The sequence below is a fragment of the Nocardia sp. NPDC055002 genome, assembly GCF_053608825.1.
In genome coordinates, this window is record NZ_JBSGWE010000004.1 from 228173 (window position 1) to 343515 (window position 115343).

At 67.7% G+C, this 115343-nt stretch carries 99 protein-coding genes, 2 tRNA genes and 1 pseudogene (2 of these 102 running past the window's edge); 48 read left to right on the top strand and 54 right to left on the bottom strand.

All coding sequences use genetic code 11. The features are described 5' to 3' along the window. The 5 genes and pseudogenes from ACWF99_RS17870 to ACWF99_RS17890 all read left to right on the top strand — a co-directional run. A protein-coding gene (locus tag ACWF99_RS17870) for a peptide MFS transporter (protein WP_452536846.1) crosses the window boundary here: on the top strand, positions 1-615 show its final stretch. 873 nt of this gene lie to the left of the window's left edge; 615 of the gene's 1488 nt are visible here — the last part of the coding sequence; the start codon falls outside the window, past its left edge; its stop codon occupies positions 613-615. Positions 616-666: 51 nt separating this feature from the next. Further along, positions 667-2178, top strand: a complete 1512-nt coding sequence (locus tag ACWF99_RS17875) for an APC family permease (RefSeq protein ID WP_378636168.1) — start codon at positions 667-669, stop codon at positions 2176-2178. A gap of 116 nt (positions 2179-2294) precedes the next feature. Then, positions 2295-2368: transfer RNA gene (locus ACWF99_RS17880), tRNA-Leu, on the top strand. A 729-nt stretch (positions 2369-3097) separates the two neighbouring features. Next, the gene (locus ACWF99_RS17885) at positions 3098-3472 is read left to right on the top strand and encodes a hypothetical protein (protein WP_452536848.1); all 375 of its coding nucleotides are present in this window, start codon (positions 3098-3100) and stop codon (positions 3470-3472) included. A gap of 396 nt (positions 3473-3868) precedes the next feature. After that, a pseudogene (locus tag ACWF99_RS17890) lies at positions 3869-3967 on the top strand (hypothetical protein); the annotation flags it as partial. A 203-nt stretch (positions 3968-4170) separates the two neighbouring features. Here the strand turns inward: ACWF99_RS17890 and ACWF99_RS17895 are convergent. From ACWF99_RS17895 to ACWF99_RS17910, 4 genes are read right to left on the bottom strand one after another with little or no spacing between them, the layout of a single operon-like run. Beyond that, on the bottom strand, positions 4171-4671 hold the full coding sequence (locus tag ACWF99_RS17895; protein WP_452536850.1) for an SMI1/KNR4 family protein: 501 nt from the start codon (positions 4669-4671) through the stop codon (positions 4171-4173). Next, positions 4661-6121: a deaminase domain-containing protein gene (locus ACWF99_RS17900; RefSeq protein WP_452536852.1), complete on the bottom strand. Its 1461-nt coding sequence runs from the start codon at positions 6119-6121 to the stop codon at positions 4661-4663. The genes ACWF99_RS17895 and ACWF99_RS17900 overlap by 11 nt, the downstream gene beginning before the upstream one ends. 5 nt (positions 6122-6126) lie before the next feature. Beyond that, complete coding sequence (locus ACWF99_RS17905; protein ID WP_378660654.1) at positions 6127-6429, bottom strand: WXG100 family type VII secretion target; 303 nt, start codon at positions 6427-6429, stop codon at positions 6127-6129. Then, on the bottom strand, positions 6429-6728 hold the full coding sequence (locus tag ACWF99_RS17910; RefSeq protein WP_378636139.1) for a WXG100 family type VII secretion target: 300 nt from the start codon (positions 6726-6728) through the stop codon (positions 6429-6431). The genes ACWF99_RS17905 and ACWF99_RS17910 overlap by 1 nt, the downstream gene beginning before the upstream one ends. Before the next feature lie 569 nt (positions 6729-7297). Between ACWF99_RS17910 and ACWF99_RS17915 the strand changes: the two genes are divergently transcribed. Together ACWF99_RS17915 and ACWF99_RS17920 are read left to right on the top strand one after the other, a co-directional pair. Next, complete coding sequence (locus ACWF99_RS17915) at positions 7298-7846, top strand: carboxymuconolactone decarboxylase family protein (RefSeq protein ID WP_452536855.1); 549 nt, start codon at positions 7298-7300, stop codon at positions 7844-7846. A gap of 177 nt (positions 7847-8023) precedes the next feature. After that, positions 8024-9268, top strand: a complete 1245-nt coding sequence (locus ACWF99_RS17920; RefSeq protein ID WP_452536857.1) for a hypothetical protein — start codon at positions 8024-8026, stop codon at positions 9266-9268. A gap of 27 nt (positions 9269-9295) precedes the next feature. Here ACWF99_RS17920 and ACWF99_RS17925 read toward each other — a convergent pair whose 3' ends face one another. Both ACWF99_RS17925 and ACWF99_RS17930 read right to left on the bottom strand, forming a co-directional pair. Beyond that, positions 9296-9745 (bottom strand): cupin domain-containing protein, encoded by a 450-nt coding sequence (locus tag ACWF99_RS17925; protein ID WP_452536859.1) that lies wholly within the window; start codon positions 9743-9745, stop codon positions 9296-9298. A gap of 189 nt (positions 9746-9934) precedes the next feature. Beyond that, positions 9935-10066: a hypothetical protein gene (locus ACWF99_RS17930; RefSeq protein ID WP_378636129.1), complete on the bottom strand. Its 132-nt coding sequence runs from the start codon at positions 10064-10066 to the stop codon at positions 9935-9937. 60 nt (positions 10067-10126) lie between these two features. Here ACWF99_RS17930 and ACWF99_RS17935 point away from each other — a divergent pair, with 60 nt between their 5' ends. Then, positions 10127-10684, top strand: a complete 558-nt coding sequence (locus ACWF99_RS17935; RefSeq protein WP_452536861.1) for a hypothetical protein — start codon at positions 10127-10129, stop codon at positions 10682-10684. After that, entirely contained in the window at positions 10681-11301 is a 621-nt protein-coding gene (locus tag ACWF99_RS17940) for a hypothetical protein (RefSeq protein WP_452536863.1), read from the top strand. Before ACWF99_RS17935 ends, ACWF99_RS17940 begins: the two co-directional genes overlap by 4 nt. 112 nt (positions 11302-11413) lie before the next feature. Here the strand turns inward: ACWF99_RS17940 and ACWF99_RS17945 are convergent, their stop codons facing one another. Genes ACWF99_RS17945 through ACWF99_RS17955 form a run of 3 tightly spaced genes read right to left on the bottom strand, consistent with a single transcriptional unit; the run spans position 11414 to position 14544 of the window. After that, positions 11414-12640 (bottom strand): acyl-CoA dehydrogenase family protein, encoded by a 1227-nt coding sequence (locus ACWF99_RS17945; protein ID WP_452536865.1) that lies wholly within the window; start codon positions 12638-12640, stop codon positions 11414-11416. A 52-nt stretch (positions 12641-12692) separates the two neighbouring features. Then, positions 12693-13271: a TetR/AcrR family transcriptional regulator gene (locus ACWF99_RS17950; protein WP_452536867.1), complete on the bottom strand. Its 579-nt coding sequence runs from the start codon at positions 13269-13271 to the stop codon at positions 12693-12695. Between the two features lie 31 nt (positions 13272-13302). Then, the gene (locus ACWF99_RS17955; protein ID WP_378636119.1) at positions 13303-14544 is read right to left on the bottom strand and encodes a cytochrome P450; all 1242 of its coding nucleotides are present in this window, start codon (positions 14542-14544) and stop codon (positions 13303-13305) included. A 95-nt stretch (positions 14545-14639) separates the two neighbouring features. Between ACWF99_RS17955 and ACWF99_RS17960 the strand changes: the two genes are divergently transcribed. Continuing rightward, positions 14640-14906, top strand: coding sequence for a YdeI/OmpD-associated family protein (locus tag ACWF99_RS17960; protein WP_452536870.1), 267 nt, complete (start codon positions 14640-14642; stop codon positions 14904-14906). Positions 14907-14966: 60 nt separating this feature from the next. Beyond that, positions 14967-15977 carry a hypothetical protein gene (locus ACWF99_RS17965; protein WP_452536872.1) on the top strand — a complete coding sequence of 337 codons (1011 nt, stop codon included), beginning with the start codon at positions 14967-14969 and terminating at the stop codon, positions 15975-15977. Positions 15978-16034: 57 nt separating this feature from the next. On the opposite strand, the gene ACWF99_RS17970 is transcribed toward ACWF99_RS17965, so the two are convergent. The 8 genes from ACWF99_RS17970 to ACWF99_RS18005 form a co-directional block, all read right to left on the bottom strand. After that, positions 16035-16994: a Ppx/GppA phosphatase family protein gene (locus ACWF99_RS17970; protein ID WP_452536874.1), complete on the bottom strand. Its 960-nt coding sequence runs from the start codon at positions 16992-16994 to the stop codon at positions 16035-16037. Between the two features lie 45 nt (positions 16995-17039). Continuing rightward, on the bottom strand, positions 17040-17555 hold the full coding sequence (locus ACWF99_RS17975) for a DUF501 domain-containing protein (protein WP_378636110.1): 516 nt from the start codon (positions 17553-17555) through the stop codon (positions 17040-17042). Next, entirely contained in the window at positions 17552-18127 is a 576-nt protein-coding gene (locus ACWF99_RS17980) for an FtsB family cell division protein (RefSeq protein ID WP_378636108.1), read from the bottom strand. The genes ACWF99_RS17975 and ACWF99_RS17980 overlap by 4 nt, the downstream gene beginning before the upstream one ends. 23 nt (positions 18128-18150) lie before the next feature. Further along, positions 18151-19437, bottom strand: a complete 1287-nt coding sequence (gene eno, locus ACWF99_RS17985) for a phosphopyruvate hydratase (protein WP_067451558.1) — start codon at positions 19435-19437, stop codon at positions 18151-18153. Positions 19438-19551: 114 nt separating this feature from the next. After that, positions 19552-20268 carry a lytic transglycosylase domain-containing protein gene (locus ACWF99_RS17990; RefSeq protein WP_378636105.1) on the bottom strand — a complete coding sequence of 239 codons (717 nt, stop codon included), beginning with the start codon at positions 20266-20268 and terminating at the stop codon, positions 19552-19554. Between the two features lie 100 nt (positions 20269-20368). Continuing rightward, entirely contained in the window at positions 20369-22822 is a 2454-nt protein-coding gene (locus ACWF99_RS17995) for an ABC transporter ATP-binding protein/permease (protein WP_452536877.1), read from the bottom strand. Continuing rightward, positions 22819-23748 (bottom strand): ABC transporter permease, encoded by a 930-nt coding sequence (locus ACWF99_RS18000; RefSeq protein WP_452536879.1) that lies wholly within the window; start codon positions 23746-23748, stop codon positions 22819-22821. The genes ACWF99_RS17995 and ACWF99_RS18000 overlap by 4 nt, the downstream gene beginning before the upstream one ends. A 5-nt stretch (positions 23749-23753) precedes the next feature. Continuing rightward, a complete protein-coding gene (locus ACWF99_RS18005; protein ID WP_452536881.1) occupies positions 23754-25259 on the bottom strand; it encodes an ABC transporter substrate-binding protein in 1506 nt (501 codons plus the stop codon). A 327-nt stretch (positions 25260-25586) separates the two neighbouring features. On the opposite strand from ACWF99_RS18005, the gene ACWF99_RS18010 reads away from it, so the two are divergent. From ACWF99_RS18010 to ACWF99_RS18030, 5 genes are read left to right on the top strand one after another with little or no spacing between them, the layout of a single operon-like run. Further along, positions 25587-26663: a TauD/TfdA family dioxygenase gene (locus ACWF99_RS18010; RefSeq protein ID WP_452536883.1), complete on the top strand. Its 1077-nt coding sequence runs from the start codon at positions 25587-25589 to the stop codon at positions 26661-26663. Then, the gene (locus ACWF99_RS18015; RefSeq protein ID WP_378636093.1) at positions 26635-27645 is read left to right on the top strand and encodes an ornithine cyclodeaminase family protein; all 1011 of its coding nucleotides are present in this window, start codon (positions 26635-26637) and stop codon (positions 27643-27645) included. Before ACWF99_RS18010 ends, ACWF99_RS18015 begins: the two co-directional genes overlap by 29 nt. Then, positions 27636-29090 carry a Y4yA family PLP-dependent enzyme gene (locus ACWF99_RS18020; protein ID WP_452536885.1) on the top strand — a complete coding sequence of 485 codons (1455 nt, stop codon included), beginning with the start codon at positions 27636-27638 and terminating at the stop codon, positions 29088-29090. Before ACWF99_RS18015 ends, ACWF99_RS18020 begins: the two co-directional genes overlap by 10 nt. A 36-nt stretch (positions 29091-29126) precedes the next feature. Further along, positions 29127-30161, top strand: a complete 1035-nt coding sequence (locus tag ACWF99_RS18025; protein ID WP_452536887.1) for a PLP-dependent cysteine synthase family protein — start codon at positions 29127-29129, stop codon at positions 30159-30161. Positions 30162-30198: 37 nt separating this feature from the next. After that, a complete protein-coding gene (locus tag ACWF99_RS18030) occupies positions 30199-31590 on the top strand; it encodes an MATE family efflux transporter (RefSeq protein WP_378660616.1) in 1392 nt (463 codons plus the stop codon). Between the two features lie 58 nt (positions 31591-31648). On the opposite strand, the gene ACWF99_RS18035 is transcribed toward ACWF99_RS18030, so the two are convergent. The 4 genes from ACWF99_RS18035 to mfd all read right to left on the bottom strand — a co-directional run bounded on the left by ACWF99_RS18035 (position 31649) and on the right by mfd (position 37270). Then, a complete protein-coding gene (locus ACWF99_RS18035) occupies positions 31649-32224 on the bottom strand; it encodes a TerD family protein (RefSeq protein WP_378636082.1) in 576 nt (191 codons plus the stop codon). A 38-nt stretch (positions 32225-32262) separates the two neighbouring features. After that, entirely contained in the window at positions 32263-32748 is a 486-nt protein-coding gene (locus ACWF99_RS18040; RefSeq protein WP_378636080.1) for a hypothetical protein, read from the bottom strand. Between the two features lie 203 nt (positions 32749-32951). Then, the gene (locus ACWF99_RS18045; protein WP_452536890.1) at positions 32952-33647 is read right to left on the bottom strand and encodes a MazG family protein; all 696 of its coding nucleotides are present in this window, start codon (positions 33645-33647) and stop codon (positions 32952-32954) included. A gap of 8 nt (positions 33648-33655) precedes the next feature. After that, positions 33656-37270: a transcription-repair coupling factor gene (gene mfd / locus ACWF99_RS18050; RefSeq protein ID WP_452536892.1), complete on the bottom strand. Its 3615-nt coding sequence runs from the start codon at positions 37268-37270 to the stop codon at positions 33656-33658. Between the two features lie 217 nt (positions 37271-37487). Here mfd and ACWF99_RS18055 point away from each other — a divergent pair, with 217 nt between their 5' ends. Next, on the top strand, positions 37488-38111 hold the full coding sequence (locus ACWF99_RS18055; RefSeq protein ID WP_452536894.1) for a TIGR03085 family metal-binding protein: 624 nt from the start codon (positions 37488-37490) through the stop codon (positions 38109-38111). 1 nt (position 38112) lies between these two features. Here ACWF99_RS18055 and ACWF99_RS18060 read toward each other — a convergent pair whose 3' ends face one another. Both ACWF99_RS18060 and ACWF99_RS18065 read right to left on the bottom strand, forming a co-directional pair. Further along, positions 38113-38760 (bottom strand): TetR/AcrR family transcriptional regulator, encoded by a 648-nt coding sequence (locus tag ACWF99_RS18060; protein ID WP_358071707.1) that lies wholly within the window; start codon positions 38758-38760, stop codon positions 38113-38115. Positions 38761-38920: 160 nt separating this feature from the next. Continuing rightward, the gene (locus ACWF99_RS18065; RefSeq protein WP_379223884.1) at positions 38921-39559 is read right to left on the bottom strand and encodes a TetR/AcrR family transcriptional regulator; all 639 of its coding nucleotides are present in this window, start codon (positions 39557-39559) and stop codon (positions 38921-38923) included. A gap of 227 nt (positions 39560-39786) precedes the next feature. Between ACWF99_RS18065 and ACWF99_RS18070 the strand changes: the two genes are divergently transcribed. From ACWF99_RS18070 to ACWF99_RS18095, 6 genes are all read left to right on the top strand, one after another. After that, positions 39787-39857: transfer RNA gene (locus ACWF99_RS18070), tRNA-Gln, on the top strand. 91 nt (positions 39858-39948) lie between these two features. Further along, the gene (glmU, locus tag ACWF99_RS18075) at positions 39949-41439 is read left to right on the top strand and encodes a bifunctional UDP-N-acetylglucosamine diphosphorylase/glucosamine-1-phosphate N-acetyltransferase GlmU (protein ID WP_378636066.1); all 1491 of its coding nucleotides are present in this window, start codon (positions 39949-39951) and stop codon (positions 41437-41439) included. Then, positions 41436-42416 carry a ribose-phosphate diphosphokinase gene (locus ACWF99_RS18080; protein ID WP_056813833.1) on the top strand — a complete coding sequence of 327 codons (981 nt, stop codon included), beginning with the start codon at positions 41436-41438 and terminating at the stop codon, positions 42414-42416. The genes glmU and ACWF99_RS18080 overlap by 4 nt, the downstream gene beginning before the upstream one ends. Positions 42417-42631: 215 nt before the next feature. Then, positions 42632-43258 (top strand): hypothetical protein, encoded by a 627-nt coding sequence (locus ACWF99_RS18085; RefSeq protein WP_452536897.1) that lies wholly within the window; start codon positions 42632-42634, stop codon positions 43256-43258. A gap of 87 nt (positions 43259-43345) precedes the next feature. Next, positions 43346-44011 carry a DUF2461 domain-containing protein gene (locus tag ACWF99_RS18090; protein WP_378636060.1) on the top strand — a complete coding sequence of 222 codons (666 nt, stop codon included), beginning with the start codon at positions 43346-43348 and terminating at the stop codon, positions 44009-44011. Between the two features lie 65 nt (positions 44012-44076). Further along, on the top strand, positions 44077-44451 hold the full coding sequence (locus ACWF99_RS18095) for a hypothetical protein (protein ID WP_378636058.1): 375 nt from the start codon (positions 44077-44079) through the stop codon (positions 44449-44451). Between the two features lie 113 nt (positions 44452-44564). Here the strand turns inward: ACWF99_RS18095 and egtD are convergent, their stop codons facing one another. From egtD to egtA, 4 genes are all read right to left on the bottom strand, one after another. After that, a complete protein-coding gene (egtD, locus tag ACWF99_RS18100; RefSeq protein WP_378636056.1) occupies positions 44565-45536 on the bottom strand; it encodes an L-histidine N(alpha)-methyltransferase in 972 nt (323 codons plus the stop codon). After that, complete coding sequence (gene egtC, locus ACWF99_RS18105; protein ID WP_452536900.1) at positions 45533-46375, bottom strand: ergothioneine biosynthesis protein EgtC; 843 nt, start codon at positions 46373-46375, stop codon at positions 45533-45535. Before egtC ends, egtD begins: the two co-directional genes overlap by 4 nt. Further along, the gene (gene egtB / locus ACWF99_RS18110; protein WP_452536902.1) at positions 46375-47709 is read right to left on the bottom strand and encodes an ergothioneine biosynthesis protein EgtB; all 1335 of its coding nucleotides are present in this window, start codon (positions 47707-47709) and stop codon (positions 46375-46377) included. Before egtB ends, egtC begins: the two co-directional genes overlap by 1 nt. An 85-nt stretch (positions 47710-47794) precedes the next feature. After that, positions 47795-49081: an ergothioneine biosynthesis glutamate--cysteine ligase EgtA gene (gene egtA, locus ACWF99_RS18115; protein ID WP_378636049.1), complete on the bottom strand. Its 1287-nt coding sequence runs from the start codon at positions 49079-49081 to the stop codon at positions 47795-47797. 122 nt (positions 49082-49203) lie between these two features. Here egtA and ACWF99_RS18120 point away from each other — a divergent pair, with 122 nt between their 5' ends. Further along, the gene (locus tag ACWF99_RS18120; RefSeq protein ID WP_452536904.1) at positions 49204-50382 is read left to right on the top strand and encodes an aminotransferase class V-fold PLP-dependent enzyme; all 1179 of its coding nucleotides are present in this window, start codon (positions 49204-49206) and stop codon (positions 50380-50382) included. Here the strand turns inward: ACWF99_RS18120 and ACWF99_RS18125 are convergent. Further along, positions 50372-50932, bottom strand: coding sequence for a TetR/AcrR family transcriptional regulator (locus ACWF99_RS18125; protein ID WP_378636044.1), 561 nt, complete (start codon positions 50930-50932; stop codon positions 50372-50374). The genes ACWF99_RS18120 and ACWF99_RS18125 overlap by 11 nt on opposite strands. Positions 50933-51029: 97 nt before the next feature. Between ACWF99_RS18125 and ACWF99_RS18130 the strand changes: the two genes are divergently transcribed. Then, positions 51030-51686 (top strand): lysophospholipid acyltransferase family protein, encoded by a 657-nt coding sequence (locus ACWF99_RS18130; protein ID WP_452536907.1) that lies wholly within the window; start codon positions 51030-51032, stop codon positions 51684-51686. Positions 51687-51808: 122 nt separating this feature from the next. Next, entirely contained in the window at positions 51809-53452 is a 1644-nt protein-coding gene (locus ACWF99_RS18135; RefSeq protein WP_378636039.1) for a fatty acyl-AMP ligase, read from the top strand. Positions 53453-53710: 258 nt separating this feature from the next. On the opposite strand, the gene pth is transcribed toward ACWF99_RS18135, so the two are convergent. The 5 genes from pth to ACWF99_RS18160 form a co-directional block, all read right to left on the bottom strand. Then, complete coding sequence (gene pth / locus ACWF99_RS18140; RefSeq protein ID WP_266293272.1) at positions 53711-54289, bottom strand: aminoacyl-tRNA hydrolase; 579 nt, start codon at positions 54287-54289, stop codon at positions 53711-53713. Between the two features lie 23 nt (positions 54290-54312). After that, positions 54313-54936, bottom strand: coding sequence for a 50S ribosomal protein L25/general stress protein Ctc (locus tag ACWF99_RS18145; protein WP_378664381.1), 624 nt, complete (start codon positions 54934-54936; stop codon positions 54313-54315). A 525-nt stretch (positions 54937-55461) separates the two neighbouring features. Continuing rightward, entirely contained in the window at positions 55462-56496 is a 1035-nt protein-coding gene (locus ACWF99_RS18150; RefSeq protein WP_378638678.1) for an aspartate-semialdehyde dehydrogenase, read from the bottom strand. Between the two features lie 3 nt (positions 56497-56499). Next, a complete protein-coding gene (locus ACWF99_RS18155) occupies positions 56500-57765 on the bottom strand; it encodes an aspartate kinase (protein WP_378638675.1) in 1266 nt (421 codons plus the stop codon). A gap of 135 nt (positions 57766-57900) precedes the next feature. Beyond that, on the bottom strand, positions 57901-58473 hold the full coding sequence (locus ACWF99_RS18160; protein WP_452536910.1) for a dihydrofolate reductase family protein: 573 nt from the start codon (positions 58471-58473) through the stop codon (positions 57901-57903). 71 nt (positions 58474-58544) lie between these two features. On the opposite strand from ACWF99_RS18160, the gene ACWF99_RS18165 reads away from it, so the two are divergent. From ACWF99_RS18165 to ACWF99_RS18175, 3 genes are all read left to right on the top strand, one after another. Continuing rightward, positions 58545-59117 carry a TetR/AcrR family transcriptional regulator gene (locus tag ACWF99_RS18165; RefSeq protein ID WP_378660975.1) on the top strand — a complete coding sequence of 191 codons (573 nt, stop codon included), beginning with the start codon at positions 58545-58547 and terminating at the stop codon, positions 59115-59117. Positions 59118-59215: 98 nt separating this feature from the next. After that, complete coding sequence (locus tag ACWF99_RS18170) at positions 59216-59674, top strand: SRPBCC family protein (RefSeq protein ID WP_378638666.1); 459 nt, start codon at positions 59216-59218, stop codon at positions 59672-59674. 66 nt (positions 59675-59740) lie between these two features. Continuing rightward, entirely contained in the window at positions 59741-60943 is a 1203-nt protein-coding gene (locus ACWF99_RS18175; protein ID WP_452536913.1) for a low temperature requirement protein A, read from the top strand. Here ACWF99_RS18175 and ACWF99_RS18180 read toward each other — a convergent pair. The 3 genes from ACWF99_RS18180 to ACWF99_RS18190 form a co-directional block, all read right to left on the bottom strand. Then, positions 60930-61763 carry an ion transporter gene (locus ACWF99_RS18180; protein WP_378638661.1) on the bottom strand — a complete coding sequence of 278 codons (834 nt, stop codon included), beginning with the start codon at positions 61761-61763 and terminating at the stop codon, positions 60930-60932. The two genes, ACWF99_RS18175 and ACWF99_RS18180, sit on opposite strands and share 14 nt — an antisense overlap. Positions 61764-61880: 117 nt before the next feature. After that, on the bottom strand, positions 61881-63491 hold the full coding sequence (locus tag ACWF99_RS18185; RefSeq protein ID WP_378638658.1) for a GMC oxidoreductase: 1611 nt from the start codon (positions 63489-63491) through the stop codon (positions 61881-61883). 118 nt (positions 63492-63609) lie between these two features. Next, the gene (locus tag ACWF99_RS18190) at positions 63610-64377 is read right to left on the bottom strand and encodes a sulfite exporter TauE/SafE family protein (RefSeq protein WP_378638656.1); all 768 of its coding nucleotides are present in this window, start codon (positions 64375-64377) and stop codon (positions 63610-63612) included. A gap of 288 nt (positions 64378-64665) precedes the next feature. Here ACWF99_RS18190 and leuA point away from each other — a divergent pair, with 288 nt between their 5' ends. Both leuA and ACWF99_RS18200 read left to right on the top strand, forming a co-directional pair. Beyond that, positions 64666-66462, top strand: coding sequence for a 2-isopropylmalate synthase (gene leuA, locus ACWF99_RS18195; RefSeq protein WP_378660967.1), 1797 nt, complete (start codon positions 64666-64668; stop codon positions 66460-66462). A gap of 254 nt (positions 66463-66716) precedes the next feature. Then, on the top strand, positions 66717-68516 hold the full coding sequence (locus ACWF99_RS18200; RefSeq protein ID WP_452536917.1) for a nucleotide-binding protein: 1800 nt from the start codon (positions 66717-66719) through the stop codon (positions 68514-68516). 10 nt (positions 68517-68526) lie between these two features. Here the strand turns inward: ACWF99_RS18200 and ACWF99_RS18205 are convergent, their stop codons facing one another. Then, positions 68527-69426 (bottom strand): LysR family transcriptional regulator, encoded by a 900-nt coding sequence (locus ACWF99_RS18205; protein ID WP_452536919.1) that lies wholly within the window; start codon positions 69424-69426, stop codon positions 68527-68529. A gap of 71 nt (positions 69427-69497) precedes the next feature. On the opposite strand from ACWF99_RS18205, the gene ACWF99_RS18210 reads away from it, so the two are divergent. The 7 genes from ACWF99_RS18210 to ACWF99_RS18240 all read left to right on the top strand — a co-directional run bounded on the left by ACWF99_RS18210 (position 69498) and on the right by ACWF99_RS18240 (position 77235). Further along, positions 69498-70424, top strand: a complete 927-nt coding sequence (locus tag ACWF99_RS18210; RefSeq protein ID WP_452536921.1) for an EamA family transporter — start codon at positions 69498-69500, stop codon at positions 70422-70424. 186 nt (positions 70425-70610) lie between these two features. Then, on the top strand, positions 70611-72365 hold the full coding sequence (locus ACWF99_RS18215; protein WP_452537159.1) for a hydroxysqualene dehydroxylase: 1755 nt from the start codon (positions 70611-70613) through the stop codon (positions 72363-72365). Positions 72366-72427: 62 nt separating this feature from the next. Continuing rightward, positions 72428-73663, top strand: coding sequence for a MurT ligase domain-containing protein (locus tag ACWF99_RS18220; protein ID WP_378638645.1), 1236 nt, complete (start codon positions 72428-72430; stop codon positions 73661-73663). Continuing rightward, a complete protein-coding gene (locus tag ACWF99_RS18225) occupies positions 73660-74376 on the top strand; it encodes a type 1 glutamine amidotransferase (RefSeq protein ID WP_452536924.1) in 717 nt (238 codons plus the stop codon). The genes ACWF99_RS18220 and ACWF99_RS18225 overlap by 4 nt, the downstream gene beginning before the upstream one ends. Before the next feature lie 149 nt (positions 74377-74525). Further along, positions 74526-75392 carry an ABC transporter permease gene (locus ACWF99_RS18230; protein WP_378638693.1) on the top strand — a complete coding sequence of 289 codons (867 nt, stop codon included), beginning with the start codon at positions 74526-74528 and terminating at the stop codon, positions 75390-75392. Beyond that, complete coding sequence (locus ACWF99_RS18235) at positions 75389-76447, top strand: taurine ABC transporter substrate-binding protein (protein ID WP_452536926.1); 1059 nt, start codon at positions 75389-75391, stop codon at positions 76445-76447. The genes ACWF99_RS18230 and ACWF99_RS18235 overlap by 4 nt, the downstream gene beginning before the upstream one ends. Then, a complete protein-coding gene (locus tag ACWF99_RS18240) occupies positions 76444-77235 on the top strand; it encodes an ABC transporter ATP-binding protein (RefSeq protein WP_452536928.1) in 792 nt (263 codons plus the stop codon). Before ACWF99_RS18235 ends, ACWF99_RS18240 begins: the two co-directional genes overlap by 4 nt. Position 77236: 1 nt before the next feature. On the opposite strand, the gene ACWF99_RS18245 is transcribed toward ACWF99_RS18240, so the two are convergent. The 5 genes from ACWF99_RS18245 to ACWF99_RS18265 all read right to left on the bottom strand — a co-directional run bounded on the left by ACWF99_RS18245 (position 77237) and on the right by ACWF99_RS18265 (position 87617). Continuing rightward, complete coding sequence (locus tag ACWF99_RS18245; RefSeq protein WP_452536930.1) at positions 77237-78109, bottom strand: bile acid:sodium symporter family protein; 873 nt, start codon at positions 78107-78109, stop codon at positions 77237-77239. A 118-nt stretch (positions 78110-78227) separates the two neighbouring features. Beyond that, the gene (locus ACWF99_RS18250; RefSeq protein ID WP_378638632.1) at positions 78228-79295 is read right to left on the bottom strand and encodes a zinc-binding metallopeptidase family protein; all 1068 of its coding nucleotides are present in this window, start codon (positions 79293-79295) and stop codon (positions 78228-78230) included. A gap of 3 nt (positions 79296-79298) precedes the next feature. Continuing rightward, entirely contained in the window at positions 79299-80195 is an 897-nt protein-coding gene (locus tag ACWF99_RS18255) for a transglutaminase family protein (protein ID WP_378660951.1), read from the bottom strand. Further along, the gene (locus ACWF99_RS18260) at positions 80192-83314 is read right to left on the bottom strand and encodes a circularly permuted type 2 ATP-grasp protein (protein WP_452536931.1); all 3123 of its coding nucleotides are present in this window, start codon (positions 83312-83314) and stop codon (positions 80192-80194) included. Before ACWF99_RS18260 ends, ACWF99_RS18255 begins: the two co-directional genes overlap by 4 nt. Before the next feature lie 190 nt (positions 83315-83504). Further along, positions 83505-87617 carry a transglutaminase family protein gene (locus ACWF99_RS18265; RefSeq protein WP_452536932.1) on the bottom strand — a complete coding sequence of 1371 codons (4113 nt, stop codon included), beginning with the start codon at positions 87615-87617 and terminating at the stop codon, positions 83505-83507. Between the two features lie 148 nt (positions 87618-87765). Between ACWF99_RS18265 and ACWF99_RS18270 the strand changes: the two genes are divergently transcribed. After that, on the top strand, positions 87766-88407 hold the full coding sequence (locus ACWF99_RS18270; RefSeq protein WP_378638622.1) for a hypothetical protein: 642 nt from the start codon (positions 87766-87768) through the stop codon (positions 88405-88407). Positions 88408-88457: 50 nt separating this feature from the next. Here the strand turns inward: ACWF99_RS18270 and recR are convergent, their stop codons facing one another. Together recR and ACWF99_RS18280 are read right to left on the bottom strand one after the other, a co-directional pair. Beyond that, complete coding sequence (recR, locus tag ACWF99_RS18275; RefSeq protein ID WP_056822003.1) at positions 88458-89066, bottom strand: recombination mediator RecR; 609 nt, start codon at positions 89064-89066, stop codon at positions 88458-88460. Next, the gene (locus ACWF99_RS18280; protein WP_228536936.1) at positions 89066-89383 is read right to left on the bottom strand and encodes a YbaB/EbfC family nucleoid-associated protein; all 318 of its coding nucleotides are present in this window, start codon (positions 89381-89383) and stop codon (positions 89066-89068) included. The genes recR and ACWF99_RS18280 overlap by 1 nt, the downstream gene beginning before the upstream one ends. A gap of 298 nt (positions 89384-89681) precedes the next feature. On the opposite strand from ACWF99_RS18280, the gene ACWF99_RS18285 reads away from it, so the two are divergent. Genes ACWF99_RS18285 through ACWF99_RS18295 form a run of 3 tightly spaced genes read left to right on the top strand, consistent with a single transcriptional unit; the run spans position 89682 to position 91480 of the window. Continuing rightward, entirely contained in the window at positions 89682-90257 is a 576-nt protein-coding gene (locus tag ACWF99_RS18285; RefSeq protein ID WP_378660940.1) for a hypothetical protein, read from the top strand. Positions 90258-90302: 45 nt separating this feature from the next. Then, the gene (locus ACWF99_RS18290) at positions 90303-91130 is read left to right on the top strand and encodes a MerR family transcriptional regulator (protein ID WP_452536933.1); all 828 of its coding nucleotides are present in this window, start codon (positions 90303-90305) and stop codon (positions 91128-91130) included. Further along, the gene (locus ACWF99_RS18295; RefSeq protein WP_378638614.1) at positions 91130-91480 is read left to right on the top strand and encodes a VOC family protein; all 351 of its coding nucleotides are present in this window, start codon (positions 91130-91132) and stop codon (positions 91478-91480) included. Before ACWF99_RS18290 ends, ACWF99_RS18295 begins: the two co-directional genes overlap by 1 nt. Before the next feature lie 20 nt (positions 91481-91500). Here ACWF99_RS18295 and ACWF99_RS18300 read toward each other — a convergent pair whose 3' ends face one another. Beyond that, on the bottom strand, positions 91501-91935 hold the full coding sequence (locus ACWF99_RS18300; RefSeq protein ID WP_378638612.1) for an SRPBCC family protein: 435 nt from the start codon (positions 91933-91935) through the stop codon (positions 91501-91503). Between the two features lie 179 nt (positions 91936-92114). Here ACWF99_RS18300 and ACWF99_RS18305 point away from each other — a divergent pair, with 179 nt between their 5' ends. Both ACWF99_RS18305 and ACWF99_RS18310 read left to right on the top strand, forming a co-directional pair. Beyond that, on the top strand, positions 92115-93557 hold the full coding sequence (locus tag ACWF99_RS18305; RefSeq protein WP_378660935.1) for an FAD-binding oxidoreductase: 1443 nt from the start codon (positions 92115-92117) through the stop codon (positions 93555-93557). Further along, on the top strand, positions 93554-94870 hold the full coding sequence (locus tag ACWF99_RS18310) for a class I SAM-dependent methyltransferase (RefSeq protein WP_452536934.1): 1317 nt from the start codon (positions 93554-93556) through the stop codon (positions 94868-94870). The genes ACWF99_RS18305 and ACWF99_RS18310 overlap by 4 nt, the downstream gene beginning before the upstream one ends. Positions 94871-94904: 34 nt before the next feature. On the opposite strand, the gene ACWF99_RS18315 is transcribed toward ACWF99_RS18310, so the two are convergent. Together ACWF99_RS18315 and ACWF99_RS18320 are read right to left on the bottom strand one after the other, a co-directional pair. Continuing rightward, on the bottom strand, positions 94905-98444 hold the full coding sequence (locus tag ACWF99_RS18315) for a protein kinase domain-containing protein (RefSeq protein ID WP_378638606.1): 3540 nt from the start codon (positions 98442-98444) through the stop codon (positions 94905-94907). A 152-nt stretch (positions 98445-98596) separates the two neighbouring features. After that, on the bottom strand, positions 98597-99682 hold the full coding sequence (locus ACWF99_RS18320) for an esterase-like activity of phytase family protein (protein WP_452536935.1): 1086 nt from the start codon (positions 99680-99682) through the stop codon (positions 98597-98599). A gap of 224 nt (positions 99683-99906) precedes the next feature. On the opposite strand from ACWF99_RS18320, the gene ACWF99_RS18325 reads away from it, so the two are divergent. Continuing rightward, entirely contained in the window at positions 99907-100272 is a 366-nt protein-coding gene (locus ACWF99_RS18325; protein ID WP_378638601.1) for a cupin domain-containing protein, read from the top strand. Between the two features lie 67 nt (positions 100273-100339). On the opposite strand, the gene ACWF99_RS18330 is transcribed toward ACWF99_RS18325, so the two are convergent. The 3 genes from ACWF99_RS18330 to ACWF99_RS18340 all read right to left on the bottom strand — a co-directional run bounded on the left by ACWF99_RS18330 (position 100340) and on the right by ACWF99_RS18340 (position 106556). After that, the gene (locus ACWF99_RS18330; protein ID WP_358189672.1) at positions 100340-102496 is read right to left on the bottom strand and encodes a 3-hydroxyacyl-CoA dehydrogenase NAD-binding domain-containing protein; all 2157 of its coding nucleotides are present in this window, start codon (positions 102494-102496) and stop codon (positions 100340-100342) included. Positions 102497-102539: 43 nt separating this feature from the next. Then, positions 102540-103754, bottom strand: coding sequence for an acetyl-CoA C-acetyltransferase (locus ACWF99_RS18335; RefSeq protein WP_378638597.1), 1215 nt, complete (start codon positions 103752-103754; stop codon positions 102540-102542). A 189-nt stretch (positions 103755-103943) separates the two neighbouring features. Next, on the bottom strand, positions 103944-106556 hold the full coding sequence (locus ACWF99_RS18340; protein ID WP_452536936.1) for a DNA polymerase III subunit gamma and tau: 2613 nt from the start codon (positions 106554-106556) through the stop codon (positions 103944-103946). A gap of 445 nt (positions 106557-107001) precedes the next feature. Between ACWF99_RS18340 and ACWF99_RS18345 the strand changes: the two genes are divergently transcribed. Both ACWF99_RS18345 and ACWF99_RS18350 read left to right on the top strand, forming a co-directional pair. Beyond that, positions 107002-107826, top strand: coding sequence for a hypothetical protein (locus ACWF99_RS18345; protein WP_378638592.1), 825 nt, complete (start codon positions 107002-107004; stop codon positions 107824-107826). Positions 107827-107892: 66 nt separating this feature from the next. Continuing rightward, positions 107893-109170 carry an ammonium transporter gene (locus ACWF99_RS18350; protein WP_452536937.1) on the top strand — a complete coding sequence of 426 codons (1278 nt, stop codon included), beginning with the start codon at positions 107893-107895 and terminating at the stop codon, positions 109168-109170. On the opposite strand, the gene ACWF99_RS18355 is transcribed toward ACWF99_RS18350, so the two are convergent. Together ACWF99_RS18355 and ACWF99_RS18360 are read right to left on the bottom strand one after the other, a co-directional pair. Further along, complete coding sequence (locus tag ACWF99_RS18355; protein ID WP_452537160.1) at positions 109167-110192, bottom strand: neutral zinc metallopeptidase; 1026 nt, start codon at positions 110190-110192, stop codon at positions 109167-109169. The two genes, ACWF99_RS18350 and ACWF99_RS18355, sit on opposite strands and share 4 nt — an antisense overlap. A 257-nt stretch (positions 110193-110449) precedes the next feature. Beyond that, positions 110450-111361, bottom strand: a complete 912-nt coding sequence (locus ACWF99_RS18360) for a neutral zinc metallopeptidase (RefSeq protein ID WP_452536938.1) — start codon at positions 111359-111361, stop codon at positions 110450-110452. 278 nt (positions 111362-111639) lie between these two features. Here ACWF99_RS18360 and ACWF99_RS18365 point away from each other — a divergent pair, with 278 nt between their 5' ends. After that, positions 111640-113262, top strand: coding sequence for a DUF2207 family protein (locus ACWF99_RS18365; RefSeq protein WP_452536939.1), 1623 nt, complete (start codon positions 111640-111642; stop codon positions 113260-113262). A gap of 60 nt (positions 113263-113322) precedes the next feature. Here ACWF99_RS18365 and ACWF99_RS18370 read toward each other — a convergent pair whose 3' ends face one another. Both ACWF99_RS18370 and ACWF99_RS18375 read right to left on the bottom strand, forming a co-directional pair. Next, complete coding sequence (locus ACWF99_RS18370) at positions 113323-114603, bottom strand: ROK family transcriptional regulator (RefSeq protein WP_378638582.1); 1281 nt, start codon at positions 114601-114603, stop codon at positions 113323-113325. A gap of 365 nt (positions 114604-114968) precedes the next feature. Further along, positions 114969-115343 carry the 3' portion of a hypothetical protein gene (locus ACWF99_RS18375; RefSeq protein WP_378638579.1) on the bottom strand. 330 nt of this gene lie beyond the right edge of the window, so the window shows 375 of its 705 coding nt (coding positions 331-705); its start codon lies beyond the right edge, outside the window; it ends in the stop codon at positions 114969-114971.

Genomic DNA, 115343 nt, shown 5'->3' on the forward strand with positions numbered 1-115343 from the left:
GTGGTCGCGTTCATCCCGCTGTTCATCGCCAACGCGGTGTTCTGGTCGCTGTTCCAGCAGATGTTCACCATGCTCGCGGTGTATTCCGACGAGCGCGTCGACTGGCGGATCTTCGGCTGGGAGGCGCCGGCCAGCTGGATCGGTTCGGTCGAGCCGGTGTGGATCATCGTGCTCTCGCCGCTGTTCGCGCTGATGTGGACCAAGCTCGGCAATCGCGCGCCGAGCACGCCGATCAAGTTCGCGCTCGGCGTCATCGGGATGGGCATCGCGTTCTGGTTGTTCGCGCTGCTCAGCGGGTTCGACGGTAAGACCGTGCCGGTGCTCGCGGTCTTCGCGATCCTGGGCGGCTTCGCGGTCTCGGAATTGCTGCTCTCGCCGATCGGTCTCGCGGTCACCACGCATCTCGCGCCCGCCGCGTTCCGCTCGCAGATGATGGCCCTGTACTTCTTCTCCGTCGGTATCGGCACGTCGATGGCGGGCACGCTGGCCCGCTTCTACAGCCCCGAGAGCGAAACCGCCTACTTCGGGTTCAGCGGTGCCGCGGCCATCGTGGCCGGTCTCGTCGTCGTCGCGTGCGCGCCCTGGATCAAGCGCCGCATGCAGGGCGTGCACTGACCTGGTTACGGGTAATCCCCGATTACGTTCGTGAGAAGAAGGAGAAATACCGTGCCGACACCGCAAGACGCTCCAGACGTGGGCCGATCGCCCGGCCGAGGGAGCGGGTTGTTCCGCACCAAATCCGTCGAGCAGTCGATTCTCGACACCGACGATCCCGATTCCAAACTCCGCAAAGATCTGACGGCCTGGGATCTCACGGTCTTCGGTGTCGCCGTCGTCGTCGGCGCGGGCATCTTCACACTGACCGCGCGCACCGCGGGCAATGTGGCCGGGCCGTCGGTGTCGCTGGCATTCGTTTTCGCGGCGATCGCGTGTGGGCTCACCGCGGTCTGTTATGCGGAATTCGCGTCGACCGTGCCGGTGGCCGGTAGCGCCTATACCTATTCCTATGCCACTTTCGGTGAATTGGTGGCGTGGATCATCGGCTGGGACCTGATCTTGGAATTCGCGCTCGCCGCGTCGGTGGTCGCGAAGGGCTGGTCGCAATATCTCGGCACGGTATTCGGATTCGATTCCGCCACTGTGCAATTGGGGTCGATCACCTTCGACTGGGGCGCGGTGTTACTGCTCGCCGTGCTCGGCGTGCTGCTCGCCGTCGGCACCAAGGTGTCCTCACGGGTGTCGGCCGTCGCGGTGGCGATCAAACTCGCCGTCATCGCGCTGGTGCTCGTGCTCGGTATCACCTATTTCAAGGCGTCCAACCTGAGCCCGTACATCCCGCCGTCGCAGCCCGCCGAGGAAAGCGCCAGCGGACTGCACCAGACGCTGTTCCAGTTCATCACCGGCGCGGGTGACACCAACTTCGGCTGGTACGGCCTGCTCGCCGCGGCCAGCATCGTGTTCTTCGCGTTCATCGGTTTCGACGTGGTGGCGACCGCCGCCGAGGAGACCAAGAACCCGCAGAAGGCGGTGCCGCGCGGCATTCTCGGTTCGCTGCTGATCGTCACCGTGCTCTACGTGGCGGTGACGCTGGTGCTCACCGGCATGGTGCCCTACACCGAGCTGTCCGGTGAGAACGCCACGCTGGCAACGGCATTCCAGATCCACGGCGTGGACTGGGCCAAGAACGTCATCTCGATCGGCGCCCTGGCCGGCCTCACCACCGTGGTGATGGTGCTGTTCCTCGGGCAGACCCGCGTGCTGTTCGCGATGTCGCGCGACGGTCTGCTGCCCCGCGGGCTGGCCCACACCGGCAAGCGCGGCACGCCGGTGCGGCTCACCGCCATCGTCGGCGTGATCTGCTGCGTGCTGGCCGGTTTCGTCGACTTCGGCACGCTGGAAGAAATGGTGAACATCGGCACGCTGTTCGCCTTCGTCCTGGTCTCGGTGGGCGTCATCGTCCTGCGCCGCACCCGCCCCGACCTGCCCCGCGGCTTCCGTGTCCCCCTGGTCCCCCTCATCCCCATCCTGGCCGTCGCGGCCTGCCTGTGGCTGATGGTGAACCTCTCGGTGGAAACCTGGCTGCGCTTCGTGATCTGGATGGCCATCGGCTTCGCCGTCTACTTCGCCTACGGCCGCCGCCACTCGGTCCTCGGTAAAAAGGCCGCGAGTGACGACTGACCAGCCCCTTCGATGACATGATCGGTCCCGGCGTGGTCTGTTCCGACACGCCGGGCCGACCTTGTCGACCAACAGGATTCCGGTACACCCGTACGATTCGCTACGCTATCCGGGACGCCCCTATAGCCCAATTGGCAGAGGCAGCGGACTTAAAATCCGCACAGTCAGGGTTCGAGTCCCTGTGGGGGCACTCAAATGCCAGGTCAGGCCCGGTTGGTGGGTCTGGGGACGTGCAAAATATGGGCGATTCCCAAAAAAACACCAAGAATTCGCGCCGAAACTTCCTGTTGCCTGCCAAGCCCAGCCATCGTCATGCGGGACCGCCGCAGCGAGTAGATCCCCCAGTTCCGAAACATGCCCACCCAGCTCCTCTCACGTGAGTTCGGGCCAAAACCGACTCGTGTCGACTCGCGATGGTCAGGTAAACATCATGGCCACGGAACGAACCTGCCAGGCCGATGACGCCCCCGGACGGATGGACGCTGTGGCTCTCCGCTGTGGTGGCCGGACGCACCAAGACATCCCGCTATGCGCCGACGAAGACCTGGTGCCGGTGTTGAGCGAATGGGCTGCCGATGACCGTCGGGTTCTGGCCGACCTGGGCGAGCCGACTTGCCGACTACGCCACCATGGCCTCTGCCCACGGCGAGATCGACGAGAGCGGCCTTTTCCAACCTGGTTGTATAGCAACAGTTTCACCGAAAATGATCGCGGCTCAGGACTGTGGATTCGGTCCTTGGGGCCCGATCAACTCGATCCGAACGACCGCTGGCCCGAAGCGATCGTTGCCCGCGCCGTCGGTGAGTTCTCCGCGCCCGGTTCGACAGTGCTGTTGATCGACTAGCCGGCCCCACCACCCGAGGCAACCTGCGCGTACCCACGCCGGACACGACAGCAGCCCTCGCGCAGATTCGGGACCTTGACCGCGACAGCACCGATGCCCCCCGACAGTGCTGAGTCCGTCGATCTCGTGATCGCGAGTCTGCTGGGCGACCTTGCCGATCCGGTGCGCGCTGCCGAGTACATCACCGCGCTCGCGACCGAGGCGATGGCGATGGGCGGCGTGCTGGTGGTGCTCAGCCGCTGCCGCCACAGCACCGAGGGCGTTCTGCTCGACCCGGCCGGTTCGATCATCCTCGCCGCCCAGTCCGCCGATCTGCTGTACCTCCAACACATCGTCGCCGCCCCGGTCACCGGCGACACCGTCACCGCGCCCACGCCCGCCGACCCGACCGTGCCGGGCCTGCCACGCCACCTCGTCGCTCATACCGACATCTGTGTTCCTGCTGCCTGAACACGGCTGACCTCTGCGCCAACCTTGCTGCCCGACATACCGATTCCGCGAAGGACAACTCGATGACTGCGCACCCCGCCACCACCCCTGCAGACACCGATACCGCAACCACCGCACAGGCCGCCGTCGATGTGCCGATGTCGGTGTGGGCAACCACCCAGCACGCCCCGACCGCGCAACGGCGGGGCCGCTACCACCCCGACAGCGTCAAGCATCCGGCCAAGATGTTCCCGGCCATCGTGGCCCACGCCGTGAACACCTACACCCGCCCCGGCGATCTCGTCCTGGATCCGATGCGGCGGAATCGGCACCACCCTCGTCGAGTCGCTGCACCTGGGCCGCCGCGCGGTCGGTGTCGAATACGAGACCCGGTGGGCGGAGCTGGCACGCACCAACATCGGACTCGCCCGGGAAGCGGGTATCGGACTCGATGCGGCCGTCTACTCCGGTGATGCCCGCAAGCTGGGCGAGCTGGTCCCGCACGAGTTGCGGGGTCAGGTGGATCTGGTGATCACCTCCCCGCCCTACGGCGACAGCCTCCACGACCATGTTCGCGCCAACGGTGCCGACCCGGTCCGCAAAACCAACCACCGCTGCGGCCGAGTCCTGGACCGCGGCAACCTCGCCAACGTCGGCCTCGGCCGCCTACTGTCGGGGTTCACCAAGATCCTCGCCGGGCCCCCTACTCGACGAGCATTCTATTCCATACGTCCAAGCCTCTCCCTACGCATAGCTTCCGTAGATTCGCGAATCCTCTGCTGGATACGCCAGGAATCCCGAAGGAATTCGATGAACCCATCTGCAAGCTTTTCCTCCTCGGAAGTACCCTCCTGGTAGCCATAGACTGCACCGGATCCACGCTTGAAGAAATACACTTTATAACCTTGATGATGACCGAAGAAAAAGCGGCCATCCAACGTTAACCCCTTGCCAGAGACATCTTCGGCCGCCTCTACCGCATCGAGCATTCGCGGAAAGAATAGGTCAGTTCCTCTAAAGAGGGTGCCAGCCTTCTTTCCCATCTTTTCAAGAAAGGCCCGATACTCATCAGGGATGGGGAAGCCTTCGGGGGCAATGGAATAAACCTGTGCGATCTCCGCCGAGTCACACCCTATTATCGTGTCGCTCGTTGCAAATCCGGACTCAATCAACTCATGACTGAACATCTCTATGTCGTGGTCACTACCGTCATCCACCATAGGTAACCTTCACCTGCACTCCAGGGTATTTCTTCATGAATTCTTCTACCACACCCTGGCAAGCATCGCAAGGTTCACGCTCAGTATATAAGTCGATTGTCCCCGTTGCGCCAGGCTCAAGCTGTTGCGCTAAGCTATCAAGAATTTTAAACTCGGAGTCCGTAGGCCGGACCGTTAGCTTATCGTCGGACTCTGGCTTCAGGATCGGGTTCTCCGGTTTTTGCACCGTGCCCGTTGGAGAGTCGTCGCCACTGACCGCGTCCAGGCTGATTTGCTGTCCGTTAATCTCGCCCCGCGCCACGGCGACATTACGAGTTTTCTTTATCGTTTCTCCGCTTGCAGCCAGGCGTTCGCGAACCTTTTTGGCTTCCTCTGCTCCATTGACTGGAGATTGTCCTTGGTCCGTGAGCGCTACGCCCTGCCTTTCAGTGATCAGTATTGGCAGTGCGACGATGGTCAGCAGCTGGCCGTTGGTCAGCTCTGCTGTGGTGAAGGTGAGGCCGCCGAGTGTAGCGAGGAAGGTGTTGGCAGGTCCGGCGATGGCCCCGGCGGCATCGTTGAGGAAGTCGATATCGATCTCGACTTTGTTTCCGTTGGGGTCGGATGATTGTTGCTTGCTTGGTGTTTTTGTTTTTGTTGGTGGCTCTTTGACGGTTACCGTCGAACGCCCAATCGAGATGGCGGTGACGACCACGACCATCGCGAACTGGGTGTTGATGTCCGCGCGCATCGTCGTCAGAGCAACCTTGTGGGCCTCGATCGCCGCTGCGATATCGCCGGCCGCGGTACGGATGTCGCGGAGGCTGTGAGCGAGCGTGCGAAGGTTGGTTGCGTGGTTCGGAATGTCTCTTGGGACCTGAGATCCGAAGCCGCGCTCCAGCCCGGAGGCGACCGTGAGTAGTTGTGCCACACCGTATTCAAGCGGGTCTGAATTGCCGAAGGTCTTCCATGCGGTTGCCGCGCGCTCGAGGTTTTCGGTGTCGCCGTCAGGGACTTGGCCGCCAGAGACAAGCGTGGTGACTTTGTCTTGTAGTTCGGTCCAGTCTGTTTGCAGTCCGTTACTGTAAGTTCCCGATGAGGCGACACCAGCAGCTATGCCCGGGCCGTAGGGTAGTTCCGTGGGGAAGCCGGTGGGCAACGTTGGGGGGTCGCCTTTGTTGGGGTCGATGTTGGCGATGTATTCCCCGAGCGTCCAGTTGTAGTTGGACGCGGTCAGTATGTCGGCATATTTTCGCAGGGCGCGCGCGAAGTTGGTCGAGACCGTGGCCACTGCGGCGGCGCGGATATCGTAGGCCTTCGACCACGGCTGGACTGCTCTATATCCCCCGGCCATCGCGGGGGTGTCTAAAATAACGGTTTGCAGTGAGTTGTAGACGGTTTGGAATTTCTCCGATAGGTCGTAGCAGGCCTTGGCTGCGGTCTCATAGGACTGCGGGGAGATCGAGGCCACAAAGTTTAGCCGCCGCTCATTCTCAAGTTGATGTCTGATGCTTGGCTGTAGGCGTCGCGGGCAGTGACGGCGGCGTTGTACATCTGGGTGAGCCCGTCAACCACCGCTGCAGCCCCAGTTGCCCATTCTCGGTAGGCGTCCTCTTGAGCGGTGGCAGCAGCTCCGTGCCAGGTTTGTTGGATGGTGGCGATTCGGTGGTTGATGCCATCGAGGCTCTCGGTGAGGAATCCGATGAATCCATCGGCGCGGCTGATGAGCTGGTCTAGCTCGTCGATGTCGAAGGCGAAGTCGCGGGAGTGGTCGACCATCACAGGTTCAGTTCTGGTAGATCGAGCGAGCTTAGGGCATTAGAATTGGAGATGTCCTGGCTGACAATGGCTTTGCTCGCGTCACCCAAGAGTTCGCCCATGATGTTGAGGGCGTTCAACACGTCGGCGGCACCCTTCTTGGTTTCAGTCCAGCCTTCCCCGAAGGCGTCTGCCGCCGATCCTGTCCAGTTGCTGAGGACGCCAGATACCTCGCGGTCGAGCGAACTGAGTCCGTTGATCATCGACTCGGCGACTTGCTGGACGTAGTTACCCGCGTCGGTCACTTCTACTGGAACCATCGCGAAAACTGTTGTAGGCGTATCATTCTCACTTGACACGCGACCCCCTCATCAAGACAACGGGGCCCAGGCTATCCACGGCAGGGTTGGAACCGCAACAATCTGTCGAGCGTTGGCCGCACCGGCGCATCCCTCGTGCGCCGATCTGGCCGCAGAACCCATATCTGGCGGTCCCGCAGCGAATTCTGTTGCGTCGGCCGATGAGGTACAGCGGACTTGTCAACCCGAAATAGCTGTGCATCGTCTCGCGTCGAGGGTCTGCACCGTGGGCCCGCAGGTGCCCGTGATCATCCGGGACTGAACGTGCAGCACGCCTTGCCATCGCCGCAGGTAGACCGACCGCCGTGATCTGGTGGGATCGAATGTGAACACCGAAAACCCCCGAACGGTCAGGTTTCGAGTCCCTGTGGGGGCACTCAGCATGACCCATGGCGCTGGGTCGCGGCGTCTTCCGGTGGGCGTTGCGCCCCTCTCCCCCGCCTGAAAGCGAGGCGGATCACCCTGGGGTTCGGTGGGGTCCCGGCGTAGGTTCATGGGCAGGGAATCGTCGGCACGAAGGGGTGTTATCGATGCGGGTGGTCACGCGGATTCGGGGATACATCAAGGTGCTGGGGCAGGCTCGGCGTCATCGGGGGGATCTGGTGGGGTGGCTCGGGCGGCGGCCGCAGATCGCGGCGGCGACCATGGGGTATGAGACGGCGTTGCTGTTCAGCAACAAGCTGGATCCTCGGCTCAAAGAGCTGGCCGAGCTCAAGACGGCGGGGCTGGTGGCCTGTCAGTTCTGTCTCGATATCGGGTCGGCGCTGGCGCATACGGCGGGGCTGACCGAGCAGCAGCTCGTCGATCTGCCTCGGTATCGGACCAGTGATGCCTACACCGAGCTGGAGAAGCTGGTGATCGCGTTCGCGGAGGCGATGACGGTGACACCGGCGGTCGATATCGATGAATTGCGCGAAACTCTGCTCACCCATCTGTCGAAGGCACAGCTGGCCGAGTTGGCGGCGAGCATCGCGTGGGAGAACCAGCGGGCCAGGCTCAATCAAGGTCTCGGTGTGCAGCCGACCGGGATGGCCGACGGGCTGGCGTGCGCGATGCCGGAACCACGGCGAGCCCCGTAAACGGCGCGCTCCAGACGTCGACGGTCCCGCCTGGATATGGCGTGAGGTGGGGAAACGAGTAGCCCGTGGGTGTTCGCTGCCATGCAGTGCACTACGTTGATCGCGAGCCGACCACGGTGACGTGGACGCGCGGGATTCTTCGACAGTTCGCCGGTTCGAGCGCAGCGAGGGGATCGTATGCATTCGGTTGGGGCTTTGATCGTTCGCGTCGGTTATGTGGTGGCAACGCTGCTGGCCGCGGTGGGGTTCGCCGCGCCCGCCTCCGCGGATCCGCCGGACTCGGCGCTGTGCGCATGGCGGTTCATGTCCAACAGCACCGTGCTGAATGTGGCTTTCCCCGATGCGAATTCGACGTATTGGCTGATGCCCTACGCGCTGGGACCGGGTGACTCGATCGAGTTGTCCGGTACCTATCCGGCCGCCCGGTATTTCTCGTTGAACACCTACGGGACCGACCTCGACACCGTGGACACCTTGCGCGACGACCAGATCGTCGCCGATCCGGGCAGCGCCAATCCGTTCGTCGACGCCGCCGCCGCATCGCTGCCCGCCGCGCAGCGGCGCTGGCACGCCACGCTGGTCAACGGGCCGGCCGACCACAGCCGCAACGAGATCCAGGCTGTCGCGAGTGGGCAGAGCACACCGATCGGCTTCGTCATCGTCCGTGTCTATGTTCCGACCGACCCGGCCTCGCTCAGTGGCGGCGTCCCGCTGCCCGATGTGAAGCTCTCGATCGCGGGCGCCGACGTGCCTGCCCAGCCCTGCGCGCAGCCCTTCGATCCAGCCACCTACACCGGCCCGGTCGCCGACGTCGCCAAGGCCGCCTTCGACCGGGCGATCGCCGGGGCGGCCTCGGGCGCGTTCCCCGGCAACACCCCGGAGGCGACATTCCGGAACCCGGCCAGCACCTCCGGGCTCTTCCCGAACGGCGACAACAAATACATCGGGACACGGATCAGCTATCAGCCCGGACGTCTGCTCGTGGTGCGAGGCAAGGCGCCGACTTACCCGAATACCCGTGCGGGACAATCGCCTACCGATCCGAACCAGCAGGTGCGGTATTGGTCGATGTGCCAGAACGACCTGCGCTCGCCCTACCCCGTTGTCGCCTGCGCGGCCGACTTCCAGACCGCGATCGACGCGTCCGGCTACTACACCTATGTGGTTGCCGCACCCGCGGACGTGCCTGCGAACCCCGACCCGAGCGTGACTGTAATCCCTTGGGGCAGCACCGATGTGGACAAAGTGCTGTTCCTGCGGAACATGACCCCGAGCGCCGAGTTCTATCCGAATTCGATCCAGGCGTCCCAGGACTCAGGGGGCGACCCGGCCGACACGATGGGCCCGTATTACCCGAGTACCACCTATTGCAGCACCGACACCTTCGCCGCAGGCGGCGCCGAAGCCTGCCTCGGCACCTGATCGAATCGAGCTACGTGCGAAAAGCGGCTACGGGCAGTCCGGGGCAGGGGCGTCCACGAACAGCGGTTCATTCGCACGGTTGACATACGCGACGTACAGCACCGCCGGCTCGCTGCCGAGATTACGGCCGACATGGACGTGATCCGGTCCGACAGTCTCGGACAAGCCCTGACCGGCGGAGTACGTCGTCCCCACGCAGTCCGACTCATATCGGGTCACCTGCCCCGCGGTGACCACAGCGAGAACATTCCCGTCGTGATAATGCCACCCGAGCGTCCCCCCGGGCTCGATGGTGATCCGCCGGAAGGTGAACTTGCTCGGCAACGAGGCGAACGGACTGAACGCACTGACATCGACCTGGCTCAGCGGTTCGACGCTCACCCCGGACGGCGGCGTACCCGAAGCCGACGGCGCTAGCGCGACGACCGCGGCGGCGATCACCACGGCGCCGGCATAAGCATTCCGATGGACTCGCATCTTCGCAGTATACGAGCCCACTACCTGCTCGAATAGCCGGAAACAAACCCGCAACCTCGCTCCCTCGTGCCGCACGGCACACACTGCGCAGATCTACACCGATCCCGCGCTCGTCCGCGATCTCTGCGGACCTTTCGAGCGCACGAACGGCTAGATCCGTAACCGTCCGCCTGGGTGCCCGATGTGCCGTTAGGGGCAGTCCATCTCGTAGCGGGTCACCTGGCTCGCGGTGATCACCGCGAGAACCTTGCCGTCGCGGTAGTGCCAGGCGCGTTCGGCGCCGGTACCGGCGGGCCGGGCCCGGAGAGCGAGCGGGCCCACTGTTTGAGAAGTGATTTTCGAGGCACTACCGGGGCAAGAGGCTCGTAGAAGGAGAAACCCGTGTCTTCCGGAATCCTGGTAGTTGCCATCGTCATCGTGGTCGTACTCGTAGGTGCGGCTCTTCTGGTGCCGCCATACCTACGCCGGAAGCGTCTACGCGACCGTTTCGGGCCCGAGTACGACCGGGCCGTCGAGCAGACCGAGGATCGCCGCGCCGCCGAACGCGAACTGGCGGAGCGAGAGCGCAGACACAACTCGCTCGACCTGCGTGAACTGACGCCCGAACGCAAGAAGGAGTTCACCAAGGACTGGGCGAGCGTGCAGGAGCGCTTCGTCGACGAGCCCGCCGACGCCGTCGGCGAGGCCGACCGGCTCGTGACGACTGTCATGGCCGAACGTGGCTACCCCACAGAAGGTTTCGACCAGCAGGTCGCAGACCTCTCCGTCGAGCACGCCTCGACGCTCGGGCACTATCGCGACGCTCACGGCATCGCGGTCGAGCACGCGAAGGGCAAGGCGAGCACCGAGGACCTTCGGACCGCCCTCGTGCACTATCGCGCCCTGTTCCTCGATCTGACGAACGGCCACACCACGCACAAGAAGGACACCGTGTCATGAGCACCGAATACGACCGAGCCGAAACCGATTCGCGCACCGACGATATCGAGCGCGACAACCTCGGCGAGCACGACCGCGTCGCGGCCGAGAAGCGCGGCGAGCACCACGTGATCGACGCCGAGGTCATCGAACCCGATTCCCGACGCGATCCCAAGACCTCCTCCACCGTGGACGGCAGTTCCGATACGACCTTCATCGCGGGCAGAGGCGCGGATACCGCGGACGAGACGCGCACAGGTCACCGGCGCATCGACACCGCCGACGAGTCCGACATCGTCGCCGCGGGCGGCACCGAGCCCGAGCCGGTCGTCCAGCAGCAGAGCCCGGCCACCGACGCGGAGGACGACGTCGTCCCGCTGTTCGACGAGAAGTCTCTGGAACAGCTGCGCGGACGCTGGCGCGATCTGCAGGGCACCTTCGTCGACGATCCCCATGATGCCGTCTTCAAGGCCGACGAGCTGGTCACCGAACTGATCCACGAGCTCACCAGCACCTACGCCGCGCGCAAGGGGATCATCGCGGACCGGTGGTCGGAGAGCCCGGACACCGAGTCGTTGCGGCGCGCGCTGCGCAGCTACCGCTCGTTCTTCAACCAACTCCTCACCCCCACCGCCTGATCTCTTTCGTCGGCAACCGCTGAACCGTACGAGCACGACACACAGCCTCGCTCGTACGGTTCTGCCGTGTTCAAGGTGAGATCAGATGTGCGGGTCTGCGCGATTCGGGCGTTTACCCGCTGATCAGGCCCTTGGCGATGTGGGTGACCTGGATTTCGTTGCTGCCCGCGTAGATCATCAGCGACTTGGCGTCACGGGCCAGCTGTTCGACCTTGTATTCGGCCATGTACCCGTTGCCGCCGAACAGCTGCACGGCCTCCATCGCGACCTCGGTGGCGGCGCGGGAGGAGTAGAGCTTCATCGCCGAGGCCTCGGCGAGGGTCACCTTGTCGCCCGCGGCGGTGCGCTCGATGGCGTTGAACACCATGTTCTGCACATTGATTCGCGCGATCTCCATCTCGGCCAGTTTCAGCTGGATGAGCTGGAACTGCGCGATCTGCTTGCCCCACAGCGTGCGGGACTTGGCGTATTCCACGCACAGGCGGTGACATTCGTTGATGATGCCCAGCGCGAGGGAGGCGATGCCGATGCGTTCGGCCGCGAAAGATTCCTTGGCACTGTCTTTTCCGTCGCCCTTGGCCGGGTTCTCGGTTTCGCCGAGCAGCCGGTCGGGGGTGATGCGGACGTTCTCGAAGAACAGTTCGCCGGTGGGCGAGGAGTTCATGCCCATCTTCTTGAACGCGGGACTCTGCACGAAGCCGGGCATGCCCTTGTCCAGCACGAATGTCAGCACCTTGCGGTCGCGGCGGTCGGTGCCGTCCTCTTCGTCCAGCTTGGCGTAGACGATGGTGACGTCGGCGTGCGGACCGTTGGTGATGAACGTCTTGCGGCCGTTGAGGATGTAGTCCTCGCCGTCGCGGCGGACGTAGGACTTCATGCCGCCGAACGCGTCCGAGCCCGAATCGGGTTCGGTGATGGCCCAGGCGCCGACCTTCGCCATGGTGACCAGCTCGGGCAGCCAGCGCTTCTTCTGCGCGAGGGTGCCGCGGCTGCGGATGGTGCCCACGGCGAGACCGAGGCTCACACCCATGGAGGCCACCAGACCCAGGCTCACGCCGGCGAGCTCACTGTTGAGGACCACACCCATGCTGCCCGCGCCGCTGAAACCGCCGCCCGGTTTGCCCGAGCCGGTGGTACCCGCCTCTTCGCGGGCGAGCACCTTCTCGAGGCCGTCACGCGCCATCTCGTCGAGCCCGAAGGTGGCGTACAGCTTGCGGATGATGTCGAACGGCGGCAGCGCACCACTCTCCAGCTGGTCGACGTGCGGGGTGACCTCCTTGGCGATGAAGCCGCGCACAGCGTCGCGGAACATCAGGTCTTCGTCTGACCACTGGTACATATCTGGACTCCCGAGGGATCGCCGGAACTTTCCCTCGAATATAGAACACGTTCTAATTCAGTGAGGCGAAGGTGCGGGTGACGACCGGGGCGACGAACTCCTCGAGCATGGCGCGTTCGTCGGCAGCGTCGCGACCGGGAGCCGACAGCAGGGAGACGATGACGCGGGTGAGCCAGCGGGCCAGGCGGCTTCGCTCCGGGTCGGTCAGGTCCGTGGGGGCGAAGATGGTCGCGGCCAGGGACTCGATGACGTCGGAGTCCTGGCTGATCCGCCCCGCCGTGCCCGAGTCGGCGGGGCGGAACCAGGCGATGAGCAGGGGGTTGGCGCGAACTTCCTCGACCGCGCCGAGCATCGCGGCGACGATGCGTTCTCCCGGGTCGGTGATGTCGCGGAACCGCTCGTCGAGCTGGGCGACGATGCGGCGGGTCTCGCGGTGCACGAAGGCGAGCCGCACCGCGTGCCGATTGTCGAAGTAGCGATACAGGGTGGCGCGGGAGCATCCGGCGGCCTTGGCGATCTCGGCCATGCCGACCGCGGCCACCCCGTGTTCGGCGAACAGTTCGGCGGCCGCGTCGATGATGCGTTCGGCAGCCAGGTCCGCCCGATCGGCGGCCAGCCAGTCACCGCTCATACTGTTTCCCCTCCCACTGCCTCCGGCCGGTTCATGCCGAATCCTGCGCACGGAACGGCACCGAGACGGGCCAGCGCACGTAATTGCCCTGCGACCATTGCACCGCATCGAGGTCGACGGTGAAATTCGGGCACCGCGAGAGGAGTTCCTCGAGCGCCACGCGCGCCTGCATGCGGGCGGCGGCCGCGCCGAGGCAGTGGTGGTGGCCGTGACTGAAGGTGAGAATGCGCTTGGGATTGCGGCGAACGTCGAGTTCGGCTGCGGTGGCGCCGAACTCGCGCTCGTCGCGGTTGGCGGAGCCGTAGAGCAGCAGCACGCGACGACCGGCCGGGATGGTGGTGTCGTGCAGTTCGACATCACGGGTGGTGGTGCGGGCCAGACCCTGCACCGGGGAGGTCATCCGGAGGAACTCCTCGATGGAGTCCGGAATCAGGGAGGGGTCTTCGGCGAGCAGCCTGCGCTGGTCGGGATTCGCGGTGAGCAGCTGGACCGCGCCCCCCAGATTGCCGGTGGTGGTGTCGTTGCCGCCGGTGATCATCGTGAACGCGAAGCCGAGAATCGCGATCAGGCCGTCGTTGTCGCCGTCGGCGCCGAGGCCGGAGGCCAGCAGGTGCGAAATGGTGTCGTCGCCCGGTTCCACGCGGCGGCGGGCGATCAGTTCGGTGAAGTAGCCGACCAGTTCACCGACGGCGGTGAAGGCGTTCTGGTCGCCCGCGGCCAGCCCGGCGCCCGCTACCGCACCGCCGACGATGTTCTCGGTCCACTCGTCGAACTTGCCGTGATCGTGTTCCGGCACGCCGAGGTAATGCGCGACCACCATGGTGGGCAGCGGTTTGAACAGCTTTTCGACGATATCGCCGCCGCCCTCCGCGCGCAGTCGCTCGATGCGCTCGACGACGAATCGGCGCACGGCGGGCTCGACCGAATTCACCTGGCGTGGGGTAAATCCCGGCGCCACCCTGCGACGGAAGTCGGTGTGCTCGGGCGGGTCCATGAAGACGAACGGCTTGACGCCACCGAACCCGGCGGCCACCAGGTCGATGTAGTCGACGGTCAGGCCCGATGCCGAGGAGAAGGTCTCGGGGTCGCGGGCGGCCGCCCACACGTCGGGGTGCCGCGACAGCACGTAGAAGTCGTTGGATTCCAGACCGTCGGGGATCACCCGATGGACCGGATCATGTTCGCGCAGTGCGGAATACATGGACCAGGGATCGCGCCAAGTGTCTCCGGAGCGAAGTTCGAACCGCACCGAATGAGACGTCGTTGTACTCATGACTCCATAGTGAGACATATAGGCTACTTTGTCTAGCATCGCTGATGAAGTGCGCGATACCCGCAGGTCGAACGCTTGCGCGCTACCGTGGACCGATGAGCAGTCGACAAGTATCCGGGGGCGTTGTGCACGAGTTGCCTGCCGATCTGCGTGCGGCGCTGCTCGGCAACCCGGTGGCGCTGGGTGCCTGGCAGGACATCACGCCGCTGGCCCGCAACGAGTTCATCTGCTGGGTCGAGGACGCCAAGCAGGACGCGACCCGCGCACGGCGGATTCGGCGCACCCAGGAGGAACTCGAGGAAGGTCAGCGGCGGCCGTGCTGCTGGCCCGGATGCAAGCATCGCGAGCGCACCGGGAGCTGAACCGGGAGATTCCAAGAATCCGTCAAGCTTTCTGTCGGCGGCACCTGCGAACATCGCGGCATGGATGGGGAGGATTTCGGTAGCTGGGGAGCCGCGTTCATCTGGGCACTACTCGCCTGGTCGATCGCGGGGCCACTGTGGTTGTGGACCGGCGAGGAAGCCTGGCTGATAGTCCTGGTGATACCCGGCATCGGGTTCACGGGTGTCGGCCGGGGCATCGTGTGGATGGCACTGGCCACCCTGTCCGCTCGCGGAACCCGCTTCGCCGGATGGTTCTTCGTGTCGGTCGCCGTGGCGGACGCGGTGGCGATATCGGTGTGGAAGTTGTCGCCCTCGGGGTGGACCTGGCCGGTCGCCGCGGCCGGGGCGCTGTTCCTCGGCGCGGTGACCTATCTCGCGGTCGCCTCCGAAGTGGCCGACGGCTGGCTGCTCGCCCACGGCACCGCGCTGCGGCACGTCGAACAGGAGCTCGCATCGGCGCATCCGGAGCAGACGCCGCGTATCGATCGGTCGTCGATGTATGCCTCGGGGCCTACACTCGGGCTCCGGCCACCGCCCTTCGCGATCGGCGGGCACGGGATCAACGGCAAGCTCGGTGAATACCACGCCAGGATGGCGCGCCGATACTGGATCAGCGCCCACACCGACCTGGCCTTGATGCACGCGGCGGAATCGTCGGCGGCACGCCGCGAGATGGTCAGCGGCCCGCTGAGGCACGCGAAGATGCTCGACTTGGCGCAGTCGCTCTACGAGGAGGCGTTCTACCTCGACGAACTCCGCCGTAAGCGCGAAGCCGTCGAGCTACGGGCCGAAGAGATCGACCTGCGTCGTCAGCTCGTGCGCCGCTTCGACAAGCGGTTTCCGGCGCTGGTCGCGAAAGCCACCCGGCCCCGGGCGACAACCGCGACGAAACAGCGGGCGGTCGCGGTTCAGTTGCTCGGGCAGGGCTTGAAGGCGTCGCTCGTTACCACGCTGACCACCCAGATCGCCGGATTGACAGCATTGGAGCGGACCGTCGAGGCGGCCGAACTCCGGGCCGAAGCCGAGACGCTCGCAGCCTCGGACACCTGACCCGGTTCGCGCCCACCCGCCGGGCCGAACCGGTGCCGATTCCCGCTCGTCGGGGAGTCAGGCGGGTGCGTCGAGGATCGACATGGCGATACCGTCGAGGATGTCGTGTTCGCTGACGACCAGTTCGGAAACTCCCGCGCGGCTCGACAATTCGTCGGCCAGCACTTCGGTGATCACCGCGCCGCCGCCGATCACATCGACGCGGCCGGGATGCATCGGGCCGAGGGCGGCGCGTTCGTCGTGGTTCATGCCGATCAGGCGGTCGCAGACCTGGTGCACCTCGGCGAGGCTCAGGCGGGTGAGATGCACCCGCGCGGAGTCGTATTCGGGCAGATCGAGGGCGACGGCGGTGATCGTGGTCATCGTGCCCGCCACCCCGACCCAGGTGTGCACCTTGTCGACAGGGACCTTCGCGAAGGCCTCGTCGAGCTTCTGCTGGGCGAATGCTCGTGCGGCAGCGACCTGGTCGGCGGTCGGCGGGTTGCCCGCCAGGCAGCGCTCGGTGATGCGGACGCAGCCGATATCCGCGGAATAGGCGGCCTGGACACCGTTCTCGTCGCCGACGACCAGTTCGGTCGAGCCGCCGCCGAGGTCGACCACGACGAAAGGTCCCGCGTCAGCGGACAATTCACCGACGGCACCGGCGAAGGACAGCCGCGCTTCCTCGTCGCCGGTGATCACCTCGGCGACCGCGTCCGGCACGACGCGACCGAGTTCGGTGCGGGTCATCGAGAAGAAGTCGTCGCGGTTGGCGGCATCGCGGGTGGCGGAGGTGGCGACCATGCGGACGCGCGAAACACCCTGCGCCACCATCACATCCACGTAATCGGCCAGGGCGAGGCGGGTGCGTTCGATGGCTTCGGGCGCGAGCCGTCCGGTGGCGTCCACACCCTGACCGAGCCGCACGATGCGCATCTCCCGATGCACGTCGGCGAGGCCGCCGTCGGCCCCGACCTCGGCGATCAGCAGGCGGATCGAGTTGGTGCCGCAGTCGACTGCGGCGATGCGCTCACTCATGGTGTCCTCCAGAGGTCTCGACCCACGTACGGGCACTGCCCGCGATTATGCCTGTTCGTCAGGTGCGGCGGGCCAGTCGGCGGGGATCGCGGTCCCACGGAAGCCCGCGGCGGCGGCCAGCGCGACGGCCTCGTCACCGAAGGGGTTCAGACCGGGCCCCTTGGCGAGGGAGTGCGCGATCAGCACGTGCAGGCACTTCACCCGGTCGGGCATGCCGCCACCGGTGAAATCGGTGCCGAGGGACTCGATCTCGTTACGTTCGGCCAGGTAGCTCTCGTGCGCGCGACGGTAGGCGGCGGCCAGTTCGGGGTCGGTGGCGAGGCGTTCGGTCATCTCGCGCATCACGCCGGCCGACTCCTGCCTGCTCGCCTCGGCGGTGAGCCGGGGATCGGTCAGATAGTAGAGCGTGGGGAACGGGGTGCCGTCGGGCAGGCGGGGCGCGGTCTTCACCACGGCGGGCAGGCCGTCGGGGGTGCGGTAGGCGACTTCGAGCACACCGCGAGGCTCGCGGCCCAACTGCTTCGCGATGATCTCGAGGTCGTCGGCGTTCGGTGTCGTCACCGTGGTCCTTCCGGGGCTGGTTCGGAGATGCTGCGCCACAGGTCGGTGTACCAGGGGTCGGGCGCCGCGGTGCGGGTGCTCATCGGCGGCGGCGCTGGTGCTTCGATGCCGGGAATCTGCACGATGTAGGGGGTTTCGCCGGGCATCACCAAGCGCAGGCGATCACGCGCCTCGGAGCGGATGTAGGCCGGATCCTGCTGTTGCGCACGACGATCGCGCAAGCCCGCCAGGTCGGCTTCGAGTTCGGTCCGCTGTTTGGCCAGAGCCACTGCCTCGGCGCGCTGACTGAAGTAGGTGCGCGTCGGCACGGCCAAGGTCAGCGCGAGGCCGCACAGCACCGCCGCCAGGATCACCGCTTTCCCGGTCGAGAGACCGAGGATGGTGTGTTCGCTGCGCTCGAGCTTGCCGCTGGGCTTGCGCGAGGTGGCCGAATCCGGGCGGCGGCGGGTGGGACGTTTGGCCGCGGTGGGGCGGCTCGGCGTGTCGAGACGGGGGCGGGAGCGCGCGGCCCGCGACGTGCGCCTGTCGCCTCGTCCACCAGGACTGGTTCCACGCGCACGTCGCTCGGTCATTCGCTACCGCCCCTGTACTGCTTTCAGAATTCGCCGGTGAAACGCGGGAAGGCCACGTCACCCGCGTAGCGTGCCGAATCACCGAGGGCGTCCTCGATGCGCAGCAGCTGGTTGTACTTGGCGACCCGCTCGGAACGCGCGGGGGCACCGGTCTTGATCTGGCCCGAGCCCACGGCGACCGCGAGGTCGGCGATGGTGGTGTCCTCGGTCTCGCCCGAACGGTGCGACATCATGGTCTTGTAACCGTTGCGGTGCGCCAGCTCGACAGCGTCGAGGGTCTCGGTCAGCGTGCCGATCTGGTTGACCTTCACCAGCAGCGCGTTGGCCGCGCCCTTGGCGATGCCCTCTTCGAGGCGCTCGGGGTTGGTGACGAACAGGTCGTCGCCGACCAGCTGCACCTTGTCGCCGATGGCGTCGGTCAGTGCGACCCAGCCGTCCCAGTCGTCTTCCGACAGCGGGTCCTCGATGGAGACCAGCGGGTACTTGGTGAGCAGGTCAGCGTAGAAATCGCCCATCTCGGCGGCGGTGCGGACCTTGCCCTCGAACTTGTAACCCTCGCCCTCGGTGTGGAACTCGGTGGCGGCCACGTCGAGCGCCAGCGCCACATCGGTGCCGAGCTTGTAGCCCGCGCGCTCGATGGCGATGCTGATCAGGTCGAGCGCCTCCACGGTGCCCGCGACGTCGGGGGCGAAGCCGCCCTCGTCACCGAGACCGGTGGACAGGCCCTTCTCCTTCAGCACGGCCTTGAGCGAGTGGTACACCTCGGTGCCCCAGCGCAGCGCCTCGCGGAAGGTGGGCGCGCCGATCGGGGCGACCATGAATTCCTGCACGTCCACGCCGGTGTCGGCGTGCGCGCCACCGTTGAGGATGTTCATCATCGGGACCGGCAGCACGTGGGCGTTCGGGCCGCCCAGGTAGCGGAAGAGCTCGAGACCCGACGACTCGGCGGCACCGCGGGCCACGGCCAGCGACACACCGAGCAGGGCGTTGGCGCCGAGGCGGGACTTGTCGGGGGTGCCGTCCAGATCCAGCAGGACCTGGTCGACGGTGCGCTGCTCCACGGCGTCGAGGCCGATGATGGCGGGCGCGATCTCGTCGAGAACACCCTCGACGGCCTTGGTCACACCCTTGCCGCCGTAGCGGTCGCCGCCGTCACGCAGCTCGACGGCCTCGTGCTCGCCGGTGGACGCACCGGAAGGTACGTCTGCCCTGGTCAGGGTGCCGTCGTCGAGGGCGATCTCGACCTCGACGGTGGGATTGCCGCGCGAATCCAGAATCTCGCGAGCTCCGACCTGTTCGATAATGGCCACGAAAACTGCTCCTTACGACGGAAGGCACGGTAGGTATCACGGGAAGGGCCGTGCGGTGCCGAGCCTATCGTCTCGGCGGAGTGGGGAGTAACCGGCACTCCGGGCCGTGGGCAACTACACGCGGCGGCCGATGCTGTATATGGCGGCGCGATCGCGCACCACATGCATGTACTTGTTCGACTGGTTGTAGGCGAACAGGGCGCGCTGCCAGCCGTCGGCCGAGGTCAGATCGCCGCCGCGGGTGCAGAGGTAGCGGGCGGCGGTGAGGGCGGCGTCATCGATGTTCTGCGGGTCGGCCACGCCGTCACCGTTGGCGTCGACGCCCCAGCGCTTCCAGGTTTCGGGGATGAACTGCAACGGGCCGACGGCGCGGTCGTAGGTGGTGTCGCCGTCGAGGCTGCCGCCGTCGGTGTCGCGGATGTCGGCGTTGCCCTTGGTGCCGTCGAGGGCGACGCCGATGATCGCCGGGCGCACCGTCCCGTCGGCGTCGACGCCGGCACCACGGTGGGTTCCGTGTCCGCTCTCCACGCTGGCGATGCCGGCGATGGTGGTCCAGGCGATCCCGCATTCGGGCTTCGACTTCGCCAGCACGGCGGCGGCGTAGCCGTAGGCCTCCAGGGCGACCGGTTGGATGCCGATCGCGTCGGACTGCTCGTCGGCCCAGCCGCGTAACTGTTCGGCCGCGCGGCCGGGTGCGTCGACATCGATCAGCGGCAGCGCGACGCCCGGCCCCGGCGGCATGTCATCGGGGATCGACGCGAGCGAACTGCACCCCGCTAACAGGGCGCTGATCGCGACTGCGGCGGCCACGCCGACCTTCTGCACTGACATCTGTTCAATCATCCAGATCCGGCGCTGTTTACGCACATCTCACAGGGAGTTCTCAGAGAAAGCCACAGCAGGCCACCGACTCCGCGGCCCGCACCGGGCGTCAGCCGAGCAGGTCGGCGGTGGCCTGGTGCGAGGGTGCGGCGAGAACGGTTGCCGGGGTGCCTGATTCGACTATTCGGCCGTGATCGAGGACGAGAAGGTCGGTGCAGTGGCCGCGGACCAGGGTCATGTCGTGGCTGATCAGGATGATCGTGGTGGCTCGGTCGGCGCGGAGCCGGTCGAGCAGGGACATGATCGCCGCGGCGGTGTCGGTGTCGAGGGCGGTGGTGATCTCGTCGCAGATCAGGACGGCTGGGTCGGCGGCGAGGGCCCGGGCCAGGGCCACTCGTTGACGTTGGCCGCCGGAGAGTTGATGGGGGCGGCGGGCGGCGAGGTCGGCGGGGAGGTCGACAGCGGCGAGCAGGGCGGTGACGCGGGTGCGGATTTCAGGTCTGGGGACCCGTGCGATGCGGCGCAAAGGGCGAGCCAGGGTCTGCTCGACGGTGCGTCGCGGGTTCAATGCCGCGCGCGGGTTCTGGGTGACGAGTTGGATCCCGTTGGCACCGACCCCGATCCGCCGTCTGCTCCCCACCGGAAGGCGCACACCACCGACATCCAGCGATCCGACGGCGTCGGTGTGCAAACCCGCGATCACCCGCGCGAGCGTGGTCTTACCCGCCCCGGACGGCCCCACGACAGCGAGGGCCGCCCCTGTGGGCAGGCTGAAACCGATGTTCTCGAGCACCCGGTGGCCGCCCGCGTCAGCGTTGATCGCCTCGGCGTGCAGGGCGATCTCCTCGCCCGCGACCGCCTGGCCTTCGGTGCGAGATGCTGTCTCGCTCCCCTGAACCTCGCCGGGCGGGTCGACAGGTCGACGTCCGGTCGCCGCCGAGTGCCCGTTGGACAGGTGTTCGGCTCGCACCGAATCAGCCACCACAGCGGCGACATTCACCGAACGATCACCGGGTGGCTGGAGCTCGATCACCGTATCGGCGACGGCGTTGATCGCGTCGGTGTCGTGGCCGGAGAGAAGGACGGCCGTGCGGTTCTCGGTGGCGAGAGTCGAGATCAGCTGGGCTATTTCGGTGCGGAGAGTGCTGTGCAGACCTGCGAGTGGTTCGTCGAGGACGACGATTCGGGGTCGGCGGAGAATGGCTCGGGCCAGGGCGACACGGCGTTGCTGCCCGCCCGAGAGGCGGGCGCAGCGACGGCGGAGATGGGTGGGCTCGAGGCCCACTCGCGCGAGGACGGCGAGGCGTTCGGCGTCGGAGGTGCCCGGCGCCGCCTCGGCCAGGACTGCCCGGACGCGAAGCAGCGGGTTGAGTTCGGAGCCGGGATCCTGGCCGACGTAGGCGATCTGTTCACGACGGAATGCGCGCAGCGCGCCCGCGTCGAGCGCGAATACATCTCGCCCCGCGACGAGCACGGTGCCCTGCCCGCGAGCGCCTGCGGGCAGTTGTCCGAGCAGCGCACGCATCGCCGTCGACTTTCCCGCACCCGATGCACCGGTGAGCGCGGTGACCGTCCCCGACTTCAGCCGAAACGACAACGGCGCCAGCAGCACCGCCCCACTGTCAGCGACAACGCTGAACCCGTCCACCGCCACCGCCTCCCCCGAATCCACCACCGAGATCCCACATCCAGCACCCGCCGGCGCAACCCCGCCCGCGTCGACCGCCTCCGGTGCGGTTGCCGGGGTCTGACGGGTCCTGGGCCCACTGGTCACCACCAGATTCACACCGACCGCCACGATGGCGATGGCAGCGCTCGGTGCCAGCACCGCCCAGGGATTCAAGAGCAGCCCGGAGGCATTGTCCCGGACCATGATCGCCCAGTTGTCGGGATCGAGCGCGGAGACGCCGAGGAAGGCGATGGTGCTCACGAGATACACGGCGACGACGAAGCGGAGGCCGAGCTGGGTGGTGAAGACGGCGCGGAGATTGGGCAGGATTTCGCGGAAGACCAGGTGGGACAGGGATTCTCCGCTGGCGACGGCGGCTTCGACGTAGCCGGAGGCCGCGACGGTCGAGGCGGAGGCCGCGAAGATCCTGGCGCAGTAGGGAACTCCGAAGATGAGCGACACCACGATCAGCGCGGTGACGCCACCCTGCGGCCATGCGGTGAGCACCAGCAGGATGCCCAGGACCGCGGGCAGCAGGATCACGAGGTCGCCGCAGAGTTCGATGACCTTGCCCGCGCGCGGGCGCACGGCGGCGATCGCGCCGAGCACGGCCGACAGCACGGTCACCGCCACCGCGATCACCGCGGAGACGGCCAGCAACTGCGTGCCGCCAGTGAGCAGATGGCTGAGCACATCCCGGCCGAGCCGATCCGTCCCGAGCAACGCTCCCCCACCCGGCTGCGCGAACGGCATCCCGACGGCTTTGTCCCCCGGGTAGGGCGCGAAGAGCGGCCCGGCCACCGCGAGCAGCACAACCGGCCCCACCCCGGCCGCTACCGAGTACGCGCCCCACCTGGACACCACCGTGCGACCTCCGAAGCCGGGCTTGCTCATCGCGCGCTCCTCGACGCCCACGTCCGGACGATGTCGGCCATCGCGAGCAGCACCATGATGACGATCGCCGTCAGGGCGACCACCGCGGCGACCATGGTGGAGTCACGGTCGGCGACGGACCCGGCGAGAACGGCGCCGACACCGGGATAGTTGAAGAGCGTCTCGACCACCAGCGCGCCGCCGAACAGCATCCCGACAGAGGTGGCGTATCCGGCGACGATGGTCGGCGCCGCGAACGGCAGCATGTGCCGGAGCAGAATCGTGCGCGCCGGTAGTCCTTCCAGCACAGCACTTTCCACATGTGGAGCCACTGCGACATCGAGCAGCGCCGAGCGCACCACTCGGGCGTTCCAGCCGATCTGCGGAATCGCCAACGCCAGCACCGGAAGCACCAGCATCTCGGGGCCGACGGGAAACCCGGAACGGCCGGTAATGGTCACGGCCGGAAGCCATCCGGTGGCAAGGGAGAACACCAGGATCAGCATCGTGCCACCGACGAACTCCGGTACCGCCACGGCAACAGTGCTGACGGGCTGCAGAATTCGTGCTCCGAGCGCGGCCGGACGCATCGCCCACCAGCAGCCGAGTCCCAGCGACACCGCGATGGTCAGGAGCAACGCGATCCCACCGAGCAGCAGAGTCTGCGGGAACTTGTCGGCCAGCAGCGCACCGATCGAATTCCCGCGGGCGGTCTGCCCGAAGTCTCCGGTGAGCACCCCGGAGATCCAGTCCAGGAACTGCACCGGCAGCGCGCGATCCAGGCCGAGCTCGTGCTCCTTCGCCGCCAGCGCGGCCGGATCCACGTCCCTGCCGAGCGCCGAACGTGCCGCGTTGCCCGGCAGCAGATCCACCGCGACGAACACGATGGCCAGCAATGTCACCAGGAGCGCGATCCGTCGCACCATCGGCAGGGCAAAGGTTTTCATGACATTCACGCCAGCCAGGCACGTTCCAGCTGGACGCGCGCGAAACCGCCGAGCGTCGGCAGATCACGCACCGTCGACGCGGCGATATCGATACCGTCGGCCATGCCCCACACCAGATAACCGCCACGCTCGAACTCGATGCGCTGCAATTCGCGCACCGCACGCGTGTAGTCCTCTCCGGACGCGGCAAGGGCTTTGGCGTCGGCCGCATCGAATTCCGGGTCGCGGAAGGCGGTTTCGTTGCGGTTGGTGCCCGAGGTCATCAACTTGTCGGCCAGGAACAGCACCGAGTCGTTGGTCCCCCACGACACCGTGTACAGCGGTGCGTTGAGCCAGGTCTGGTCGTAGAACGCGGCCGATTCGACCACCTGCACGTCGAGCCGGACGCCGATCTCGGCGAGCTGGGTGGCGATCACCTTCGCCGACTCGACCTCGCCCGGCACTTCGGCCTTCGTCACGAACGGGTAGCTGCGGCCGATGTCGAACCCGGCTTCGCGCAGCAGGGTTTTCGCGCGTTCGACGTCGCGGTCGCGGCGCAGCGTGGTGTCGTAGAGCGGGTCGGCGGTGCCGAGAACATCGGCGGCGACGGTGCCGTAACCGGAGTGCACCTGGTTGACCAGCGCGGTCCGGTCGACACCGAGGCGCAACGCCGTGCGCACCCTGGCATCGGCGAACGGGCCGTCGGCGGCCCGCATCGCCACGCCGAGCATGGTGTCGTCGGCGCGCCGGATCACCTGCAGGTCGCCGCGTCCCGCGGCGGTGCGGCCTGCGATGGCGCCCACGTTGGAGGCGAGGTCGATCTGCCCGCCCAGTGCCGCGTTGCCCAGGGCGGTGACGCTGTCGAACATCGTCACCTCGATGGCGTCGAGCAGTGGCGGGGTGCCGTGCCAGCGCTCGTTGCGCACCAGCCGGGCATTGCCGCCCTGGTAGGACTCGAGCCGGAAAGGGCCGGTGCCGACCGCGGCGGTGAAGTCGGTGGTGCCCTTCGGCACGGTGAAGGTCATCAGCCGAAGCAGCAGCGGCAGTTGGGTATTGGGTGCGGGCATGGTGAACACGACGCGGTTCGGACCGTCGGCGACGATGTCGTTCTCGGCCACCGGCATCTTCGACGCGCCACCGACCGAGCGCAGGCGCCGCATCGACCACACCACGTCGTCGGCGGTCACCGGCGCACCGTTGTGGAAGGTCGCGCCGTCGGCGATGGTGAAGGTCCAGCTGCGGTTGTCCGCGCTGGGCTCCCAGCGCGAGGCGAGGCGCGGGGCGACGGTCGGATCCGCGCCGGGAACAGTGAGTGCGTCGTAGACGAGCGAGGCGATGAGGAAGTCGCTGTCGTTGCTGAGGTTGGCGTGCGGGTCGCGTTCGCTGCGAGCGGCGGTGCCGAGCGCGCCGACGCGCAAGGTGCCGCCGCGCTGCGCGGTGGTGGACCGATCATCGGTGCCGCACGCCGCCGCCAGTAGCAGTGCGGTGACGCCGACGCCGGATTGGAAGAGCTGCCTGCGAGTGAAACCCATCGTGTTGCCTCCTCGAACCGCGTGCGCCGAAACCCCTTTCCCGACGCCGCAAACTAGGCGAGGCTAGCCTAAAAGAGGTCCCGAGTGGGGAGCTTCACTTCGACCGTCACCGAACCGCAGCGACCCGCGACACCCCGGTCAGCGCTCACTTCGGCAACCCGGGCAGGAAGCTACGTTATATGGATCGGCTATTTCCCTCGCCAACGCATTAGGTAAGTCTTGCCTAATCACACGCCAGGCACTACCTTCGCACATCGAGCCTGAAGATCACCCGCTTTCGACCGATGCGAAGAAGGGAAACCGGTGAAAAGCGTTCTCTCCGAACGTATGACGATTCACCAGCACGACATCGAATACCGCGAGCTCGATCCCGACGCCGCGACGGCGCTCCGATCGCTCGCGACAGATATTCGCCACCGATTAGGTGACGCACCACACACCACGACCCTGCACGATCCCGCGTTGATCGCCCGGATCACCGAGCGCGTCGACGACCTGCCCGACAGCCTGCGCCACGCCGTTCGACCGCCCGCCACCGCCGCGGGCGCGACCGTGGTGCGCGGGTTGCCCGTCGACGATGCCGATTTCGGTCCCACCCCGGCGCACTGGCAGGCCGCGGCCGAGCACGCGCATCCCGGCTCGCTCGAACTCGACATCGTGATGTTGCTGCTCGGGCGTTGTGCCGGTGAGCCGTTCGGCTGGCAGGGCCAGCAGAACGGCAGGCTGGTCAACAACATCGTGCCCGCCGCGGGCCACGAGGACGAACAGTCGGGCGCGAGCAGTTCCACCCTGCTCAGCCCGCACACCGAGGATGCCTTCCACCATCAGCGCGCGAACCTGCTCATGCTGGCCTGCCTGCGCAACCCCGACCGGGTCGCCACCACGGTCTCCTCGGTGCGCGAAGTGCGCCTGTCCGACGAGGACCTGCGGACCCTCACCGCCCCCACGCTGCCGATCCTGCCCGATGTCTCCTACGGCACCGGTTTCGATCAGCTCGCACCGTTGCCCACACTGTGGCTCGACGAAAATGGCGCTGTCACAGCACGTTACGATCCCGCCTACACCCCGATCGACGATGCGGACGCGGTCTTCCGCGCCGCCTACGCCAGGCTCACCGCCGAACTCGCCAGGGTCAGTCACGCCCCCGCGCTGGCGCCCGGCGAGCTCCTGCTGGTGGACAACGATGTGGCCGTGCACGGGCGCGTTCCGTTCCGCGCGCGCTACGACGGCACCGACCGCTGGCTCAAACGCATCAATATCCGGCTGCCCGAACGCCGTCGGCGCGCGCAGGAGTCGTCCGAGAATGGGTATGGCCAACGAGTGGTCGCGCCGTTCCGGGCGACCGCTGATCGGACAGCAGAGCGGGGCATTGCAGATGAACGAGGATCCGTTGAACAACCGTGACCGCGGGATCGGGCTGCGCGTCCTCTCCCGCAGCGACCTGGCCGACGTGCCGATCAGCCCCGCCGAAGTGGTGCGCGCCGTCGAGGAGGCCTATCTCGCCTTCGCGGCGGGCGAATCCGACAATCCACGCAAGCTGAGCGTCGCCGACCCCGGCGGCTCGTCGGTGTCCTACGCCATGCTGGGCCGCGACGGGCGTCGGCGCGTGGTGGCCATGAAGACCTCCTACAAATTCGATCCCGGTCACGACCGCAGCACCAAGCGGTACTACACGACCATCACGCTCTACGACGACACGACCGGCGCCCCCATCGCGATGATGGACTGCGCGCGGGTCGGCGCGTTGCGTACGCCCGCCGTGTCGGCACTGCTGGTGCGCGAGACGGTGCGGCGCGGGGCGGAGAGCGTGCTGCTCATCGGCACCGGTACCCAGGGACGTAATGCGTTGCCGCACTTACTCGCCGCGAACCCGCAGTTACGCAAGCTGATGGTGTACGGCACCCATCCCGAGGGATTGGCCGCCGTGCACTCGCACCTGGCCGACGCGGCGCCGCACGCGCTGCTCGATGTGGTCGACGACCCGTACGCGGCGGCGGCGTCCGCCGATGTGGTGCTGGCCACGGCCGGCCCCGGCACCGAGGTCGCCCTGGAATCCTCGCATCTGGCACCGGGTTCGGTGGCGGTGCTGGTGGGCTACGGTCTGGCACCGTCGACGCTGGTCGAGGCCGATCGGGTCGTCGCCACCAGCGCGGCGCAGATGGCACTGACGGGCACCGACATGGCCGGACCCGACGGAACGCTGCGTTCGGTGGATGCCGAACTGCCGCAGGTGCTCACCCGCAGCGCGGTGGCCCGCCGGACCGAGGACGAGAAGATCTTCGTCTACAACAGCGGACTGGTGCTCACCGATATCGCGGTCGCGCACGCCCTGGCCGCCAGGGCGATCGCCGAAGGACGTGGCACGGAGGTGCCGTTGTGGGACTGACGGGTGCACAGCCCGGGGTCACCGGGGACAGCACCCCACCGGCCGCGCCGCGATCCGACGCGCGGGTGCCGCCGAGCCCGCCGCACATCGAGGACCGCGTCGTCGACCCGGCACTATCGGCAACCACCGACCGGCCGACGCACTGCGCATCACCGATGCCCGCTCACACCGACGTGGCGCAACAGCGGCTACTCGCCGATCCCTGCCTGCTCCGCGATATCGCCGACGCGGTCGGTGGACCGTTTCATGTGCTGTTCCCCGAGCGGGTCGCGGTGAATATCAGGGCGTTTCAGTCGGCCTTCACCGAGGCGGGCGTCGACGGGTTCGTCTACTTCGGGAAGAAGGCGAACAAGGCGGCGTGCGTGGCTCGTGCGTGCGCGGAGAGCGGGGCGGGGATCGACGTCGCCGGCACCGGCGAACTCGTCGCGGCGTTGGGGCAGGGGGTGCGCGGCGAGGACCTGATGGTCACCGGACCCGCGAAGTCCGACGAGCTGCTGTGGCTGGCGGCTCGGCACGGGTCGTTGATCGCGATCGACGCGCTCGACGAACTCGACCGGCTCGCCGCGCTCGAACTGCCGGTGCGGGTGCTGCTCCGGGTACTGCCGGAAGGCTCGACCAGCCGGTTCGGGCTCGACCCGATGGAGCTCGAACAAGCGATCCAGGCCATCGGCGCGCCGATCACGCTGTCGGGCTTCAGTTTCCACCTGTCCGGCTACGACGCTGTCGCCCGCTCCGAACAGGCGGTCGCGCTGGTCGGGCACTGCAGGCGCGCACGAGCCAACGGCCATCGCGCGGACACGATCTCGATCGGTGGCGGGTTCGGGGTCGACTACCTCGATGCCTCGACATGGACCGAGTTCCAGAACACCCTCAGCGACAAGTGGTTCCACACGAATCCGCCCGGCGACTACTACCCCTATCACTTCCCGGCCCCCGGCGCGGCGATGCTCGATGCCGTGCTCTCCCACAACGACCTCGCCGGGCTGTTGCGCGACAACGGAATACGACTCGCGATCGAGCCCGGCCGTGCCCTGCTCGACCAAGCGGGAAGTTCCGTCTTCCGGGTCCAGGGCGTGAAAACCCGAACCGCACAGGGAAACCCGTACGACATCCTCACTGTCGACGGCACCAGTCTCAGCCTGTCCGAACAGTGGTTCGACAGTGAATACCTGCCCGATCCCGTGCTGTGGCCCGAAAGCACCGGCCACCTCACCCCCACCTGCGTCGGCGCCACCACCTGTCTGGAGTCCGACCTGCTGAGCAGACGGCGCATCCCGCTGCCCCGTCGCGCACGAACCGGCGACCTGCTCGTCTACCCGAACACCGCCGGGTATCAGATGGACTCCAACGAGTCCCCGTTCCACGAACTCCCGCTCCCGCCGAAGGTGGTGCTGCGCGCAGGCGCGGACCGACTGCGCTGGAGTCTGGACAGCACTGCCCGCTGATCCACCCGAGCTCTCAATCCGATGGAGGAACACCCCATGGCTCTCGTCACGCGCGTGACGGACCTGATCGGCCGCACCCCCCTGTTCGAACTCGCCGTCACCGACACCGGCACGCGGCTGCTGCTCAAGCTCGAGCAGTTCAATCCGACCGGCGCCGCCAAGATCAGAATGGCCCGTTCGATGGTGCTCGACGCGGAGCGGCGAGGTTTGCTGCGCGGTGGCGGGCATATCATCGAGTCGACGTCCGGCAACACCGGACTCGGCTTGGCGGTGGTCGCGGCCGAACGTGGCTATCGATTCACCGCCGTGGTCGACAACCACGCCTGTAAGGACAAGTTGCGCGCGATGCGAGCCATGGGCACCGACCTGGTGTTCGTCGCCGACGACGGTGACGACGAGCTGGCCACCTCGGCACGGGAAGACCTCGCCGAGGCCATGGCGGCCGCCCGTGACGACGCGTACTTCACCGAACAGCACAACAACGACGCCAACGCCGTCGGCTACTACGCCGTCGCCGAGGAATTGCTGGCCGAGGTCGAGCGGGTCGACATCCTGCTCTCCGCGGTCGGCACCGGCGGCTCCCTGTTCGGCACCGCCACCCGGCTGCGCGACCTCGGCCTGCCCGCCCGGGTGATCGGGATCGAGCCGGTCGGGTCCATCGCCTTCGGCGGCGAGGGCGGACCGTACTGGCAGTCGGGCACCGGCACCCCACCCGGCGCGACCATCGGCACCGCCGTCGACTACGCCCTGCTCGACGAGGGCGTGAAGGTGAGCGACGTCGACGCCTTCGCCACCACCCGCGCGGTCGCCAGGACACACGGTCTGTTGATCGGTGGTTCGGCGGGCGGTTCGGTGCACAATGCCTTGGCGCGGCTCGAGGAGTTCCCGGCCGGGTCCACTGTGGTGACCATCGTGTGTGATGGTGGCGAGAAATATCTCGACACCGTGTTCGACGACGACTGGATGAGCGCCCGCGACCTGCTCGATCCCGCCGCCGAAGCGGAAGTGACCACGCTGCTGCGCCGCTATTCACCGCTGCGGCGCCAGGACGAATTGATGGAGGTCAGGTGAGCGCGATCGCGCGCGAGACGAACCACGGAGCGGGCGGGTGAACGGCACGGCGACCGATAGCAGCGCGCTGGCCAGGCTGGCGACGCCGATCGCGCTCACCCAACTGGCGCAGATCGCGGTCTCGACGACCAATCTCGCGCTGATGGGCACGCTCGGTGTGCGCGAGGTCGCCGCGGGCGGGCTGGCGCTGGTGCTGTTCAACCAGATCCGCACGATGTGCGTCGGGCTGATCACCGGCACCGGCAATCAGATCGCGGGCGCGCTCGGCGCGGCAGGGAAGCGCGGCGGTTCGGCCGACGACGAAGTGCGCGCGGTGGTCCGGGCGGCGTTCGTCATCGCGACGATCGCCGGGCTGCTCGGCGGCGCGCTGCTGATCGGGCTCGGGTGGGTACTGCCGTGGCTCGGCCAGGATGCGGGCGTGCTCGACGCCGCACGGCCGATGATGATCGCCCTCGCGCCAGGGTTACTGCCGTGCCTGTGGTTCCAGGTGCTGCGCCAGTACACCGTCGGCATGCAACGGCCCCAGGCGTTGCTGCTGGTCACGCTCGGTTCGGTGGCCTTGAATCTGGTGCTGGCGCTGGCCTTCATCCACGGCTGGGCCGGCATTCCGGCGATGGGCCTGACCGGCGTCGGCATCGCGACCTCGCTGGTGTTCCTGATCACCTTCGGGGTGTTCTGGGCGATGGTGCGCCGCGACGAGCAACTCGGCCGCACACTGCCCTCGACGCCGTGGCCGGTGCGCTGGGCGACCGTGCGCGAGGAGCTGCGCCTCGGCACGCCGATCGCGCTCACCTACGGTTCGGAAGCGGGCATGTTCTCGGTGCTCGCGCTGGTGATGGGCAGTTTCGGGCCCGCCGCGCTGGCCGCGCACAACGTGGTCTACCAGATCATCTACATCGTGTTCCAGATGGCGATCGGGCTGTCGCACGGAGCGTCGATCCTGGTGAGCGATGCGGTCGCGCGCGATGAGTTCGGCCACGCGCGGGCACTGGCCTGGCTGGCGCTGCGGATGGCCGCGGTGATCGCGATCGTCACCGGCGCTGTCTACGTGCTCGCCCCGGACATCGTGCTCGCGCCGTTCCTCGATACCACCGACACCGACACCGTCGCCATCGCGCACACCCTGCTGCTCGTCGGCATCGTGCTGCAATTCTTCGACGCCGCCCAGAACATCGGCACCGGGCTCCTGCGCGGGCTGAAGGAGACCTCCGCGGGCTTCCGGCTGTCGCTGGTCGGTTACTGGGGCGTGGGGCTGCCCTCGGCGCTCCTGCTCGCGTTCCCGCTGCATCTGGGCGCGGCCGGGGTCTGGTGGGGCTTGACGGCCGGCCTGGCCACCACAGCCGTACTGATGCTGCGCAAGTACTTCGCGCTGCTCGATCAGGCCGGCGTGGTCCCGCCACGACGGGTGCCGGTCACCCAATCACGATGACAGCGAGCACAGCAAAGGCGGGCGACGCACAGTCGCCCGCCTTTGCGGTCGTGTTTCGTCAGAGATTCACGCCGTAGTCGCGGGCGATGCCCGCCAGGCCCGAGGCGTAACCCTGGCCGACAGCGCGGAACTTCCACTCGTTGTTGTGGCGGTAGAGCTCGCCGAACACCATCGCGGTCTCCGTGGACGCGTCCTCGGACAGGTCGTAGCGCGCCAGTTCCACGCCGGTGTTCGCGTCGGTGACGCGGATGTAGGCGTTGCGGATCTGGCCGAACGACTGACCACGGGCCTGGGCGTCGTGGATCGACACCGGGAAGAAGATGTTGGTGATCGTCGGCGGGGTGGCGGCCAGATCGACGTTGATGATCTCGTCGTCGCCGTCGCCCTCACCGGTCAGGTTGTCACCGGTGTGCTCGATGGTGCCTTCCGGCGAACGCAGGTTGTTGTAGAAGACGAAGTGCTGATCCGAGAGCACCTTCAGGTTCGTGCCGGTCGCCAACGCGCTGGCGTCCAAGTCGTGGTCGGCACCGGTGGTGGTACGCACGTCCCAGCCGAGACCGACCGCCACCTTGGTGAGGTTGTCGGTCTGCTTCGACAGCGAGACATTGCCGCCCTTGGCGAGTGTGACGCTCATGAAAACCCTTCTGTCCAGATGGTGTGCCGTAGAGGAACTTACGCTGCGGGCCCGTTGTCGGCCCAGGATCGCAGGGTCTCGACCCGACCCTCGAGCGCCCGCAATTCGGTGTCGTCGAGGACGGTGCGCTGGATGCCACGGTCGACGGCGAACGCGGACTGTCGATGGTCGTCGATCACGTCGACGTCCAGCTGCACCGCGGTGTAATCCTGCGCCGACGGCATCTGCTCGGCGATGACCGTCGCCCGGCCGCGCGCGCACAGCGCCACATTGCCGCCGCCCAGAATCAGCAACGCCACCTCCGGCTGTGCCCGCAATCGCGCCAGCGACCCGCGATCGGACTTCAAACTGAGGAGAATCCGCCGGTCACCCGCGCGCACCGGCCACGACACCGGGATCGCGTGCGGCCCCGCGTCGGTGGTCACCAGCACCGCGATGGTTTCCTGCGGCCATACCGGCAACACGTCCAGCTCAGGGTGGTCGGTCATCACATCCTGTCCTGCCGGATCTACCTCTGTACCCATCAACCTCACCTCGACGATCGCCGGACCCCTGCCCCGCCGCGGACGGCGAGCTGCTTCGAGTCTAAAGCTGTGTGGCCCTTGCCCGCTGGCGCGCGCACGATTGTCCACAAGATCTCAGCAACGTCTCAGCCGCCCACGCCGTGCGCCGGCGCCCGCGAAGCGTCGTTAGCTCAGCGGTAGCCGACACGGTCGTCGAGGGTTGCTCAGCGCGGCCAGAAGATGTGCCAGTCATCCGCGCTGAGCGACGACCGAGCGCCTCGTTCGGCTTCGGCGGCGTCCTCGGCGGCGCGGATGGCGGTAGCGAAGTCGACGGCCGCTGTGCGGAGCCGTTCCTCGGCCGAATCAGGACCACCCAGTTCCACCACGCGCAGAGTGTCCGGGACGAGATCGGCGGGCAGACCCGCGTTGGCGCTGCGGGTGCGGATCTTCTCGGCCAGAGCGAGGGCGGGCTGGGCCATGGCGATGCCGTCGAGGCAGGAGCGGCGGGCCTTCTCCGCGGATTTGCGCTCCTCCCACGCCTTTTCCTGCGCCGCGATCTTGGCGGCCACCGAGGTACCCGAGGAGAAATCGGCATCGGTGAGGTAGGGGCTGCGATGGACGAGTTTGCCGACCAGGGTCGCTGCCACGTCGTCGACGGTGAACTCGCCCGCGTGTTCGGCGATTCGGGAGTGGAACAGCACCTGCAACAGCAGGTCGCCGAGTTCTTCCTTGATGGTTTCGGCGTCGCCCGCCTGGATGGCGTCGAGGAGTTCGTAGGTCTCCTCGAGGAGATAGGGGCGCAGCGACTCGTGAGTTTGGGTGCGCTCCCAGCCGCCGAAATGCCAGAGGCGATCCATCACCTCGACGGCGTCGGACAGTCCCGCGGCGACGACCGCGGTGTCGGCCTGTTCCTGGGACATCTCCTGGCTCATCGCGCCGCCGCGGCTTCCGTCGGCACCGAAAGATCCACCATCCCCTGGGGTTTACCGTCCAGCACCAGCAGAAGATCGGCGACGAATTGCAGCACTGCCACGTCGCGCACCCGGTCGGCGCCGACACTGTCGGTGATCCGGGGCAGCGGCAAGGTGATCAGCCCGCTCGCCGGGCGATAGTTGGCCGCGGGGTAGATGCGCTTGAGCCGAAGTTGTTTGGAATCAGGAAGATTCAGCGGGGCGATCTTGAGCGACGAGCCGGTGACCACGATCTCGGACACGTCGTACTCGCGCGCGAGCAGGCGCAGCTTGGCCACCGCCACCAGCCGCCCGACCTCCACCGGCAGCGGGCCGTAGCGGTCGACGAGCTCCTCGACGACCGCGGCCAGGGCCGAATCGTCCTGGGCGGAGGCGAGTTTGCGGTAGCCCTCGAGCCGCAGCCGGTCGCTGGCGATGTAGTCGGGCGGGATGTGCGCGTCGACGGGCAGATCGATGCGCACCTCCTTGTTCTCCTCGGTGACGATCGGCTTGCCGTCGGCGGCCGCGCGGTAGGCCTCCACGGCCTCGCCGACCAGTCGCACATACAGGTCGAAGCCGACGCCGGCGACGTGACCGGACTGTTCGGCGCCGAGCACGTTGCCCGCGCCACGGATCTCGAGGTCCTTCATCGCCACAGCCATACCCGCGCCGAGATCGGAGTTCTGCGCGATGGTGGCCAGGCGGTCGTAGGCGGTCTCGGTGAGCGGTTTCTCCGGCGGATACAGGAAGTACGCGTAGCCGCGCTCACGGGAACGACCGACGCGGCCACGCAACTGGTGCAACTGCGAAAGTCCGAGGGAATCGGCACGTTCCACGATCAGCGTGTTCGCGTTGGAGATGTCGAGGCCGGTCTCGATGATCGTGGTGCACACGAGCACGTCGTACTCGCGTTCCCAGAATCCCTGCACGGTCTTCTCGAGCTGGTCCTCGTTCATCTGGCCGTGCGCGACGACGACACGCGCCTCGGGCACCAGATCGCGAATCTTCTTGGCGGCCTTGTCGATCGAGGACACCCGGTTGTGCACGTAGAACACCTGACCGTCGCGCATCAGCTCGCGGCGGATGGCGGCAGTGACCTGCTTGTCGTTGTAGGCGCCCACATAGGTGAGCACCGGATGACGTTCCTCGGGCGGGGTGAGGATGGTCGACATCTCGCGGATACCGGCCAGGCTCATCTCCAGGGTGCGCGGGATCGGAGTGGCCGACATGGTGAGCACGTCGACGTGGGTGCGCAGCGCCTTGATGTGTTCCTTGTGCTCCACACCGAAGCGCTGTTCCTCGTCGACCACCACCAGGCCGAGGTCCTTCCAGCGCACGCCGGTCTGCAACAGCCGGTGGGTGCCGACCACGATGTCGACCGAGCCGTCGGCCAGACCGGCCAGGATCTCCTTGGAGTCCGAGGCATCGGTGAACCGGGACAGCCCCTTCACCGTCACCGGGAAGCCCGCGACACGTTCGGTGAAGGTCTGCAGATGCTGCTGGGCGAGCAGCGTGGTGGGCACCAGCACGGCGACCTGCTTGCCGTCCTGCACCGCCTTGAACGCGGCGCGCACGGCGATCTCGGTCTTGCCGTAGCCCACGTCACCGCAGACCACGCGGTCCATCGGCACCGCCTTCTCCATGTCCGACTTCACGTCGGTGATGGCGGTCATCTGGTCGACGGTCTCGGTGAACGCGAACGCGTCCTCCATCTCCTGCTGCCACGGGGTGTCCGGGGCGAAGGCGTGGCCCGGCGCGGCCTGGCGCGCGGCGTAGAGCTGCACGAGCTCGCCCGCGATCTCGCGAACGGCCTTGCGCGCCTTGCGTTTCGTGTTCGCCCAGTCGGAGCCGCCGAGCTTGGACAGGCTCGGCAGTTCGCCACCGACGTAGCGGGAGAGCTGGTCCAGCGATTCCATCGGCACGAACAGGCGGTCGCCGGGCTGGCCGCGCTTGCTCGGCGCGTATTCGATCACCAGGTACTCGCGGCGCGCGCCGCCGATGGTGCGCTCGATCATCTCGACGAACCGGCCGATGCCGTGCTGGTCGTGCACCACCATGTCGCCCGAGGTGAGGGCGAGCGGGTCGACCTGGTTGCGGCGCTTGGCGGGCAGCCGCTTGCCCTCGGTGGGCGCGGTGACCCGGTTGCCGGTGAGATCGGACTCGGCGACGACCACCAGCCCGGCATCGTCGAAGATCAACCCGTCGTGCAGCGAACCACACAGGACGCCGACCACTCCCGGCTCCGGCACCCCTCCGGCGGGCAGCAGGGCGGCGGGCACTTCGGCCTCGCCGAGCCGTTCCAGCACACGCTGCGCCGTACCGTGACCGGTGACCACGACGACCGCGCGGCCACCGGTGGCGACGTGCGCGCGCAGCGACGCGAAGATGGTGGCGACCAATTCCTCGGACCCGCGGGCGGTGGGCCCGGCGGCCACCGGCAGGTTCACCTCGATCGGGTCGCCGGAGCTGAGTGGGCTCAGCGTCCACCACGGCAGGCCGAGTTCGTCTGCGCTGGTGTGCAATTCGGGCAGGCTGCGGTAGCCCGAGGCCGCCAGGTCGAGGCCGTTGGCGCCCAGCGGCGCGTCGCTGCCGAACGAGGCGGCGGTCCATGAGGCTTCGAGGAACTCCTCGCCGGTGCGCACGAGATCGGCTGCGCGGGTGCGGATCTTCTCCGGATCGCACAGCAGCAACTGGGTGCCCCCGGGCAGCGCCTCGGTGAGCAGGCTGAGCTTGCCCGGCGCGAGGACCGGCAGCAGGGCCTCCATGCCGTCGACGGGGATGCCCTCGGCGATCTTGTTCAGCATCTCGACCAGCGAGGCGTCGGCCTCGTTGTCGGCGGCGACCGCGGTGGCGCGCTCGCGCACCGGCGTGGTGAGCAGCAACTCGCGACACGGCGGCGCGACCACCGTCTCGACGGTGCTCTCGGTGAGCGAACGCTGATCGGCGACCGAGAACGGGCGGATCTCGGTGACCTCGTCGCCCCAGAATTCCACGCGCACCGGATGATCCGCCGTCGGCGCGAACAGATCGAGGATGCCGCCACGAACCGCGAACTCGCCGCGCTTGCCGACCATGTCGACGCGGGTGTACGCGAATTCCACCAGGCGAGCGAGCAATTCGTCGAAATCGTGTTCACCGCCGACACGCAGCACCACCGGCTCGATATCGCCGAGCCCGGCCGTCATCGGCTGCATCAGCGAACGCACCGTGGTGACCACGACCCGCAGCGGTTCGGGGTAGACGGGGTCTTCGGGATGGGCCAGCCTGCGTAGTACCTCGAGCCTGCGCCCGACCGTGTCGGGGCCGGGCGAGAGCCGTTCGTGCGGCAGGGTCTCCCAGGACGGGAACATGGCGACCGACGGGCCGAGCATCTCGGTGAGTTCCACGGTCAGATCGTCGGCCTCGCGACCGGTCGCGGTCACCACCACCAGCGGACGCTGATCGGCGATCGTCGCGGCGACGAACGGCCGCACAGCTGATGGTGCGACCAATTCCACCCCGGATTTGCCGACCAGGTCGGTGACCATCCGCAGCGCGGCGTCACCCGCGACCACTTCGGCCAGACCGGCGAGCGGAGGACGAAGGGAGGACATTGTTCGCTCCTGAATACGCAGACGGGATAGGCGAGGCAGCCCGTCTCGAAGTCTAGATGAGTGATTCCCGGGGGTCGGCCCGCGGCTGACCCCCGGCGAAACAATCCAAGGTCCGGCAGACAGTCGAGCAGCGTGTCGAAGACGGGGCTCGGCCGGGGCCTGCTGTTCGCCGACAGGCTCGGCACCGTGGATACCGCGACACGCGTAGGGTCGAGGCGTGAGTCTGGCTCGACGTGAACGCCACGCCCTCGTGGAAACGATGACCGAGGCCGGCCCTGCCGCGCCGACCCTGTGCGGCACCTGGACGGTGCACGACCTCGCGGCCCACCTGGTGGTCCGCGAACGCAGGCCCGACGCGTCGGTGGGCATCGTCTTCCGGCCGATGGCCGGCTACCTGGAAGCCAAGCAGGCGCAGATCGCGCAGCGGCCGTTCGCCCAGCTGCTCGAGCTGGTCCGCACCGGGCCGCCGTGGTGGTCGCCGTTGCGCCCGGTCGACGCGGTGGCCAATCTCAGCGAGATGTTCGTCCACCACGAAGACGTGCGCAGGTCCGAACCGGGCTGGGAGCCAAGGCAGTTGGCGGCGCGCGACGAGGACCGCCTGTGGACCGCACTGCGCGCCGTCGCCCGCGCGGCCTACCGCAAGTCGCCGGTTCCGGTCGTCCTCGCGACGCCGCAGGGAGCCCGGATCACGGCGCACCGTGGCGACGGCGCCGAAGTGGTGCTCACCGGCACGCCGTCGGAGCTGCTCCTGCACGCCTTCGGCCGCGACGAAGTCCGGATCACCCCGACCGGACCCGAGGCCGACGTGCGGACGGTGCTCGCCACCGACCGCAGCGTGTGAACTAGACGACGTAGCGGCGCAGCCTGCGCGCCGCGAACTCCCGGAAGTACGACAGCTTCTCCGGCGGCACCAGCGAGGGCAGCAGGAAGTACCAGGCCCGCTCCATCCGCGCCGCCATCTGCTCCATCGACTCGGTGCCGACCGCGACGATGTGCACGCCCGCGGTGAGCTCCTGGAGCAGCACACCGACCACCTCGGGATCGAGGTCGGCGATCAGGTCGCCCTGGGCGATGGCCCGCTCCGACAGCAACCGGTAGGTCTCGCCCCAGGTCTTGGCGATGTTGTCGCCCTGCGCGCCGCGATAGTCACCGATCTGATGGGTGAGCTTGAGCATCGCGCCCACCATCGGATCGTTCATCGACAGATCGGCCACCACATAGGTGATCCCGACGGCCGCCTCCAGCGCGGGCACCCGGGAATCGAAGAAACCCTGACAGGATCCGGTCAGGCGCTCGTTGCCCTGATCGACCACCGCCCTGGCCAGCTCCTCCTTGGAGCCGAAGTGAAAGTACAAGGCGCCCTTGGTCACATTGGACTGCGCGATGATTTCGCTGAGGCTCGCGTTGGCGTAGCCCAAACGGAGAAAGACATCGGCAGCGCCAGCAAGGACGGAGTCGCGGGTGATCTCCGCGCGTGCTTGCCTAGCCATCAGATCCGCCTGTCATCCAATAATCCAGCCATCCTGAAGTAGACCGACATCCCGAAATTTGCTCGACATACCGCCCGGCAGCACCCAAAAGGATGGGTGAACCGTACCACCAGGCGGCAAAGTGGCAGCCGAATCATGGATTCGGTCCACGCTGCTTGCGCTAACGTCCGGTTACCCCACCGCTGGTCGGCGTAGTCCCCGTATTCCATTCGGAGCTGAGCCCCGGTTCGGCTTCCAAATGACTCAAACCGTTCCAACACAGGTTGACCAGGTGCGCCGCGACCACCTCTTTGGGTGGGGTGCGCTCGTCGAGCCACCACGTGGCGGTGGTCGAGACCATGCCGACCAGAGCCTGGGCGTAGAGCGGGGCGAGGCTGGTATCGAGATCGCGACGGCCGAAATCACCGGCGAGCAGATGGGCCACCTGGTTCACGGCCTCGTTGAGCAGGCTCGAGTAGCGCCCGTCGGAGTTGGCGGCGGGCTGGTCGCGGACCAGGATCCGAAAACCGTCGGTCCGCTCCTCGATGTAGGTGAGCAAGGCCAGCGCCACCTGCTCTAATCGCACCCGCGATCGATTGCGGGTGAGTGAGGAGGTGACCATCTCCAGCAGCATCGACATCTCACGATCGACGACCACCGCGTACAGGCCCTCCTTGCCACCGAAATGCTCGTAGACCACCGGCTTCGACACCTGCGCCCGCTGCGCGATCTCCTCGATCGATGTCGCGTCGTACCCCCGCTCCGCGAACAATGCGCGGCCGATTTCGATCAGCTGCTGCCTGCGCTGCGTACCCGTCATCCTGGGCCTGGTGGCCCGCCCCGGCTCACTGGACGACATGCGTGCCCCCGCCTCTCCGCGTTTCGACTCACGAGAAATCAGTACGTGCGTTCCAGAAGGCTAACAACGGCGTCCGAGCACGGACGCGACAGGCGTACACAAGATTCGCCCGAGGGCGGGATCGTGTGCGAGGATCACTGGCGTGCCGTAGCACAGTGGTGGGCTCCGAGAGCCCACTGGTGTGGCGATCCGCCGTAGTGTAATGGCAGCACCTCTGATTTTGGTTCAGATAGTTCAGGTTCGAGTCCTGGCGGCGGAGCACACGGACACACAGTGACGTATCGTCGGCCCGCACCATCTACCGACCGAACCCGCCACAGCACTCGCTGACAGGCAGCCGAGGGAGATCCATGCCACCGCAGACCGCCGTCGTCGTTCTCGCAGCAGGTGCTGGGACGCGAATGCGGTCGAAGACTCCGAAAGTGCTGCACCCGTTAGCAGGCCGGTCGATGCTCTCGCACGCGCTGCACGCCGCCGTCGAGATCGATCCGACCCACCTGATCACCGTTGTCGGGCACGACCGGGAGAAGGTCGGAGCCGCCGTCGCGGACGTGGGTAAGGAACTCGGCCGCGAGATCGTGTGCGCGGTGCAGGAGCAGCAGCTCGGAACCGGACACGCGGTGCAGTGCGCACTGGGTTCGATCCCCACGGACTTCGACGGCGACCTTCTCGTCACTTCGGCCGATGTGCCGCTGCTCGACGGGCACACTCTGTCCGCGCTGCTCGACGAGCACCGCAGCTACGCCGAACGGCCCGCCGTGACGGTGCTGACCTTCGTGCCCGACGACGCCAACGGTTACGGCCGGATCGTGCGCGACGACGACGGTCAGGTCGCCGAGATCGTGGAGCACGCCGACGCCACCCCGGAACAGGCCAAGATCAAAGAGGTCAACTCCGGCGTCTACGCGTTCGACGCGTCCGTGCTGCGCACGATGATCGGGCGGCTGTCCACCGCCAACGCCCAGCACGAGCTCTACCTCACCGATGTGCTGCGGCTGGCCCGCGAAGCCGGTCATCCGGTACACGGCGCGCGGCTGATCGACTCCAACAAGGTCACCGGCGTGAACGACCGGGTGCAGTTGTCGCAGGCCGGCGCCACCCTCAATCGCTACATTCTCGAACGGCACATGCGCGCGGGCGTCACCATCATCGACCCGGCGACCACCTGGATCGACGCGAGTGTGCGGATCGGGCGCGACGCCGTGCTGCGGCCCGGCACCCAGCTCTTCGGCAGCACCGAGATCGGCGAGGACGCCGAGATCGGGCCCGACACCACGCTCACCGACGTGCTCGTCGGAGTCGGCGCGAGTGTGATCCGAACGCACGGGACGCACGCTCAGATCGGCGACGGCGCGTCCATCGGCCCGTTCAGCTACCTCCGCCCCGGCACCGTCGTGGGCGAGGAAGGCAAACTCGGCGCGTTCGTCGAGACCAAGAACGCCTCGATCGGCGCGCACTCGAAGGTGCCCCACCTCACCTACGTCGGCGACGCGACGATCGGCGAGTACAGCAACATCGGCGCTTCCAGCGTTTTTGTGAACTATGACGGAGTGAACAAGCACCACACCGTGGTTGGTTCCCATGTGCGAACAGGTAGCGACACCATGTTCATCGCGCCGGTCACCGTGGGTGACGGAGCCTATACGGGTGCGGGTACTGTACTGCGCAGAAGCGTTCCACCGGGTGCACTTGCTGTGTCGGGTGGGCCACAGCGCACTTTTGAAAACTGGGTGCAGCGCTACCGTCCAGGAACCGCTGCGGCGCGCGCGGCGGCGGAAGCCATCGCGGCAGACGAGACGTCTTCGAAGACAATCGAGCAAAAGGATGGCAACCAGCAGTGACCGCGTTCTCGATCGACAACCAGAAGAACTTGATGCTCTTCGCCGGCCGGTCACATCCTGAGCTGGCCGAGCAGGTCGCCAAGGAACTCGACGTCGACATCACCCCGCAGACCGCGCGTGACTTCGCCAACGGTGAGATCTTCGTCCGGTTCGAGGAGTCGGTCCGCGGTTCCGATGCCTTCGTGCTGCAGAGCTTCCCCGCGCCGCTCAACCAGTGGCTGATGGAACAGCTCATCATGATCGACGCGCTCAAGCGCGGTTCGGCCAAGCGAATCACCGCGGTGCTGCCGTTCTACCCGTACGCGCGCCAGGACAAGAAGCACCGCGGCCGCGAGCCGATCTCGGCCCGCCTCGTCGCCGACCTGCTCAAGACCGCCGGTGCCGACCGCATCATCAGCGTCGACCTGCACACCGACCAGATCCAGGGCTTCTTCGACGGCCCCGTCGATCACATGCACGCGCTGGTGCAGCTGTCGGATTACATCCGCACCAACTACCCGTCGGACAACCTCGCGGTCGTCTCCCCCGACGCGGGCCGCGTGAAGGTCGCCGAGAAGTGGGCCGACGCGCTCGGTGGCACGCCGCTGGCGTTCATCCACAAGACCCGCGACCCGCTGGTGCCCAACCAGGTGAAGTCCAACCGCGTCGTCGGTGACGTCGAAGGCCGCACCTGCGTGCTGATCGACGACATGATCGACACCGGTGGCACCATCGCCGGCGCGGTGAAGGTCCTCAAGGAAGCCGGCGCGGGCGACGTGATCATCGCGGCCACCCACGGTGTGCTCAGCGATCCGGCCGCCGAGCGCCTCGCCAACTGTGGCGCCAGGGAAGTCGTCATCACCAACACGCTGCCGATCAGCGAGGACAAGAAGTTCCCGACGCTGACCGTGCTGTCGATCGCGCCGCTGCTGGCCCGCACCATCCGCGAGGTCTTCGAGAACGGCTCGGTCACGGGCCTGTTCAACGGCAACGCTTGAGCTGTTCCGCCTCTCCGTGACTTTTGGCCAGACTGAGGCGCGGGGTTGGGTTGGGGACGCGGCAAGCCTTCAGAGGTTGAGGGTTAGCCCGTGCCCGGTGAGTTACCCATGTTCTCTCGAGACCAGTCGGTGCGTTTGTCCTCGGACAATGGCGCACCGGCTGGTCTTTGGTGCATGGTGGTCCTGTCGTAGTGCGGGACGTGACAGGGGGCGGCATGGGGACTGAGCCGGAGCGGCGGGTCGAACTCGGTAAGGATCAGGTTGTGCCGCGGGTGCAGGACGCGCCGGAGGTGGCTGATCCGGCGGGCGGGGAACCATGGGGTGGGATCGCCGCTCCGGTAACCCCGGGTGATGCGGTGCCGTTTCCCCCACCGCCCGCCGCTCAGCCCTGGGCTGGGGTCGCGAATCCGGCTGTCGAGTTGCCGCCGTATCCGCCGCCACCGCCGGGGCCGATGTTTCCCGCGCCCGGCTATCCCGCTGTCGGCAATGCCGCGCCGATATATCCCGCTCCGGGCTATCCGCCGCCTGGTCGGGCACCTTACGGAGCGCCGCAATACCCGGGGCAGTTCCCGTCGCCGCCTCCGCCGGGGTACGGCTACCGGGACAGCACGCCGGTGTGGTCGATCATCAGCTTCTGCTGTGTCGCGGCGTCGGTGCTCGGTGGGGTGATGCTGTGCGGGCTGCCGGTGCTCGTGACCGCGCCGACGGGAGTCGTGCTCGGGCTGGTCGGACATGCCAAGGGTGAGCCGATGGGCAAGTGGGCGGCGATCGCCAATGGGGCCATCGCGGCGCTGGCCGCGGTTCTGGTGCTCGTGTTCGTGGCACTGATCGGCGGTGTTTGAGCCTCGGCGGGCGATACTGGTAGGCGGTAGCCGGCCCGGTCGCCACGCCGCCCCCGTCCCCGAACAGAACTGAGAAACGCCGCACCGATGGACGCTTTCACCGGATTCCCGCTCGCCGGACTCGACTTCTACGAAGACCTGGAGGCCGACAACTCGAAGGCCTTCTGGAACGCGCACAAACACATCTACGACGAGGCCGTGCGCGCACCGATGGTCGCGCTCGCCGCCGAACTGGCGGCGGAATTCGGACAGGCCAAGATCTTTCGGCCCTACCGTGACGTCCGATTCTCGGCCGACAAACTGCCCTACAAAACCCACCAGGGTGCGGTGGCGGGAGTGTCGCCCGGCGTCGGCTGGTACGTGCAGATCGGGGCGGCGGGACTGTTCATCGCGGGCGGCTGCTTCCGGCCCTCGCCCACCGCCTTGGCTGTCCTGCGGGCCACGATCGACGACGAGGTGCGCGGCGCGGAGCTGGAGAAGATCCTGGCCGCGACGACGGCGGCCGGTTTCACCCTCGGCGGCGACAAGCTCAAAACCAAGCCGAAGGGCTACGCCATCGACCATCCGCGCATCGACCTGCTGCGCCACAAATCACTGACCGTGCACCGCGAGTTCGGCGCACCGGAGTGGCTCACCACCCCGGCCGCGGCCACCGAGATCCGCCGCGCCTGGAACGACCTGCGGCCGCTCGTCGAATGGTTCGCCGCCGTCCTCCAAGGCGTCCCGGAGGACACCAGCGGCAGACGCCCGTAGCCGGCGACCGCCCGGCCCGGGCGTGGTTCGTGACGGACGGCCGTCGGAGGCCGATACTGGAAACCATGAGCCGTGAACCGTTGGACATGGACATGGGCGATGACGATCAAGCCGACGACATCGTCGAATACGAACGCTATGTGGAAGACCCACCGGCCGACTACGTGATCCGCAATCACGAAGCCGACGCCGACGGCTTCCTCGGCATCAACGAGGAAGTCTCCGAGGAGTACACCGAGCGCGGGTCCCGCCAGGAGGCGATGGCAGAGGACGAACGCCCCGCTGAGGTAGGCGCGATGCGCGTGGTCGGCGACGACGATGTCGACGGCGACCTCTTCGACGACGACGCCGTCAACGGCGAGGAAGGCGTCGAAAAGGACCTGGAGGGCGACGAGAACCTCACCAGCGGCGAATACCTCGCCGACGAACTCGACCTCTGACCACACGTCCCGCTCGATGACGTCACCGCCGACGCACCCCGCTTGTCGTGACCGCTCGGTTGCCGCCCTCCTGACCTGACCGCCGGCGCGCATTTCGTGGCCGGAGCCAGGACTCAGCGGCGTTCGGACAGGGACAAGATGAAGCGATTGTCGGGGTCGGTCCAGGTGTGCGTGGGGGTGAAGCCGGCTCGGTGCAGTTCGGCGGCGAGGGAATCGGGGCGGAATTTGGCGGAGATCTCGGTGCGCATCTCTTCGCCCGCGGCGAAGTCGACGGTGAGGTTCAGGCCGGCGACGGTGGCTGTCATCGCCTCGGTGGCGCGCAGGCGCATTTCGATCCACTCGTTCTCGGCGTCCCAGCGGGCGACGTGGTCGAATTTCTCGGGGGCGAAGTCGGCGTCGAGCCGGTTGTTGAGGACGTGCAGGACGTTGCGGTTGAATTCGGCGGTGACGCCCGCGGCGTCGTCGTAGGCGGGGACCAGGATCGCCGGGTCGATGACCAGGCCCGCGCCGAGCAGGAGCAACTCGCCGGGTTCGAGGACCTCGTTGATGCCCGCCAGGAATTCGGCGCGCTCGGCGGGGACCAGGTTGCCGATGGTGCCGCCGAGGAAGGCGATCATGCGGCGGCCACCGCGGGGCAGGTTGTGCAGGGTGTCGGTGAAGTCGCTGACCACACCGTGCACGGACAGGTTCGGGTACTCCGCCGCGATCTCGGCGGCCGCACCGCGCAGCGCCGAGGCCGAGACATCCTGCGGAACATAGGTTTTCAGCGAACCTTCGGCGGTGAGCGCATCCAGCAGCAGCCGGGTCTTGGCGGCCGAGCCCGAGCCGAGCTCCACCAGCACCTCGGCGCGAGCGGCCGCGGCGATCTCACCGACCACCCGCTCGAGCAGGGCTCGCTCGGTGCGGGTCGGGTAGTACTCGGGCAGTTCGGTGATCCGTTCGAAGAGCTCACTACCGCGTGCGTCGTAGAACCACTTGGGCGGCAGCGACTTCGGGTCGGCGGTCAGACCGGTGCGGGCGTCGGTGCGCAAGGCCGCGGTGAGATCGTCGTCGGTGAGGTGGATGTCCAGCAGCGGCGCGGTCATGAACGGACCCTTTCGGTAGCGGGGAGTTCGAGTGCGGTGATGGTGCAGTGGCCGGGTGTGGCGGTGACCAGTTGGTGGTCGACGACGGATTGCCAGCGCGGGTCCGCGTCGTAGGGTTCGGACGAGAGCACGGCGTAGTCGTCGGTGACGAGCACCGACAGCGCGTGCCAGCAGGTGGTGGCCCACAGCTGGATTCCGTTGCCGAGCAACAGGTTCAGGCGAGCGCTCGGCTGATACCGGAGAACGGTCGCGACCAGCAGCTGGAGGGCGTCGGCCGGGGAGGTGACGGGGCCGGCGGGGTCGATCGCCCCGAGCAGGCCCCGCAGCAGCACCCACAGCGCAGCGGAATCGGTGAGCGCCTCCGCCCGCAGCAGCACCGCGGGTGAATCGAACAGCGTTGCGGTGGTGCAGACTTCACGCAGGTCGGCGACGACGGCGACGAGCGTCGTTCGCCAGTCCGGGACGACGCCGTTGTGGCTGAAGGCCCAGTGTTCGTCGGTGAAAGGCGCGCAGGCCGAACGCTCCACCGGCATGCCGACGGTGGCCGAGCGCACGGCGGCGACGACCGAACGGGATTCGAGCTGCCCGAGCACCTCGGCGACGGCGGGGTCGGTCCAGATCGGGGCGTGGTTGCGGTAGCGGGTTACCGCGTCGCGGGCGCCCTCCGTTCCCACATCGGCGCGGCGCCACCAGGCCACGCCGAAGCCGTCGGCGTTGATGGTGCCGCCCGCGCGCATGTCGACCGGCGCCCAGGACTGGGTATAGAGCGAGTGGGGGCCGCGCAGAATCAGCTCGCCGACCCCCACCGGTGGGCCGACGTAACCGAGGTGCCTACACATCAGAGTTCGTCCTCGCGCAGATCTCGGGCGAGCCGGAACCCGGCGAAGATCTGCCGCCGGATCGGGTGATCCCAGTTGCGGAAGGTGGCGCGGCAGGCGACCTCGTCGGTGCCGAAGGATCCGCCGCGCAGGATGCGGTAGTCGCCGCCGAAGAAGACCTCCGAGTATTCGCGGTAGGGGAACGCGCGGAACCCGGGGTAGGCCTCGAAACCCGAGGAGCACCATTCCCAGACGTCGCCGATGAGCTGGTGCACGCCGGTGGCCGACGCACCGGCCGGATAGGCGCCGATCTCGGCTGGTTCCAGGTGTCGCTGGCCGAGGTTGGCCAGGTGCGCGTCCGGTTGGTCCTCGCCCCACGGATAGCGGCGCGACGCACCGGTTTCCGGGTCGAAGCGGGCCGCCTTCTCCCATTCGGCCTCGGTCGGCAAGCGCTTGCCCGCCCACCGCGCGAAGGCCTCGGCCTCGAACCAGCACACATGCACCACCGGCTGATCGAGCCGCAGCGGGGTGCGGACGCCGAATGCCGTGCGCGTCCACCCGTCACCGTCGCGCTCCCAGAACTGCGGAGCGACCAGGCCGGCCTCCCTGCGGTGCGCCCAGCCACGCTCCGACCACAGCTCGGACCGGTCGTAGCCCCCGTCGTCGAGGAAGGCGAGGAACTGCCCGTTGGTCACCGGCGCGACATCGATCGCGAAGCCGTCGACGTGCACCGGATGGGCGGGGCGTTCGTTGTCCAGCGCCCACGGATCGGCCGAGGTCCCCATCAGGAATTCGCCTGCGGGAAGGATGACTTCGCCACCCGCCGGCACCTGGGCGACCGGGGCGGGCGGCGCTGACAGGACCGGCGCGCCGATTCGCAATTGATGGGTGGCGAGCATGGTCTCGTCGTGCTGCTGTTCGTGCTGAGCGATCATGCCGAACGCGAAACCGTTGTCCACCAGTGGATTACCGGACAGATCACTGGAATCGAGGACGTCGAGGACCTTTTCGCGCACCGAGCCGACGTAGCCGCGCGCCTGCTCGGGGTTGAGCAGCGGCAACGCGGGCCGGTTCGACCTGGCGTGCTTGAACGCGTCGTAGAGCTCGTCGATATCGGCTCGCACCGCATCGCGGCCGCCGACATCGCGCACCAGCCACAGCTCTTCCTGGTTCCCGATATGCGCCAGGTCCCAGACCAGCGGCGACATCAGCGGCGAATGCTGCGCGACGAGATCGGCTTCGTCCACGCTCTCGGTGAGCAGGGTGGTGCGGCGGCGAGCACGCGACAGGACCTCGGCGATGCGGGCCCGCGTCCGGTCGCGGTCACTGTGGTCGGCGGGGGCGGAAAGAGTCACGAGAGCTCCGAAACAGACAGGTCGGCAACGACTTCGGACAGAAGAACAGCGGCATGCCGGCCACGGGCGGCCGGCGGCGAGACCATCACGACCCGCCCGCGCCGTTGCGTGCCGAGTCGACCTCGGCGAGTGGACTGCGGCCCGCATTACATCGGCGGGCCGCGGCGGCCAATTCCGCGGCAGCGGAGGGTGTTCGCGCATGGGCGGCGGCCAGGTCGAGCACGTCTACTGCAGCGCGGCGCAAGTGCGGGTCGAGCAGGCCGCAACGCGCGGACGTCAACCACTCCCCCGCGGTGGGCGCGGCGAGGGCTGTCGCCTCGGCGACGACAGCGGGGGTCGACAGCAGCGCGTCGAACAGGTGGATCGGGGTGGTCCACGCTTCACCGGGCTGGGTGTCGAGGTAGCGGACCTCGAGGTGACCGGATGCTCGGACCGGGGGAAAGAGGGTGGTCAGGTGGTAGTCCAGATCGGCGCGGGTCGGGCGGCGGCCCACTTCGTCGTCGAGGGCGCCGGACAGCCAATCGGCGAAGGTGGCACCGGGGGGCGGGGACCAGTCGGCGTCGGCATCGGCGCACCGCACACACAGCAGCGGCACGTCGAGAGCCCAGTGGGCGTACGAGGTGATCGGGTCCGCCCAGTCGGCCACCGGGGGTCTGGAACGGGCGGGGTCCAGGCGCAACCAGGTGCGCATGCGCTGAGACGCCCAGTCGCCGCGCGGCACGCCGTGCAGGCGCGGTGAGCAGGCGAAGGCGGCGATGAGGGTGGGGCCGAGGGCGTAGAGGGCGGTCCAGCGCGCCCGCACCTCGGCGGGATCGGCGCCGGCGTCCACGCTGACCTGCGTGGCGGCGGTATTGCACATCATCAGGGTGCCGAAGGGGCCGACGCCGTCGAAATGACGTTCCATCGCCGCGTAGCGGGGCAAACGAAGCAAACGCTCGGCGGGACGGCCCGCATCGGCGGCGGCGGCGAAGACGCTGATCTCCTGGTCGGCGAGCAGGTCCCGCAAACGGGCCGCATCAGCGCGCAGATGCTGCGTCAGCGCGGCCGGATCAGCGAACGGTGCGCTGGAAAGTTCTATCTGACCACCGGGTTCGACGGTGACCAGGCTCCCGCCGGGCAGAGCAACCGCGGCGGAAGCGGGAGCGAGGGAGGTCGGTGCGTGCGGCCCGAGGGCCGCTGCCAGCTGGTCGAGCGAGGGCCGCGAACCGGTGGGACCGGCGGTGAGCCACTCCAGTTCGGCGCCGATCAGCGCAGGGGGACCGAGCTTGAAACAGACGCCGCCGACATAGGCCTCCGCCGCCGCCCTGGACGACATTTCTCCCTGGTCAGGAGCATAATCGGGCCACGATGAACGTTCCAGGGTGACCGCCATACCAACCTCCACGTGCTGCGTGCTGCCGGGGAACCTGCGTTTCGCTCATTCCAGAGTAGCGAGGTCCACCGACAGAGAAAGTGACGAAAATCCGAACGGCTCGGGGCGCTATCGTCGTCACCATGCTTGACCTCGCCGCGATCAGAGCCGACACCGCAGGACTTGCCGACGGTCAGGTCTTCCTCGACAGCGCCGGATCGTCACTGCCGCCGAAGACCGTCCTCGACACGATGATCACCCACTTACACCGCGAAGCGGAGATCGGTGGCTATCGGGCGGCTAATGAGCGTCTGGACGATCTCGCCGCGGTGAAGACCTCGATCGCGACGCTCATCGGCGCCACGCCCGACACCATCGCCCTCAGCGACAGTGCGTCCCGGTCATGGGCCGATTTCGCCTACTCGGTACCGCTGCACCCCGGCGACCGGATCCTGATCTCCGGCGCCGACTACGCCAGCAACGCGATCGCCGCGCTCCAGCGCGCGAAGCACACCGGTGCGGTGGTCGAGCGCATTCCCAGCGACGACACCGGCCGTCTCGACACCGACGCGCTCGCCGACATGCTCGACGAACGCGTGCGGCTGGTTTCGCTGCAACACGCCCCGACCAACGGCGGCCTCGTGAACCCGGTCGCCGAAGCCACCCGCATCGCCCACGAAGCCGGTGCGCTGGTACTGCTCGACGCCTGCCAGTCGACCGGCCAGCTGCTTATCGACGTCACCGAACTCGGGGTCGACGCCATGTCGACGACCGGTCGCAAGTGGTTGCGCGGCCCCCGGGGCACCGGGTTCCTGTACGTGCGTTCCGAATTGGCGCAGACGATGGAACCGACCCGCCTCGACCTGCACAGTGCCGCGTGGGTGAGCCCCGGCGAATACCGCCTGGCCGACGACGCTGCCCGGTTCGAATTCTGGGAGTGCGGTGTCGCCGCCCGCCTCGGTCTCGGCGCCGCCGTCGACTACCTGCTCGAGCAGGGGCCCGACGAGGTCTACGCGGCCGTGGCCACCCGTGCCCAGTACCTGCGCAAGACCCTGCCGGAGCTGCCCGGCGTGACCGTGCGCGATCTGGGCACCGAGCACAGCGGCATCGTCTCGTTCACCGCCGACGGCCACGATCCCGAACAGCTGCGCGATCGGCTCGCCGAGCACGCGATCACCGTCACCGTCAGTCACGCGGGCTCCACCCTGCTCGACATGTCCGAGCGCACTCTGCCTGCCGTGCTGCGGGCCTCCCCGCACTATTTCGTCGGCCCGGCCGACCTGGACCGCTTCGTCGCGACGCTGGCCGACCTCACTCGCTGAGCCCCGCGAGGTGCTCGCGGACGATCCGGTCCACGAGCACCCGCGGGTCCTGATCGGGGGCAACGATCTCCAGCGTCCGGTTGACGGCGATCGTCGCCAAACCGTGCACATTGGTCCACAGGGCCAGCGCGCGCTGCGGCGCCGACTCCGGCGCCACCGCCGCGACCAGCTCCACCACCTGTCCGTACAGCGGCCGCGTCGTCGCCCGCAGATTCTCGCCGGAGCCCGCCAGCAGATCGTGGCGGAACATCAGCGTGAACATCTCGGGCCGCGACACCGCGAAATCCACGTAGTCAACGGCCATTCGACGTAACCGTTCCCGTGGGTCGTCGATCGTGGCGAGCACCGAGAACCGCTCGATCAGCTCCCCGAATCCGCGCGCCGCGATCGCCGCGAGCAGCGCCGCGTGCGTGGGAAACCACCGCCGCGGCGCGCCATGGGAGACGCCGGCGGCCCGCGCGATCGCACGCAGCCCGAGTGCGCCGAAACCGTCGGTTTCGAGCAGATCGACACCGACGTCAACCAGGCGCTCGCGCAACGATTCAGGCATACCGGCAATTCTGCACACCCGTTCGCGGACCTTCGCGGTCGCATGCGTAGACAGTGTCTACTAGCCTGCGTAGACACTGTCTACGAAGGGACTGCCCATGTGGTATCTGCTGTGCAAATACGTCCTCATCGGCCCGGCGCTGCGCCTGCTCGGTCGCCCGCACGTCGAAGGGCTGGAGCACATTCCACGCACCGGTCCGGTGATCATCGCGGCCAATCACCTGGCCTTCATCGACTCGCTCTACCTGGCCCTGGTGATCCCACGGCCACTCACATTCCTGGCGAAGCAGGAGTACTTCGCCGGCACGGGGTTACGTGGGCGATGCAAACGCTGGTTCTTCACCGCCGCGGGCCAGGTACCGGTGGACCGCACCGGCGGCGACGCGGCCGCCGACGCGCTCGCGGCGGCCACCGCGATCCTCGACGGCGGCGGCGCCTGGGCAATTCACCCCGAGGGCACACGGTCACGGGATGGCAGGGTCTATCGTGGTCGCACCGGGGCGCTGCGCGTTGCCATGGCCACCGGGGCACCGGTGGTGCCCGTGGTCCTGGACGGTACCGATCGCATGAATCCTCGCGGTCGGAAACTGTTGCGTTTCACCAAGGTACGCATCACCGTCCACCCCCCGCGGCGCTATCCCACAGCTGTTCATCACGCCCAGGTCAGAGCGGCAACCGACCTGCTGATGCGGGAAATTGCCACGTTATCGGGTAGACCATACGTAGACCGCTACGCAGCCACCTTCGCTGTCTAGGGCGCAACAGCAGGGGTGCTGGGGCGTCAGCCCGGGTTAACACGCGCGGGGCGGGGCGGGATTTCTTGTTGGGAGTGCAGAGCACGGCCGTAACCGATCGTTGGCGTAAAGGGAGACCGACGTTGAGCAGGTTCACCGACGAAATGTTTGGCACAGCGTTGACCAGCTCCAAGGGGCTGGTCACCGGAGAGCCGGAGGCACCACTGCGGCAGACCTGGGGGGACATTCACAGGCAGGCGCGGCGGATGGCGGGTGGTCTCGCGGCCGCCGGGATCGGGCACGGCGACGCCGTCGGCGTGCTGGCCGGCCTGCCGGTCGACATCGCGCCTGCCTGCCAGGCCATCTGGATGCGTGGCGCTTCCATCACCATGCTGCATCAACCCACGCCACGCACCGACCTCGCGGTCTGGGTGCGTGACACCGAAACGGTGCTGCACATGATCGACGCGAAGGCGGTCGTACTCGGCGCGCCGTTCGCGGCCGCCGAGCCGGTGCTCCGGGAACGCGGGATCATCGTGGTGCCGGTCGAGGAGCTGCACCGGGGTGTCGACACCGATCCGGTACCGACCACCGAGGGCGATATCGCGTTGCAGCAGTTGACCTCCGGTTCGACCGGATCACCCAAAGCCGTCCGGATCACCCACGGCAACTTCAACACCAACGCGCACGCGATGTTCACCCGGGTCAAATTCCAGCTCGACGACGACGTGATGATCAGCTGGCTGCCGCTGTTCCACGACATGGGCATGGTCGGATTCCTCAGCGTGCCGATGCAATTCGGTGCCGAGGTGGTGTGCGTGACACCGCTGGACTTCCTGGCCAGGCCACTGCTGTGGGCCGAGCTGATCGACAAGTATCGCGGAACTGTCACCGCCGCGCCGAATTTCGCGTACTCCCTGCTGGCCCGGCGCCTGCGTCAGGCCGAACCCGGCTCCCTGGATCTGTCCAGCGTGCGTTACATGTGGAACGGCGCCGAACCGGTCGATCCCGACACCATGATCGCCCTCGCGGCGGCGGGCGACCAGTTCGGGCTCAGCCCGATGGCACTCACGCCGGTGTACGGCATGGCCGAGACCACCCTGGCCGTATCGATTCCCGACCCCGGCAACGGGCAGGTGCTCGACGTGATCGATGCCGACCTGCTCGAGGTCGTCGGCAAGGCGGTACCGATCGCCGAGGACGGCCACCACGGCACCCCGCGCAGGCTGCCCACGCTGGGGCACCTGGTCGACGATCTGGAGGGTCGCGTCGTCGACGCCGAACGTCAGCCGCTGCCGGTCCGCTCGGTCGGCGTGATCGAATTGCGCGGCCCCGCTGTCACTTCGGGCTATGTCACCGTCGACGGCTTCCGCCCCGCCAAGGATGCCGACGGCTGGCTCGACACCGGCGACATCGGCTACTTCACCGAAGACGGCCTGATGGTGGTGTGTGGGCGCATGAAGGACGTCATCATCATGGGCGGGCGCAACATCTACCCCACCGACATCGAACGAGCCGCACTGCGCGTACCGGGCGTGCGCCCCGGCAACGCGGTCGCGGTGCGCCTGGACGCGGGGGAGAAACGCGAAAGCTTCGCGGTGGTGGTCGAATCCAACGATTATCAGGAGGCCGACGAGGTGAAGCGGATCGAGCGCGAGATCGTCCACGAGGTCTTCGCCGAAGTAGGCTCGCGCCCCCGCACGGTCGCCGTCCTCGGTCCGGGAGCCCTGCCGAAGACCTCCTCCGGCAAACTCCGACGCTCTGCCACCGCGGTGCACTTGCGATAGCTACTCACCGCACCCAGTCGCCCCCGTCTTCAACAACCCCCCAACCCACCCACCGCACTCCCGACCCCTAGGGAGGGACGGCCACGAAGTGGCCGGTCGCGGCCGGGTCGCCGGTTAGCCGCCGGGGCGTACGCGACGAAGGAGCAAGCCCCGGTGGTTAACCGGCGGCCCCCAGGGGCCGCGACCCGAGCGCGCCAGCGCTCCAATAAACACAGCCCAAACCGGCATGGGACTACTTGACACAGGTAGTTCTGGGCCTCAATGCAGGTTGTTCTGGGCCGCTTCCAGCCCGACCTTCAACAGCAGCTCCACCGCGTCGGCGGCCTGCTCCACGATCACCGGAACCTCTTTGCGCTCCGGCGCGGCGAAGGGCTTGAGGACGTAGTCGGCCGGATCCTGCCGACCGGGCGGGCGCCCGATCCCGATCCTGGTGCGCAAGTATTCCTTGGTGGTCAACGCCTGCGAGATCGACCGCAGCCCGTTGTGACCACCTTCGCCGCCGCCCTGCTTGAGCTTGAGCGTCCCGAACGGCAGATCCAGCTCGTCGTGGACCACGATCACCTGGTCCACCGGCACCGAGAAGAACTTCGCCAGCGCGGCCACCGGCCGCCCGGACAGATTCATATAGGTGCGCGGCTTCGCGATGAGGATCTGACGCCCGTCCAATCGCGCCTGGAGCAGATCGGCACCGGACTTCTTGTGCACGGCAAAACGGCCGCCGACGCGCTCGGCGAGCACATCGGCGACCAGGAAGCCCACATTGTGGCGGGTGCGCTCGTACTCGGGGCCGGGGTTACCCAGTCCGACCACGAGCGCGGGCCCGGAAGATTCGGTCATTGCCCGAATCGTAGTGCGCGGTCTTACTCGGACTCGGGAGCGGTCTCCGCGGTCTCGGTGTCGGCGGCGGTGCCTTCACCCTCGTCGTCCATCTGCGAGGCGGACGGCGCTTCGATCACGTTGACGATCAGCGCTTCCGGGTCACCGGCCAGGGTGACGCCCTCGGGCAGCGCGATGGTGCCGGCCAGGATCTGGGTGCCCGGCGCGATGCCGTCGACCGAGACCTCGATGGTCTCGGGCAGGTTCATCGCGTCGGCCTCGATCGACAGGGTGTTGAGTTCCTGGGTGATCAGGGCGCCGGAGACGGCATCGCCGGTGACGACGACGTTGACGTCAGTGGTGACGCGCTCGCCACGCTTGACGATCAGCAGGTCGGCGTGCTCGATGTAGCGACGGATCGGGTGGACGACGACCGACTTGGTCATCGCCAGCTGCGGCTGGCCGTCGATCTGCAGGTTCAGGATGGCGTTGGTGCCGTGCAGACGCAGGATCGCGGCGAACGCCTTGGCGTTCAGCGACAGGTGCTGCGGCTCGGCGTGGTGGCCGTACAGCACGGCGGGCACGTTGCCGTCGCGACGGGTACGGCGAGCGGCACCCTTACCGAATTCGGTGCGGACGGCGGCTTCGATCAGATTGGCGTCGGACATACTGAATGCGCTCCTACGGCTGGTCATGGGTGACCCAACTCCGGGGTCAAGGTCTACTCGTCGGACGAAAGAACGAACGAGGACGGCCCAAACAACTCAGCCGAGCCGCGTCGATCACGGTGTGCGCACCAAACGGGCACTCACCCTCGCCGAGACAACCCGCCAACCATACCGCATAGCAATCCGCGATCTAAAACCGCCATGACCGCACTCCGAACCCCGCACCTGCGACCCCTGGGGAGCAGCGGCCACAGAGTGGCCGGTCGCGGCCGGGTCGCCGGTTAGCCGCCGGGGCGTAGGCGCCGAAGGAGCAAGCCCCGGTGGCTAACCGGCGGCCCCTCGGGGCCGCGACTCGAGCGCGCCAGCGCTCCAACAAACACAGCGTCAAACCCGCCTGGGACTACTCAAACCCCAAGCTCTGCCACACAACCCGCCTGGGACTACTCAAACCCCAAGCTCTGCCACACAACCTGCCTCGGGACTACCACACCCCGAGGCTCCGGCCCCACATCCAGGACTACCGAATCAACGGTTCTCGAGCAACACTTCCGCGATCTGAATCGTATTCAGCGCAGCACCTTTTCGCAGGTTGTCACCCGAGATGAACAGCGCGAGACCGCGACCGCTCGGCACGCCCGGATCCTGGCGGATCCGCCCGACGAGAGAGTCGTCCTGCCCTGCCGCGCCCAGCGGGGTCGGCACGTCGACCAGACGCACGCCCGACGCCTTGGCCAGCAGTTCCTTGGCCTGCAGCACCGAAATCGGCTCGGCGAATTCGGCATTGATCGACAACGAGTGCCCGGTGAAGACCGGGACCCGCACGCAGGTACCGCTCACCAGCAGGTCGGGCAGGCCGAGGATCTTGCGGCTCTCGTTGCGCAGCTTCTGGTCTTCGTCGGTCTCGAAGGAACCGTCGTCGACCAGCGCACCGGCCAGCGGGATCACGTTGAAGGCGATCGGCGCGACGTAGTTGTTCGGTGCGGGGAACTCAGCGGCCGAACCGTCGTGCACCAGCTTCTCCGCGTCGGCGGACACCGCGCGGATCTGCGAGGCGAGCTCCTCGACACCGGACAGACCGGAGCCGGAAACGGCCTGGTAGGACGACACGATCAGGCGCTGCAAACCGGCCACGTCGTGCAGCGGCTTGAGCACCGGCATCGCGGCCATCGTGGTGCAGTTCGGGTTCGCGATGATGCCCTTGGGCAGGTTGCGGGTGGCCTCGGGATTGACCTCCGACACCACCAGCGGCACCTCGGGGTCCTTGCGCCATGCCGAGGAATTGTCGATCACGGTGACGCCCGCCGCGGCGAAGCGCGGGGCCTGCACACGCGACATGGTGGCGCCGGCCGAGAACAGCGCGATGTCGAGACCCGACGGATCGGCCGTCTCGGTGTCCTCGACGACGATCTCGCCGCCGCGCCAGGGCAGCGTCTTGCCCGCCGAACGCGAGGATGCGAAGAACCGCACCTCGTCGGCCGGGAAGTTGCGCTCTTCGAGCAGTTTGCGCATGACGGCGCCGACCTGACCGGTCGCACCGACAACACCTACACGTACACCCATTGCTTAACGCCCCGTTCCGCCGTGGACGACAGCGGCCTCGTCGCCGCCGAGATCGAATGCCTTGTGCAACACCTGCACCGCTTCATCCAGTTCCGTGTCACGCACGAGCACCGAGATCCGGATCTCCGAGGTGGAGATCAGGTCGATGTTGACGCCCGCGTTCGCCAGCGCCTCACAGAAGGTGGCGGTGACGCCCGGGTGCGACTTCATACCGGCGCCGACCAGGGAGACCTTGCCGATGTGGTCGTCGGAGAGGATCTCGGCGAAGCCGATCTCGTCCTGGCGCTCGGTGAGCTTCTGCACCGCGCGGACCAGGTCGGTCTTGGGGCAGGTGAAGGTGATGTCGGTCTTGCCCGTGTCGACCTTGGAGATGTTCTGCAGCACCATGTCGATGTTGATCTCGGCGTCGGCCACCGCGCGGAACACCTTGGCCGCGTAGCCCGGCTCGTCGGGCAGGGCGACGACGGTCACCTTGGCCTCGCTGCGGTCGTGTGCGACGCCGGTCAGGATTGCCTGCTCCACGGGAATGTCCTCCATCGATCCGAAAACAGTGGTGCCGATCTTGTCGGTGTAGGACGACCGAACATGAACGGGAACGTTGTAGCGGCGCGCGTACTCCACGCAGCGCAGCATGAGCACCTTCGACCCGCAGGCCGCCATCTCGAGCATCTCCTCGTAGGAGATCTTGTCGAGCTTCTGGGCGTCGGGGACGATGCGCGGGTCGGCGGAGAAGATGCCGTCGACGTCGGTGTAGATCTCGCAGACATCGGCTTTCAATGCCGCGGCCAGCGCGACGGCGGTGGTGTCGGAGCCGCCGCGGCCCAGCGTGGTGACGTCCTTGCTGTCCTGGCTCACGCCCTGGAAGCCGGCCACCAGCACGATCTGCCCCTCGGCCAGCGCCTCTTGCAGGCGGCCCGGGGTCACGTCGATGATCTTGGCGTTGCCGTGCGCGCCGGTGGTGATCACGCCGGCCTGCGAGCCGGTGAACGAGCGAGCTTCGGCGCCGAGCGTGTGAATAGCCATGGCCACCAAGGCATTCGAGATGCGCTCGCCCGAGGTGAGCAGCATGTCCATCTCGCGAGCAGGCGGCGCCGGGGCCACCTGCTCCGCGAGATCGAGCAACTCATCGGTCGTGTCGCCCATAGCCGAGCACACGACGACTACATCGTGCCCCTGCTTCTTGGTCTCCACGATCCGTTCAGCGACGCGCCGGATCCGCTCGGCGGTAGCCACCGAGGATCCTCCGTACTTCTGAACTACGAGAGCCACAGCAGGTCCTTCACGATCGAGTGTCAGATTGGTATCAGCGACCAAGAGTACCGGGCCCGGGCCACCGGTTTTGCTGCTACCTGCCCTGCCTGTGGAAAACGACACAGGCTTGTCACCTGTGGATAACCACGGAATTCACGCTCGATCGAACCAGGTGACCTGCGTGCCGTTGTCGAATTCCTTGCGCCGCACCGGAGCGAACTGTGTCGGTTTGAAGACGCCGGTGAAGACCGGGATGCCCTCGCCCGCGACGATCGGATAGCTCTTGATGATCATCGCGTCGATCTCGTCGAGCAGCTGCCCGGCCAGCTTCCCGCCGCCACACAGCCAGATGTCGCCGCCCTCGCGCTGCTTGAGCTCGCGCACCAGCTCGAGCGGATCACCGGAGACGATCTCGACTCCGGGATGGTCGGCCTGGTCGAGTGTGGACGAGATGACGTACTGCTTCAGGTGCGAGAACGGGCTCTCGACGTGCTCGTCCGGCAGCACGTAGGTGCCGCGCCCCATCAGCACGGTGTCCCAGTTCTTGGCAGGCAGGTCGGGGTCCATGCCGAAGTGCGCGCGCAGGTGGGTCGGGATGGAGTCGGGAAACTCATCCATCATCCACTCCACATAGTTCTGCGGTGTCGGATAGAAGTCGACCTCGCCGCCGGAGCCCGCGATGTAGCCGTCGAGGGAGACGCCGATGTAGTAGACAAGCTTTCGCATGGTTACCGCCTCAGGTGTTGTACTCTGTTTGAAGTGGTTTAAACGTAGTACTACAGATGGAGTGGTGTCAAGTGCGAACTAATCCCGAACGTCGGCAAGCCCTGCTCGACGCGGCCATCGAGGTCCTCGCCGACGAGGGCGCCCGCGGCCTCACCTTCCGCGCGGTGGACAAACAGGCGGCCGTCCCCGCGGGCACGGCGTCGAACTACTTCGCCAATCGCGACGAGCTGCTCACCCAGGCCGGCGTCCGCTTCTACGAGGTGGTGCAGCCGAGCGAGGAGACGATGGCCCTGGTCAGCGACGGCCCGAAGGACCTCGAGAACATCACCACGCTGATGAAGGAGGTGGTCGGGCGCATCGAATCGCATCGCAAGGCCTATCTCGCGCTGCTCGAACTACGACTCGAGGCAACCCGGCGTCCCGAACTGCGCACGGTGCTCACCGAACGCGTCCGGGCCGACATCGATTTCAACGTCCGCAACCATCTGGCGTCCGGCATGCCCGGCGACGCGGAGTCGGTACTACTGCTCTATCTGGCGCTCAACTGGCTCATCGTCGAACACCTCACACTGCCCGGAATCTTCACCGAGGAGCAGAGCATGGCACTCATCGAAACGGCCGTCGAGCGTGTGATAAGCAGTTGACCCGGTCATTTGTCCAGACCATAGACGTGTTGACGATCACTGGTACCACTGTGCACAATCGGGCGCGAAAGCTGCGGGGGTTCGGAGGATAGACACAGATGCGCTCGAAGATCGACATCCGATTCACCGTTGACGCCGAGATCGACCAAGTGATGGACGCACTACTGGCCGTTGACCTGATGTCGGAGTGGTCGACCTCGCTCAGTGATGTCCGGGTCGGGCCGCGCGATGCCGACGGCAGGCCGCGCCGAGTTTTCGCCACCGCCCACTTCATGGGTAACTCCGACGCCCAGGTGCTCGAATACTCCTGGGAGCAGTACCGGTCCGAGTGGCGGGTCGTCGACAGCAGTCGCGGGTCCAAGGGCGGCGGCTGGATCGAACTGGTCGACACCCCGGAGGGCACCGAGGTCGACTACCACGTAGAACTCTCCCTTCCGCTGCCCATTCCGGGCATCCTGTTCAACCGAAGCCTGCGCAAACTGCACGACGAGACGGTCGCGAACTTCATCGACTTCGCCGAGCGGTATCCAGAGGTCGGGGGCTTCGCGGTCGGCTAGTTGCGCCGTCCGCGAAACAATCGGCGCCGCGCGCGAATCGTGGCCGGGGGTGCGACGATTGTCGCCATGATCGGAAATCGACGGCCCCGGTTCCGTCCGGTCACCGCTGACAGCTCGGTGACCCAGCTCGAATTGTTCTTCGACCTGGTGATCGTCTTCGCCTTCACGATGGTCACCGACCTGGCCGCCGACAACACAACGGCCGCGAACATGTTGCGGGCCACACTGGTCCTCGCCCTGATGTGGTGGCTGTGGATCGCCTACTCGTGGCTGGGCAATGTGGTGCGCGCCGACGAGGGCATCGCCCGCGTCGGCATGTTCGTCGCGATGGGCGGTGCGTTCATCGCCGCACTCACGATCCCCGAGGCGTTCGAGGATCTGGACGGCGGCTGGTTCGGCCCGCTGGTCTTCGCCGTCGCCTACCTGGTGGTGCGGCTGGTGCACGTCGGCATCTTCTGGGCGATCAGCGCCGAGGACTCCCAGCTGCGCGGGCAATTGCTGCGCTGGGCGCTTGGCTCGATCACCATCGGCACCACGCTGCTGGTGATCGCGGCGATGACCACGGGCCTCACCCAGATCCTGCTGTGGATCGCCGCCATCGTCGGCGACATGGCGTGGACCGCCATCGCCGGCACGGACTGGCGGATCAATTCGGCCAAGCACTTCGCCGAACGCTACGGCCTGATCGTCATCGTGGCGCTCGGCGAATCGATCGTCTCGATCGGCATCGGGGTGGCCGGACTCCCGATCTCCTGGCCGATCGCGCTCGGCTCGATGCTCGGGCTCGCGGTGTCGGGTCTGCTGTGGTGGCTCTACTTCGATGTGGCCGCGATCTCGATCGAGCACAGCTTCGCCCACGCCAGGGGCGCGCACCAGATCAAGATCGCGCAGAACAGCTACACCTACGGGCATTTCCCGATGATCGTGGGCGTCATCGCCCTCTCGCTCGGGCTGAAGAAGGTGCTGTACTACGTCGGCGACTCCTCGCACCACACGCTCACCGACCCGCTCTACGGCATCCCGCTCGGCGCGCTCTACGCCGGACCGGCGCTGTTCATCCTCGGCGTCGTCGCGGCGAAATACTTTGCCACCAAATCGGTGTCGATCGCGCGCGTGATCACCGCGGCCCTACTGTTCGCGCTGATCCCGATCGCCGCGCACCTGCCCGCGCTCGCCTCGCTCGCCGTGCTGTGCGCGCTGCTGGCCGCGCTGGTGATCTTCGAGACCCTGCGCTTCGCCCAGCCGCGCGACCAGATCAGGCACGCTTGATCTGGCCGAGGTGGTGGCGCACGCCGTGCTCGGCGGGCGTCGCCCCTCGGTGCGAGGGCGGGACCCGCACCCCGGCGCGCACGGCGTCGTTGATCTGGTCGAGGTTCTCCCGCAGCATGTCCGCGACCAGTTCGTCGGTGCGCGGGTCGTCGAGCAGCTGGCGCAGCATCCGGTAGACCGTGTCGGCGACGAGCCGGATGATGTCGTCGTGGAACGGGACGTAACGCAGTTTGCCGGTCTGCGGGTCGTTCTTGATCAGGTCCATGATCAGCTGGTCGACCTCGGCGTGGTTCTCCTCCAGCGCGGCGGCGATGTTCTGGGTGTAATGGCCCGCGCGCAGGACCTTGGAGACCTCGTCGAGGATCGCGATCGTCATCGGGCGCTTGATCACGTCGACGATCGTGCCGACGAACCGGTTGACGATCGTCGCGGTGACCCGCTCCCCCAGCGCCCGATCGGCCACCCGGCCGAGCCGGATCAAGATCACCACGATGCGCAGCAGCCGGAACCCGCGGAACAGCGGGCTGGTCACCGGGATCATGCCGAGGACTTCGTACCAGTAGATGAACGGGAACGACCACGGCCAGCCCGCCCGCCGCCAGCGCCAGACGAACTCGACGAGGAAGATCGCGCAGATCGACGTGTCGACGATGACGATCGCGTGATAGGTCGGGCCGCTGACGTCGAAGAAGGTGATCCACACGACCAGCACCACCGAGATGATCGCGAGGATCAGCATGAGGATGTCGGTACGCAAGGTCGGCGTTTTCGAGCGCACGTCCGGCAGGGCCTCGACCCGTTCGATCCCCGGTGAAGCCACTGTTGCTCCTGAATATCTGGCGGTCGGCGCCGCGTAGGTCGGCCTTGACATCGCTGCCCACGCTAATTGGTCGACCGACGCCGCGAGGGGAGTTGCCGACGCCGGTCGGTGGCGTGTTCAGCCGCGCAGGACGGCCTCGATGTTGCGTTCCGCCAGTGCGGTGATGGTCAGGGACGGGTTGACCGTCGCGGTGCTGCCGGGAATCGCGGCACCGTCCATCACGTAGAGGCCGGGGTGTCCGTGGACGCGGCCGAAGGCGTCGGTGGCCTTGCCCAGGACCGCGCCGCCGAGCGGGTGCGCGGTGAACTGGGCGTTGGCGTCGTAGCCCAGCGCGCCGTACTCGGCGACCGCGCCCGCGCGCTCGGCGATCCGGTGGTCGATCGCACGAGCGGCCCCGGCGACCGCGTCCTGCGTGCCCGCCGACCAGTTCACGCCGACGCCGCCCGACGCCGCGTGATAGCCGAAACGGGCACGGGTCGGGTCGAGGACCATGCCGAGCGAGGCCAGCGCGCCGGTCTCGAACGGGATGCCGGGGATGTACCAGTTCTCCAGGGTGAGCGGCACGCTGGATTCGTCGTAGATCCGGCTGGCGCTCGGCACACCTTGGCCCTGGCCCGCGATAGCGCTCGCGCCGCGGGCCAGCACCACGTCACCGTTGGTGCCGAAGCCGTCGCCGATGTGCTCGTTGAGGTTGGGCAGCGTGCCGGTGGCCTGGGCGCGGACCAGCAGCTCCGAAGTACCGATGGAGCCCGCGCCGAGGAACAGCTTGTCGCAGGTCAGGTTGCGGGTGCTCAGCACCTGACCGGTCGGGGCCAGCTTCGATACGGCGACGACGAACCTGCCGCTCGCCTCCTGGGCGATGGCGTCGACGCGGTGGCCGGGGAACACCTGGGACTTGCCGGTCTCGCGGGCGTAGCGCAGGTAGTTCTGGTTGAGGTCGAACTTGGCGCCGTTGGAGTTGCCGAGGTTCGAGCGGGCCGAGGTGGCGGACGCGCGGGAGGTGCCCGCGAGCTCGCTGCGCAGCACGTCCCAGGTGAAGATCGAGTCGTTGGGCAGCGGCTGGTATCCGGCCGCGCGCACCTGGTCGTCCCAGGCGCGCGAGTGCGCGAACGGCGCGGAGTTGTAGATGTCGGCCGGCATCGTGTCGAGCCGCAGCATCTGGCGCACCCGCGGGTAGTAGACGCTCTCCAGCTCGCCGTAATCGACGACGCCACCGAAGACCTGGTCGAACAGTCTGCGTTGCGGAGCAACCATCGCCCCGCTGAAGATCACCGAGCCGCCACCGACCGCGGCGGCGCGCCACACGTCGATCCCGGAATATTCGGTCACATCCAGCACGCCGCCGAACGCGCTGAAACTCATCGGCACCTTGGTGACGCCGGTGAAGCTGGTGCGATGCCAGAACCCGCGACCGTCGGGCAGGTCGTCGCCGGTGAAGATCTCGCGCCACGGGTCGTTGGGCCAGTGCGAACCGCGCTCGAGCACGGTGTTGGCGATCCCGGCCTCGGCCAGGCGCAGCGCGGTCACGGCGGCGCCGAAGCCGGATCCGATGACGATGGCCTGCGTGTGCGCGGGCGCGTCCGGGATCGGCGCGAAGATCTCCGGCACCCAGGACTGGAACATCGCCTGGCGCGGATCCGCCGAAGCGGGCGCGCTCGCCAGCGTCGTTCCCACGGCACCGGCAACAGCCGCCAGTCCCGCCGCCTTGAAAAAGGCACGTCTGTGCACCAGGCCACCTCCCTCATCACGCATGGCCGACGCGAAGAATACCCCGCAACATGGAGGATCGCCCGATGGCGACCACATTTGTCACAAGTCACGACGAGCGCGTGAGGCTACCGGGACCTCAGCTGGTGAGCAGGCGGACCACCGCGATGGTGCCGACCACCACGATCACCCCTCTGAGCACATTCGGCGACAACTTCCGCCCGACCTTCGCGCCGAGCTGCCCGCCGATGATCGAGCCGATCGCGATCAACGCGACCACCTGCCAGTCCACCTCGGCGATCGCGATGAAGATCACCGCCGACACCCCGTTGACGATCAGGGCGAGCACGTTCTTCACGCCGTTGAGTCGCTGGATGTCCTCGTGCACGAACACCCCGAGCAGACCGATCAGCAGCACGCCCTGGGCGGCCCCGAAGTAGCCGCCGTAGATGCCGGTGGCGAAGACCGCGACCAGCAGAATGGGCCCGCCGTGTTCCGGCGTCGCCGACGCGCCGTCCGCCCGGCGCCGCTTCACCCACGCGGCCAGTCGCGGCTGCACGACGACGAGGATCAGCGCGACGATGATGAGGACGGGGACGATCGCCTTGAACGCCGCCGCGGGCATCGTCAGCAGCAGGATCGCGCCGGTGATGCCGCCGAGTAGCGACGCGGTGCCCAGCTGCAGCAGTCGGGACCGCTGTCCTTCCAGTTCCCGCCGATAGCCGATGACCCCGCTCACCGAGCCGGGGACGAGCCCGATCGTGTTCGACACATTCGCTGTCACCGGCGGCAACCCGAACGCGAGCAGCGTGGGAAAGGTGATCAGCGTGCCCGATCCGACGATCGTATTGATGCCACCCGCCGCGATACCCGCGGCGAAGATGGCCACCTGTTGTAACCAAGTCATTCGAATTCCTTTGGTACGTCTCGTCGGACGCGAAGGTCCGTACAAGCGTGCGTTATGGGGGAAACCGTACTGGTCAACTGGTGAGCGAAATCGGTGAGGTCGATTCTCCAGGCCGCTTACAAGCAGGGGTGGGCACGCGGTAAGCTCGGAGGATCATGCTGCAGCGGGCTCTTCTTCTCGGCCGCCGCGACGGGTCCTGATACGGACCGGCTCCCGTCGCGGGGTTCCAACGCGCCGGTCGACCCGCTCCCATTCACGGGAATCCATCACACCCACGGAGAAACTTGCATGTCCTCGGCTGACGCATTCGTATCCGCTTCGCGCACCATTTCGGCCCCCGGCAAACCCGCACCGGCCGACCAGCCCGCCTGGAACACCCAGAAGAACTCCTCGATGCCCTCGTTCCGGTATCGCCCCTTCGCCGAAGAGGTCGAACCGATCACGGTGCCCGACCGCACCTGGCCGGACAAGATCATCGATCGCGCCCCCGCGTGGTGCGCCGTCGACCTGCGCGACGGCAACCAGGCCCTGATCGACCCGATGAGCCCGGCCCGCAAGCGCCGCATGTTCGACCTGCTGGTCCGGATGGGCTACAAGGAGATCGAGGTCGGTTTCCCGGCCGCGAGCCAGACCGACTTCGATTTCGTCCGCGAGATCATCGAAGACGGCGCGGTCCCCGCCGATGTCACCATCCAGGTCCTGACCCAGTGCCGCCCCGAGCTGATCGAGCGCACCTTCCAGGCCTGCGCGGGCGCACCGAACGTGATCGTGCACTTCTACAACTCCACCTCGATCCTGCAGCGCCGCGTGGTCTTCCGCGCCGAGCGCGACGCGGTGAAGAAGATCGCCACCGACGCCGCGTCGCTGTGCCTGGAGATCGAGAAGCGCTACCCCGACACCGAGTGGCGCTACGAGTACAGCCCGGAGTCCTACACCGGCACCGAGCTCGACTACGCCCGCGAGGTCTGCGACGCGGTCTCGGCCATCATCGCCCCGACCCCGGCCAAGCCGCTGATCATCAACCTGCCCGCGACCGTCGAGATGGCCACGCCGAACGTGTACGCCGACTCGATCGAGTGGATGCACCGCAACCTGGCCCGCCGCGATTCGATCGTGCTGTCGCTGCACCCGCACAACGACCGTGGCACCGCCGTCGCGGCCGCCGAGCTGGGCTACCAGGCCGGCGCCGACCGCATCGAGGGCTGCCTGTTCGGCAACGGTGAGCGCACCGGCAACGTCTGCCTTGTCACCCTGGGCATGAACATGTTCTCGCGCGGCATCGACCCGCAGATCAACTTCTCCGATATCGACGAGGTCCGTCGCACGGTGGAGTACTGCAACCAGCTGGCCGTGGCCGAGCGTCACCCCTACGGCGGCGATCTGGTCTACACCGCCTTCTCCGGCAGCCACCAGGACGCGATCAACAAGGGCCTGGACGCGATGAAGGCCGCCGCCGACGCACAGGGCGCCGATGTGGCCGACATCGTCTGGGAGGTCCCGTACCTGCCGATCGACCCCAAGGACGTCGGCCGTACCTACGAGGCCGTCATCCGGGTGAACTCGCAGTCGGGCAAGGGCGGGGTCGCCTACATCATGAAGACCGATCACGGTCTGGTGCTGCCGCGCCGGCTGCAGATCGAGTTCTCGCAGGCGATCCAGGCGATCACCGACGGTGAGGGCGGCGAGGTGACGCCCAAGGAGATGTGGGACGTCTTCGCCACCGAGTACCTGAACCCGATCCTGCCGCTCGAGCGGATCAAGCAGAAGGTCACCGCGGCCGAGACCGACGGCGGTGTCGACTCGATCGTGGTGACTGTGAAGGTCGACGGCGTCGAGCAGGAGATCAGCGGTTCCGGCAACGGCCCGCTGGCGGCGTTCGTCGACGCGATCGCGACCGTCGGTTTCGAGGTCCGCGTCCTCGACTACAGCGAGCACGCCATGTCCGCGGGCGACGACGCCCAGGCCGCGGCCTACGTCGAGGTAGCCATCGGCGACAAGGTCGTCTGGGGCGTCGGCATCGCCACCTCGATCACCACCGCCTCGCTGCGAGCGGTCGTCTCGGCCGTGAACCGCGCGGCGCAGTAGCTTGCTCTATGGCGGCCGGGACCTGAGGTCCCGGCCGCTTCTGTGCCTGTGGATAGATTCCCGGGCCTGTGGACAACTTCGGTTCGCCCGGTCGGCCTCGTCCCGGATATACCGGTTGAGCTGGGAGCATTCGAATTCGCTCTGGGACATGGGAGCTACTGCCCCCGACGCGCGAAAATTGCCTCCGTGTTAGCGTTTTAGGGCATATTCAGCGCCGAGCTTTCCTGCTCGTTCAGCGAGCAAGTGGGGGAACTGTGACCAACAACGACCATAATCCGACCTCGCCGCCGTGGCTGCAGAGTCCGTCGGCTGACGCGTCCGAAGCTGCGTCCGGTCCCTCCGGTGTGCAGACCGCGACCGAGGACGACATCGAGCCCGCCGACACCGCGGCCGAGCCGACCGGTGACGCCGTCGAGCCGTCGACCGGTGAGCAGCCCGTCGCGGAGCCCGGCCCGGCCGGCCTCGCCGACCAGACCGTGTACCAGCCCGCCGGTTTCGCGCCGCCGGGCCAGTTCGCGCAGGGCGCTCCGTACTCGGTGCCGGATCCGTACCAGAACAATGGCGGGCAGCCGCCGATGAACGGCCCCGAGCAGCAGCCGTGGCCGGGTCAGCCGGGCGAGCAGCCGTGGCTTCCTGGTCAGCCGGGCGCTGAACAGCCTTACCCCGGTCCGCACGCGACGGGCGAGCAGCCGCAACCCGGCGTGCCGCCGCAGTACCCCGGCGCCGAGGGTCAGCCGTACCCCGGTCCCGAACAGCAGCAACAGTTCCCCGCCCAGGAGCAGGGCCCGCAGTCCGAGCCCATCTACAGCTGGGCGCCTCCGCCGCCGCCGATGTACCAGCAGCCGATGCAGGGTGGGATGCCGCCCGGTCAGCAGCCGGAACAGCTGGGGCAGTTCCCCGGCCAGCATCCCGATCAGGGACAGTTCCCCGGTCAGCAGGGGCAGTTCCCCGGTCAGCTCGGCCAGCCGGGTCCCCCGCCGGGTCAGCAGTGGGGCGGCGGACCGGCCCCCCAGCAACAGCAGCCGTTCCAGCCGCAGCACATGCAGGCACCGGGCCAGCCCGGCCATTCGGTGAACGACCTGAACCTGCTCAAGCGCGCGCGGAAGTCGCCGCGCAGCGGGTGGCGCAAGGCTGTGCACAAGGTGTCCGGCGGTGTGATCAACCCGGGTGAGTCGGCGGCGGACGTCGTCTACCGCGATCTCGGCGAACGGGTCAACCAGCCCGTGCGCGGCGACTACCGGATCGCGATCCTCTCGCTCAAGGGCGGTGTCGGCAAGACCACCACCACGGTCGGTCTCGGCTCCACCTTCGCGTCCCAGCGTGGTGACCGCGTCATCGCCATCGATGCCAACCCCGACCTCGGCACGCTCGCCCACCGGGTACCGCGCCAGACCCGTTCGACGGTGCGCAATCTGCTCGAAGACCAGCAGATCACCCGCTACTCGGATGTTCGCGCACACACCTCGCAGGCCCCGAGCCGACTGGAAGTGCTTGCCTCCGAACAGGATCCGGCCGTGTCGGAGGCCTTCAGCGAGGCCGACTACCGCAAGGCCATCGGCATCCTGCAGTCGTTCTACAACATCATTCTCACCGACTGCGGCACCGGCCTGATGCACTCGGCGATGTCGGGCGTGCTGGACATGGCGAGCTCGCTGGTGCTGGTCACCTCCCCCGCGATCGACGGTGCGCGCAGCGCGTCGGCGACGCTGGACTGGCTCGATCACCACGGCTACTCCAAGCTGGTCGAACGCACCGTCGTCGTCGTGAACGCTTCGCGCCGTGGCGCTTCCACGGTCGACCTGGATCAGCTGCGCAAGCTGTTCCTCGACCGCACCCGTGCCGTGCAGATCGTCCCGTTCGACGATCACCTGGCCGAGGGCGCCGAGATCGACCTCGAGCTGGTCAGCAAGCCGACCAGGCGGGCCCTGCTCGAACTGGCCGCGATGGTCGCCGACGACTTCAGCTACCACGGTCAGCAGCAACACCAGCAGCAGCAGCCGTATCAGCCGGGCCAGCCCTACCCGGGTCAGCAGTACCAGCCGGGTCAGTTCTGAGATAGAACCGTCAGCGCGCGATCACCTCGCGCGCCGCGGCCTCGAACGCGTCGAGCACCGTCGCGATGGCGGGGCTGCGGTGCGCCTGTGGGCGGGTGATGATCTCGTAGACCCGGGCCGCGCGGACCCCGGCCAGCGGTAGCACCGACAGGTCGGGGTGGGCGACGGCGTAGCGCGGCATCAGCGCGACACCGTAGCCGGAGGCCACGAGCGTTTCGATCACCCGGAACTCGTTGAGCCGCTGCGCGATCCGTGGCCGCACCCCGGTGACGGTGGCGATGGACTCGAGCACGTCGTCGACCGGGAACCCGCCGCGCACGCTTACCCAGGTCTCCTCGGCGAGTTCTTCCGGGCGCACCGACGAACGCCCGGCCAGCGGATGATCCGGTGCGACAACGACATCGATCGGCTCGCGCATCAGCACCCGCGCCGACAATCTCGGCCCGGCCAGCGACGGCGCGCGTTCGTCGCGATGGGTGAGCACGATGTCGTAGTCGGCCAGCAGTTTCGACGCCTCACTCGGCGGGAGGTCCTCGTCGCCCGCGACCAGTTCGACCCCGCTGGTGGCCAGCGTGGCGAGCACGGGTGGCAGCAGCAGTGCCGCGCCGGACGGGAACGACGCCACCCGCACCTGTCCCCGCGGTGAGCCCCGGTAGTGGGCCATCTCGGCGGTGGCCCGGTCCATCGCGGCGAGCACGTCGTCGGCCCGCAGCACCAGCGCCTGGCCCGCGTCGGTGAGCCGCACCCGGCGTCCGTCCGGTTCGAGCAGCGCGACCCCGGCCTCTCTGGCCAGCACCTTCAACTGCTGCGAGACCGCCGACGGGGTCATCGACAGCACCTCGGCGACGGCGGCGACCGTGCCGCGGTCGGCCAGCTCGCGCAGAATGCGCAGTCGCTCTATCGAGAACATGAAGTAAAACTACGTTATCCCTCCATATTTATTCGATTGTGCTGATCTTTAGCGGCCCGCACGATAAGGGCGTGACCTCCCGTGATCGCCTGCTCGGACTGACCGTCGTTGTGCTCTGGGGCCTGAACTTCCTGGCCATCCGCATCGGCCTCGACCACTTCCCGCCCTTTTTCTTCGTCGCGCTGCGCTTCGCCGTCATCGCGATCCCCGTGCTGATCTTCATTCCGCGTCCGGCCGTGCGCACCCGCTGGCTGCTGCTCTACGGCACCGGCTTCGGCATTCTGCAATTCGCGTTCCTGTTCACGGCGATGCGCACCGGCATGCCGACCGGCCTTGCCTCGCTGGTCCTGCAGTCCTCGGCACCGTTCACGGTGCTGCTGGGCGCGGTGCTGCTGCGCGAACGCTTGCGGCCGGTGCAGGTCGCCGGACTCGCGGTCGCCATGTTCGGCATGGTCATCATCGGCGCCGACCGCATGGCCAACGCCACCCTGCTGCCGGTTCTGCTGACGTTGGCGGGTGGCCTCGGCTGGGCGTTCGGCAATATCGGCGCCCGTCAGGCCGGTGCCGACTCCCCCGGCTACAACCCCTTGCACCTGACGCTGTGGATGTCGGTGGTTCCCGTCGTGCCGATGCTGGCGCTGTCGATGGCTGTCGAGGGGCCTGGCACCGGTTTCCGCGCGGTCGGCGCCGCGTTCTCCGCCGACGGCCTGCCCGCGCTGGGCGCCGTCGCCTATATCGCCGTCCTGGCGACCGTGTGCGGTTCGGGCCTGTGGACCTATCTGATGAGCCGCTATCCGGCAGGCACCGTGGCGCCGTTGTCGCTGCTGGTCCCGGTCGTCGGCATCGCCGCGGCCTGGGTGGTCCTCGACGAACAGCCGTCGGTGGCCGCGCTGATCGGCGGGGCGATCGTGATCGCGGGCGCCTTCGCGGCAACCACCGGCCGGGGCCTCCCGAAGGCACCGTCGCCCGCCCCCAGCCCCGAATTGACCCGAGCCTGAATCCGAATTCAGCCCATGACCGCTCGAGCTCTGGCTAGCATGTGACCGGTCGCCCGATGTGTTTCCGTGCGACCGGTCGGTTTTGAGCTCGCGAACGACGCACAGGTCGATACAGCCAGGTCTTCGCCGCGCTCTAGAGTGGTAGCAAATCCCAGGCAATACTCGAGCAAGGCAGCTGAACAGCGTATGGCGGAACAGCGGTGGCCCGTTTCGCGAAGGAACCTTCTTCGTGGCACGGTCGCAGCGGGGGTGATATCGGCGGGGGCCGTAGCGGGAGCGCCGGGATTCGCCGCGCCACCGGGGCGCCGGGTCGCGGTACTGGGCGGCGGTGTCGCCGGGCTCACGGCCGCGCACGAATTGGCCGAGCGCGGATTCGAGGTGACCGTCTACGAGGCACGCGCGCTGGGCGGCAAGGCGCGCAGCGTGGGGGTGCCGGGTACCGGCCGCGACGGCAGACCCGATCTGCCCGGCGAGCACGGGTTCCGTTTCTTCCCCGGCTTCTATCAGAACCTGCCCGACACGATGCGCCGGATTCCGTATCCGGGCAATCCCGACGGCGTGTGGAACAACCTCATCGCCGTGCCGGAGGCCAGGTTCTCCCGCCGCGACGGCGACGACATCACGCTCGCGCTGCCCGACAGCATCACCGCCGCGCAGGCGACGCCGGATTCGATCCGCGAAACCCTGGCCGCCACCATCACCACGACCGCCAAGATGTCGGCGGCCGAAGGCCTGTACTTCGCCAATCGGCTGATGGTGTTCAACACCAGCTGCGATGCCCGCCGCTTCGGCCAGTGGGAGCACACCTCCTGGTACGACTTCGTGCACGGGCACGAACGTTCGCACGAGTTCCGCGCGATCGTGTCCCGGTCGCTGACATCCATCATGGTCGCCGCCAAGGAGAACCTGGCCAGCACTCGCACCATCGGCAGCATGGGCGAACAGTTCCTCGGCAACCCGCTCGGCCTCGGCAACGACGGCGGCCTCGACCGCGTGCTCAACAACACGACCAACGCGGCCTGGATCGATCCGTGGGTGCGGCACCTGCGTGAGCTGGGCGTGCGGATCGAACTCGGCGCACGGGTCAGCGAACTCGAGGTGCGCGACCGGCGAATCCGGGCGGCCCGGATCACCGGCGCCACGGGCGCGCGCACCGTCGACGCCGACTATTTCGTGGTGGCGCTGCCGGTGGAACACGCGAGAAAACTGTGGTCGTCGCAGGTGCTCGCCGTGGCGCCCGAACTCGCCGCGACGGAGCGGCTCTTCGTCGATTGGATGAACGGAATACAGATCTATTTCCGTGCGCCCCTGCATATTTCGCGCGGACACACGGCCTATGTCGATTCGCCGTGGTCACTCACCTCGATCAGCCAGAATCAGCTGTGGACCGATAAACTGCCGTCCTTCGGCGACGGCACGGTGGCCGATTGCCTTTCGATCGATATCTCCGACTGGAATTCGCCGGGAATGCTCTACGGCAAACCCGCTACCGCGTGCACCCACGAGGAGATCTTCCGCGAAGTCTGGGCACAGTTGAGCAGCCATCTCAACGATCGTGAACAATTACTCCGGCCCGCCGACGTGCATTCCTGGTTTCTCGATCCGGGAATCACCTGGCAGGGCAGTCACAACGCGAATGCCGACCCGTTGCTCATCAATACCGCCGGCTCGTGGGATGCCCGCCCCGAGGCGCACGGGTCGATCGAGAATCTCTTCCTCGCCGGTGACTACGTGCGCACCGATGTGGACCTGGCGACCATGGAGGGCGCCAACGAGTCGGCCCGTGCCGCGGTGAACGCGCTGCTCGATGTGGCGGGCTCGTCGGCGCCGCGCTGCCGTGGTTTCCGGCTGCGCCGCACCCCCGAACTCGAGCCGCTGCGCATCATCGATGCCGACCGCTACGCCAAGGGGATGCCCAACCTTTTCGACGAGCCGACCTGACCCGGACAAGCTCACACCGCTCCCGCACGCGCGCCCGGACCGCGCGCACATAGACTCGCGGCGTGGCAGACATCTCGGTGCGTGGGCGCTTGGCCTTGCGAGCAGCGGCGGCAGCGTCGTGGGCTTCGCAGAAGGCGGGTCGCGGCAAGGGTTCGATGATCGGCGGCCTGATCGCGTTGAAGATCGATCCGTCGATCATGACGCAGCTCGGGCGCGGTCGGCGAACGGTGCTGATCACCGGCACGAACGGTAAGTCGACCACCACCCGGATGACGACCGCCGCGCTCGGCACGCTCGGTGACGTCGCCACCCAGGCCGACGGCGCCAATATGGACGCGGGCATCGTGGCCGCGCTCAGCCTGCACCCGGGTGTGGCGCTGGCCGCGATCGAGGTCGACGAGCTGCACCTGCCGCACGTGAGCGACGCGCTCGATCCGGCCGCCGTGGTGCTGCTCAATCTGAGCCGCGACCAGCTCGATCGGGTCGGCGAGATCAACATGATCGAACGCAAGCTGCGTGCCGGGCTGCTGCGTCATCCCGACACGGTCGTCATCGCCAACTGTGACGACGTGCTGGTGGCTTCCATCGCCTACGACCACCCGAATGTGGTGTGGGTATCGGCGGGCAGCGGCTGGGCCGTCGACGCGACGAGCTGTCCGCGCAGCGGCGAGCCGATCGTCTGGGAGGGCGAGAACTGGCGCTCGACCGGCGCCGATTTCCATCGCCCGCAGCCGGTGTGGTGGCTCGAGGGCGAAGACCTGTGCGGCCCTGACGGTTTCCGCGCTCCGCTGCATCTGGCGCTGCCGGGTCGCGCGAATCGCGGCAATGCCGCGCAGGCGGTGGCCGCGGCGGTCGCGATGGGCGCCGAGCCCGCGAAGGCCACCGATGCCACCGGCACAGTGCGCGAGATCGCGGGCCGCTACCGCACCGTCACCGTCGGCGACCACGACGCGCGGTTGCTGCTGGCCAAGAACCCCGCGGGCTGGCAGGAAGCGCTGTCGATGATCGACCCGGCCTCGGCCGGTCTGGTGATCGCGGTGAACGGTCAGGTGCCCGACGGCGAGGACCTGTCCTGGCTGTGGGACGTGCGGTTCGAGCACTTCGAGGGCGTGCAGGTGGTCGCCTCGGGCGAGCGCGCCACCGATCTCGCCGTGCGCCTCACCTACGCGGGCGTCGAACACACGCTCATCCCGGATCCGGTGCGCGCCATCGCCTCCTGTCCCCCCGGACATGTCGAGGTGCTGGCCAACTACACCGCGTTCCGCGATCTCAACCGTGACCTGGAGGCCCGCAAATGAGCGAGTCAACCCTTCGTATCGGCCTCGTCCTGCCCGACGTGATGGGCACCTACGGCGACGGCGGCAATGCCCTGGTCCTGCGCCAGCGCCTGCGGATGCGGGGCTACGACGCCGAGATCATCGACATCACCCTCGCTGATCCCGTCCCGGATTCCTTCGACATCTACACCCTCGGCGGCGCCGAGGACTCCGCGCAACGCCTGGCCACCCGCCACCTGCAGAAGTACCCCGGCCTCCAGCAGGCCGCCGCCAAGGGCGCACCCGTGCTCGCCATCTGCGCCGCCATCCAGGTGCTCGGCAACTGGTACGAGACCTCGGCGGGCGAAAAGGTGGACGGCGTGAGCCTTTTCGACGTCACCACCTCGCCCCAGAAGGTGCGCGCCATCGGCGAGGTCACCACGACGCCGCTGGTCCCCGGCCTGCAAGCACCCCTCACCGGCTTCGAGAACCACCGGGGTGGCACGACTCTGGGCTCCGATGCCACCCCGCTCGCCCGCGTGACCCGAGGTGTCGGCAACGGCGTGGGCGACGGCACCGAGGGTGTGGTCCAGGGCTCGGTCTTCGGCACCTACCTGCACGGCCCCGCGCTGGCCCGCAACCCCGAGCTGGCCGATCTCCTCATCGCCAAGGCCCTCGGTATCCCCGCCACCGACCTGGCTCCCCTCGACCTTCCCGAGGTCGATCGCCTGCGCAAGGAACGCCTGCGCGCCTGACCCGACAGCGGATCGACGCCGTCGCGCCGACTTCCGCTCATCGCGACTTTTAACCTCCCGTAACCGCTACCTGCGCCGATAGCGTCTCCCTTCGCAGTGCTGGGCGAATCCGCCCGGCACCGGAGGTGAGGAGTGCCGAGGTGACCGCAGTGGTGTCGACCGTGGACGCCGACGAAGCGGCCGGTGCGAAACCCAGCACTGCGAAGGCGCCTCGGCGGGGTGGTTCGGCGCTGGCCGCGGTAGTGGCGCTCGGCGTCGTCCTGGCCGGCTGGACGGTGGTGACGGCGGCCGGATTGGTCGATCCGCTGTATCTGCCGTCGCCGAGGGCGGTGTGGGATGCCTTCGTGCGGGCCAATTCCACGCATCGGATCGCCGACGGCGTGGATCGATTCGTGGTCGGCGAGCAGAACTACTACCTGTGGGAACACCTGCTGGCCAGTCTCCAGCGGATCGCGATCGGAGTGGGCGCGGCGATCGTCGTCGGGCCGCTGGTCGGGTTCGTGATGGGGATGGTCGCGCCGGTGCGGTGGGTCACCGAACCGATCCTGAACTTTTTGCGCGCCCTGCCGCCGCTGGGCTACATCGGTCTGCTGATCGTGTGGTTCGGCATCGGCGACACCGCCAAGATCTGGCTGCTGTTCCTCGCCGCGTTCCCGCCGATCGTCATCGCGACCCTGGACGGCGTGCTCGGCGTCAAACAGGACTACCTGAACGCGGCGCGCGCGCTGGGTGCCGGTCGCGCACAGGTTGTTTCGCTCGTCGTGCTCCCCGCGACGCTGCCCAACGTGATCAGCGGCATCCGCATCGCGACGGCCTTCGCCTGGACCACGGTCGTCGCGGCCGAACTCAACAACGGCATTCCCGGCATCGGCGGTCTCGCGTATATCGCGGGCACGCAACTGAATACGCCGCTCACCATCGCCTGCATCATCGTGATCGGCGTGGCGGCGATGCTGCTCGACGCGGTGATCGTGTTCATCGGCACCAAAGCTGTTCCATGGAAAGGCAAGTCATGACATCCACACTGCGCAAGGTCGCCGCGACCTCGGCCGCGCTCTCCGCCGTCCTCGCAGTCACCGCGGGCTGCGTGGAGTCGGGGCGCGAGGACACCGGCGCGGCCGCGAGCTGCCCGTTCGCCGCCGACCCCAGTGTCACCAGCACGGTCCGCCTCGGTTTCCAGGCCATCCCCAACGGCGACCTGCTGGTGAAGGACCGCAACCTGCTGCAGGCGTGCCTGCCGAACGCGAAGATCACCTGGAGCCAGTTCTCCTCCGGCGCCGATGTGGTGCAGGCCTTCGGCGCGGGCGGCCTCGACATCGGCACGCTCGGCTCCAGCCCCGCCACCAAGGCACTGTCGGCACCGCTGAACCTGCCCGTGCAGGTGGTCTGGATCCACGACGTGATCGGCACCTCGGAATCGCTTGTCGTGCGGGACAAGTCGATCACCACGTTGGCCGGACTGGCCGGCAGGAAGGTGGCGACACCCTTCGGCTCCACCTCCCATTACAGCTTGCTCGCCGCACTCGACAAGGCCGGGCTCACCGGCAAGGTGGAGCTGATCAACCTCGCGCCGGACGCGATTCCCGGTGCGTGGCAGGGCAATCAGATCGACGCGGCCTGGGTCTGGGACCCGACACTGTCCAAACTCACCGCGGCGGGCGGCACAGTGGTCACCAGCAGCGCCGAGACCGCGGCGGCCGGTGCCCCGACCTACGACCTCGCCATCGCCGACACGAAGTTCCTCGCCGGCAACGCCGCGTTCGCGAAGACCTGGGCCAAGGTGCAGGACTATGCCGTCGGTCAGCTGAAGAACCAGCAGGCCGAGGCGGCGGTATCGATCGGCGCGCAGCTGGGCATCGCTCCCGACAAGGTCGTTCCGCAGCTGGCGGGCTACCAGTATCTGCCCGCCGCCGAGCAGGCCGGGGCGAAATACCTGGGCGGCGGCTTCAGCGCGGATCTCACCGGCACCGCGCGATTCCTGTTGAGCCAGGGCGGTATCGCCGCCGTCGGCACCGAGCAGCAGTATCGCGACGGCATCTCCGCCACCGCCGCGGCGGGCGCGGGCTCGTGACCGCGGGGCCGGTGACCGGCGATGCCGAACGGGTGACGTTGACCGGGGTGAGCAAGAGCTACCCCGGCCCCGACGGTGACGTCCAGGTGCTCGCGCCGACCGATCTCACCATCGAACCCGGCGAATTCGTCTGTGTCATCGGCCCTTCCGGCTGCGGAAAGTCGACCCTGCTGAACATCCTCGCCGGCTTCCTCCCGCCGACGTCGGGGCAAGTGCGGGTCGGCGATCGCGTGGTCGACGGACCGGATCCCGACCGTGGCGTGGTCTTCCAGCAGGCGAACCTCTATCCCTGGCTCTCCGTCCGCGGCAATGTCGAGTTCGGTCCGAAGGTCCGTGGAGTGCCGAAGCAGACGCGGCGCGCGCAGGCCCAGCGACTGCTCGAGCTGGTCGGGCTCGACCAGCTCGGCGACCGTAAACCGTACGAACTCTCCGGTGGTCAGCAGCAGCGGGCACAGATCGCCCGCGTCCTGGTCAATGATCCCGGCATCGTTCTCATGGACGAACCCTTCGGCGCCCTCGACGCGTTGACCAGGGAGCGGCTCCAGCGCGAACTGCTCACCCTGTGGCGCGACCGCCGCAAGACCGTCTTCTTCGTCACCCACGGCATCGAGGAAGCCGTTCTCCTCGGCACCCGAATTCTGGTGATGGGGACCGAACCAGGCCGCGTCGTACACGATGTCCGGCCCACGTTCGAAGCTGACGCGGATTTCGCCACGATCCGCGCGCTGCCCGAGTTCAGCGCGCTCCGAGACGAGCTCGCCCGCCACATCTACGCGGCCCACGCCTGATCTAGGCGGTGACGCTCACCTGCCTACGGGTGATGAGCCAGCCGACGAGCGCGGCGAGCGGGAACATCAGCACGCCGTAGACCGCCGCGGGAACGGCCAGCTCGGTGCTGTCGAGCACGCTGATCGCGATGGTGATGGCGATGGTGCTGTTGTGGATGCCGACCTCGAACGAGCAGGCGATGGCCTGACGGTCGGCGACGCCGAGCAGGCGCGGCAGGTAGTAGCCGACCGACAGGCTGATCAGGCAGAACACGACGGTGATGGTGCCGACGTCGGCGAGCGAGTCGGTCAGGGTCTCGCGCTCGCTGACGATGGTGCCGACGATCACCAGCAGCAATGTGATCGCCGACCCGATGCGGACCGGCTTGTCCATCCGGTCCGCGAACTCCGCCGACCAGCGGCGCACCAGCATGCCGAGACCGACCGGAACCAGCACGATGGCGAACACCTGGATCACCTTGCTCAGCTGCAAACCGACGGAACCGTCCTCACCGCTCGGCTCGAAGTAACCGATGGCGAAGTTGGTCACCAGCGGCACGGTGACGACCGCGATGATCGAGTTGACCGCGGTCAGTGACACATTCAGCGCCACGTCGCCACGGAACAGGTGGCTGAACAGGTTCGCGGTGGTCCCGCCGGGCGAGGAGGCGAGCAGCATCATGCCGACCGCCAGGATCGGCGACAGATCGAACAGCAGCACCAGCCCGAACGCGACCACCGGCAGTACCAGCAATTGGCAGGCCAGCGCGATGGCGACGACGCGCGGCGTTTTCGCGATGCGGGCGAAGTCGGCGCCGGTGAGCGAGAGCCCGAGGCCGAACATGATCACCGCCAGCGCCAACGGCAGACCGACAGATACCAGCGGAGAGTTCATAGCCACACACTTCTCGTCGAGCAGTCCGGGTCGAGGTACCGACCGGATTGAGACGCACCGGTCTCAATCTCGAAGAGTAGCTAGCTGTGACGCTCGTCGCAGCGAAATCGACAAGGTATTACCCCGTCGAGACGACAGCCTCCGGCGCGGCGGCATGACTGCCGGTGCACAGATCGTGGACGAAGCGCATCTTCTCCAGCACCCGTTCGGGCAGGACGAAGGGGTACAGGTCGTCGCGGCCCATCGAGCGGTTGACCATGTTCAGCGACCAGGTCAGCGGCAGCCAGAGCTCGATGATCTTGTCGAACCCGGCGCGGCCGATCTGGGGGCGGTCCAGCGTCGCACCCGCCGGGGCGAGTCCGAAGGCGGCCGCCGTGTCGAGGGTGTCACGGATGTGCAGGTAGTGGGCGAAGGTCTCGGCCCAGTCCTCGGCGGCGTGCATCGTGGCGTAGGAGGAGACGTAGTCGCGTTTCCAGCCGCTGGGCGCACCCTGGGAATAGTGGCGGTCCAGCGCCGCCTGGTAGTCGGCGAAGGGATCGCCGAACAGGTCGCGAAAACGTTGCAGGGCAGCGTCGTCGGCGACGAGCACGGAGAAGTAGTAGTGCCCGGTCTCGTGCCGGAAGTGGCCGAGCAGCGTGCGGTACGGCTCGGCCATCTCGATGCGCAACTGCTCGCGGTGCGGGTCGTCGGCCTCGGCCAGGTCGAGGGTGACCACTCCGTCCATATGGCCGGTGAGCACGCCGTCGGTCCGGCTGGACAGCAGATCGAAGGCCAGCCCGTGTTCGGGATCCTCGTCGCGGCCGACGATCGGCAGACCGAGCTCGACCAGCTCGAAGATCAATCGCCGTTTGGCCGTTTCGGCTTCGGCGAACGCGGCGAGGCCGTCGGTGTCGGTGTCGTTGGGCCTGGTCCTGGTGAGCTTGCACGACACGCACAGGCCGGGACCGGACGCGTCACCGTCGACCAGCCAATTGCACTGCGCCACATGCAGGTTGTCGCACAGGCGGAAGCGATCGCTGTCGACGACGCCGGCCACGTGGTCGATCGCCTCGTCGCTCGGCGGGTCACCGATCACCACCAGTGCCCGTTCACCCAGGCTGAAACCCAGTGCGCTGCGGCACGATAGGCAGACAGAGTTCTCGAAAGCCAGCTGCTGGCCACAATTCGGACAGACGAAATCACGCACGGACTACACCTCCACCGGGGCTACATCGACCGATACCTTGATTGTGGACTGCTTCGCGTCGGTGTAGATGATGCCACGCAACGGCGGAACGTCCTGGTAATCGCGACCCCACGCCACCGTCACGTACCGCTCGTCGGCGAACTGGTCGTTGGTGGGGTCGAAAGCGATCCAGCGACCGGTGCGATCGGTGTCGTCGGCGCCGGGCAGCCAGACCGCGGCCCACGCGTGGGTGGCGTCGACGCCGACCATGCGTTCCTTGCCCGGCGGCGGGTCGGTGGCGAGGTAGCCGGAGACGTAGCGTGCGGCCAGCCCCTGTGCGCGCAGGCACGCCGCGCCGATTCGGGCGAAGTCCTGGCAGACGCCTTCGCGGGCGGCGAACACGTCGGCCACGCTGGTGCTCACCGTCGTGGACCCCGAGCGGTACTGGAAGTCGTTGTGGATGCGCGTGTTCAGCTCGGTCACGGCTTCGAGCAGCGGCCTGCCCGGCGGGAAACTCTCCACGGCGTACGCGACGACGTCGGGGGTGATCTCGGGCGGGAGCAGGTCGAGGGTGAACTCGACGGCCAGCGGTCCGGTGGCAGAGGTAGGACGCGCGGACTCCCATGGCATGTCGGCACCCGGCAGCGCCGCCGGGTCCTCGCCGTCGACATCGATGAGGGACTCGCCGGTGACCTCGAGGTTGCGATGCTCGGAGGTCACGTGGAAATACGTCGTCGTGTTGCCGTAGACATCGGTGCCCACCGAGCGGTCCGAGGGCACCGGGTCGATGTAGATCTCGTGCTCGAGCAGGCGCTGACCCGGATATTCGCGCGGGGTGAGGTACGCGCGACCGTAGGAGCTGGTCACCTCGTCGGAGTAGCTGTAGGTGGTGCGGTGCACCACCATGTATCGCCGGGTCATCCGACCATCCTGGTATTACCCCAGAGAGGCTGGATACCCAGCGGGACAGTGAGTTTGGTGGTCTCGAACGATTCGGCCAGCTTGCGCAGTCGCAAGTGCACCCCCTCCATCAGTTCCACCAGTTCGGTGCGCACGCCGTCGTCGTCGGTGTGTTCCAGGTCGGCCGGGTCGACGCGGCGCAGCATGCGCTGGGCGTCGGCGAGCAGGCGCTGCGAACGCGAGGCGCCGGAACCACCGGGTAGCGCCTGGAAGTCGGCCTCGAGACGGTCGAGCTGATAGATCAGCGACCGCGGGTTGCCCGGGTCGAACAGCAGCAGTCCCGCGAGCGCGGCCACGTGCGCCGAACCACGATGGCGGCGACGGTAACTCACCGCCGACTCGGTGGCGGTGAGCACGGCCTCCGCGACCACCCCTTGCACTTCGGCCGAACTCCGTCGCCCCAGTGCCGCATTGATCAGCGACGTCACGGCCAGCCCGCGCTCGATCCGTTTGCCGATGTCCATGACGTACCAGCCGGTGTCGCGCACCAGTGACTCCGCGCCGATCCCCGACAGCGACAGCAGCGCCGCCAGCGTCAGCGAATGCACCGACGACAACGCCGTCTCCTGTTCGGTACTGGCACTGCGGAATTCGGCCAGTGCGCGGTCGACGGCACCGATGATCATCCAGGTGTCACCGGACAGCTGATCGCGCACCGCCCGTGCGGCGGACCCGTAGTGATCCACCGCGTACGACAACGAACCGGCCAGCTCACGGTCACCGGTCAACGAAGCCAGGTACCCGAACCCCTCGGCCGACGCTCCGGCCACCGCCCGTCGCGCGGCCACACCGTCCTGACCGCTGGAATCCATGGCTCGATGGGTGAACTGACCCTGCGCCTGTCGCGACCGCGCGAGCACCGGCTCAGGCTCGGGGGCCGGCACCGGCTCCGAACCACGCTCCGGCGTGACACCGGTGGTGCGCAGCGCGCGGGCCAGGGCACTGGTCCCCGCCCGCTCCCACGGCGCCTCGGCCTCGGCCTCGGGTTCAGGCTCATCCGCTGTGGGCTGATCCCGACCAGCGGACTGGCTCTGCCCCGCCGACTTCGGTTCAGCGGGCGCATCGTGCTGCACCACGCCCGTTCCTGCCTCTTCGCTGGACGAGGACCGCGATGACCGCGTCGCCGCCGGATCGGCCGCTTCGGCGCCTACCGAATCACGGTGCCCAGCATCCGGATTCGGACCTTCGGGCGCGGGTCCGTCACCGGATCGCACGGCCACCAGCTGACCGATTCCGTTGGGCAGCACCGACTGTGGAGCGACGGTGCCCGTGGTGATCGACAGGGCACGCATGAGGATCGGCAAGGCTTCGGCGCCATCGAGCCACGGCCGGTAGCGATAGTCCTGATAGACGTCATGGGTGGCGGCGAGCAAGCGGACCACCGACTCGGCGCGTTCGCTGTAGCGGCCCATCCAGAACAGGTCGTTGAGCACGCGCGGCGAGCTGATCGCCTCGACGACCGGTACCGCCCGGCGCAACCGTTCCTCGTGCGGCGCTTCGGAACTCGCCGCGGGAACCGTGGCCGGAGCCGCGCGGACCCACACGTCCTTCGCGGCCACCTTGATCACGCTGCGGGTCGGTTCGAGCCGCATGCGCTGCTGACCGAGACCACCCGACATCGCCGTATAGCTGCCCCGTCTGGCCAGCGAGAACAACCGCATGCCCACCGGCGCCGGCGCCAGCCCCGCCGGGCCGTCGACCGCGGGCGCGACCGAGAACTCGGCGGGCTCCTGCCCGACCCACTTCCATCGCTCGACCTCGATCCGGGCGGCGAGATCGGCGCGCTCGGCGGCCGACAGGCTCGGTCCGAAGATCGTCGAGCCGTCGACAGCGGAGCGGATCACCAGGTCACCGACATGCGACACCAGGTGCGCGCGCTCGGTATCGTCGCCGCCCCAATAGGTGGGGGTGGCATCGAGCAGCAGATCCTCGCCGAGTACCGAGCGGGCGATGCGCGGCAGGAACGGGCTCAGCGCGGGCGATTCCAGCAGCCCGCTACCGAGGGTGTTCACCACCGTCACCGCACCGCGGCGCAGCACCTCGACCAACCCGACCACACCGAGCCGCGAATCGGGGCGCAGATCCAGCGGGTCGGAGAATTCGGCGTCGACACGCCGCAACACCACGTCGACCCGTTCCAAGCTGCCGAGCGAGCGCATCCACAGCGCACCGTCGCGCACCACCAGATCGGAACTCTCCACCAGCGGGAACCCGAGCATCTGCGCGAGATAAGCCTGGTCGAAGGCGGTTTCGGAATGCGAACCCGGGCTGAGTACGACGACGACCGGCTCTTCCCCATCGGCCAGTTCGGGCGCCGCCTCCTCGAGCATCAACCGCATGGCCCGCGCGAACGGGCTGAGCGGACGCGGTCCCGCGTGCTCGAAAGCCTCGGGAATGGCCGAAGCCACCACACGACGGTCGGCCAGCGCGTACCCGGCGCCCGAGGGTGCCTGCGCCCAGTCGGCGAGCACCCGGAACTGCCCGTCACTCCACCGGCTGATGTCGCAGGCGTGCAGGAACAATTGGTGGGTGCCGGGGATCGTGATGCCGTGCGCGGCCCGCACGTACCCGGTATTGCCGAACACCACCTCCGGCGGCAACAGGCCCGAACTCAGCAGCCTGCGCGGGCCGTAGACGTCGGTGAGCACCTCGTCGAGTACCAGCGAGCGCTGCACCAGGCCGGTTTCCAGGCGGGTCCAGTCCTCGGCGGACACCAGCAGCGGAATCGGGTCAAGACGCCACGGTTGCGGTATCGCGGTGTCGTCATCGCCGCCCAGGCCGACCTCGGTGTAGGTGACACCGTCGTCCTCGATCTGCCTGCGCACCCGGTGATCGATCCGGTCGATCCCGCCGATCCCCTGGTCGATGAAGTCGGCCGACAGCTCCGACCACATCGACCGCACCCGCCCACGCCCGTCGACCAATTCGTCGTAATAGCCCCTGGTCGGCCTGCCGCACTCGTCGAAGCGCGCCCCCGCCGAACTGTCAGCCCGATACCGCGCGAACTGCTCGGCGACCTGAGCGCGAACGCCCGATCCCGGCCGATTCCCGCCCCGTTGCGCTTCATCGCGCTGAGCCACCGAGCCTCCTGTGTTTATTTGCGGCTGGCGCCGCGGGGTTTTGCGGCCCCGATTGTCCCGATTCTTCCCTCCTCCGGTCAGTCCGGAATCGGGACGGCCGCAAAACCCAAAGCCGGTGCCTTCCATCGGTTGATCGACCAGATCGGTCTGCGGGACGACCGAGCGTTCGGTGGCGCGGCGATCCTTTCGACTACTGGCCCCACACTGTTCGCGCGCGGCGTAGGTCCAGGATGCCTGGTGCGCCGACATCGGTCGACTGTGCCGCGATCTTCGCACGGAGTTCGGCGGGATCCATCGGGTTCACCGTATGACCGGCGGCCTCGAAACGGCGGTTGCGGCGCGACTGGGCGGCGACGGCGTTGACGGGTGCGTCGTCATAGGCGCGGCCGCCGGGGTGCACGACGTGGTAGGTGCAGCCGCCACGGGAAATGCCCGTCGCGACGTCTATCAGGTCGAACACCAGGGGGGCGTCGACGGTGATCGAGGGGTGCAGGGAGTTCGGCGGCTGCCAGGCGCGGTAGCGCACGCCCGCCACCTGCACATCGGATTTGTCGGTGGCCAACAGCGGAACCGGCATGCCGTTGCAGGTCAGGACGTAGCGGCCACGGTCGGCGCCGACCAGTCGCACCTGCAACCGTTCCACCGAGGAGTCCACGTAACGCGCGGTGCCCTGGCCGGTGGTCTGTTCGCCGAGGGTGAGCCAGGGTTCGATCGCCCCGCGCAGTTCCAGCTCCGCCTCGCCGATCATGGCGGTGCCGATACGGGGGAAGCGGAATTCGGTGAAGGGGTCGAGCCAGGCGGTGTCGAAGTCGACGCCCGCCGCGCGCAGGTCGGCGGCCACTTCGGCGATGTCGTTCATCAGGAAGTGCGGCAGCAGATAGCGGCCGTGCAGGTTCGACCCGTGCCGGATCAGCGGCGCGCGCAGCGGCTTGTCCCAGAACATCGCGACCAGGCCGCGCACCAGCAGCGATTGCACCATCGCCATCTGGAAATGCGGCGGCATCTCGAAGCCGCGCAGTTCGAGCAGCCCGAGCCGGCCGCGCGCGGAGTCGGGGCTGTACAGCTTGTCGATGCAGAACTCGGCGCGGTGGGTGTTGCCGGTGAGGTCGGTGAGCAGATGACGCAGCGCGCGATCGATATGCCACGGGGCCGACTGGATTTCGTACGGCGTCGGCCCGTGGGCTTGCTCGGCGGTGAGCCTGGCGACCTCGGCGAAGGCGATCTCGAGTTCGTAGAGCGCACCTTCGCGACCCTCGTCCGCGCGGGGCGCCTGCGAGGTCGGGCCGACGAAACGACCCGCGAACAGGTACGACAGCGCTGGATGACGCTGCCAGTAGGTGAGCATGGAGACCAGCAGGTCGGGGCGGCGCAGCATCGGCGAACGCGCCGGGGTGACCCCGCCGAGGGTGATGTGGTTGCCGCCGCCGGTGCCACCGTGCGTGCCGTCCACGTCGAACGACTCGGTGCTCAGCCGGGCGAGCCTGGCCTGCTCGTAGAGGGTGTTCAGCACCTCGGCCTGCTCGGCGAACGAGCTGGTGGGCATGATGTTCACCTCGATCACGCCCGGGTCGGGCGTCACCGAGAACGTCTGTAGCCGTGCGTCACTCGGCGGGGCGTAGCCCTCCAGCACCACCGGCTGCCCGATCGCCACCGCGGCCGCCTCGACCTTGGCGATCAGATCGAGGAAGTCGTCGAGCTCGGTGACCGGCGGCAGGAACACGTGCAGCCGCCCCTGCCTGACCTCGGCGACCAGCGCGGTCGTCGGCGTGAAATCGGCGGGCTCCACCGCGGCGGGCGGCTCGGCCCGTTCCGCGCGCAGCGGTTTCTGGTAGAGCGGGTCGCTGTCGGGCAGGATCGGCGGCGCGTGCCAGGACACCGACCCGATCGGAAGGCGAAGTCCGGCAGGCGAATCACCATCGGCCAACACGATCCGGCCGCGGCCGCCCTCGGCACGCCCGCGACGCAGCTGCCAGTCGGCACTGGCCCAGCCCGCGCCGTCGGCCCGTCGATGAATCGGCAGCACATACGCCGACGGCTGATCGACCGACTCCTCCAGGCTCTCGAGCAATACCCGCCGCACCTCGGGCGAGTCCTCGGCCGGATCGATGTCGGCGGGCGGCGGATCGCCGTACGGCGCGCTCACGGTCGCCGCCAACCGCGCCAGCGGATCCTCGAACGCGGGCCGCACCTGTCCATCGGGCAACCCCAGGGTGCCCGCGATCTCGGCGATCAGCGCCTTGGCCGCGCCGATATCGGCAGCGGGCGCCCGGTCGGGGATCACCCCGGCGGCCGAGTTGATCGGCTGCGAACGGGCGAGCTGGATGGGCGGGTAGGCCGACGGCGGCGCACTCGCCTTGTCCTTCTTCCCGCGAAGTTTGCTCTTCCGCAGCACTTTTCGCAGTGGGGCCTCGGCCTTCTCGGCAGCCTTGGCCGACTCCTCGGCTTCCTTCGTCGGCTCCTCGGCCTTCTCCGCCTCCTCGGCCTTCTTCGCCTCCTCGGCCTTCTTCGCGGGGCGAACGGAACCGCCGGCTTCAGCGCTGGCCTGCTGACTCTCCGCGGCCCGGCGGTGTTCGGCGGCGACGAACTCGACGGGCTCGTCGATCAGCGCCGGTCCGTCGTCGAACTCCACCACCTCCAGGTCCGCGGCCTCGACAGCAGGTTCCGCCGTTTCCACGAGATCGGCCTCGTCGACCACCTCGATACCGACCGGCTCGCTGTCACGCAGGACATCGTCATCGTCGGCGAGCCCCAGCGCGACGACAGCGGCAGCGAGTTCGTCACCGCCCACCCGACGGCGCGCGTCGAAGACCGCGACCATGTCGACCGGGCCCACAGGGGGTAGCTGCGCATCGAGCACCGACACCGCGTCGACCGGCCCCGGCACGTCATCGACCACGTTCACGCCGGACTCGTCCGCCAGGCCCAGCGCGACAACAGCGGTCGCGACCTCGGCGCCGGCGGGGGCGTAGCCGTTCGAGTGCCCGGCGGTCTCGGCGACCGGCTTCACCGGCGTGTGCTGCGAAATCGGTGTCCACGGGTCGGTGAGCAGGTCCTGACGCTGCCAGACCGGCTCGCCATCGGCCCGCCACGCGATCGCGATCTCCCAGCGGGGCAACGGTTCTCCGGGATACCACTTGCCCTGGCGATACTGCACGATGCCGGTGGGCGCGTAGATCGCGCGGAGCCTGTCGGCCAGGTCGACGGCGCGCTCACGTTTGTGCCTGCCGTCGGCGTCGGTGGTCCACTGGGCGCTCACCTGGTCGTCGATGGAGACGAAGGTGGGCTCGCCGCCCATGGTGAGGCCCACATCGGCCGCGGCCATCCGCGCGTCGATCGCGGCACCGGAGGCGACGATGCGGTCCCACTGGGAATCGGTATAGGGCAGCGTGACTCGCGGATCCTCGTGGATACGGCGAACCACGTTGCTGAAGTCGAGGGTGGCCTCGGTGATCCCGGTCGCCCCCGTGATCGGGGCGGCGGCGCCGGGATGCGGGGTGGCGGCGAGTGGGATGTGGCCCTCGCCCGCGAACAGTCCGGAGGTGGGATCCATCCCGACCCAGCCCGCGCCGGGCAGATAGACCTCGGTCCAGGCGTGCAGGTCGGTGAAGTCGGCGGCCGGGCCCGACGGGCCGTCCAGCGAGGGCACGTCGGAGGTGAGCTGGACCAGGTAGCCGGAGACGAAGCGGGCGGCCAGCCCCAGCTCACGCAGCACGCCGACCAGCAGCCAGGCCGAGTCGCGGCAGGACCCGAGCGCGGTGCGCAAGGTGTGATCGGGTGTCTGCACACCCGCCTCCATGCGCACGGTGTAGTCGACCGAATTGCGCAGCGCGTAGTTGAGCTCCACGAGGTAGTCGATGGCACGGGTCCGGCCCTGCGGCCGGTGTACCCGCGCCCATTCCCGCAACAACTCGCCAGGGCCGCTGCCCGGTTCCGCCTCGTCGACGCGCCGCAGATAGGGCGCGAGATCCTCGGCGAGTGCGGTGTCGTACTCGAACGGGAAGAACTCCGCGTAATCCTCGATGAAGAAGTCGAACGGGTTGACCACTTCGAGGTCGGCGATCAACCCCACGGTGATCGACAACTCCTTGGTCGGATTCGGAAACACCAGGCGTGCAACGAAATTGCCGAATGCGTCCTGCTGCCAGTTGACGAAGTGCTCGGCCGGCGACACCTCGAGCGAATACGCCTCGATGGGCGTGCGCGAGTGCGGCGCGGGGCGCAACCGCACTTCATGCGGATGCACCTCGACGAGACGATCGAAGGAGTATGCCGTGCGGTGCTCGAGTGACACCTTGATGCCCATCCACCAAGTGGACCACACTCCCCCGACACCGCGCGGGCCGACGAAACCTGAGTTTCCCGACCGGCCCCCCTTTCGAAACACGCTGGTAATAGCGCGGGGCAGGGACCACATCGATTACCGCCGACTCCGCTCCCCGTAGGCTGGCCGGGTGAGCTACGACCACATCCTCCTGCCGTCCGGCGTCGCCAGCTCTGTCGACGAGATCGACGCGTACCTGGCCGCCCAGGAAGGCGTGACCGAGTCCGCATCGATCGCCGAGATCGCGGCCGAGCTGAACGCGCGCAACGCCGAACTGCCGGTGGACGACTCGTTCCTCAGCGTCGAATCCGTCGGCGGCCCCAGCGGCGACACGCTCTACATCCCCTCGCCGTACGACGCCATCGGCTTCGTCCGCAATCTGCTCTTCGACCTCGCCACCCCGCGCGGCTACGCCGTCTACGATCCGCAGCTGACCTGGCTCATCGACCCGGCAGGCCACATCCCGATCAACGTCACACACGGCGGCGCGGGCGAATTCCCCTATCTCACCGAGGAATTGGCCCACCACTGGGTGGCCGGACTCGCCGCGCCCAACCCGTATCTCATCGTCGAGCAGGGCGAACAGCGCTACATCCAGACCTATCGCGACCCGAACGGGCCCTACACCCTCGAATATCGCGACGGCGGCCCCGACCGGCATTTCGGCACGACCCTCGACGACCCGGCGCAGGTCGCCCGCATCATCTGGGAGTGGGCCAACGGCAAGCCCGCCACCACCGACGGCGTCGCCTGGACCCGCGTCGAGCTCTGATCCCGGGACGGACGTGACCGGCGGCGACCAGCGCGCCTGCCCGATCCGTCCTACAGCGTCCGCCTGCCGGACAGTGCCCGTCCGAGGGTCAGTTCGTCGGCGAATTCCAGGTCGCCGCCCATCGGCAGCCCGGAGGCCAACCGGGTGACGGTGAGCCCGGGGAAATCGCGCAGCATCCGCACGAGATAGGTGGCCGTCGCCTCGCCCTCGGTATTCGGATCGGTCGCGATGATCACCTCGCTCACATCGATGCCGTCCTCCTGATTGCCGATGCGGGTGAGCAGTTCCCTGATCCGCAGCTGATCCGGCCCGACGCCGCTGAGCGGATCGAGCGCACCACCGAGCACGTGGTAGCGACCACGGAACTCGCGGGTGCGCTCGATCGCCTGCACATCCTTGGGTTCCTCGACCACACAGATCATCGTGCGGTCGCGGCGTGGGTCGGCACAGATCCGGCACAGCTCACCATCGGCGACGGTGCCGCACGACACACAGAACTGGACGCCGTCGCGCACCTTCTGCAGAGCGGCCTGCAGCCTGTCGATATCCGGCGGCTCCACCTGCAGCAGATGAAAAGCGATGCGCTGTGCGCTCTTCGGACCGACGCCCGGCAGTTTGCCCAGCTCGTCGATCAGATCCTGAACCGGCCCCTCATACATCAGAAGTCGGGCAGACCGGGCATCGAGCCGCCGCCGAGACCCTGTGACAGCGGGCCGAGGCGCTCGGCCGCGAGCTGCTGCGCATTGGCCATCGCGTCGTTGATCGCACCGATGACCAGGTCCTGCAGTCCGTCGACGTCCTCCGGATCGACCACCTTCGGGTCGATCGTCAGCGCGATCACCTCGCCGCTGACCTTGATCGTGGCCTGCACCAGACCGCCGCCGGCCTGACCCGCCACCTCGGTCTCGGCGAGCTCGGCCTGCGCCTGCATCACTGCCTGCTGCATCTGCTGAGCCTGAGCGAGCAGTGCCTGCATATCGAACTGACCATCACCGGGTTGCACAACACTCCTGTGTTTTTGGCGGCTGACGCCGCGGGGTTTTCGGCCCTGGGGGCCTCGCACCCGAGGGACGATACTGCGCCTTCGGCATTCCGTCTCGCCCCTCGGGTGCGAGGCGGCCGAAAACCGTGGGGTACGTCGGGTGCGGGGCATGGCCGCGTGCGGTAGCCAGTTTAGTCGTGGGAAACGGTCACTGAAACGATGACTCCGCCGGGGAATCGATCATACGATCGTGCTAGCTCGGGCAATGATTCAGCAATCTCTAGGAGATCAGATGAATGCATCCTGTGCGCGCCTGGCATCGATATCAGCCGTGTTCGCGTCCGTCGCCAGCCTGCTTCTTCTCGCACCCACCGCCGCATCGGCCGATTCCGGAACCGACATCACGAACTATGGCAACGGCTGCGTTCTCGACCCCGGCAATCGGGCGGCGACCGTTGATTCGCTGCGCTTTCGCTGCAGTGTCACCCAGCAGGACCAGATCTACCGCGACGCGCAGGCGGGCGCGGTGGCCAACGGCCTGACCAACGGCTGGGTGACACGCCCGCCGCAACTCGGAGCGGCCGCACCGGCGCTGTGGATCGGCAAAGTGTTCCGCACCGGGCCCGACGGCGGCACACTGACCAACCGGGTCACCGGGGCCGGGATCGAGGCGTTTCCCGCCGATGTCTATCGAGCACCGTCGATCCTCGACGGCGCCCCCACCTGGGCGCTGAACTACGCGCCGTCACCCACTCCGCAGGTCTACGACGAGATCCGCGAGGTCACCCCTGGCGTCTGGTTCGGCTATTCGTGGTGGCGCGAGGGCTCGTGGCCACTGCTCGCCGCCTTCGTGCTGACGCCCGCCTGATCGGTTCTTGACCCTCCACCCGCTGGAGGGTGTTCCCTGGATCTCATGACAGCAACCGTGGCGATCGGCGAGTTCGCCCGCCTCACCCATCTGAGCGTCAAGACGCTGCGGTACTACCACGAGATCGAGCTACTCGAGCCCGCCGCCGTAGACGCGGGCACCGGCTATCGCCGATATTCCACCGACCAGGTGGAGCGGGCGCATCTGATCCGCCGCCTGCGCGACCTGGACATGCCGCTCCCGGAGATCCGCACCGTGCTCGCCACCGCGGATCCCGCCGAGCGTGACACCACCCTGCGGGCGCACCTCACCAGGATGGAGGCGGCGCTGCAACGCACCCGCGAGGTGGTGGTCTCGCTGCGCGCCCTGCTCACCGCACCCCCGCTGCCGATCGAGGTCGACTACCGGATCGAGCCCGCCTTCACGGCGCTCACGGTCACCGACCGGGTCGAGCGCACCGCCATCGCCGACTGGTGCGGCACGGCGTTCGAGCAGCTGTACACGATCCTGCTGGCGTCCGGTGTCGACCCGGGAGGCGTTGCGGGCGCGACGTATTCGAACGAGTTCTTCACCGAGGACAACGGCGAGGTCACCGCGTACGTGCCGCTGCTGCCCGGTGCCTATTTCGTCCCCACCCGGGGCTTCGCCATCGTCGACTTTCCCGCCCGCCACTTCGCCGTGGCGGTGCACGACGGCCCGTTCGAGGACTTCGACCGCACCTACGGCGCACTCGGCAGCCACGTCGCCGAGCACGGCACCGCACTGCCCGACGAGCCGGTCCGCGAGCGCTACCTCGTGGGACCCGACATCACCGATAACCCGGCCGACTACCGCACCGAAGTGTGCTGGCCGATCACCGAAGGAGAGATCTGATGACCATCGCCCTGGCGAACATCACCATGGACTGCCACAACGCCACGGCCCAGGCCGAGTTCTACGCGCAACTGCTCGACGTACCCGTCGACCCGGAGGCCTCGCAGTTCTTCGCCACCGTCGGCAAATCCGCCGGTCTCGCCCCGATCCTGATGTTCATTCAGGTCCCCGACAAGACACCCGGCAAGAACGTGGTCCATCTGGACTTCCACACAGCCGAGTGGGCCGAGTACATCGAGCGCGCGATCAGCCTGGGCGCCAAGCACATCGGCGACTTCGACGAGTACGGGATCCAGTGGACCACCCTCGCCGACCCCGAAGGAAACCTCTTCGACATCGGCAAGGACTGACCTACTGCGGTGAACTGAGCTCAGGCCAGTTCACGCGAGAGGTTGCCCAGGACCTCGGCCTGGATCTTCTTCAGGCCGAGCGGGGCGAAGATGCCCTCGAAGATGCCCGAGATGCCGCCCGCACCCTTCCAGGTGGTCTCGACGGTGACCTTCGAGCCGGCGCCGTCGGGGGTGACGGTCCAGGTGTTGACCATGGTGGAGTTGGCGTCGCGCTCGGTGAGAACCGAATCGGCCACCGTCACGGTCGCGCGCACGTTGCGTGAGCGCTTCTCGGTGGCCTGCAGCGTCCACTCCACCACGGTGCCCGCTCCGTTGCCGCCCTCGACAACCTTGTAGTCGCGGTAGTGCGAGGAAAGAATGCGCGGCCGGATCGTCTCGTAGTCGCCGATCGCGGCGAGCGTGCGCTGCGGATCCGCGGCGACGACGATCGAACTGCTGGCGCTGACCTGTCCCACTGTTGACTCCTTGCTGGGGGTGTGGCGATATCTCGACCGGGTTACATCCTGCCCTGTCCCCGACCGCTTCTCCCGACCAGGTTCGGGCCGTGCGGGAACATGTGCGTGACATTTTGTCGCGGCGCGCAAGTATCCGGTGGCCCGGCGGACATGGTCGTACTAGCGTCAAAGGGGTGGCAGTGAGTCTTTTGGGTAGGGCTGGTCACGAACCGGCCACACGCGAGTCCGGATACGCCGCGCATCGAGCGGGAGTGGAGCGACTGCTGGAAAGCTATCGCGCCATCCCACCCGGTGCCGTCGTCCGGCTGGCGAAGAAGACATCGAACTTGTTCCGGGCCAGGGCGGCACCCACCGCGCCCGGTCTCGACGTGTCCGGCCTCGGGCAGGTGATCGCGGTAGACCCGCAGGCCCGCACGGCCGACGTCGCGGGCATGACCACCTATGAGGACCTGGTGGCGGCCACCCTCCCCTACGGGCTGGCGCCGCTGGTGGTGCCCCAGCTCAAGACCATCACCCTGGGCGGGGCGGTGACCGGTCTCGGCATCGAATCCACCTCGTTCCGCAACGGTCTACCCCACGAATCCGTCCTGGAAATGGACATTTTGACCGGGGCCGGGGAGATCGTCACCGCGACACCGACCGGCGAGCACGCCGACCTGTTCCACGGCTTCCCCAACTCCTACGGCACTCTCGGATACTCCGTCCGGCTGAAGATCGAACTCGAACCCGTCCTGCCGTTCGTGGAATTGCGGCACGTGCGCTTCCACGACCTGCGCGAACTGGAAGCCGAACTCGATCGGATCGTCGTCGAACGCCGCTTCCAGGACGAAGCTGTCGACTACATCGACGGCGTGGTGTTCAGCGCGAACGAGAGCTACCTGACCCTTGGTCGCCAGACCGACGAGCCCGGCCCGGTCAGCGACTACACCGGCATGGACATCTTCTACCGCTCCCTGCAGCACGCCGACGGCGTGATCCGGGACCGGCTGACCGTTCACGATTACCTGTGGCGCTGGGACACCGACTGGTTCTGGTGCTCGCGCGCGTTCGGCGCGCAGAACCCGAAGATCCGCAGGCTCTGGCCGAAGTCGCGCCGGCGCAGCAGTTTCTACTGGAAACTGGTCGCGCTCGACCGCAAGTACCACATCGATGACCGCAGGCAGGCCCGCAAGGGCAACCCGCCGCAGGAACGCGTCGTGCAGGACATCGAGGTGCCGGTCCAGCACACCGCCGACTTCGTCGAATGGTTCCTGCGGGAAATACCCATCGAGCCGATCTGGTTGTGCCCATTGCGCTTGCGTGCGCTCGACGACGCGCCGGCGACGGACGGTGCGCGTCCGTGGCCGCTGTATCCGCTCGAACCACAGCGCACCTACGTCAATGTCGGATTCTGGTCGGCGGTGCCGACCGAGCGAGGTCAACCGGAAGGGGCGGCCAACCGCGCCATCGAGAAGATCGTGTCCGCGTTCGACGGACACAAGTCGCTCTACTCGGACTCCTACTACGACGAGGCCGAGTTCGCCGAGCTCTACGGCGGCGACACCTATACCGAACTGAAGACCCGTTACGACCCGGACCAACGACTGCTGAATCTGTATTCGAAGGCGGTGCAACGCAAGTGACGACATTCAAGGACCGATCCGAGGTATTGGCCGAGCTGGGCACCCGGCTCAATATCGCCGAGGTCGTCGAGAGCCTCGTAGACGGCGAAATCCCCGTCCGCCTGACCGCCTACGACGGCAGCGCGACCGGCCCGGAGGACGCGCCCTACGCGCTCGAGATCAAGACCCCACGCGGCATCAACTACCTGGCAGGCGCCCCCGGCGACCTCGGCATGGCACGGGCCTATATCGCCGGCGACATGATCGCCGAGGGCGTGCATCCCGGCGACCCGTACGACATCTTGAAAGCCATGCAGGACATGAAGTTCCATCGTCCTTCGGCATTGTCGCTGGTCACCATCGCGCGCTCGCTGGGCTGGGAGCGGCTCAAGCCGATCGCGCCCCCGCCGCAGGAAACGCTGCCGCGCTGGCGCCGGATCGCGCTGGAAGGCTTGCGCCACTCCAAGACTCGCGATGCCGAGGCGATCCACCACCACTACGACGTCTCCAACAAGTTCTACGAGTACGTCCTCGGCCCGTCGATGACCTACACCTGTGCGGTGTACGGCGACGAGGACTGGACGCTCGAGCAGGCACAGGAGAACAAGTACCGGCTGATCTTCGAGAAGCTGCGCCTGAAGAAAGGCGACCGGCTGCTCGATATCGGCTGTGGCTGGGGCGGCATGGTCCGCTATGCGGCGCGCCGTGGCGTGAAGGTGATCGGGGCGACGCTATCGGCCGAACAGGCCGCCTGGGCACAGCAGAAGATCGCCGAGGAAGGTCTCAGCGAGCTCGCCGAGGTTCGGCACAGCGACTACCGCGACATCCCCGAGGGCGAATTCGACGCGGTCTCCTCGATCGGCCTCACCGAGCACATCGGTGTGCACAACTACCCGTTCTACTTCGGCTACATCAAGGACAAGCTGCGGGTGGGCGGCCTGTTCCTCAACCACTGCATCACCCGCCACGACAACACCCGCACCACCAAGGCGGGCGATTTCATCGACCGCTACGTGTTCCCCGACGGGGAGCTGATCGGCTCCGGACGTATCATCTCCGATATCCAGAACGTCGGCCTCGAGGTACTGCACGAGGAGAATCTGCGCGAGCACTACGCGCTGACGCTGCACGAGTGGTGCAAGAACCTGGTCGCCAATTGGGACGCGGCCGTCGCCGAGGTCGGCGAGGGCACCGCCAAGGTGTGGGGCCTGTACATGGCGGGATGCCGGCTCGGCTTCCAGCGCAACGTGATCCAGCTGCACCATGTACTCGGCGTGAAGCTCGATGCGAACGGCGCCTGGGACGTCCCGTTGCGCCCCTGGTGGCAGCCGTAGGTCGCTGATCGCGGCCCGGGCTGCCGGGCCGCGATCAGGCCAGTAATTCGTCGAGGAAGTGACCGGGCAGGGCGCGCAGGATCGGATGGTCCTGCCCGTCATGGGATTGCGTGCGCAGCACGTGGAGCAGGCCGACGACCCCCGGCCCCGCGTCCAGCAGCGGTCTGGTCCAGCCCAGTTCGGCGCAGGTGCGCAGGACCGGAAGCACCAGCCCGGTCGCCTCCCCGACCCACCCCGCCGACGCGAGACACTCCGCGAGCAGCAAGGTCGCGTCCAATTCCGCCCGGGGACGGCCCTGTTCGAGTGTTTTCGCGTAGATCACCCGCGCATGGCGGGCCGCGCGATCATCAGCACGCAGCCGCTGCTCGGCCAGTAGCCTCCGAATGTCGGCGATGGCCCGCGCCTCGGTGATCAGCGCGGCGGCGCCCTTCTTGCGCCGTGCGCCGTTACCGGAGCTGTCGGGAACGAAGGTGTCTTCGCCGGTGGGGAATCCGAGCCTGGCCCGCTCGGCCCGCACATGCGCGTCCAGGCGAGCCAAGCCGTTCTCCGCGGCCACTCGCGCGCCTTCGTCGAGGCGGGCCGAGGCGGTGTACTGATCGCCGAGAGCCGCCTTCACCCTGGCACCGACCACGAAGGTCGCGATCAGGAAGTCGACGGGACCGACCCGGGTGACCAGCTCGTGGCTCTCGTCGAGGAGCCGATCGGCCAGCGCCAGATCGCCACGGCGATAGGCCACTTCGCCGAGCAGGGCGGCCGCGATCCGTGCGGCGTCCGAGCGCGGCCCCGACTTGGTGCGCGCTGCCTCGTATGCCTGCTCGAAAGAGGTGGTGGCGGAGGCGATGTCGAGTTGCTCGTAGGCGGCGTCGCCCAGCGCGCACAGCCCGAATACCGGACCGAGTGGGTCCTTGGACTGTGTGTGATAGTCGGCGGCCCAGTCCTGGAGCTCGGTCACCGCGCTGAAGTCGAACTCGCACAGCCGAACGAACGACATCAGATTCGCGGCGGTCGACACCGTCCAGGCGGGCAGGTCGCCGGGTTCCTCCAGAATGGGCACCAGACTGTCGGCCACCTCGGCGATGTCGTCGTGGGCTACCCGGTCGGCGGCGTCCAGCACCGTTGCCACACAGCGCTGTTCGGTCAGTTCCGGTTCACCGGACGAACTGCGGGCCAGCAGATTCGAGAGCCGGCCGAGCGCGTTGCGGGCGGTCCCCGTCTGCTGCATGTTCATATTCGCCCTGGCCACCGCCATCAACAGCTTCGACCGTGAGGTCACTTGCTGCACAGGTAGTTTCGAGACGGTACCGAGCAGGGTGGCGAGCCGGGATCCGTCGATCAGGTCCATGCCGCCGCTCTCGAGCAGGTCGGCGGCGAGTTTGAGATCGGTCGCGGCCAGCGCGTGATCCACCGACTTGCGCAGCAGTTGATGCTCGGCGTACCAGCGAGCGGCCTTGCGGTGCAGGGCTTTCGAACGTCCGGGATGTTCACGGTCGAGACGGGCGCGCAGATGCTCGGCGAACAGCGGTTGCATCCGGTACCACTCCGGATCGTGCTGGATCCGATGCAGGAAGAGCTCACGCTGCTCGGCCTGCTCCAGCATCGCCGCACCATCGGGGACGTCGGCGAGCAGCCCGGCCAGTGACCCGTTCACCCGCTCGACCACCGAGATCGCCATCAGGAACTCCAGCTGCTCGGGCGCCAGCGCGTCGAGCACGTTCTCGGCGAGATACTCGCGCATCCCGTGCCCGCCCTCGGCGAGCGAGGCGAGCAACTGGGCCGGATCGGCCTTACCGCGCAAGGTGAGGCTCACCAGCTGGATCGCGGCGGGCCAGCCGTCGGTCGCGAGGTGGATCTGTTCGACCTGCTCGTCGGTGAGCGCGAAACCGTTGCGCTCCACCAGGATCTGCCGGGTCTCCGATTCGGTGAGCCGCAGCGCGGCCGCGTCCAGCTCGACGAGTTCGTCGCGCACCCGCAACCTGCTGATCGGCAGGCCGGATTGATCGCGGCTGGTGATGACGAACCGCACGTGGTGGCAGCCGTTGTCGAGCAGGGTCGCCATCGCGCGTTGCACGCCGGGATCGCGTACCCGGTGCCAGTCGTCCACCACGACGACCACCGGGCGCCCGCTCGCGTGGATCTCGTCGATCAGGGTGGCGATCACATAGGCGACCGCGTCGGCGGGCCGCTCCTCCAGCACCTGCTCCAGACCCGCGCCGACATCGGGGCGCACCCGGCGGATGGCCTCGATGAGGTGGGCGAGGAACCAGATTTCGCTGTCGTCGTCCTGGTCGACGCCCAGCCACGCCACCGGAATGTCGCGGGTGGCCAGGTCGGCGCGCCACTGCGTGGCGATGGTGCTCTTGCCGAAACCGGCGGGCGCGTGGATCAGGGCGAGTCGGCGCTCGCCGCCCTCCCGCAGCACGTCGAGCAGGCGCTGGCGCGGGAAGGGTTCGCGTGCGGGCGTGGGCGGGCGGAATTTGGTGGCGGCGGTCGGCGGAAACGTGCCGGTCGTCGAGCTCGGCATGGGCACCGAGGCGCCTGCGGCCTGCAGGGTCAGCGGCCAGCTGCGGCGGCCGGTGACCGACTTCAGGACCTCCGGGGCGTCATCGGTGGTCTCCTCGGAGTCGAGCAATGCCATTTCGTCGGGCATCTGGCCGTGCGCGCGCTGCACGTCGCGGAGCAGTTCGCCGAACTCGTAGGCCGAGGCCGGGCGGTCGGCGGGCTCGGGGGACATGGCCCGTTCGATCACTTCCGCCACGTCGCCGGGGATGTCCTGGGCGCGCAGGTCGGGGACGTGCTGGGTGGTGATGCGCAGGAATTGCGCGACCACCTTCTCCCCCGCCTGGCGTTCGAACGCGGCATGGCCGGTCAGCAGGGCGAACAGGGTCGCGCCGAGGCCGTAGACATCAGACTGCACGGTCGGTTCACTGCCCCTGAGCAGTTCCGGCGCGGTGAACGCGGGCGAACCGGTGATCAAGCTGCTCGACGTCTGGAATCCGCCGGGGATGCGGGCGATGCCGAAGTCGGTGAGTTGCGGTTCGCCATACCCGCTGATCAGCACGTTCGCCGGTTTCACATCCCGGTGCAGGATGCCCGCCCGATGCGCCGATTCGATCGCCGCGGCCAGCTTCACTCCGGCGCGCAGGGTGTCCGACCAGGTCAGCGGGCCACGATCGTGGATGAGGCGTTCGAGCGAGCCGCGCGAGGCGTAGGGCATCACGATCAGCGGCAGCCCGGTCTCGGTCACGTCGACCTGCAGGATGTCGACGATATTCGGATGTCCGGACAGCCTGCCCATCGCCTGTTCCTCGCGCAGGAACCGTTCCCGGCTCTCCACATCGATCTCCGAGGACAACACCTTCACCGCGACCACGCGATCCAGCGCCGGCTGCAATGCGCGGTACACCACGCCGAATCCGCCGCGCCCGATCTCCTTGGCCCCCGTGAGTCCCATGGCATCGAGTTCCGCGATCACGGCCTCGTCGGGTACCCCCGGCGCCACCGCCCGCTGCGTATTCAGCCCCACCGGCGCCGCCTCGGCCAGGCCGCGCTCCATACGCGTCTGCTCCGGATCCATGTGACCACCTCTCACCATCGGCGTCACCGGCGTTTCGGTCGGCATGCGGGGAGGTCACCGACATCACCGCACATATCCAAGCTAGCGCGATCCGGCGTCTATCGGGTGGAGATTCGACGCTGTGGCGGCAACGGTTGTCCGAAACCCGCGGTTCAGCGCACCGCGAGCGCGATCAGCTGAGTGCGCTGTTCGGACGCGAAGTTGTTGTCCGCGACCAGCACCAACGTGCGCTCACCCGAGGGCAGTCGCGGGCCCCAGGTCATTCCCTCGATGTTGTCGACGGCCTCGATCCCGAGATCGGCGAGGTCGGCGACGAGCCGCTTGGCCACCGGGCGAGCACCCGCGATCGGCGCGTCGAGCACAGTGCTCGCGGCCGTCGTGTCGATCTCGAAGATCCGCACCCGATTCCCCACCCCCTTGGCGAAAGCCCGTTCGACCACCAGGAATCGGGTCGGATCGACGGTGTCGTCGGCGAGGATCGCGGTGACGCCGTTACTCGCCTGCCCGGCCTCCGGCCGCGACTCGGCGAACACCGGCTCCAGCGGGTACGCGTACTGCGCGAGCACCGGCCCGAACCTGGCCTGGACGGTGATCCGGGTCGTGGCCCCCGCCGTCGTGGTCGCGCCCGGCCCATCTTGGAGCAGCGGCCCCTCCATCGCGGTCACGAACAACGTCCCACCGGCCGCGAACGTCGCCCCCTCGAGCGCCTGGTTCTGCCGTGGCCCCGAATCAGCGCGCATCCGTTCGTTTTCCGGAATCGGCAGCTCGGCGACGAACCCGCCATCCGCGCGGGCCACCCGTACCGAAGGATCGGCGAGCACCTCACCGGCCCGCTCGCCCTCCTGTGTCCAGAAGTAGTCCCCCGTCCACGGATCGACCCGAATATCTTCGGGGTCCACCGATTTCGGCGAATACGTGGCTCCGTCAGCCCGCAGCAGAGGCTTCGTGCCCGTGAAGCCGACGGGGCCGATCCCATCCTCCCCCAACGGAATTCGAGCCGTATACACCCTGGCGGGGCCCTTCTCCGATCGGTCATCGCTGATCAGGACGAATTCGCCGGTGGCGGAACGGTAGTCGATGCCCGACAGCCCGCCGACCACCGTCCCCCCGAATTCGGCATCGTGCCCGACGACCTGCTCCCCCAGCACCCGCACGCCATCGACCGCGGCCCCCGCATCCGGCACCGCGCCCCCCGCGACGACAATTCCCAGCACCGCTGCAGCCACCCGACGTCCCATGACCGACAAGCTATCCACCGCACCACACCCCCAGGTGAACACCACCCGAACTGTCGGTCGCCGCCCCACCACCTCGACGCCGCCGACGCCCGAGCTGGACTCTTGCGTAGCACCGCCGATCGGCGAAGACTTGAACTCTCGGTGGGCGCCGCCGTGGGCCGTGCTGCCCTCCACTCGGTGGACCACGACAGCATCGCTCACCACCCGAGCCGAAGTGAGATGTCATGTCCACGCTGGTACGCATGAGTTTCGACGCGCCCGAGGAAACCCGGCCGTTCGAGCAGGGAAAGGGTCGACTCGACCTCGTCAATATGGAAAGCGGCCCGGTGGGCCGCGCGGTCTTCGAACCGGGTTGGCGATGGAGTGAACACGTGAAACCGATCGCGGGCACCGACAGCTGCCAGGCCGCGCACATCGGGTACTGCCTGTCCGGCCGGATCGTGGTGGCGATGGACGACGGCAAAGAGCTGGAGTTCGGGCCCGGCGACGTGATGATCGCGTCCCCCGGCCACGATGCCTGGGTCGTCGGCGACGAACCGTGCGTGGTCCTCGACTGGCAGGGCTACGCCGACTACGCCAAGCCCCGATAACGGCGAACGCCCGCCACCTCACTGAGGTGACGGGCGCCGACCCGGTGCGAAACCGGGAACTACCGACTTACTTGCGCAGCGAGGCCGGGACCTCGAAACGCGGGCCGAACTTCGCGGCCAGCTCATCGGCGCGGGCCACGAAGGCCTCCTGGCCACCGGGGTAGCCGACGATGAACTGGTGCGAGCCACCCGACCAGGCCGGGAAGCCGATGCCGAAGATCGAGCCGATGTTCGCGTCGGCGGTGCTGGTGAGCACGCCCTCGTCGAAGCACTTCTGGGTCTCGATGGCCTCGGCGAACATCATCCGGTCCTTGAGGTCCTGGAAGGTGACACCCTCCGGGAGCTCACGGCTCGAGCTGAAGATCTCGCGCAGCTCGTCCCACAGGCCGGTGGCCTTGCCGTCGACGTACTCGTAGAAGCCGGCACCGCCCAGCTTGCCCTTGCGGTCGTACTTGTCAATCAGGGTGTTGAGGACCTCGGCGGTCTTCGCGGACGCGGCATTGAGCTCGCCACCGGCAGCAAGGATGGCCTCGGAGGTCTCCTTGTAGATCTTCTGCATGGTGGTGAAGTTCAGCTCGTCGCTGAGCTTCAGCGGCGCGGCCGGGTAGCCCGCCTGCAGACCGGCCTGCTCGACGGTGGCCGGATCGACACCCTCGGCGACCATGGAGATGGCCTCGTTGATGAAGGTACCGATCACGCGCGAGGTGAAGAAGCCACGGCTGTCGTTGACGACGATCGGGGTCTTCTTGATGGCGAGGGTGTAGTCGTACACCCGGGCCAGCGCCTCGTCGGAGGTGTTCTTGCCCTTGATGATCTCCACCAGCGGCATCTTGTCCACGGGGGAGAAGAAGTGGATACCGATGAAGTCCTCGGAGCGCTTCACACCCTCGGAGAGCAGGGTGATCGGCAGGGTCGAGGTGTTCGAGCCGAGCAGAGCATCGGCGTCGACGATGTCCTCGATCTCCTGGAAGACCTTGTTCTTGAGGTCCGGGTTCTCGAACACGGCCTCGATGACGAAGTCGACACCCTTGAAGTCGGCCGCGTCGGCCGACGGGGTGATGCGAGCCAGCAGCGCGTCGGACTTCTCCTGGGTGGTCTTGCCACGCGAGAGTGCCTTGGCCTCGATGGCCTCGGCGTAGCCCTTGCCCTTGACGGCGTTGGCGAGCTCGACGTCCTTGAGCACGACCTCGTAGCCGGCCTTGGCCGAAACGTAGGCGATGCCCGCGCCCATCATGCCGGCGCCGATGACACCGATCTTCTTGATCTCACGCTTGGGCACATCCTCGATGGACGGACGCGAGCCGCCACCGTTGATGTGGTTGAGGTCGAAGAAGAACGCCTGGATCATGTTCTTCGCGACCGGACCGGTCAGCAGGCTCGTGAAGTAACGGCCCTCGATGGTCAGCGCGTTGTCGATGTCGACCTGCGCACCCTCGACCGCCGCGGCCATGATGGCGCGCGGGGCGGGCATGTTGGTGCCCTTGATCTGCTTACGCAGGTTGGCCGGGAACGCGGGCAGGTTCGCCGCGAAGGCCGGGGTGGACGGGGTGCCGCCGGGGATCCGGTAGCCCTTCTTGTCCCACGGCTGCGCCGCTTCGGGGTTGGCCGCGATCCACACCTTGGCGGCGGGGATCAGTTCCTCGACCGTGGCGACGACCTCGTCGATCAGGCCGATTTCCTTGGCCTTGGTGACGCGGTGACGCTGGCCCTGCAGCAGCACCTGCATCAGCGCGTTCTGCAGGCCGAGCATGCGCACGGTGCGGGTCACGCCGCCGCCGCCGGGCAGCAGGCCCAGGGAGACCTCGGGCAGGCCGATGGCCGAACCCTTGACGTCGGCCGCGATGCGGTAGTGGGTGGCCAGCGCGATCTCCAGGCCGCCACCGAGGGCGGCGCCGTTGATGGCGGCGACGACCGGCTTGCCGAGCTGCTCGAGGCGACGCAGCGGGGCCTTGACGTCGGTGACCATCTTGACGACCTCGGCCGCGTTGTCCGGGCCGACCTTCATCATGTTCTTCAGGTCGCCGCCGGCGAAGAAGGTCTTCTTGCCGGAGGTGATGACGACACCGGTGATGTCGTCCTTCTCCGCCTCGAGGCGGTCGACGGTGGCGTTCATCGACGCGAGGTACGCGTCGTTCATGGTGTTGGCGCCCTGGCTGGGGTCGTCGATAGTGAGGACGACCACGCCGTCGGCGTCCTTCTCCCAGCCGATGATGTTGTCAGTCATAGTTTTTCGTTCTCTCCTATGAGAAGTGAAAGTCGGCCGGAGCTCAGACGCGCTCGATGATGGTGGCGACGCCCATGCCGCCGCCGATGCACAGGGTGATCAGGCCGTAGCGCGCGTTGCGACGCTCCAGCTCGTCGAGCACCGTGCCGGTGATCATCGCGCCGGTGGCACCCAGCGGGTGGCCCATCGCGATCGCGCCACCGTTGACGTTCAGCTTCTCGTCCGGGACGTTCAGGTCCTTCTGGAACTTCAGCACCACGGAGGCGAAGGCCTCGTTGATCTCGACGAGGTCCATGTCCTCGATCGTCAGACCGGCCTTGGCCAGCGCCTTCTTGGCGGCCGGGGTGGGACCGGTCAGCATGATGGTGGAGTCCGCACCGGAGGTGGCGGTCGCGACGACGCGGGCACGCGGGGTCAGACCCGAGTTCTTGCCCGCTTCTTCGGAACCGATCAGCAGCAGGGCGGCGCCGTCGACGATGCCCGAGCTGTTGCCACCGTGGTGGACGTGGTTGATCTTCTCGATGTAGGTGAACTTCTGCAGCGCGACGGCGTCGAAGCCACCCATCTCACCGATGCCGGCGAAGGCCGGGTTCAGCTTGCCGAGGTCGGCGGCGGTGGTGCCGGGACGCATGTGCTCGTCGTTGTCGAGCACGACCAGGCCGTTGATGTCTTTGACCGGGACGATCGACTTGGCGAAGTAGCCGCCGGTGGTCGCCGCGGCGGCCAGGTCCTGCGAGCGCACCGCGTAGGCGTCGACGTCATCGCGGGTGAAGCCCTCGATGGTGGCGATCAGGTCGGCCGAGATGCCCTGGGGCACGAAGTAGCCGTCGTAGTTGGTGGCCGGGTCGAGCGCCCAGGCGCCGCCGTCGGAGCCCATCGGTACGCGCGACATCGACTCGACGCCGCCGGCGATGACGAGGTCGTCGAAGCCGGAGCGAACCTTCTGCGCGGCCAGGTTCACGGCCTCGAGGCCGGAAGCACAGAAGCGGTTGAGCTGGAAGCCACCGACGGTGTCGGGCAGGCCGGCGATGGTGACCGCGGTGCGGGCGATGTCCATGCCCTGGTCACCGACGGGGGTGACCACGCCGAGGATGAGGTCCGAGATCTGGTCCTCGTCGAGGTTCGGGAAGCGGCCACGCAGCTCCTGGATCAGACCAACAGTCAGATCGATCGGCTTGACCGAGTGCAGCGAGCCGTTCTTCTTGCCGCGGCCGCGCGGAGTGCGGATGGCCTCGTAGATGTAGGCCTCTGTGGTCATATCGGAGTGTTTCCTTCCTTGGGGTGCGGTGGCCGCACGAACGCCACGACCAATTGTCTCGACGCCGTACAAATCCCGGCAAACACCAGCGGAGCATAGAACCATGCTCATCCGGTGAAACCGGCCACCCGTTCATACTACCGTGGTGTGCGAACTCCGGTTAACTTAACGCGGTACGGACGGTGGCTGTCAACCATCCAGACTCTTTGCTCCGAACTGTTCACGTAGCAACGCCAGCGCGACCTCGTCCGGGTCTTGACGGTCACCGGGAGCCACCGGCACCGCGGCGGCGGCCAGCATCTCCCGTTCTTCCTCCGGGGTCGGCGGGGCGAGAACGGCGGCACTGCGCGCGGAATCGCCGCCCGACCGGGAGTCGGACCCTTCGTCCGGGCCGGGGTCGTCGGGGAGGTCAGGGAAATCCGGCGGCGGAATGTCATCGTCGGACGGCCGGTTCGCCCGGTTCGGCGACTGATTGCCCGCCGCCTGGCTCGGCCGCGAGAACTTGGGACGTCCCGCGGGCTTGCTCTCCGGATTTCCCGGCCCCCGCGCGGGCCCGGCCTTGGCGGCGGGCGCGGGTCGCGGCGCGGGCGCACCGGTCTCCCAGCGCACATCCAGTTCACGCCCGAGCACGGCCCGCACCGCCGAACGCACCGCCTCGATATTGCGCGGATCGGACAACCGCTGCGCCAACGGCGCGGCCGGATGCGCGAAAACGATCACCTCGCCCTCGACCCGCGACACCGCCGCCCCCGACAACAGCGCCTGCAAGGTAGCCCCGAACTCCCGCACCCTGCCCTTGATCTCCGGCCACGCGGCATCGACGATCCCGACCAGATCCTCGGTGGGTGCCGCGCCGACCTGCGGCGCCGCCTGCGCGGCGACAGACTCGACCCGCGGCGGCGCGTCGGCGTCGCCCAGGTCGGCTTCTGGCTGAGCCGACGAATCCGCCTGCGACGCTGCTGCTTCCGATGCCGGAGTCGAGTCGATGTCCGCGCGAGGCGTGTCACTGCCGGTCGACGGCCTGGAGAACCGTTCGGGGCCCGAGCCTTCCGATCGAAGGCCGGAGTCGGACTGCGCGGGGCGGTCCGCTTCGACCGGGGGAGCATCTGCCGCAAGCTGTTGGGGAGCAACCCCTTCCGCAGGGGTATCGACGTCGCTCCGCCCAGAATCGATCGGTGGCGCGGCGGGGGTTGGCGACTCAGGCGTCGCCGGGGGCACGCTCGGTGCGGTAGTCACCGGTGACGGCGGCACGGCCGGCGCCGTCGGCGCGGCCGATACGGGTGACTCGGCCGCTTTGGGCGGCGTAACCGATGTGGACGGCGCGGGTGCAGATGCGGCCGGGGGCACGCTCGATGCGGAAGTCACCGGTGACGGCGGTGCGGACTCGGCGATCGGCGCAGCCTCATCAGGGGGCGGTGCGGAAGTTCTGGGCGCGGCCGGGGTGGCGGCCTTCTGCTCCGCGGCGACGGGACTCGCGGGGCCGGGCGTCGGCGAACCGCTGGTCGCCGCCCCCTTTTCAGCCAGGGCGGCGGCGAGGAGTTCCGCACCACTACGGCGGCTCTCACCACTCGCCGAGGGCACAGCGGGACGTTGCGCAGCAGGCTCACCCGCGGAGGATCCCGGGCGGGCCGAGGCGGGGACCGATCCGCTCGCGAATCCGCGTTCCAGCCGTTCCAGCCGTTGCAGGGTGGCCGACTCGGCGTCGGACACCGACGGCAGCAGCATGCGGGCGCAGATCACTTCGAGGAGCAGGCGCGGGGCGGTGGCGCCGCGCATTTCGCCGAGGCCCTCGTGCAGGAGTTCGGCGTAGCGGGTGAGGGTGGCGGGGCCCAGGCGTTCGGCCTGGTCACGCATTCTTTCCATGACGTCGCCGGGACCGGAGACCAGGCCGCGGTCGGCGGCGTCGGGAACCGCGCGCAGCAGGATCAGGTCGCGCAGCCGTTCGAGCAGGTCGACGGCGAAGCGGCGCGGGTCGTGGCCCGCTTCCATCACCGAATCGACCGTGTTGAACAGGGCCGCACCATCATTAGCGGCCAGCGCGTCGATGGCGTCGTCGATCAGCGCCACGTCGGTGACGCCGAGCAGCGAGACCGCGCGCGGGTAGGTGACACCGTCGGGCCCGGCGCCGGCCAGCAGCTGGTCGAGCACGCTCAGGCTGTCGCGCGGCGAACCACCACCGGCGCGGATGACCAGCGGATACACCGCCTCCTCCACCGGTACGTGCTCCTGCTCGCAGATCTTGCCGAGCAGTCCGCGCATGGTGGCGGGCGGCAGGAGCCGGAACGGATAGTGGTGCGTGCGTGAGCGAATCGTCGGCAGCACCTTGTCCGGCTCGGTGGTGGCGAAGATGAAGATCAGGTGGGCCGGCGGTTCCTCGACGATCTTGAGCAGCGCGTTGAAACCGGCCGTGGTGACCATGTGCGCCTCGTCGACGATGAACACGCGGTAGCGCGACTCGGCGGGTGCGTAGAAGGCGCGATCGCGCAGCTCGCGGGTGTCGTCGACACCACCGTGACTGGCCGCGTCGAGTTCGATCACGTCGAGATTGCCCGAGCCACCCGGCCCGAGCGCCACACACGACGAGCACGTACCGCACGGGGTCGACGTCGGCCCGTCCACGCAGTTCAGCGACCGCGCGAGGATGCGCGCGGACGACGTCTTACCGCAACCACGCGGCCCGGAGAACAGATACGCGTGACTGATCCGTCCGGTATCCAGCGCTGTACTCAGCGGGTCGGTGACGTGCTCCTGACCCACTACTTCTGCGAATGTCGCCGGTCGATACTTCCGGTACAGAGCCACGACCCACAGGCTACCGAGAGCGTCCGACAGGGTTTATCGGCGGATGGCACTGTACCCACGCGCGGTAACGAAGCCTTGATAATGATGTGATCCAAATCACATTGAATTTCGCGGTATGGAGCGTAGGTGCAAAGCGTGCCGCTAGGCGCAACGGCTGAGCTATCGACTGCTGCATACGTGGCGAATCCGCCATCGAACAGTCTGTTGATACTGGTTGCCACGGCAATGCAAACCAATTCCCCGGTTGACGGCCCCTTACTGGATGTAACGAAATAATGAACGGTCGTGACAGCGGCGCAAGTGCCTGGCTACCGTGGATCTCGGCAACTTCGGTGGCCAAACCTTCATCAGGTTGGTGACCCCGGCCGGTCCCTCATCCCGACCGGGGCACAACCTTCGCGCACCGATCGCTCCCCCACCGCACCGACCGGAGGAACGTTTCACCGTGCTGTCGTGTGATGACATCGCAACCGCCTGGCTCGCCCACACCGACTTCGCCGGCGACAACGCCGCAGTCGGGCTACTGAGCCGGGCGATCAGCCCACAAGACTTCGACATCAAACGCGACTCGTTACCCGTCGCTGCCGCCGCCGACCCGGCGACCGCCGACGCCATCCTGCAACTGCTCGAACGCGGGCAGGTGCCGACGATGGCGGCCATTCGCACGCTCACCGCGCAGAACGAGATGCGCCGCGAGGCCGAGCGGATCGAGCGGCTCGGCCGTCGCGCCCAGCGCAGCATCGACGAGTTCGGCCGCGTCCTCGCCCGTCTCGCCGCCGCGCACTGGACCGACCACGATATCGGCCCTACCAGGCGCGATATCCTCGCCGATGCCGAGGTCTGCACACTCATCGCCGAACGGGTGGGTGAGATCGCGCCGTCGGCGGTCAAGCATCTGTGGCTGATCGAGCGGGCACAGCGCGCGGGCTGGATCGCCTCGAACGCGAGCCCCGGTTCACTGTGCCCGGCACGGCGCTGGCACACGACCAAATATGGCAACCGGGTCTCGCAGAAGCCGGTCAACATGATCGGCAAGCTGGTCGCCGGCTTCGTCGTGGAGCACACCGCCGACCGGGGCAAACCGCCGAGCTGGGCGGTGCTCGCCCGCGACGCGCGCGACGATCGCGGCCGCCGCCTGTTCTTCGACGTGGCCGACGCACATGCCCAGCGACGCTGGCTCACCACCGCCGAGTGGCTCGCGGACGGCGATGACCTGCCCGTTCCCGGCAAGCGCGGCACGCGGGCGCTGGCCAAGGAAAACCGGGGCTAGCGCCGCCATCCGTGGTGAGTGTTCGGTAACTTTCTCGCAACGCATCCACGCGTGAAAGGAGTTACCGTGCCCGCAACGATCGACCCGGCGGCCACTGCTTGGCTACTCGCGGCCACCGCCATGGTGCTGTTGATGACGCCGGCACTGGCCGTCTTCTACGGCGGGATGGTGCGCTCGACCGGCGTGCTGAACATGCTGATGATGAGCTTCATCGCGATCCCGCTGGTCACCGTGGTCTGGCTGGTCGCCGGCTACAGCCTCGCGTTCGGTGACGACGCGGGTGGTGGCCTCATCGGCAATCTCGAGCATCTCGGGCTGGCCGGGATCAATCCCGACTCCGTCCGCGGCACCATTCCGGAACTGCTGTTCGTCACCTTCCAGCTGACGTTCGCGATCCTGACCGCCGCCCTGGTCTCCGGCGCCATCGCCGACCGTGCCAAGTTCGCGGGCTGGATGGTGTTCGTTCCGCTGTGGACGCTGGCGGTGTACGCGCCGATCGCGCACTGGGTCTGGGGACCGGACGGCTGGCTGCTGAACTTCGGCGCGCTCGACTACGCGGGCGGCCTGGTGGTCGAGATCGCCTCCGGCGCTTCCGCACTGGCCCTGGCGCTGGTACTCGGACCGCGAATCGGTTTCAACATCGATGCGATGCGTCCGCACAACCTGCCGTTCGTGCTGCTCGGCGCCGGTCTGCTGTGGTTCGGCTGGTTCGGTTTCAACGCGGGCTCCGCACTGGGCGCCACCGGCACCGCGGCGGCTGTCTTCCTGAACACCCTGGTCGCGGGCAGTCTCGGCATGCTCGGCTGGCTCATCGTCGAACAGATCCGCGACGGCAGGCCGACCACGTTCGGTGCGGCCTCGGGCGCGGTGGCCGGTCTGGTCGCGATCACCCCGTCCTGCGGCGTGGTGAACACTCTCGGTGCGGTGCTGGTCGGCCTGGCCGCCGGCGTGGTGTGTTCGTTCGCGGTCGGCTGGAAACACAAAGCGGGCTACGACGATTCGCTCGACGTGGTCGGCGTGCACTTCGTGGGCGGCATCGTGGGCACGGTCCTGATCGGCCTGCTGGCCACCCAGGTGATGACCGGCGGCGTGAACGGGCTGCTCTACGGCGGCGGCCTCGCCCAGCTCGGCAAGCAGCTCGTCGCGGTCCTGGTGGTGGCGGCCTATGCCTTCGCGGTCTCGTGGATGCTCGGCAAGGGCATCGACAAGATCATCGGCTTCCGCGTGAGCAAGGAAGACGAGACAGCGGGCATCGACTTCGCCCTCCACGCCGAAACCGCCTATGCCGAAGGGGTGCACGGCTCCTCTCCCCGCCGCTTCGGCGAGGGTCACTACGGGACTTAGCTGACTTCGTCGGCTGGTGCCAGCCAGGTGTTGCATTGGAAGTTGCGGTTCTTCGTGTAACCCTGGTTGTACCAATTGCCGTTGTGGTCGGGGGTGCCGTGATCTCGGTGGCGGCCGTTGCCGTCACCGAGGTCGTAGTGGTGCTTCACCGCGGCGTAGCCCTCCTGCGAGGTCCATGAACCGCCTGCTTCCGAAGAGCCGATGTACATGCCGCCGAAACAGCTGGCCTGCAACTCCATTCGACGCGACGTCTCCAGCCCGCCCGCCGACATCGTGCCCTGCTCACGACGCTGATTCGACGACGCCTGCATCACGCCGGTGAGCCCCTGAACGTGGTGACCGTACTCATGCGCGTAGATCGACAGCGCTTCCATCGGCGGATACGGCGTGTTGTGCAGGACCAGCCCCACCGTCGACATGTAGATGGTGCTTGAAGCGCTGCAGTAGAACGCGCCGCTGGACGAGCCACCGCACGGCGATGACAGCTCCGAGGAGTTCTCCGCGACAACAAGCCCCGGACTCTTGAAGGGCAGATTCGCGGCGGCCAAGTTCGACCGCCACATCTGATCGAGGCAGACCTGCGCCGCCGCGAAGAAGGCCTTGGCCACCGCCGCGGCGGTCGACCAGCGCGGCAGATCACAGTCCATGTTCGTCAGGCCCGCGTCGTCGTTGCTGAACAGTGGATGCTGACCGAGGGCGATAACAGGTTGCGGCCCCGCCGGTTTGGTCGTTGTCGGCGCCGTGGTGCGCGCGGTGGTCGTGGCGCGCGCAGTCGTCGGATTCGTGGTCGGCACCGGCGAATTCGAGCTGTAGGTGAAACTCGGCGGCGTCGTCTTGGCGACCGAGCCCGGCGAGCTCTGATCGGACAGGGCCACCGCGGCGACCAGCAACCCGATGACCCCGAACACGGTCAACACCGTCAACACCGCACCGACCGCCCCCGAACCACCCCGACGCGGCGGCGGATAGCCCTGCGGCGCATAACCGTACGGCGGCGGCAACGGCCTACCGTAAGGCGGCATCACGGGCCGACCGTACTGTGGAATCTGTCCCCCATACGGCGGCATCTGCCCGCCATACGGCGGCAGGGGCCTACCGTACGGCGGCTGCGGAGGAGGCGGGGGATACATAGAAATCACCTGACAACTGATCACGCACGGACATGGGTAACTCACCGGGAACGGGCTGACTCACCCCGCACCACACCGTCAGCCGCCAACGCTACCTATGTGGCACACGAGTCCGGCCAGAAGACGCGGGGAGGCGGAACAGCACAGCCTCAGTTCACTTCGCTCGCGGACACCGTGAAGGTGTTGCACTGGGCCGTGAGGTTGCGGTCCAGGCCGGTTTCGAACCACTGGCCGCCGTGCTCGGCGGTGCCGTGGTCGCGCATGTCGCCGGGGCCGTCACCGCGGCCGTAGGAATCCTTGGTGGCGACCGTGACCTGCGAGGAGGTCAGCGAGCCACCGCCCTTCGAGGAGGCGATGAACATGCCGTCGAAGCAGTTGGCCTGCAACTCGACTCGGCGCGAGAGCTCGAGGCCCTTGGCCGAGCGGGCGCCCGCGTCGACGCGCTCGCTGTTGGCCTTGCGCAGGATGCCCGACTGAGCCTGCACGTGGTGGCCGTACTCGTGCGCGAACACCGACAGGTACACCACCCAGTTGTCGCGGAACTGATCGGTCTGCAGCTGGCTGATCGGCATGTAGATGGTCTTGTTCGCCGGGCAGTAGAAGGCGGCGAAGTTACTCGTCGACCCGGTGCACGGGGTGGTGATGCCGTCGGTGGTCGCGGTGACGCTGAGCGTCGGCGACTCGAAGGGCAGATTGTTCTCCGCCAGCAGCGGTTTCCATGCCGACTCGAGGCACTTCGCGGCCGACTCGAAGAAGGCGCGCGCCTTGTCCACCTGGGTGCCCCACGGCGCGTAGTTGCACGATGCCGGGACCAGGGTGCCGTCGGAGTCGGTGAGCAGCGGGTTGTCGCCGGTCGCGGCGGGCGCGGTACCGGGCTGCGGGGTATAGGTGGTGGTCGGTTTCGGGCCGATCGCGCCGATGCCGAGGTCGACGCCGGTATTGACGGCGTACTTCACCAGACCGCCGACCAGCAGGAAGATGACGACCAGGATTGCCGAAGTGAAGCCACCGCCCCGCTTTCGCGGCGGCGGAGTCGGCCTGCCCGGCGGCCCGTAGGGCATCGGCGGCGGGCGGTATCCCGGCGGCGGACCATACGCCGGACGCTGCCCATAACCCTGTGGATAGCCCTGCGGCTGTGGATAACCTGGCTGCCCGTAACCCGGTTGTGGCCGGTAACCCGGGGGCGGACCATAGCCGGGGGGTGGTGGAACCGGTCGTCCACCTGGGCCGTTCGGCCCATAACCGTACGGTGGTTGAGTCACTCCCCCGTACCCCCCTCGTCTCATGAGTCGTCGACAGCCGCTGACGCAGAATAGCAAGCTGTCTAGAGTAAGCACCCATGCTGACTTTTCGGGGGGGCGCCGCAGGCGCGCTGCTGCTCGCTGCGGCGGGTTTGCTCGTGGCCGCGCCGGTAGCCCATACGGAGCCCTCGACCTCCGGTGTTTCGATCACCGCCGACCTCACACTCACCGAAACCGGTGTGCTCGAAGTCATCGAAACTGTCGCGGTCCCCGCCGACGGAAATTTCACGATGTCGCTGCCGTTGCGCCTCAAGGTCGGTGACGACGTCGAACGGATCTTCAAGGTCACCGATGTGACCGCGAGCGGTGCGGGCACCGCCACCACCGTCAACGACCAGTTCGTCGTCGAGGCGAAGCCGGGCGAATCGAAGTTCACGTATACGGTGCACAACACCGTCTCCGACATGCCGGGCACGCAGGTGTTCCACTGGCTGGGCGTGCTCAACGCCGATATTGCCGTGCTCGACGTCTCGGTGATCAGCCCGAGCTTCCAAATGGGCATCGTCGACTGCAAACTCGGCTCGGCGGGCAATGCCAAGCCGTGCGCCGATGTCCACACCGAACCCGACGGCGTGCTCTATCTGCACCAGACCGACCTGCGCAAGGGCGATGCCATCGACCTCACCTTGCAGATGCCGCCCGGCACCGTGCCCGCGAATGCCGATGTGCGCGGCGGCGGTACGGGCCCGTTCGCCTTCACCACCCCCGTGCTCGCGGCCTTCGGCGCCTTCCTGCTCGCGCTGGCCGGCATGATCGCCTACGTGCTGCTGGCACGGAAGCGGGCCGCCGCCGCGGTGGCGGGCAGCGACGCTTTCGATCCGCTGATCCAGCAGGCAGGCCGCGTGGAGTTCACCTCCCCCGATGGCGTGCTCCCCGGCGAGGCCGGCCTGATCATCGACGAACACGCCGATCCGGTCGACATCGCCGCCACCGTCGTCGATCTCGCCGTCCGGCGCTACCTGTGGATCACCCCGGTGAACGCGCGTGGCGAAGACGATTGGCGCATCAGCCGCGTCAACGCTCCCGACGACCAGCTGCGCGAATACGAGCGCACCGTCTACGACATGCTGCTCCCCGAAGGCACCGACACCGTCGCCGTCCGCGAACTGCGCGCCCCCGGCCGCCTGCAACTGGACCCGATCCGCGCGGCCATGCGCAACGACGCCGTCGCGACCGGCGCCTTCGCCGACCCGAAACAGCGCGCTCTCCCCCGCTGGATCGGCGCCGCCCTGATCGTCCTCGGCCTGGTCATCACCGTCAGCCTCGCCCTGACCGCGGGCCACGCCCTGGTCGGCGTAGCCATCGCTCTGGCGGGTGGAGCGGCGATGCTGCTCCCCAACTACCTCCCCACCCGAACCCCACTCGGCGACACCGTCGCCGGCCGAATCCGCGCGATGCACCGTGGTCTCGACACCGTCGTGCGCGACGGGATCCCGCCCATCGACCAGGAGACGATCTTCTCCCGCGCCCTCCCCTACACGGTGATCAGCGGCCGAGCGGACAACTGGATCCGCACCTTCCGTGACATGAACCCCGCAGCCGACTCCCAACCCGGCCTCTACTGGTTCGCCGGCTACGACCGAGACCCCAACCTGCACCGCTTCGCCGCCCAGTTCCCGTTCTTCATCACGGCACTGGAGGGAGCCTTCAACCCGCGCTGAGCGACCCGGGATACGAAAAGGCCCTGCTACTCGTCAAGAGTCGCAGGGCCTTTCGCTGTGCTATACCCGGCGGACAGCCGCCAGCGGGTCCGCGTACAACGCGCTCAACGACGTCACCACCGCGGCGAATTCCTGGACCTTCCCCCCGAATCCGCTGATCCGGATATCGGTGGCGGCCAGCTGCGTGCTCTGCGAAAACGCCCGAGCCACATGCCCCAGAGCGGGCCGGTACCCCGTGAAAGCCTGCCCGCCCAGCACAACTCGATCCGGGTTGAGCATGTCGCGAACCAGCGCGACGGTCTGTCCGAGCATCGTCGCCCGCTCGGCGAGCAGTTCCCGCGCCGATTCGGACCCGGACTCGGCCGCCCGATACAGATCATTGATCGTGGTCCCGGCAGTCCCGTTGTGGGCCGGGATGATTCCGCGTCCGACAGCCCGAGCCTGCAGGGCCCGATCACCGACGGTCACTTCCAGGCATCCGCGCCGGCCGCACGTGCACTGCACATCGGAGCCCGTCGGCAGATGCGCGATCGACCCGGGCCCATTGCTCGGGGTGTGTACCCGGCCGTCGAGGGTGACGGCGATGCCCGCGGTCTCGCGGACGTAGAAGTAGAGGCTGCTGCCGTGCTGGGCAGCGGGAAGTTCGGTATCGGGCTCGGGCCTGCGCGCGTCGAAGGTGGGCAGCAGCAGCTCCGAGGCCGCCATCGCCTCGACGTGCGGTGCGACGGAAACCGGCAGCTCGAGCACATCGCCGAGCACCTGCCCGATCGGCGCGCCCTTCCATTCCAGCTTCGGATGGTCGACCACACCGCTCTGCGGATCCACCCGCCCACCGATGGCCACACCGGCCCACAGCGGCGTCCGCCGATGCCACCGCTGCAGGAACGCCTTGGCGCTGCGCGCGACGGTGGTGACCGCGAATTCCTGCCCGGTCTGGGGTGTGGCGATGGCGAGCCCGCCGAGAATGCGGCCACGCAGATCAGCGGCGACGATCTTCGTCGCCTCGGCGCCGATATGAATGCCCAGCGTGAGGTAGGCGTCGTGATCGATCTCGAAGGGCACCCGCGGCCTGCCGACCGCGCCCGCGGCGGTCAGATCGGGCCGCTCACGCAGCAATCCCGCCGAAAGCAGCGACGCCACTTGTCGATTGACGGTGGCGATACTCAAACCCGTTGCTCGCGCGGCATTGTCGCGCGAGACCGGACCGGAGGCCGCGGTACGCAGCACCGCTGCGGCGGGGTTGTCGCTACGCCGCAGCTCCGGCGGCACAACGGGGCGGGAAACACGAGGGCGACCGGCGCCCGTCCGGGAGACGGGGCGATCGATGATGGGAGCAGACATATGAAGTTCCTTGCCAAAAATCCCGTTATCCCAACGGGATTGCCTACACGTGGGGCGTGGCAGCTCGCGAACCTGAAGGGCTCAGCTGCAGAAGCAGGAACGACACAGTTCGCGCGTCAACGGCAACCGCAAGCCCAGAGCGGCGGTCACGTAGGTGACCCGCTGGGCGGTGAGATGGTTGCTGGACATAACAATCAAGTTAACACCGAATCCCGACCCATCCAAGCCAAACCGGCGAATTGTGCGCTGCGGCACATCATCGCCGCAGGTCAGCGGTGCGCATGACAGGCGCAATGGGTGTCAACGGCAAAACCCCCCGCGGGGAACCGGAGTTCCCGCAGGGGGTTTCGACGACCCGGCCGGACCTACTTGGCCGGGGCGTTGAACGGCGCGGAGATCGTGGAGAAGTACTGGATCGCAGCACCGATCGCCACCGGGGCGGTGATGAAGATCTGGCCCAGGATGACGCCGAGGGCACCGATCGTGGTGGCGCCGACGACGCAGCCGCCGATGCCGCCGGGGAGGGCGCCGAAGATCGCGCCGAGCACGCCACCGGCGACCAGGCCGCCCGCCGCACCCGCGACGCAACCGAGCGCGGCGCCGCCGAGGCCACCGACCAGGGTGCCGATAGCGGCACCCAGCGAGATGGTGGAGGTCAGACGGCTCCAGGCAGCCTGCTCACGCTCGTACTCGGTCTTCCACGGCGCCTTGTCCTCGTAGGGCAGCGCGACCGGCTTGTA

Bases quoted from the DNA above. Each gene is read 5' to 3' on its own strand.
- ACWF99_RS17895 (WP_452536850.1), bottom strand. From the start codon at position 4,671: ATGGTGGATGACGGTAGTGACCACGACATAGAGATGTTCAGTCATGAG.
- ACWF99_RS17905 (WP_378660654.1), bottom strand. From the start codon at position 6,429: ATGGTCGACCACTCCCGCGACTTCGCCTTCGACATCGACGAGCTAGAC.
- ACWF99_RS17910 (WP_378636139.1), bottom strand. From the start codon at position 6,728: ATGGTTCCAGTAGAAGTGACCGACGCGGGTAACTACGTCCAGCAAGTC.
- ACWF99_RS17915 (WP_452536855.1), top strand. From the start codon at position 7,298: ATGCGGGTGGTCACGCGGATTCGGGGATACATCAAGGTGCTGGGGCAG.
- ACWF99_RS17920 (WP_452536857.1), top strand. From the start codon at position 8,024: ATGCATTCGGTTGGGGCTTTGATCGTTCGCGTCGGTTATGTGGTGGCA.
- ACWF99_RS17925 (WP_452536859.1), bottom strand. From the start codon at position 9,745: ATGCGAGTCCATCGGAATGCTTATGCCGGCGCCGTGGTGATCGCCGCC.
- ACWF99_RS17940 (WP_452536863.1), top strand. From the start codon at position 10,681: ATGAGCACCGAATACGACCGAGCCGAAACCGATTCGCGCACCGACGAT.
- ACWF99_RS17945 (WP_452536865.1), bottom strand. From the start codon at position 12,640: ATGTACCAGTGGTCAGACGAAGACCTGATGTTCCGCGACGCTGTGCGC.
- ACWF99_RS17950 (WP_452536867.1), bottom strand. From the start codon at position 13,271: ATGAGCGGTGACTGGCTGGCCGCCGATCGGGCGGACCTGGCTGCCGAA.
- ACWF99_RS17955 (WP_378636119.1), bottom strand. From the start codon at position 14,544: ATGAGTACAACGACGTCTCATTCGGTGCGGTTCGAACTTCGCTCCGGA.
- ACWF99_RS17960 (WP_452536870.1), top strand. From the start codon at position 14,640: ATGAGCAGTCGACAAGTATCCGGGGGCGTTGTGCACGAGTTGCCTGCC.
- ACWF99_RS17965 (WP_452536872.1), top strand. From the start codon at position 14,967: ATGGATGGGGAGGATTTCGGTAGCTGGGGAGCCGCGTTCATCTGGGCA.
- ACWF99_RS17970 (WP_452536874.1), bottom strand. From the start codon at position 16,994: ATGAGTGAGCGCATCGCCGCAGTCGACTGCGGCACCAACTCGATCCGC.
- ACWF99_RS17980 (WP_378636108.1), bottom strand. From the start codon at position 18,127: ATGACCGAGCGACGTGCGCGTGGAACCAGTCCTGGTGGACGAGGCGAC.
- ACWF99_RS17990 (WP_378636105.1), bottom strand. From the start codon at position 20,268: ATGTCAGTGCAGAAGGTCGGCGTGGCCGCCGCAGTCGCGATCAGCGCC.
- ACWF99_RS17995 (WP_452536877.1), bottom strand. From the start codon at position 22,822: ATGAGCAAGCCCGGCTTCGGAGGTCGCACGGTGGTGTCCAGGTGGGGC.
- ACWF99_RS18000 (WP_452536879.1), bottom strand. From the start codon at position 23,748: ATGAAAACCTTTGCCCTGCCGATGGTGCGACGGATCGCGCTCCTGGTG.
- ACWF99_RS18005 (WP_452536881.1), bottom strand. From the start codon at position 25,259: ATGGGTTTCACTCGCAGGCAGCTCTTCCAATCCGGCGTCGGCGTCACC.
- ACWF99_RS18010 (WP_452536883.1), top strand. From the start codon at position 25,587: ATGACGATTCACCAGCACGACATCGAATACCGCGAGCTCGATCCCGAC.
- ACWF99_RS18015 (WP_378636093.1), top strand. From the start codon at position 26,635: ATGAACGAGGATCCGTTGAACAACCGTGACCGCGGGATCGGGCTGCGC.
- ACWF99_RS18025 (WP_452536887.1), top strand. From the start codon at position 29,127: ATGGCTCTCGTCACGCGCGTGACGGACCTGATCGGCCGCACCCCCCTG.
- ACWF99_RS18035 (WP_378636082.1), bottom strand. From the start codon at position 32,224: ATGAGCGTCACACTCGCCAAGGGCGGCAATGTCTCGCTGTCGAAGCAG.
- ACWF99_RS18040 (WP_378636080.1), bottom strand. From the start codon at position 32,748: ATGGGTACAGAGGTAGATCCGGCAGGACAGGATGTGATGACCGACCAC.
- ACWF99_RS18045 (WP_452536890.1), bottom strand. From the start codon at position 33,647: ATGTCCCAGGAACAGGCCGACACCGCGGTCGTCGCCGCGGGACTGTCC.
- mfd (WP_452536892.1), bottom strand. From the start codon at position 37,270: ATGTCCTCCCTTCGTCCTCCGCTCGCCGGTCTGGCCGAAGTGGTCGCG.
- ACWF99_RS18060 (WP_358071707.1), bottom strand. From the start codon at position 38,760: ATGGCTAGGCAAGCACGCGCGGAGATCACCCGCGACTCCGTCCTTGCT.
- ACWF99_RS18065 (WP_379223884.1), bottom strand. From the start codon at position 39,559: ATGACGGGTACGCAGCGCAGGCAGCAGCTGATCGAAATCGGCCGCGCA.
- glmU (WP_378636066.1), top strand. From the start codon at position 39,949: ATGCCACCGCAGACCGCCGTCGTCGTTCTCGCAGCAGGTGCTGGGACG.
- ACWF99_RS18085 (WP_452536897.1), top strand. From the start codon at position 42,632: ATGGGGACTGAGCCGGAGCGGCGGGTCGAACTCGGTAAGGATCAGGTT.
- ACWF99_RS18090 (WP_378636060.1), top strand. From the start codon at position 43,346: ATGGACGCTTTCACCGGATTCCCGCTCGCCGGACTCGACTTCTACGAA.
- ACWF99_RS18095 (WP_378636058.1), top strand. From the start codon at position 44,077: ATGAGCCGTGAACCGTTGGACATGGACATGGGCGATGACGATCAAGCC.
- egtD (WP_378636056.1), bottom strand. From the start codon at position 45,536: ATGACCGCGCCGCTGCTGGACATCCACCTCACCGACGACGATCTCACC.
- egtC (WP_452536900.1), bottom strand. From the start codon at position 46,375: ATGTGTAGGCACCTCGGTTACGTCGGCCCACCGGTGGGGGTCGGCGAG.
- egtA (WP_378636049.1), bottom strand. From the start codon at position 49,081: ATGGCGGTCACCCTGGAACGTTCATCGTGGCCCGATTATGCTCCTGAC.
- ACWF99_RS18120 (WP_452536904.1), top strand. From the start codon at position 49,204: ATGCTTGACCTCGCCGCGATCAGAGCCGACACCGCAGGACTTGCCGAC.
- ACWF99_RS18125 (WP_378636044.1), bottom strand. From the start codon at position 50,932: ATGCCTGAATCGTTGCGCGAGCGCCTGGTTGACGTCGGTGTCGATCTG.
- ACWF99_RS18130 (WP_452536907.1), top strand. From the start codon at position 51,030: ATGTGGTATCTGCTGTGCAAATACGTCCTCATCGGCCCGGCGCTGCGC.
- pth (WP_266293272.1), bottom strand. From the start codon at position 54,289: ATGACCGAATCTTCCGGGCCCGCGCTCGTGGTCGGACTGGGTAACCCC.
- ACWF99_RS18145 (WP_378664381.1), bottom strand. From the start codon at position 54,936: ATGTCCGACGCCAATCTGATCGAAGCCGCCGTCCGCACCGAATTCGGT.
- ACWF99_RS18150 (WP_378638678.1), bottom strand. From the start codon at position 56,496: ATGGGTGTACGTGTAGGTGTTGTCGGTGCGACCGGTCAGGTCGGCGCC.
- ACWF99_RS18160 (WP_452536910.1), bottom strand. From the start codon at position 58,473: ATGCGAAAGCTTGTCTACTACATCGGCGTCTCCCTCGACGGCTACATC.
- ACWF99_RS18170 (WP_378638666.1), top strand. From the start codon at position 59,216: ATGCGCTCGAAGATCGACATCCGATTCACCGTTGACGCCGAGATCGAC.
- ACWF99_RS18175 (WP_452536913.1), top strand. From the start codon at position 59,741: ATGATCGGAAATCGACGGCCCCGGTTCCGTCCGGTCACCGCTGACAGC.
- ACWF99_RS18190 (WP_378638656.1), bottom strand. From the start codon at position 64,377: ATGACTTGGTTACAACAGGTGGCCATCTTCGCCGCGGGTATCGCGGCG.
- leuA (WP_378660967.1), top strand. From the start codon at position 64,666: ATGTCCTCGGCTGACGCATTCGTATCCGCTTCGCGCACCATTTCGGCC.
- ACWF99_RS18205 (WP_452536919.1), bottom strand. From the start codon at position 69,426: ATGTTCTCGATAGAGCGACTGCGCATTCTGCGCGAGCTGGCCGACCGC.
- ACWF99_RS18215 (WP_452537159.1), top strand. From the start codon at position 70,611: ATGGCGGAACAGCGGTGGCCCGTTTCGCGAAGGAACCTTCTTCGTGGC.
- ACWF99_RS18225 (WP_452536924.1), top strand. From the start codon at position 73,660: ATGAGCGAGTCAACCCTTCGTATCGGCCTCGTCCTGCCCGACGTGATG.
- ACWF99_RS18235 (WP_452536926.1), top strand. From the start codon at position 75,389: ATGACATCCACACTGCGCAAGGTCGCCGCGACCTCGGCCGCGCTCTCC.
- ACWF99_RS18245 (WP_452536930.1), bottom strand. From the start codon at position 78,109: ATGAACTCTCCGCTGGTATCTGTCGGTCTGCCGTTGGCGCTGGCGGTG.
- ACWF99_RS18255 (WP_378660951.1), bottom strand. From the start codon at position 80,195: ATGACCCGGCGATACATGGTGGTGCACCGCACCACCTACAGCTACTCC.
- ACWF99_RS18265 (WP_452536932.1), bottom strand. From the start codon at position 87,617: ATGGGCATCAAGGTGTCACTCGAGCACCGCACGGCATACTCCTTCGAT.
- recR (WP_056822003.1), bottom strand. From the start codon at position 89,066: ATGTATGAGGGGCCGGTTCAGGATCTGATCGACGAGCTGGGCAAACTG.
- ACWF99_RS18280 (WP_228536936.1), bottom strand. From the start codon at position 89,383: ATGCAGGCACTGCTCGCTCAGGCTCAGCAGATGCAGCAGGCAGTGATG.
- ACWF99_RS18285 (WP_378660940.1), top strand. From the start codon at position 89,682: ATGAATGCATCCTGTGCGCGCCTGGCATCGATATCAGCCGTGTTCGCG.
- ACWF99_RS18290 (WP_452536933.1), top strand. From the start codon at position 90,303: ATGACAGCAACCGTGGCGATCGGCGAGTTCGCCCGCCTCACCCATCTG.
- ACWF99_RS18295 (WP_378638614.1), top strand. From the start codon at position 91,130: ATGACCATCGCCCTGGCGAACATCACCATGGACTGCCACAACGCCACG.
- ACWF99_RS18315 (WP_378638606.1), bottom strand. From the start codon at position 98,444: ATGGATCCGGAGCAGACGCGTATGGAGCGCGGCCTGGCCGAGGCGGCG.
- ACWF99_RS18320 (WP_452536935.1), bottom strand. From the start codon at position 99,682: ATGGGACGTCGGGTGGCTGCAGCGGTGCTGGGAATTGTCGTCGCGGGG.
- ACWF99_RS18325 (WP_378638601.1), top strand. From the start codon at position 99,907: ATGTCCACGCTGGTACGCATGAGTTTCGACGCGCCCGAGGAAACCCGG.
- ACWF99_RS18330 (WP_358189672.1), bottom strand. From the start codon at position 102,496: ATGACTGACAACATCATCGGCTGGGAGAAGGACGCCGACGGCGTGGTC.
- ACWF99_RS18335 (WP_378638597.1), bottom strand. From the start codon at position 103,754: ATGACCACAGAGGCCTACATCTACGAGGCCATCCGCACTCCGCGCGGC.
- ACWF99_RS18355 (WP_452537160.1), bottom strand. From the start codon at position 110,192: ATGCCGCCTTACGGTAGGCCGTTGCCGCCGCCGTACGGTTATGCGCCG.
- ACWF99_RS18360 (WP_452536938.1), bottom strand. From the start codon at position 111,361: ATGCCCTACGGGCCGCCGGGCAGGCCGACTCCGCCGCCGCGAAAGCGG.
- ACWF99_RS18365 (WP_452536939.1), top strand. From the start codon at position 111,640: ATGCTGACTTTTCGGGGGGGCGCCGCAGGCGCGCTGCTGCTCGCTGCG.
- ACWF99_RS18370 (WP_378638582.1), bottom strand. From the start codon at position 114,603: ATGTCTGCTCCCATCATCGATCGCCCCGTCTCCCGGACGGGCGCCGGT.